Annotated in this window: 105 protein-coding genes, 1 tRNA gene and 2 pseudogenes; 68 read left to right on the top strand and 40 right to left on the bottom strand. The window is 67.7% G+C overall.

All coding sequences use genetic code 11. The features are described from left to right. Positions 1–286: 286 nt before the first annotated feature. Positions 287–640, top strand: a complete 354-nt coding sequence (locus AC5Y3P_RS08675; protein ID WP_500045494.1) for a WhiB family transcriptional regulator — start codon at positions 287–289, stop codon at positions 638–640. A gap of 301 nt (positions 641–941) precedes the next feature. On the opposite strand, the gene AC5Y3P_RS08670 is transcribed toward AC5Y3P_RS08675, so the two are convergent. Beyond that, positions 942–1,430, bottom strand: a complete 489-nt coding sequence (locus tag AC5Y3P_RS08670; RefSeq protein ID WP_500045493.1) for a metallopeptidase family protein — start codon at positions 1,428–1,430, stop codon at positions 942–944. A gap of 220 nt (positions 1,431–1,650) precedes the next feature. On the opposite strand from AC5Y3P_RS08670, the gene AC5Y3P_RS08665 reads away from it, so the two are divergent. The 4 genes from AC5Y3P_RS08665 to manA all read left to right on the top strand — a co-directional run bounded on the left by AC5Y3P_RS08665 (position 1,651) and on the right by manA (position 5,949). Next, positions 1,651–2,094, top strand: a complete 444-nt coding sequence (locus tag AC5Y3P_RS08665) for a DUF3499 domain-containing protein (protein WP_500045492.1) — start codon at positions 1,651–1,653, stop codon at positions 2,092–2,094. 106 nt (positions 2,095–2,200) lie between these two features. Further along, entirely contained in the window at positions 2,201–3,595 is a 1,395-nt protein-coding gene (locus tag AC5Y3P_RS08660) for a phosphomannomutase/phosphoglucomutase (RefSeq protein ID WP_500045491.1), read from the top strand. Continuing rightward, positions 3,592–4,704 (top strand): TobH protein, encoded by a 1,113-nt coding sequence (locus tag AC5Y3P_RS08655; RefSeq protein ID WP_500045490.1) that lies wholly within the window; start codon positions 3,592–3,594, stop codon positions 4,702–4,704. Before AC5Y3P_RS08660 ends, AC5Y3P_RS08655 begins: the two co-directional genes overlap by 4 nt. 18 nt (positions 4,705–4,722) lie before the next feature. Next, the gene (gene manA, locus AC5Y3P_RS08650; RefSeq protein ID WP_500045489.1) at positions 4,723–5,949 is read left to right on the top strand and encodes a mannose-6-phosphate isomerase, class I; all 1,227 of its coding nucleotides are present in this window, start codon (positions 4,723–4,725) and stop codon (positions 5,947–5,949) included. A 55-nt stretch (positions 5,950–6,004) separates the two neighbouring features. On the opposite strand, the gene AC5Y3P_RS08645 is transcribed toward manA, so the two are convergent. The 5 genes and pseudogenes from AC5Y3P_RS08645 to AC5Y3P_RS08625 form a co-directional block, all read right to left on the bottom strand. Further along, positions 6,005–6,808, bottom strand: a complete 804-nt coding sequence (locus tag AC5Y3P_RS08645; RefSeq protein ID WP_500045488.1) for a helix-turn-helix transcriptional regulator — start codon at positions 6,806–6,808, stop codon at positions 6,005–6,007. Between the two features lie 210 nt (positions 6,809–7,018). Further along, entirely contained in the window at positions 7,019–7,786 is a 768-nt protein-coding gene (locus tag AC5Y3P_RS08640; RefSeq protein WP_500045487.1) for a chymotrypsin family serine protease, read from the bottom strand. Positions 7,787–8,037: 251 nt separating this feature from the next. Next, positions 8,038–8,775, bottom strand: a pseudogene (locus tag AC5Y3P_RS08635) (mesocentin); the annotation flags it as partial. A gap of 100 nt (positions 8,776–8,875) precedes the next feature. Next, entirely contained in the window at positions 8,876–9,145 is a 270-nt protein-coding gene (locus AC5Y3P_RS08630) for a hypothetical protein (RefSeq protein ID WP_500045486.1), read from the bottom strand. A 195-nt stretch (positions 9,146–9,340) separates the two neighbouring features. After that, on the bottom strand, positions 9,341–10,738 hold the full coding sequence (locus AC5Y3P_RS08625) for an NAD(P)/FAD-dependent oxidoreductase (protein WP_500045485.1): 1,398 nt from the start codon (positions 10,736–10,738) through the stop codon (positions 9,341–9,343). 60 nt (positions 10,739–10,798) lie between these two features. Between AC5Y3P_RS08625 and AC5Y3P_RS08620 the strand changes: the two genes are divergently transcribed. The 7 genes from AC5Y3P_RS08620 to AC5Y3P_RS08590 all read left to right on the top strand — a co-directional run bounded on the left by AC5Y3P_RS08620 (position 10,799) and on the right by AC5Y3P_RS08590 (position 16,561). Further along, positions 10,799–12,292 (top strand): amino acid permease, encoded by a 1,494-nt coding sequence (locus AC5Y3P_RS08620; RefSeq protein ID WP_500045484.1) that lies wholly within the window; start codon positions 10,799–10,801, stop codon positions 12,290–12,292. Positions 12,293–12,452: 160 nt separating this feature from the next. Next, positions 12,453–13,679, top strand: coding sequence for an alkane 1-monooxygenase (locus tag AC5Y3P_RS08615; RefSeq protein ID WP_500045483.1), 1,227 nt, complete (start codon positions 12,453–12,455; stop codon positions 13,677–13,679). Further along, on the top strand, positions 13,676–13,837 hold the full coding sequence (locus tag AC5Y3P_RS08610) for a rubredoxin (RefSeq protein ID WP_500045482.1): 162 nt from the start codon (positions 13,676–13,678) through the stop codon (positions 13,835–13,837). The genes AC5Y3P_RS08615 and AC5Y3P_RS08610 overlap by 4 nt, the downstream gene beginning before the upstream one ends. A gap of 64 nt (positions 13,838–13,901) precedes the next feature. Then, positions 13,902–14,081, top strand: a complete 180-nt coding sequence (locus AC5Y3P_RS08605) for a rubredoxin (RefSeq protein ID WP_500045481.1) — start codon at positions 13,902–13,904, stop codon at positions 14,079–14,081. A gap of 51 nt (positions 14,082–14,132) precedes the next feature. Beyond that, the gene (gene alkX, locus AC5Y3P_RS08600; RefSeq protein WP_500045480.1) at positions 14,133–14,765 is read left to right on the top strand and encodes a TetR family transcriptional regulator AlkX; all 633 of its coding nucleotides are present in this window, start codon (positions 14,133–14,135) and stop codon (positions 14,763–14,765) included. 93 nt (positions 14,766–14,858) lie between these two features. Continuing rightward, complete coding sequence (gene ahcY / locus AC5Y3P_RS08595; RefSeq protein WP_500045479.1) at positions 14,859–16,313, top strand: adenosylhomocysteinase; 1,455 nt, start codon at positions 14,859–14,861, stop codon at positions 16,311–16,313. A gap of 74 nt (positions 16,314–16,387) precedes the next feature. Further along, positions 16,388–16,561, top strand: coding sequence for a hypothetical protein (locus AC5Y3P_RS08590; protein WP_500045478.1), 174 nt, complete (start codon positions 16,388–16,390; stop codon positions 16,559–16,561). 401 nt (positions 16,562–16,962) lie between these two features. On the opposite strand, the gene AC5Y3P_RS08585 is transcribed toward AC5Y3P_RS08590, so the two are convergent. Beyond that, positions 16,963–17,451 (bottom strand): DUF421 domain-containing protein, encoded by a 489-nt coding sequence (locus tag AC5Y3P_RS08585; RefSeq protein WP_500045477.1) that lies wholly within the window; start codon positions 17,449–17,451, stop codon positions 16,963–16,965. Positions 17,452–18,129: 678 nt separating this feature from the next. On the opposite strand from AC5Y3P_RS08585, the gene AC5Y3P_RS08580 reads away from it, so the two are divergent. From AC5Y3P_RS08580 to AC5Y3P_RS08570, 3 genes are all read left to right on the top strand, one after another. Next, positions 18,130–19,173 (top strand): DNA topoisomerase IB, encoded by a 1,044-nt coding sequence (locus tag AC5Y3P_RS08580; protein WP_500045476.1) that lies wholly within the window; start codon positions 18,130–18,132, stop codon positions 19,171–19,173. 18 nt (positions 19,174–19,191) lie between these two features. Next, positions 19,192–19,395, top strand: coding sequence for a hypothetical protein (locus AC5Y3P_RS08575; RefSeq protein ID WP_500045475.1), 204 nt, complete (start codon positions 19,192–19,194; stop codon positions 19,393–19,395). Between the two features lie 103 nt (positions 19,396–19,498). Then, positions 19,499–20,134 (top strand): dTMP kinase, encoded by a 636-nt coding sequence (locus tag AC5Y3P_RS08570; protein WP_500045474.1) that lies wholly within the window; start codon positions 19,499–19,501, stop codon positions 20,132–20,134. A 3-nt stretch (positions 20,135–20,137) separates the two neighbouring features. Here AC5Y3P_RS08570 and AC5Y3P_RS08565 read toward each other — a convergent pair whose 3' ends face one another. The 3 genes from AC5Y3P_RS08565 to AC5Y3P_RS08555 are packed head-to-tail and all read right to left on the bottom strand — an operon-like array spanning position 20,138 to position 22,845. Further along, a complete protein-coding gene (locus AC5Y3P_RS08565) occupies positions 20,138–20,710 on the bottom strand; it encodes an LppA family lipoprotein (RefSeq protein WP_500045473.1) in 573 nt (190 codons plus the stop codon). Then, the gene (locus AC5Y3P_RS08560) at positions 20,703–22,496 is read right to left on the bottom strand and encodes an alpha/beta hydrolase (RefSeq protein WP_500045472.1); all 1,794 of its coding nucleotides are present in this window, start codon (positions 22,494–22,496) and stop codon (positions 20,703–20,705) included. The genes AC5Y3P_RS08565 and AC5Y3P_RS08560 overlap by 8 nt, the downstream gene beginning before the upstream one ends. Positions 22,497–22,515: 19 nt before the next feature. After that, the gene (locus tag AC5Y3P_RS08555) at positions 22,516–22,845 is read right to left on the bottom strand and encodes a type VII secretion target (RefSeq protein WP_500045471.1); all 330 of its coding nucleotides are present in this window, start codon (positions 22,843–22,845) and stop codon (positions 22,516–22,518) included. Between the two features lie 175 nt (positions 22,846–23,020). Here AC5Y3P_RS08555 and mtrA point away from each other — a divergent pair, with 175 nt between their 5' ends. The 6 genes from mtrA (at position 23,021) to secA (ending at position 32,160) form a co-directional block, all read left to right on the top strand. After that, positions 23,021–23,707 carry a two-component system response regulator MtrA gene (mtrA, locus tag AC5Y3P_RS08550; RefSeq protein WP_500045470.1) on the top strand — a complete coding sequence of 229 codons (687 nt, stop codon included), beginning with the start codon at positions 23,021–23,023 and terminating at the stop codon, positions 23,705–23,707. 139 nt (positions 23,708–23,846) lie between these two features. Continuing rightward, positions 23,847–25,508: an MtrAB system histidine kinase MtrB gene (mtrB, locus tag AC5Y3P_RS08545; RefSeq protein ID WP_500045469.1), complete on the top strand. Its 1,662-nt coding sequence runs from the start codon at positions 23,847–23,849 to the stop codon at positions 25,506–25,508. Further along, entirely contained in the window at positions 25,505–27,271 is a 1,767-nt protein-coding gene (gene lpqB, locus AC5Y3P_RS08540; protein WP_500045468.1) for an MtrAB system accessory lipoprotein LpqB, read from the top strand. Before mtrB ends, lpqB begins: the two co-directional genes overlap by 4 nt. Positions 27,272–27,504: 233 nt before the next feature. Further along, the gene (locus AC5Y3P_RS08535; RefSeq protein WP_500045467.1) at positions 27,505–28,140 is read left to right on the top strand and encodes a ComF family protein; all 636 of its coding nucleotides are present in this window, start codon (positions 27,505–27,507) and stop codon (positions 28,138–28,140) included. Positions 28,141–28,420: 280 nt separating this feature from the next. Beyond that, positions 28,421–29,098, top strand: a complete 678-nt coding sequence (hpf, locus tag AC5Y3P_RS08530; RefSeq protein ID WP_500045466.1) for a ribosome hibernation-promoting factor, HPF/YfiA family — start codon at positions 28,421–28,423, stop codon at positions 29,096–29,098. Between the two features lie 230 nt (positions 29,099–29,328). Continuing rightward, the gene (gene secA, locus AC5Y3P_RS08525; protein WP_500045568.1) at positions 29,329–32,160 is read left to right on the top strand and encodes a preprotein translocase subunit SecA; all 2,832 of its coding nucleotides are present in this window, start codon (positions 29,329–29,331) and stop codon (positions 32,158–32,160) included. A 27-nt stretch (positions 32,161–32,187) separates the two neighbouring features. On the opposite strand, the gene AC5Y3P_RS08520 is transcribed toward secA, so the two are convergent. Beyond that, entirely contained in the window at positions 32,188–32,673 is a 486-nt protein-coding gene (locus AC5Y3P_RS08520; RefSeq protein ID WP_500045465.1) for an Rv3235 family protein, read from the bottom strand. Between the two features lie 196 nt (positions 32,674–32,869). On the opposite strand from AC5Y3P_RS08520, the gene AC5Y3P_RS08515 reads away from it, so the two are divergent. The 6 genes from AC5Y3P_RS08515 (at position 32,870) to AC5Y3P_RS08490 (ending at position 40,078) form a co-directional block, all read left to right on the top strand. After that, positions 32,870–34,282, top strand: coding sequence for a WS/DGAT/MGAT family O-acyltransferase (locus AC5Y3P_RS08515; RefSeq protein ID WP_500045464.1), 1,413 nt, complete (start codon positions 32,870–32,872; stop codon positions 34,280–34,282). A gap of 61 nt (positions 34,283–34,343) precedes the next feature. Continuing rightward, on the top strand, positions 34,344–36,089 hold the full coding sequence (locus AC5Y3P_RS08510; protein WP_500045463.1) for a BCCT family transporter: 1,746 nt from the start codon (positions 34,344–34,346) through the stop codon (positions 36,087–36,089). Positions 36,090–36,098: 9 nt separating this feature from the next. Further along, a complete protein-coding gene (ppk2, locus tag AC5Y3P_RS08505) occupies positions 36,099–36,929 on the top strand; it encodes a polyphosphate kinase 2 (RefSeq protein ID WP_500045462.1) in 831 nt (276 codons plus the stop codon). A gap of 35 nt (positions 36,930–36,964) precedes the next feature. Beyond that, positions 36,965–37,474, top strand: coding sequence for a DUF6912 family protein (locus tag AC5Y3P_RS08500; RefSeq protein WP_500045461.1), 510 nt, complete (start codon positions 36,965–36,967; stop codon positions 37,472–37,474). A gap of 96 nt (positions 37,475–37,570) precedes the next feature. Further along, on the top strand, positions 37,571–38,707 hold the full coding sequence (locus tag AC5Y3P_RS08495) for a ferredoxin reductase (RefSeq protein ID WP_500045460.1): 1,137 nt from the start codon (positions 37,571–37,573) through the stop codon (positions 38,705–38,707). Between the two features lie 78 nt (positions 38,708–38,785). Then, a complete protein-coding gene (locus AC5Y3P_RS08490; protein ID WP_500045459.1) occupies positions 38,786–40,078 on the top strand; it encodes a fatty acid desaturase family protein in 1,293 nt (430 codons plus the stop codon). A 251-nt stretch (positions 40,079–40,329) separates the two neighbouring features. Here AC5Y3P_RS08490 and AC5Y3P_RS08485 read toward each other — a convergent pair whose 3' ends face one another. Then, the gene (locus AC5Y3P_RS08485; RefSeq protein ID WP_500045458.1) at positions 40,330–40,887 is read right to left on the bottom strand and encodes a TetR/AcrR family transcriptional regulator; all 558 of its coding nucleotides are present in this window, start codon (positions 40,885–40,887) and stop codon (positions 40,330–40,332) included. A gap of 114 nt (positions 40,888–41,001) precedes the next feature. On the opposite strand from AC5Y3P_RS08485, the gene AC5Y3P_RS08480 reads away from it, so the two are divergent. Then, positions 41,002–41,835 carry a TauD/TfdA dioxygenase family protein gene (locus AC5Y3P_RS08480; protein WP_500045457.1) on the top strand — a complete coding sequence of 278 codons (834 nt, stop codon included), beginning with the start codon at positions 41,002–41,004 and terminating at the stop codon, positions 41,833–41,835. Positions 41,836–41,906: 71 nt separating this feature from the next. Here AC5Y3P_RS08480 and rsgA read toward each other — a convergent pair whose 3' ends face one another. Both rsgA and aroA read right to left on the bottom strand, forming a co-directional pair. Continuing rightward, positions 41,907–42,902 (bottom strand): ribosome small subunit-dependent GTPase A, encoded by a 996-nt coding sequence (rsgA, locus tag AC5Y3P_RS08475; protein WP_500045456.1) that lies wholly within the window; start codon positions 42,900–42,902, stop codon positions 41,907–41,909. Between the two features lie 7 nt (positions 42,903–42,909). After that, positions 42,910–44,196 carry a 3-phosphoshikimate 1-carboxyvinyltransferase gene (gene aroA / locus AC5Y3P_RS08470; RefSeq protein WP_500045455.1) on the bottom strand — a complete coding sequence of 429 codons (1,287 nt, stop codon included), beginning with the start codon at positions 44,194–44,196 and terminating at the stop codon, positions 42,910–42,912. A 44-nt stretch (positions 44,197–44,240) separates the two neighbouring features. Here aroA and AC5Y3P_RS08465 point away from each other — a divergent pair, with 44 nt between their 5' ends. Further along, entirely contained in the window at positions 44,241–44,990 is a 750-nt protein-coding gene (locus AC5Y3P_RS08465) for an SOS response-associated peptidase (protein ID WP_500045454.1), read from the top strand. Next, a complete protein-coding gene (locus AC5Y3P_RS08460; protein WP_500045453.1) occupies positions 44,987–46,486 on the top strand; it encodes a DUF7782 domain-containing protein in 1,500 nt (499 codons plus the stop codon). The genes AC5Y3P_RS08465 and AC5Y3P_RS08460 overlap by 4 nt, the downstream gene beginning before the upstream one ends. Before the next feature lie 176 nt (positions 46,487–46,662). Here AC5Y3P_RS08460 and AC5Y3P_RS08455 read toward each other — a convergent pair whose 3' ends face one another. Beyond that, positions 46,663–47,508, bottom strand: coding sequence for an SDR family oxidoreductase (locus tag AC5Y3P_RS08455; RefSeq protein ID WP_500045452.1), 846 nt, complete (start codon positions 47,506–47,508; stop codon positions 46,663–46,665). 9 nt (positions 47,509–47,517) lie between these two features. Then, positions 47,518–48,018, bottom strand: coding sequence for an aminoacyl-tRNA deacylase (locus AC5Y3P_RS08450; RefSeq protein ID WP_500045451.1), 501 nt, complete (start codon positions 48,016–48,018; stop codon positions 47,518–47,520). A gap of 209 nt (positions 48,019–48,227) precedes the next feature. Here AC5Y3P_RS08450 and AC5Y3P_RS08445 point away from each other — a divergent pair, with 209 nt between their 5' ends. Together AC5Y3P_RS08445 and rsrA are read left to right on the top strand one after the other, a co-directional pair. Then, entirely contained in the window at positions 48,228–48,878 is a 651-nt protein-coding gene (locus AC5Y3P_RS08445) for a sigma-70 family RNA polymerase sigma factor (RefSeq protein ID WP_500045450.1), read from the top strand. Then, positions 48,875–49,174, top strand: a complete 300-nt coding sequence (gene rsrA / locus AC5Y3P_RS08440; protein WP_500045449.1) for a mycothiol system anti-sigma-R factor — start codon at positions 48,875–48,877, stop codon at positions 49,172–49,174. Before AC5Y3P_RS08445 ends, rsrA begins: the two co-directional genes overlap by 4 nt. A gap of 140 nt (positions 49,175–49,314) precedes the next feature. On the opposite strand, the gene AC5Y3P_RS08435 is transcribed toward rsrA, so the two are convergent. After that, positions 49,315–49,401 (bottom strand): 50S ribosomal protein bL37, encoded by an 87-nt coding sequence (locus AC5Y3P_RS08435; RefSeq protein WP_500045567.1) that lies wholly within the window; start codon positions 49,399–49,401, stop codon positions 49,315–49,317. A gap of 145 nt (positions 49,402–49,546) precedes the next feature. On the opposite strand from AC5Y3P_RS08435, the gene AC5Y3P_RS08430 reads away from it, so the two are divergent. Beyond that, positions 49,547–49,762: a biotin/lipoyl-binding carrier protein gene (locus tag AC5Y3P_RS08430; protein ID WP_500045448.1), complete on the top strand. Its 216-nt coding sequence runs from the start codon at positions 49,547–49,549 to the stop codon at positions 49,760–49,762. An 8-nt stretch (positions 49,763–49,770) separates the two neighbouring features. Beyond that, complete coding sequence (locus AC5Y3P_RS08425; protein WP_500045447.1) at positions 49,771–51,267, top strand: sensor histidine kinase; 1,497 nt, start codon at positions 49,771–49,773, stop codon at positions 51,265–51,267. A gap of 101 nt (positions 51,268–51,368) precedes the next feature. Here the strand turns inward: AC5Y3P_RS08425 and whiB1 are convergent, their stop codons facing one another. The 3 genes from whiB1 to AC5Y3P_RS08410 all read right to left on the bottom strand — a co-directional run bounded on the left by whiB1 (position 51,369) and on the right by AC5Y3P_RS08410 (position 53,766). After that, entirely contained in the window at positions 51,369–51,623 is a 255-nt protein-coding gene (whiB1, locus tag AC5Y3P_RS08420) for a transcriptional regulator WhiB1 (RefSeq protein WP_370068683.1), read from the bottom strand. A gap of 232 nt (positions 51,624–51,855) precedes the next feature. After that, positions 51,856–52,839 (bottom strand): diacylglycerol/lipid kinase family protein, encoded by a 984-nt coding sequence (locus AC5Y3P_RS08415; protein WP_500045566.1) that lies wholly within the window; start codon positions 52,837–52,839, stop codon positions 51,856–51,858. Positions 52,840–52,890: 51 nt separating this feature from the next. Then, positions 52,891–53,766: a LysR substrate-binding domain-containing protein gene (locus tag AC5Y3P_RS08410; protein WP_500045446.1), complete on the bottom strand. Its 876-nt coding sequence runs from the start codon at positions 53,764–53,766 to the stop codon at positions 52,891–52,893. 76 nt (positions 53,767–53,842) lie between these two features. Between AC5Y3P_RS08410 and pcaD the strand changes: the two genes are divergently transcribed. From pcaD to AC5Y3P_RS08395, 3 genes are read left to right on the top strand one after another with little or no spacing between them, the layout of a single operon-like run. Continuing rightward, a complete protein-coding gene (gene pcaD, locus AC5Y3P_RS08405) occupies positions 53,843–54,613 on the top strand; it encodes a 3-oxoadipate enol-lactonase (RefSeq protein WP_500045445.1) in 771 nt (256 codons plus the stop codon). Continuing rightward, positions 54,610–55,389, top strand: a complete 780-nt coding sequence (locus AC5Y3P_RS08400; protein ID WP_500045444.1) for a CoA transferase subunit A — start codon at positions 54,610–54,612, stop codon at positions 55,387–55,389. The genes pcaD and AC5Y3P_RS08400 overlap by 4 nt, the downstream gene beginning before the upstream one ends. Further along, complete coding sequence (locus AC5Y3P_RS08395) at positions 55,386–56,036, top strand: 3-oxoacid CoA-transferase subunit B (RefSeq protein WP_500045443.1); 651 nt, start codon at positions 55,386–55,388, stop codon at positions 56,034–56,036. The genes AC5Y3P_RS08400 and AC5Y3P_RS08395 overlap by 4 nt, the downstream gene beginning before the upstream one ends. Positions 56,037–56,040: 4 nt before the next feature. On the opposite strand, the gene AC5Y3P_RS08390 is transcribed toward AC5Y3P_RS08395, so the two are convergent. From AC5Y3P_RS08390 to benA, 6 genes are all read right to left on the bottom strand, one after another. Beyond that, positions 56,041–56,535, bottom strand: a complete 495-nt coding sequence (locus AC5Y3P_RS08390) for a M15 family metallopeptidase (RefSeq protein ID WP_500045442.1) — start codon at positions 56,533–56,535, stop codon at positions 56,041–56,043. 107 nt (positions 56,536–56,642) lie between these two features. Further along, positions 56,643–59,270, bottom strand: coding sequence for an AAA family ATPase (locus tag AC5Y3P_RS08385; protein WP_500045441.1), 2,628 nt, complete (start codon positions 59,268–59,270; stop codon positions 56,643–56,645). Positions 59,271–59,323: 53 nt separating this feature from the next. Further along, entirely contained in the window at positions 59,324–59,704 is a 381-nt protein-coding gene (locus AC5Y3P_RS08380; protein ID WP_500045440.1) for a YchJ family protein, read from the bottom strand. A gap of 14 nt (positions 59,705–59,718) precedes the next feature. Continuing rightward, on the bottom strand, positions 59,719–62,475 hold the full coding sequence (gene benC / locus AC5Y3P_RS08375) for a benzoate 1,2-dioxygenase electron transfer component BenC (RefSeq protein ID WP_500045439.1): 2,757 nt from the start codon (positions 62,473–62,475) through the stop codon (positions 59,719–59,721). Between the two features lie 14 nt (positions 62,476–62,489). Beyond that, a complete protein-coding gene (gene benB, locus AC5Y3P_RS08370) occupies positions 62,490–63,008 on the bottom strand; it encodes a benzoate 1,2-dioxygenase small subunit (RefSeq protein WP_500045438.1) in 519 nt (172 codons plus the stop codon). Next, on the bottom strand, positions 63,005–64,396 hold the full coding sequence (gene benA / locus AC5Y3P_RS08365) for a benzoate 1,2-dioxygenase large subunit (protein WP_500045437.1): 1,392 nt from the start codon (positions 64,394–64,396) through the stop codon (positions 63,005–63,007). The genes benB and benA overlap by 4 nt, the downstream gene beginning before the upstream one ends. Positions 64,397–64,630: 234 nt before the next feature. Between benA and AC5Y3P_RS08360 the strand changes: the two genes are divergently transcribed. The 7 genes from AC5Y3P_RS08360 (at position 64,631) to AC5Y3P_RS08330 (ending at position 70,100) form a co-directional block, all read left to right on the top strand. Beyond that, positions 64,631–65,560, top strand: coding sequence for a LysR substrate-binding domain-containing protein (locus tag AC5Y3P_RS08360; protein WP_500045436.1), 930 nt, complete (start codon positions 64,631–64,633; stop codon positions 65,558–65,560). Further along, positions 65,557–66,660, top strand: coding sequence for a mandelate racemase/muconate lactonizing enzyme family protein (locus AC5Y3P_RS08355; RefSeq protein WP_500045435.1), 1,104 nt, complete (start codon positions 65,557–65,559; stop codon positions 66,658–66,660). Before AC5Y3P_RS08360 ends, AC5Y3P_RS08355 begins: the two co-directional genes overlap by 4 nt. Before the next feature lie 49 nt (positions 66,661–66,709). Next, positions 66,710–67,579 (top strand): catechol 1,2-dioxygenase, encoded by an 870-nt coding sequence (gene catA, locus AC5Y3P_RS08350; RefSeq protein WP_500045434.1) that lies wholly within the window; start codon positions 66,710–66,712, stop codon positions 67,577–67,579. Beyond that, on the top strand, positions 67,579–67,863 hold the full coding sequence (catC, locus tag AC5Y3P_RS08345) for a muconolactone Delta-isomerase (protein ID WP_500045433.1): 285 nt from the start codon (positions 67,579–67,581) through the stop codon (positions 67,861–67,863). Before catA ends, catC begins: the two co-directional genes overlap by 1 nt. Positions 67,864–68,196: 333 nt before the next feature. Further along, complete coding sequence (locus AC5Y3P_RS08340; RefSeq protein WP_500045432.1) at positions 68,197–68,829, top strand: hypothetical protein; 633 nt, start codon at positions 68,197–68,199, stop codon at positions 68,827–68,829. A gap of 444 nt (positions 68,830–69,273) precedes the next feature. Then, positions 69,274–69,714: a type II 3-dehydroquinate dehydratase gene (gene aroQ, locus AC5Y3P_RS08335; protein ID WP_500045431.1), complete on the top strand. Its 441-nt coding sequence runs from the start codon at positions 69,274–69,276 to the stop codon at positions 69,712–69,714. Then, the gene (locus tag AC5Y3P_RS08330; RefSeq protein ID WP_500045430.1) at positions 69,711–70,100 is read left to right on the top strand and encodes a hypothetical protein; all 390 of its coding nucleotides are present in this window, start codon (positions 69,711–69,713) and stop codon (positions 70,098–70,100) included. Before aroQ ends, AC5Y3P_RS08330 begins: the two co-directional genes overlap by 4 nt. An 87-nt stretch (positions 70,101–70,187) precedes the next feature. Here AC5Y3P_RS08330 and AC5Y3P_RS08325 read toward each other — a convergent pair whose 3' ends face one another. Next, positions 70,188–70,664: a GNAT family N-acetyltransferase gene (locus tag AC5Y3P_RS08325; RefSeq protein WP_500045429.1), complete on the bottom strand. Its 477-nt coding sequence runs from the start codon at positions 70,662–70,664 to the stop codon at positions 70,188–70,190. Beyond that, positions 70,661–71,755 carry an isochorismate synthase gene (locus tag AC5Y3P_RS08320; RefSeq protein ID WP_500045428.1) on the bottom strand — a complete coding sequence of 365 codons (1,095 nt, stop codon included), beginning with the start codon at positions 71,753–71,755 and terminating at the stop codon, positions 70,661–70,663. Before AC5Y3P_RS08320 ends, AC5Y3P_RS08325 begins: the two co-directional genes overlap by 4 nt. A 93-nt stretch (positions 71,756–71,848) precedes the next feature. On the opposite strand from AC5Y3P_RS08320, the gene AC5Y3P_RS08315 reads away from it, so the two are divergent. Beyond that, the gene (locus AC5Y3P_RS08315) at positions 71,849–72,655 is read left to right on the top strand and encodes a ParA family protein (RefSeq protein ID WP_500045427.1); all 807 of its coding nucleotides are present in this window, start codon (positions 71,849–71,851) and stop codon (positions 72,653–72,655) included. A gap of 12 nt (positions 72,656–72,667) precedes the next feature. On the opposite strand, the gene AC5Y3P_RS08310 is transcribed toward AC5Y3P_RS08315, so the two are convergent. Next, positions 72,668–73,900, bottom strand: coding sequence for an Rv3212 family protein (locus tag AC5Y3P_RS08310; protein WP_500045426.1), 1,233 nt, complete (start codon positions 73,898–73,900; stop codon positions 72,668–72,670). Positions 73,901–73,912: 12 nt separating this feature from the next. Then, entirely contained in the window at positions 73,913–75,406 is a 1,494-nt protein-coding gene (locus AC5Y3P_RS08305; protein WP_500045425.1) for a DEAD/DEAH box helicase, read from the bottom strand. Between the two features lie 325 nt (positions 75,407–75,731). Between AC5Y3P_RS08305 and AC5Y3P_RS08300 the strand changes: the two genes are divergently transcribed. Next, positions 75,732–76,412, top strand: coding sequence for a ferritin-like fold-containing protein (locus tag AC5Y3P_RS08300; protein ID WP_500045424.1), 681 nt, complete (start codon positions 75,732–75,734; stop codon positions 76,410–76,412). Positions 76,413–76,420: 8 nt separating this feature from the next. On the opposite strand, the gene AC5Y3P_RS08295 is transcribed toward AC5Y3P_RS08300, so the two are convergent. Further along, complete coding sequence (locus tag AC5Y3P_RS08295; protein ID WP_500045423.1) at positions 76,421–77,173, bottom strand: hypothetical protein; 753 nt, start codon at positions 77,171–77,173, stop codon at positions 76,421–76,423. Between the two features lie 247 nt (positions 77,174–77,420). Here AC5Y3P_RS08295 and AC5Y3P_RS08290 point away from each other — a divergent pair, with 247 nt between their 5' ends. Further along, complete coding sequence (locus AC5Y3P_RS08290) at positions 77,421–77,687, top strand: DUF3107 domain-containing protein (RefSeq protein WP_500045422.1); 267 nt, start codon at positions 77,421–77,423, stop codon at positions 77,685–77,687. Positions 77,688–77,831: 144 nt separating this feature from the next. Here AC5Y3P_RS08290 and fasR read toward each other — a convergent pair whose 3' ends face one another. Next, on the bottom strand, positions 77,832–78,518 hold the full coding sequence (gene fasR / locus AC5Y3P_RS08285) for an HTH-type transcriptional activator FasR (RefSeq protein ID WP_500045421.1): 687 nt from the start codon (positions 78,516–78,518) through the stop codon (positions 77,832–77,834). 146 nt (positions 78,519–78,664) lie between these two features. On the opposite strand from fasR, the gene AC5Y3P_RS08280 reads away from it, so the two are divergent. The 3 genes from AC5Y3P_RS08280 (at position 78,665) to AC5Y3P_RS08270 (ending at position 81,885) form a co-directional block, all read left to right on the top strand. Beyond that, positions 78,665–79,717: a DUF3152 domain-containing protein gene (locus AC5Y3P_RS08280; protein WP_500045420.1), complete on the top strand. Its 1,053-nt coding sequence runs from the start codon at positions 78,665–78,667 to the stop codon at positions 79,715–79,717. 78 nt (positions 79,718–79,795) lie between these two features. Beyond that, positions 79,796–80,971 carry an adenylyltransferase/sulfurtransferase MoeZ gene (gene moeZ, locus AC5Y3P_RS08275; RefSeq protein ID WP_500045419.1) on the top strand — a complete coding sequence of 392 codons (1,176 nt, stop codon included), beginning with the start codon at positions 79,796–79,798 and terminating at the stop codon, positions 80,969–80,971. Between the two features lie 59 nt (positions 80,972–81,030). Further along, complete coding sequence (locus AC5Y3P_RS08270) at positions 81,031–81,885, top strand: TIGR02569 family protein (protein ID WP_500045418.1); 855 nt, start codon at positions 81,031–81,033, stop codon at positions 81,883–81,885. A gap of 74 nt (positions 81,886–81,959) precedes the next feature. On the opposite strand, the gene AC5Y3P_RS08265 is transcribed toward AC5Y3P_RS08270, so the two are convergent. Together AC5Y3P_RS08265 and AC5Y3P_RS08260 are read right to left on the bottom strand one after the other, a co-directional pair. Beyond that, positions 81,960–82,265 (bottom strand): MGMT family protein, encoded by a 306-nt coding sequence (locus AC5Y3P_RS08265; protein ID WP_500045417.1) that lies wholly within the window; start codon positions 82,263–82,265, stop codon positions 81,960–81,962. Positions 82,266–82,267: 2 nt separating this feature from the next. Then, on the bottom strand, positions 82,268–83,071 hold the full coding sequence (locus AC5Y3P_RS08260) for an alpha/beta hydrolase (protein WP_500045416.1): 804 nt from the start codon (positions 83,069–83,071) through the stop codon (positions 82,268–82,270). A gap of 56 nt (positions 83,072–83,127) precedes the next feature. Between AC5Y3P_RS08260 and AC5Y3P_RS08255 the strand changes: the two genes are divergently transcribed. Genes AC5Y3P_RS08255 through nudC form a run of 4 tightly spaced genes read left to right on the top strand, consistent with a single transcriptional unit; the run spans position 83,128 to position 91,664 of the window. Beyond that, positions 83,128–86,283 carry a PD-(D/E)XK nuclease family protein gene (locus AC5Y3P_RS08255; RefSeq protein ID WP_500045415.1) on the top strand — a complete coding sequence of 1,052 codons (3,156 nt, stop codon included), beginning with the start codon at positions 83,128–83,130 and terminating at the stop codon, positions 86,281–86,283. Next, positions 86,280–89,609, top strand: coding sequence for an ATP-dependent helicase (locus tag AC5Y3P_RS08250; protein WP_500045414.1), 3,330 nt, complete (start codon positions 86,280–86,282; stop codon positions 89,607–89,609). The genes AC5Y3P_RS08255 and AC5Y3P_RS08250 overlap by 4 nt, the downstream gene beginning before the upstream one ends. Positions 89,610–89,656: 47 nt before the next feature. Next, complete coding sequence (locus AC5Y3P_RS08245) at positions 89,657–90,739, top strand: potassium channel family protein (protein ID WP_500045413.1); 1,083 nt, start codon at positions 89,657–89,659, stop codon at positions 90,737–90,739. Next, positions 90,732–91,664, top strand: a complete 933-nt coding sequence (gene nudC / locus AC5Y3P_RS08240; protein ID WP_500045412.1) for an NAD(+) diphosphatase — start codon at positions 90,732–90,734, stop codon at positions 91,662–91,664. Before AC5Y3P_RS08245 ends, nudC begins: the two co-directional genes overlap by 8 nt. Before the next feature lie 58 nt (positions 91,665–91,722). Here nudC and AC5Y3P_RS08235 read toward each other — a convergent pair whose 3' ends face one another. Beyond that, a complete protein-coding gene (locus AC5Y3P_RS08235) occupies positions 91,723–91,971 on the bottom strand; it encodes a mycoredoxin (protein WP_500045411.1) in 249 nt (82 codons plus the stop codon). Between the two features lie 38 nt (positions 91,972–92,009). Here AC5Y3P_RS08235 and AC5Y3P_RS08230 point away from each other — a divergent pair, with 38 nt between their 5' ends. The 3 genes from AC5Y3P_RS08230 (at position 92,010) to AC5Y3P_RS08220 (ending at position 95,394) form a co-directional block, all read left to right on the top strand. After that, complete coding sequence (locus tag AC5Y3P_RS08230) at positions 92,010–94,097, top strand: ATP-dependent DNA helicase UvrD2 (protein WP_500045410.1); 2,088 nt, start codon at positions 92,010–92,012, stop codon at positions 94,095–94,097. A 593-nt stretch (positions 94,098–94,690) separates the two neighbouring features. Continuing rightward, the gene (locus tag AC5Y3P_RS08225) at positions 94,691–94,996 is read left to right on the top strand and encodes a hypothetical protein (protein WP_500045409.1); all 306 of its coding nucleotides are present in this window, start codon (positions 94,691–94,693) and stop codon (positions 94,994–94,996) included. A gap of 125 nt (positions 94,997–95,121) precedes the next feature. Further along, the gene (locus AC5Y3P_RS08220; protein WP_500045408.1) at positions 95,122–95,394 is read left to right on the top strand and encodes a WhiB family transcriptional regulator; all 273 of its coding nucleotides are present in this window, start codon (positions 95,122–95,124) and stop codon (positions 95,392–95,394) included. A 173-nt stretch (positions 95,395–95,567) separates the two neighbouring features. Here AC5Y3P_RS08220 and AC5Y3P_RS08215 read toward each other — a convergent pair whose 3' ends face one another. The 3 genes from AC5Y3P_RS08215 to AC5Y3P_RS08205 are packed head-to-tail and all read right to left on the bottom strand — an operon-like array spanning position 95,568 to position 99,285. Further along, positions 95,568–96,902 carry a macrolide-binding ATPase MABP-1 gene (locus tag AC5Y3P_RS08215; RefSeq protein ID WP_500045407.1) on the bottom strand — a complete coding sequence of 445 codons (1,335 nt, stop codon included), beginning with the start codon at positions 96,900–96,902 and terminating at the stop codon, positions 95,568–95,570. A gap of 59 nt (positions 96,903–96,961) precedes the next feature. Further along, a complete protein-coding gene (locus AC5Y3P_RS08210; protein ID WP_500045406.1) occupies positions 96,962–97,822 on the bottom strand; it encodes a cyclodehydratase in 861 nt (286 codons plus the stop codon). 53 nt (positions 97,823–97,875) lie between these two features. Further along, positions 97,876–99,285 (bottom strand): zinc-dependent metalloprotease, encoded by a 1,410-nt coding sequence (locus AC5Y3P_RS08205; RefSeq protein ID WP_500045405.1) that lies wholly within the window; start codon positions 99,283–99,285, stop codon positions 97,876–97,878. 84 nt (positions 99,286–99,369) lie between these two features. Here AC5Y3P_RS08205 and AC5Y3P_RS08200 point away from each other — a divergent pair, with 84 nt between their 5' ends. The 8 genes and pseudogenes from AC5Y3P_RS08200 to AC5Y3P_RS08165 all read left to right on the top strand — a co-directional run bounded on the left by AC5Y3P_RS08200 (position 99,370) and on the right by AC5Y3P_RS08165 (position 108,194). After that, positions 99,370–100,392 (top strand): YlbL family protein, encoded by a 1,023-nt coding sequence (locus tag AC5Y3P_RS08200; protein ID WP_500045404.1) that lies wholly within the window; start codon positions 99,370–99,372, stop codon positions 100,390–100,392. 81 nt (positions 100,393–100,473) lie between these two features. Then, positions 100,474–103,482, top strand: a complete 3,009-nt coding sequence (locus AC5Y3P_RS08195; protein WP_500045403.1) for a UPF0182 family protein — start codon at positions 100,474–100,476, stop codon at positions 103,480–103,482. A gap of 76 nt (positions 103,483–103,558) precedes the next feature. Then, positions 103,559–103,699, top strand: a complete 141-nt coding sequence (locus AC5Y3P_RS08190) for a hypothetical protein (protein WP_500045402.1) — start codon at positions 103,559–103,561, stop codon at positions 103,697–103,699. A gap of 555 nt (positions 103,700–104,254) precedes the next feature. Beyond that, positions 104,255–104,328: transfer RNA gene (locus AC5Y3P_RS08185), tRNA-Met, on the top strand. Positions 104,329–104,389: 61 nt separating this feature from the next. After that, positions 104,390–105,356: pseudogene (locus AC5Y3P_RS08180) on the top strand (transposase); the annotation flags it as partial. Between the two features lie 345 nt (positions 105,357–105,701). Continuing rightward, entirely contained in the window at positions 105,702–106,133 is a 432-nt protein-coding gene (locus AC5Y3P_RS08175; RefSeq protein WP_500045401.1) for a hypothetical protein, read from the top strand. 91 nt (positions 106,134–106,224) lie between these two features. After that, positions 106,225–107,337 carry a PLP-dependent cysteine synthase family protein gene (locus tag AC5Y3P_RS08170; RefSeq protein WP_500045400.1) on the top strand — a complete coding sequence of 371 codons (1,113 nt, stop codon included), beginning with the start codon at positions 106,225–106,227 and terminating at the stop codon, positions 107,335–107,337. Positions 107,338–107,525: 188 nt separating this feature from the next. Beyond that, positions 107,526–108,194, top strand: coding sequence for a DUF305 domain-containing protein (locus AC5Y3P_RS08165; RefSeq protein WP_500045399.1), 669 nt, complete (start codon positions 107,526–107,528; stop codon positions 108,192–108,194). Positions 108,195–109,128: 934 nt separating this feature from the next. On the opposite strand, the gene AC5Y3P_RS08160 is transcribed toward AC5Y3P_RS08165, so the two are convergent. After that, the gene (locus tag AC5Y3P_RS08160) at positions 109,129–110,304 is read right to left on the bottom strand and encodes a sensor histidine kinase (RefSeq protein ID WP_500045398.1); all 1,176 of its coding nucleotides are present in this window, start codon (positions 110,302–110,304) and stop codon (positions 109,129–109,131) included. Further along, positions 110,301–111,050, bottom strand: a complete 750-nt coding sequence (locus AC5Y3P_RS08155; RefSeq protein WP_500045397.1) for a response regulator — start codon at positions 111,048–111,050, stop codon at positions 110,301–110,303. The genes AC5Y3P_RS08160 and AC5Y3P_RS08155 overlap by 4 nt, the downstream gene beginning before the upstream one ends. A 444-nt stretch (positions 111,051–111,494) precedes the next feature. Between AC5Y3P_RS08155 and lpqS the strand changes: the two genes are divergently transcribed. The 3 genes from lpqS to AC5Y3P_RS08140 all read left to right on the top strand — a co-directional run bounded on the left by lpqS (position 111,495) and on the right by AC5Y3P_RS08140 (position 114,398). Beyond that, positions 111,495–111,902, top strand: coding sequence for a putative copper homeostasis (lipo)protein LpqS (lpqS, locus tag AC5Y3P_RS08150; protein ID WP_500045565.1), 408 nt, complete (start codon positions 111,495–111,497; stop codon positions 111,900–111,902). A 109-nt stretch (positions 111,903–112,011) separates the two neighbouring features. After that, entirely contained in the window at positions 112,012–113,121 is a 1,110-nt protein-coding gene (locus tag AC5Y3P_RS08145) for a PLP-dependent cysteine synthase family protein (protein WP_500045564.1), read from the top strand. Then, a complete protein-coding gene (locus AC5Y3P_RS08140; RefSeq protein WP_500045396.1) occupies positions 113,121–114,398 on the top strand; it encodes an MDR family MFS transporter in 1,278 nt (425 codons plus the stop codon). Before AC5Y3P_RS08145 ends, AC5Y3P_RS08140 begins: the two co-directional genes overlap by 1 nt. The last annotated feature ends 207 nt before the right edge of the window (positions 114,399–114,605 follow it).

Below are 114,605 nucleotides of genomic sequence, written 5' to 3'. Positions count from 1 at the left end.
CGCGGCGATGACCGAATCGACACTCGAAAATCTCAGTGCGATTACTCACACGACACGCCGAGGTGACGACGCGCCAGAATGTCACAACGAAATGGTATGAATTCCCGCCCTGCGGCTTGACCCCGACAGCTAACCCGTGTCTAATCACAACAGTGTCATTTCCCGGGTGCGCCGGCCGGATCCGGTGTCGCGGACCGAGATTCGATCACTTGTTCGAATCGGGATGGCCACGCACGAAATAGTGGGCGACATTAACGGAATACGAGACAAGGTGAGGAGGCGGGAAATGACCTTTGAGCAGTTTTACGGAGCCATCGGGAGCGGACCGCACACCAACATCGCGCCGGTTGTCGGGGGGATCACTGGCAGACCACACTTGAGTCTGGTGCCAGATGCGTTCGAATCCGAAGCCGAACCGGTCGACGATCAATGGCAGGAACGCGCACTGTGCGCGCAGACCGATCCCGAGGCGTTCTTCCCGGAAAAGGGCGGCTCTACCCGTGAGGCCAAACGGATTTGCCTCGGGTGCGAGGTGAAGGACGCGTGCCTGGAGTATGCGTTGGCCAACGACGAGCGCTTCGGCATCTGGGGTGGACTGTCCGAGCGGGAGCGTCGTCGGCTCAAGCGCGGCATCATCTAACTGTTCTTCCCCGGGGTGCGAGCGTGCACCTACATGTATCTGCATCTGGCGGCAGCAAGTACATGTAGGTGCACGCTTGCGTTGGTGGGGGAGGCAGCGTCCGCGGTCAGTGTGCAGCTCGGGCAATTGCCGGACTCGGAAATGCATGTAGGTGCAATTTCCGGCAGGGATATCTGGGGCAAATGTGGTCATTGTGATTATTGGTGGGTCCAAAGTGCCCATTGGGACCCATGTGATTGCATTTCCGGAGAAATGCTGGCTGCCTGCCGTCGGCAGCCAATGTCGGCGGCCGCCGTAGGCCTCAGTCGTCGTCGATGCTCGGGTCGATGACCGACGGTTCGACACCCAGATGGGTCGCCACCTGCGCGACCAGGATGTCATGCAACAGATCACCGAGTTCCAAAGTGTCCTTGGCGCGGCGTTCGATCGGCTTGCGGAACAACACGATTCGAGCTCGTGTCGAATTTCCGCGCACGTCCACCCCGGCCGGGATCAGCCGGGCCAGCGCGATCGGGCCGTCGGCGATCACTTCCGGCGGGAAGGACACGTTCTCCGGATCGCGCGGTGAGATGCGGGGAATTTCGTCGACGGCCACGTCGAGGCCGGTGAGCCGGTCGCGCCATTGCCGTTCGATCGGCTCGTAGGCCTCCAGCACAGCCATGTCGAAGCGCTCGGCCCGACTGCGCCAGCCCGGCACCGTCGGCGGCAGCAGCGGCCCGCGCCATTCCCGGCCGCGTCGGCCGGCGGACCGGCCCACCGATCGGCCATGGGAACTGCGCGAAGGAGACATCGCGCAGATGGTAGTCGGTGGGGCCACAGCCGCGGTGTGAACGCGAGCTCGGGGACCGCCGGTGGGACGAGAGCCGCGGTGCCGGCAGCAGTAGTCGGCTGCCCCACCTGCCCCACGAATAACGTTACTGTTCTTCACGACGAGGTAACGGTTCGGTCCTGGGGCGCCATCTGCGCGTGTCAGCCTCCCGGGGAACGACCCTGCACGATAACCTCGCTGCGTGAACGTTCCCCGTCGCTGCTGCCGGCCAGGCTGCCCTCATTACGCGGTGGCGACGCTGACCTTCGTCTACTCGGATTCCACCGCCGTCGTCGGGCCGCTGGCCACCGTGGCTGAGCCGCACTCCTGGGATCTGTGCGTATCGCACGCAGGTCGGATCACCGCGCCCCGCGGCTGGGAGCTGGTCCGGCACGCCGGCCCACTGCCCAGCCATCCCGACGACGACGACCTGGTCGCTCTGGCCGACGCCGTCCGCGAGGGCCGGAACACCGCATCTGCGGCAGCCACCCAGGCCGGCAGCTTCAGCGATCCGACCACCAACCAGTCCGTCGTGCGCGGCGGAACCGGCGGGACGGCAAGCGTGATGGCGCCGCCCGCGCAGCGTCCGTCGGGAACCGGCCGCCGGCGTGGCCACCTGCGGGTCCTGCCCGATCCCACCGACTGAACCGACGCGGCCCGGCCCCCTCGGATGGCTACCAGCGGTGCCAATTGGGTGGGGGTTAACAGCTAGGCTGACGGGGACCGATCCGATCCGTCAGGGAGTCCTCCGTATGTCGAGTTCAACCGGCTTCGCCGCTGCGGCGGTGGACGCCGTCATCAAGGCATACGACGTCCGCGGCCTGGTGGGTGAGCAGCTGGACGAAGCCTTCGTCGCTGCCGTCGGCGCAGCGTTCGCACAGCTGGTCCGCCCGGACGCCACGCAGGTGGTGATCGGCCACGACATGCGGGATAGCTCGCCCGGGCTGGCCGCGGCCTTCGCCGACGGCGTGCGGGCCCAGGGCCTCGACGTGGTGCGGATCGGGCTGGCCTCCACCGACCAGCTCTACTTCGCCTCCGGCCTGTTGGACTGCCCCGGCGCGATGTTCACCGCGAGCCATAATCCGGCCGCATACAACGGGATCAAGCTGTGCAAGGCCGGGGCCAAACCGGTCGGCCGCGACACCGGTCTGGCCACCATCCGCGATCAGGTGATCGCCGGGGTCCCGGCTTACGACGGTGCGCCCGGTACGTCCAGTGACCGCGACGTGCTCGCCGACTACGGGCAATTCCTGCGCTCGCTGGTCGACGTCGAGAAGCTGCGTCCGCTGCGGGTGGCCGTCGACGCCGGCAACGGGATGGCCGGGCACACCGCGCCGGCCGTGCTGGGCTCGATCGATGCGTTGACCTTGCTGCCGCTGTTCTTCGAGCTCGACGGCAGCTTCCCCAACCACGAGGCCAATCCGCTGGAGCCGGCCAACCTGGTGGATCTGCAGAAGTTCGTGCTGGAGACCAAGGCCGACATCGGTTTGGCCTTCGACGGGGACGCCGACCGTTGTTTCGTGGTCGACGAGCGGGGCCGCCCGGTGTCGCCGTCAGCGGTGACCGCGCTGGTGGCCGCCCGCGAGATCAGCCGGGAACCCGGCGCCACCGTGATCCACAACCTGATCACCTCGCACGCGGTGCCGGAGTTGGTTATCGAGCGCGGCGGCACCCCGGTGCGCTCCCGCGTCGGGCACTCCTACATCAAGGCGCTGATGGCCGATACCGGCGCGATCTTCGGCGGTGAGCACTCGGCGCACTACTACTTCCGCGACTTCTGGGGGGCCGACTCGGGCATGCTGGCCGCCCTGCACGTACTCGCTGCGCTGGGAACCACGGGGCGTTCGCTGTCGGATCTGACCGCGGACTATCAACGCTACGAATCCTCCGGCGAGATCAACTTCACGGTTGCGGACGCGCCGAGTTGCGTTGAGGCCGTGCTGAAGTCGTTCGGCACCCGAATCCACTCGCTGGACCACCTGGACGGTGTGACGGCCGACCTGGGTGACGGCGTCTGGTTCAACCTGCGCAGCTCCAACACCGAGCCGCTGCTGCGGCTGAACGTCGAAGCGCGGGCGATCGACGAGGTCGACGCCGTCGTCACGCAGGTCTCGGAGGTGCTCGACGCTCAGGCGGCGGTTCCGTGAGTACGCTGCGCTCCGTCATCGATCTCGATGACACCGACGCACTGATCGGGGCCGACCGCGAAGGTCTGCTGCGTGCGGCGTCGATGGCCGGTGCGCAGGTGCGGGCCACTGCTTCCGCGGTGGACGAAGGTGTGCTGGGGGCGCTGGACGGGTTGCGGCCGCGTTCGATCATCTGGGTGGCCGGTCGCGGCACCGCCGAATCGGCCGGCGAGTTGTTCGCTGCGCTGTTCGGGCCGACGGCGTCGGCGCCGGTCGTGCTCAGCCCGCAGGTGCCGAATTGGATTGGCCCCCTTGATGTCTTGGTGGTCGCCGGCGACGACCCGGGTGATCCGGCGTTGGTGACCGCGGCGGCCACCGGCGCGCGCCGCGGCGCGCCGGTGGTGGTATCGGCGCCCTATGAAGGGCCGCTGCGCGACGCGACCGCCGGCCGCGCCGCCATACTGGATCCGCGGTTGCCGGTGCCCGACGCGTTCGGGTTGTGCCGCCAGTTGGCGGTCGGTTTGGCGGTGGTGCACGCCGTCGACCCGGCCTGCCCGGCCGACCTCTTCCAATTGGCTGATGCCTTGGACGCCGAGGCATTGCGCAACAGTGCCGCGCGCGAGGTGTTCACCAACCCGGCCAAGCAACTCGCCGACCGGATGTCGGGCAGTCGGGTGGCGTTGTGCGGCGACAACACCGCCACCGTCGCGCTGGCCCGCCATGCGGTGACGGTCCTGCTGCGGATCGCGGGTCTGACCGTCGCGGCCGCCGGTTTGGCAGACGCCGTCTTGGCGGTGCAAGCCGGATTCAGTTCGGCGCAAAGCGGGTCAGTGGACTCACTGTTTCACGATGAGCAGATCGACGGTCCGCTGCCGGATCGGCTGCGGGTGATCGCGCTGGCGTTGACGGCCGAACGTAGTGTGTTGACGGCCCGGGTCGGGGGTATCACCGGGGTTGAAGTGATCGGCGCCGACGACGTGCCCGACAGTTCGGGCACCGAAACCGACGCCAAGCGCACGAGCGCGGAGCCGGTGGCAAACCACATCGCGGTTCGCCCGGAGCAGCAGTTGGCCACGCTGGCGGTTCGGCTCGAGATGGCTGCCGCGTACTTGCGGTTGATGCGGGGTTAGGGGAGGACAGGAGAGTTGGTGGAACTGCTGCGTGGTGCGATTCGCACCTACGCCTGGGGTTCGAGGACGGCGATCGCCGACTTCACCGGCCGGGCCGTCCCCGCCGATCATCCCGAGGCAGAGCTGTGGTTGGGCGCTCATCCCGCCGACCCCGCGTTCGTCCAGGCCATCGAGGGCGAGCGCTCGCTGCTGGACCTGGTGAAGGCGGACCCGGAAGGCCAGCTCGGAGCCACGGTGCGCGGCCGCTTCGGTGACACGCTGCCATTCTTGGTCAAGGTGCTCGCCGCCGATGAACCGTTGTCGTTGCAGGCCCACCCTAGTGCGGCGCAAGCCGCCGAGGGTTACGACTACGAAGACCGGATGGGCATCGCGTTGACCTCACCGGAACGCAACTACAAGGACCGCAGCCACAAGCCCGAGATCCTGGTGGCGCTGGAACCGTTCCACGCCCTGGCCGGGTTCCGGCCGGTGGACAAGACGGTGGAGCTCCTTCGCGCGCTGCATGTGTCCGATCTGGATCCGTACGTGGCGCTGCTGGCCGAACAGCCCGACGCCGATGGTCTGCGGGCCCTGTTCACCACCTGGATCACATTGCCGCAGCCGGATCTGGACATCCTGGTGCCGGCCGTGCTCGAAGGCGCGATCAACTACCTGCGTTCCGGCGCCGACGAGTTCGACGCCGAAGCCCGCACCGTGCTCGAGCTGGGGGAGCGTTACCCCGGTGACGCCGGTGTGCTGGCAGCCTTGCTACTCAACCGGATCGAACTGCAAGCCGGGCAGGCGATCTACCTGCCAGCCGGCAACCTGCACAGCTATCTGCACGGCATGGGTGTGGAGGTGATGGCCAACTCCGACAACGTATTACGCGGTGGATTGACGCCCAAGCACGTCGACGTGCCGGAGTTGCTGCGGGTGCTCAACTTCACCGCGGCCGCACCGGCGGATCTGCAACCGCGGGTCGAGCAGGACGGCATCGAACGGATCTACGTCACGCCGGCTGCCGAGTTCGCGGTGTCGGTGCTGACCTTGGAAGGCGCCGACCTGGGCCATGAGGTCGACGCGCCGTGCCTGCACGACGGGCCGCAGGTGCTGATCTGCGCGCAGGGTTCGGTGGACGTGATCGCCAAGACCAGTGAGCTGCGACTCGAGCGTGGCTCGGCGGCTTGGGTTTCCGCCGACGACGGGCCAATCCGGTTGATCGCGTCGAAACCGTCGAAATTGTTCCGGGCCACCGTCGGGGTGTAGCCTCGCCCCCACCGATGAGTTGGTCCAGCCGGTCGGGTTGGGTTTGGGCCGGGAGTCAAAGCTCGTTGCGGTACGCCGTGGGTGTGATCCCCACACGTTGCTTGAAGGTCGTAGCGAAGTGGCTCGGACTGGAAAACCCAGATACTGCACTGATTTCGGTGATCGTCATGGTCGTGGTAGACAGCATCGTCTTGGCCTTCTCGATGCGCAGGTCCAGCACGTACTGGTAGGGCGTTGTGTTGAATGTCCGCGCGAACGCGCGACGGAACCCGGCCACCGGCATACCGGCGATTCCAGCCAGCGTGGGCAGATCGATCTCGTGGTCAAGGCCGTCGCGGAGGAAGTCGAGCAGTCGTTGCTGCGCAGCCAGATCGAAAACCCGACCGGGTTGGCGTCGCGTCGGCTCCGCACCGTAAAGGTCGAGTATGTGCAGGCGTAGGGCGTCGGTCAGTGTCTCCCTTAACAGCCGCGACACGACGTCGGTTCGGCCGGCGGTGCCGGCGACACGCTCGATCATGTTCAGCAGCAGTGGGTCTCGTCGGCCGGCGACCGGGCGCAGGGCGGTGGCCCCGATCAACGCTGGAGGCAACGTCAACTGAGCGAACTCGCAGGCCGCGTCCCGGGCCTGCGCAGCTGACCGAGATCCGGCGGGGATCACCCACACGTTGCTCACGCGCGGATCAATGCGACCGTTGGGACCGCGGTCGAACACGACCTCCTTGGAGTTCGCGCTGCCGCGCCGCCACACACGCACTTCATGCTCTGGCCCAAAGACAGACCAGTCGACCGTTCCAGCGATCGCTTGGCTGATGAATCGAACGTCGATCCCGGTCTTCGCAGAGCCCAGGCTCAGGCGCATGTCGTTCCCGGGCGCTGGCGATTGAACCGCTGCGGTCGGGCGTTTCCGGTCGGCAGCAGCTGGTCCACCGGCGTGCTCAGCTAACACGGGGACATCCTATCGCCAGGACGTCGGGTACAGCACTGCTACGAGGACGTGACCTGACCAGGCTGAGAAACACGCTGTGCTCTGGGTGTGCCTGCCGGTGTACTGGTGTCTACCCGCGCGTCATCAGGTTCCGTGGCAAGTCGGATCGTCACAGAACATGGATGAGCCCGTCGCTTCGAGTATCGGCGCGAGCAGGGAGAACTCGGTGTAGTTGTCTTCTCCTTCTGGGGAACCCCGCAAGATTCCGACGGCGGCGACTTCGTCGTTGCCGAGCTTCACGTACGCGGGTGAGCCAGAATCCCCTGAGGCGGAATACAGTTCGGCTTCCACCGTGAGGTGGTCGTGTCCGGTCACCTTGCCGCAAGTCTCGCCGCTGACGAATCCGAACTTGCACAGCGTCACGTTGTTGTTTAGCAGATACTCGTGATCGAGCACCTTGGTCACCCGATACACCCCAGCGATCCTGGCGTTTCCTTCCACCGACTGAGCCAGCGCCGGGTCGATTTCGATCACTGCGAAGTCAGACCAGCCGTCCGAGCCGGTCTGCACGACTTTGTCCGGCGTGAGGGCGGTCTGGACCGTGGTGAAACGGCCGAGTTCCACGGGGTTGTCCTCATCGGAACTTCGGGTGAAGCGTGGTGAACCGTCGCCCGGACGGTCACAGTGGCCGGCGGTGAATCCGATCGCCGCATCTGAATCATTACGCCCGAGGAACCCCAGCGTGCACTCGTACTCGTCGTCGTCGGAGCCGTCGGCAGCGATGGCCGTACCGGGAACGAAGTCATCGAAGGACAACCAGTCGTTGTCCGTTCCGGTCATCACGGGCGACATGTTCGGCTGATCAGCCGGCACAGTGGGATTCGGCCAGAACACCAATGCGACGAATGCCACCGCGAGCACTGTCGCGAGGCCAGCTCCAGTGAGCACGAGGCGACGCAGTATCCGTCGGCGGGGCTTCACAGGCATCGGCGCCGGGAAGCCGGGCGCATCAAATCCCTTGGTCACGGTTCGTCGACACTGGGCTGGTCTTCCGGGTCGTCTATCGGTCCCGGGTCCCAGGTATCACCATCATCTGACTGTTCGGGGAGCGCTGGTGATTCCGGTGTCTGCGCATCGTCCGGAAAACTCTCACCAGGATCGGTCTCGGGCGCGGGCGTGTCATTTGCGGACTCGTCGTTGGGCGCACCGGTGTCGACGCCGCTCGCTGGATCGGCTGCCCCGTGGTTGGGGTTGGTGCAGATAGTGCCTTCGCAAACGACGTAGCCGGGACTTCCGTCTGGGTTCCTCATCGCGTTGGGGGCGACGTAACTGCCGACCGGGCAGCCGGGATCCTGGTTGCGTGCGCAGTACTCCTGGGTGCGGTTGTTGCTGGTGGACCCGTCAGCGCCCATCGGTCCGCCGTCGATCGGGTTGCCGTTGGCATCCCAGAAGCCCGCCGGATCTGCTCCCCCGTGGTTGGGGTTGGTGCAGATAGTGCCTTCGCAGACGACGTAGGTGGGGCTGCCATCAGGATTCCGGATGGCGTTGGGGGCAACATAGCTGCCCATCGGGCAGCCGGGATCCTGGTTGCGTGCGCAGTACTCCTGGGTGCGGTTGTTGCTGGTGGACCCGTTAGCTCCGATCGGCCCGCCGTTGACGGGCCGGCCGTCGGCATCCCAGTAGCCGCCGGCGGGCGCGATGAGGACGTGGGTGCCGTGATAACTGCCCTTTGCGCACTTCGGGTCGCGGTTCTGGGCACAATACTGCGCGTTCGTGGCCAGATTCGGCGCGGCGCCCGGTTTGGTCGAATCATGCGGACCTTCGGCTGTGGATCCGGAACCGCATGCCGACATCAACGCGAGCGCTGCGATTCCGAGGAGAACCGTCACGAATCTATGCATCACTTGCCTCTCGCCACTCAGCCGCGGCACGTTGTTTCTACGACTCCGGCTCGGTTCGTCGGTGCTGCCATGCCGGTCGCAATCCGAGCGGTCGGTCGGGTCATTCCTCGTGGGTCGGCTGGTCGCTGTTGTGCAGGTACCACAGGCCATCGTCGTGCTGGAGGCAGTACCAGTACCGGTAGAAGTTGTCCTCGCCCACGTTGTCCAAGTGCATGTCCGGACCGTCTGAGATGCACGCAGCCTCGGTCGGCCAGCTCCACGGGATTCCGGTCTCGCCGTCATACACGACGACGTCGTCGGCGACGGCGACACCCGCGGTACTCAGCATCAGACCGGCGACCGTCGCCAGCCCTGCGATCAACGCTCTCATTTTCCTGCCTTCCCGACAGCCGAAATTGCCCTTGGGTGGATGACCAAAGTGCGTGCAACACCGTAGCCGGAACCGTCACTACGAGCTTTCAGGAAACGTCGAGCCTTTCGAGAAACGAATTGACTTGCCCGTCAGCAGGACTGGCATTGCGCTGACGCGATGTCCGCCCATGCGGTGGGCGGGTTTGGGCGGGGTCTAGCCCTCGGCGGCCACGACCGGCGGTTCCGGCGTCGTCTGCTGGGCCTGGCTTCGACTTGCCCACCACGACCGCACGTTGTCGCGCATCGCACGGCCGATCAGTCGCGGCGAGGGGGCCAGGTACAGACCGTCGAGCAGGCTGGTGCGACGCAGGAACCATTCGGCCAGAACGGGATCGGATTCGGCCGCACCGAGGAACTGGTCGAACAAGCCGTACATCGGTCCGTACCACCAGCGTCGGTCACCCTCGGCGCCGTGCGCCTCGAGGTCGGCGATGGTGTTCATGGTCCAGACCGGGAAGGTGCTGCGCGCCGTGCTGCGGGCGAACCGGCCGGTCACGTCATGCAGACCCTTGGCCATGACAGTACGCAGGTTGCGGGCCTGCAGGGCGGTCATCGTAACGCCCTGCCCGAAGGTTGGGTTCATGCTGGCGACGGCGTCGCCGAAGGCCATGATGCCGTCCGGCATCCGGGTCAGCTTGTCGTAGCGGCGCCACTTGCTGGTCGGGTAGCGGTGGAACTTCATCTCGCCGACCGGTTCACCGGCGCGCAGCGCTGCGGCCACGTGCGGCGGCAGGATGTCCTCGCTGAGCGTGCACATGGTGGCGAAATCGGTTGGCGGATCGTGCTTTGCCACCGCGTAGCAGGTCACCGTCCAGATGCCGTCCTCGTGGAAGAGCATGCCCATGCCGAGCCGGCTGCCGTTGGATGCGCTGGCCAAGACCATCTTCTCGGTGATCAAACCGTCGGGGATCCGGACCCGGTGTGAGGCGTAGGTGACGCCGACCTTGAGGGTGTCTTCGCGGGGCGGATCGAAACCCCACTGCGGCAGCCAGTTCGGCAACCGGCTGCCGCGACCGGAGGCGTCGACCACCAGATCGGCGACGATGTCGTCGCCGTCGGCCAGGCGCAGACCCGTCACGGCGCGCGCGTCGGCGTCGTAGCGGGGTTCGGTGACGATGTCCTTGAGGATCTGGACTCCGGGCAGTGCGCGCACCCGGTTGCGCAGCTGCCACTCCAGTTGACCGCGACTGGGCAGGTAGGCGGTGAACCGGCAGGACCGGGCCTGGGCGATGCCGAGTTCATGGCCGCCGACCGCGAAGTGGATTCCGCTGGGCTGATCGGCCAGCACCGGTACGCCGTGCAGGGACATGTCGTCGAGCAGGCCGGGGAACAGTCGCTCGAGTTCCTCGGCGCCGCGGGCCATCAGCAGGTGCACGTGTTGACCCTGCGGGACGGCGTTGCGGTTGACCGGTTGCTCCGGCAGATCGTCGCGCTCGACCAGCGTGACCTCTTCGAAGTGGTCCGCCAGCACGCGCGCCGCGCACAGCCCGGCGACACTTCCTCCGATAATGGCGGCGCGCCGATGGGCGCTGAGTTGATCAGTCCGGCTCATTATGTAGTCAGGGTATGGCTAAATTTCCCAAAGCGTTAGCGTCCTGCGAGGAGTCGTATCGTGTCGTCGCGTTTGCGCACCAAGACGGTCGAGCAGTCGATTGCCGATACCGACGAGCCCGGGACCCGGCTCCGCAAAGATCTCACCTGGCGCGATCTCACCATTTTCGGCGTATCGGTGGTGGTGGGCGCGGGTATCTTCACCGTCACCGCCAGTACCGCAGGAAACATCACCGGCCCGGCGATTTCGGTGTCGTTCCTCATCGCGGCGGTCACCTGCGGTCTGGCCGCACTCTGTTACGCCGAGTTCGCCTCGACGGTGCCGGTGGCGGGCAGTGCGTACACGTTCGCGTATGCGACCTTCGGTGAGTTCGTCGCCTGGATCATCGGCTGGGACCTGATCCTGGAGTTCTCGATCGGTGCGGCCGTGGTGGCCAAGGGCTGGTCGGCGTATCTGGGTCAGGTGTTCGGTTTTTCCGGCGGCGTGGTCGATCTTGGCGGCGGCATCCAATTGGACTGGGGCGCTTTGCTGATCGTGCTTGCCGTCGCGACCTCACTGGCGTTGGGCACCAAGCTGTCCTCCCGGGTGTCGCTGGTCATCACCGCGATCAAGGTCGCGGTGGTGCTGTTCGTGGTGATCCTCGGCGCGTTCTACATCAAGGTTGCCAACTACACGCCGTTCATCCCGCCGGCCGAGCGTGGTGAGCAGGCCGGCGGCACCGGGATGGACCAGTCGGTGTTCTCGCTGATGACCGGTGCGGAGAGCAGTCACTACGGGCTGTACGGGCTGCTGGCCGGCGCTTCGATCGTGTTCTTCGCGTTCATCGGTTTCGACGTGGTGGCCACCACGGCCGAGGAGACCCGCAACCCGCAGCGCGACGTGGCCAAGGGCATCCTGGCGTCGCTGGCCATCGTCACGGTGCTCTACGTCGCGGTGTCGATCGTGCTGTCGGGCATGGTGTCCTACACCGAGCTGCGCACCGGTCCCGACGGCAGGCAGGCCACCTTGGCCACCGCGTTTGCCAGCAACGGTATCGACTGGGCCGCGTCGTTGATCTCGATCGGCGCGCTGGCCGGGTTGACCACGGTGGTGATGGTGTTGATGCTGGGCCAGTCTCGGGTGTTGTTCGCGATGGCCCGCGACGGGTTGCTGCCGCGGCAGCTGGCCAAGACCAGCTCGCGCGGCACGCCGGTGCGGGTCACGGTGCTGGTGGCGGCGCTGATCGCGGTGTCGGCGTCGATCTTCCCGATCCACAAACTCGAGGAGATGGTGAACGTCGGCACGTTGTTCGCGTTCATCCTGGTATCCGCGGGTGTGCTGGTGTTGCGCCGTACCCGCCCGGATCTGCGGCGCGGGTTCCGGGTGCCGTGGGTACCGCTGCTGCCGATCGCCTCGATCGTGGCGTGCGTGTGGCTGATGCTGAACCTGACGGCCTGGACCTGGGTGCGCTTCGTGGCGTGGATGGTCATCGGTGTGCTGATCTACTTCGTATACGGCCGGCAGCATTCGTTGCAGGGGGAGCGGCAGCGGGCCTCGATCGGACCCGTCGCCTAGCAGCTGCGGTGCGCGCTTAGGCGAGCAGGCATTGGACCAGTTCTGGTAACACCGCCAGGCTGCTGACGGTTTACAAATAAGCTTCTAATGTCTAGACGGCCGACAAATAATCGCGTAGAGTCCAGGCAAAGACGTGATGGCTCTCACAGGAGGTTGCGACGTGACCGCACTGCACCCCGAATCCACCGCCCTGCAGTGGCGCGACAAGAAGCGCTATCTGTGGCTGCTCGGCCTGATCGCGCCGACGGCTTTGTTCGTGATGCTGCCGCTGGTGTGGGCGCTCAATCAGGCCGGCTGGGGGATCGCCGCGCAGGTGCCGTTCTGGATCGGCCCGATCCTGCTGTTCGTGCTGCTGCCGATCCTGGATCTGAAGTTCGGCCCGGACGGGCAGAACCCGCCCAATGAGGTGATGGAGCGACTGGAGAACGACAAGTACTACCGGTACTGCACGTACGCTTACATCCCGTTCCAGTACGCCAGCGTGATCATCGGCGCCTACCTGTTCACCGCCAGCGACCTGTCCTGGCTGGGCTTCGACGGCGGGCTGAACTGGCCCACCAAGATCGGTCTGGCGCTCAGCGTCGGCGTGCTCGGCGGCGTCGGCATCAACACCGCCCACGAGTTGGGCCACAAGAAGGACTCGGTAGAGCGCTGGCTGTCCAAGATCACGTTGGCGCAGACCTGCTACGGGCACTTCTACATCGAGCACAACCGCGGCCACCACGTCCGCGTCGCCACCCCGGAGGACCCGGCGTCGGCGCGGTTCGGAGAGTCGTTCTGGGAGTTCTTGCCGCGCAGCGTGTTCGGCAGCCTGAAGTCGGCCTGGGAGCTGGAGGCCAAGCGGCTGGAGCGGGCCGGCAAGCCGGTGTGGCATCCGTCCAACGACGTGCTCAACGCCTGGGCGATGTCGGTGGTGCTCTACGGCGTGCTGATCGCGGTCTTCGGCTGGGCGCTGATTCCGTTCATCCTGATCTCGGCGATCTTCGGGTTCAGCCTGCTCGAGTCGGTCAACTACCTCGAGCACTACGGGCTGCTGCGGCAGAAGACCGCCAGCGGTCGCTATGAGCGGTGCACCCCCGAGCACAGCTGGAACTCCGATCACATCGTGACCAACTTGTTCCTGTATCACCTGCAGCGGCACAGTGATCACCACGCCAACCCGACCCGGCGCTACCAGACGCTGCGCAGCATGGACGGCGCACCGAACCTGCCCAGCGGGTACGCGTCGCTGATCGGGTTGACCTACATCACGCCGCTGTGGCGCAAGATGATGGACCACCGGGTGCTCGAGCACTACGACGGCGACATCACCCGGGTCAACATCGCCCCGCGGCTGCGCGCCAAGGTGCTCGCCCAGTATGGCGCCGAGGAGGGTGACGCGCGATGAGCAGCTACCGTTGCCCCGGTTGCGGATACGAGTACGACGAGGCCAAAGGCGCACCGCGGGAAGGTTTTCCAGCTGGAACGCGCTGGGCCGACGTGCCCGACGACTGGTGCTGCCCGGATTGCGCGGTACGCGAGAAGTTGGATTTCGAGCCGGTGTAGCTGCGCTTGCCGGGAAGCCAGTGTCGAGAAGTGGCTTCTGAGCAGAGATTTAGGAAGGAAAGCCATGGATTACAAGCTGTTTCGCTGCATGCAATGTGGTTTCGAGTACGACGAGGCCAAGGGCTGGCCGGAGGACGGCATCGCACCCGGGACTCGCTGGGCCGACATCCCCGAGGACTGGAGCTGCCCGGACTGCGGTGCGGAGAAGGCCGACTTCGAGATGATCGAAATCGCCCGGACGTAATGCCCGCGGGTGAACCACGTACTGATCAGCCAAGCGACTAATGTCGCGCGTGTGAGTCAACGACAATCCCCGGGCCGTGCGGTCCGCGTGCCCTACGCCGAGGCGTCGCGGGGTTTGTTGCGTGACATGGTGCTCGACGCCATGCGCGATCTGCTGCTGACCAAGGACTGGTCGGCGGTCACGCTCGCCGACGTCGCCAAGTCTGCCGGCATCAGCCGGCAGACCATCTACAACGAGTTCGGCTCCCGGCAGGGGCTGGCGCAGGGCTATGCGCTGCGGCTGGCCGACCGCCTGGTCGACGCCGTCGGCAACGCGATCGACAACAACGTCGGGCAGATGCATGCGGCGTTCCTGGAGGGCTTTCGCGCCTTCTTCATCGATTCGGCTTCCGATCCGCTGGTGATCTCGCTGCTGACCGGCGCGGCCAAGCCTGACCTGCTGCAACTGATCACCACCGACAGCGCCCCGATCATCACTCGGGCTTCGGCCAAGCTGACCGAGGTGCTGCGGTCCAGTTGGATCCAGGCCACCGAGGACGACGCCGGTGTGCTGGCCCGCGCCATCGTGCGGTTGGCGATGAGCTACGTGTCGATGCCGCCGGAAGCCAACCATGATGTGGCCGCTGACTTGGCAAGACTCATGACGCCCTACGCCGAACGGTACGGTGTGATCCAGACCGACTGAGCGGTGCGCGCGGGTCGTCGAGACCCACTGCGACGCACGCCGGGGACCGCGGTCTACCGTGTCACCAACCTAAGCAATTGGAAGAGGTTCCGCATGACGCTGACCGTCGACACCAGCAACGGCATCGACTACAAGGTCGCCGACCTGTCGCTCGCCGAGTTCGGCCGCAACGAGATCCGCCTGGCCGAGCATGAGATGCCCGGTCTGATGGCGCTGCGCCGTGAGTATGCCGACGTGGCCCCGCTCAAGGGTGCGCGTATCTCCGGGTCGCTGCACATGACCGTGCAGACCGCAGTGCTGATCGAGACGTTGGTGGACCTCGGCGCCGAGGTGCGCTGGGCCTCCTGCAACATCTTCTCCACCCAGGACCATGCGGCCGCGGCGGTGGTCGTCGGGCCGCACGGCACCGTCGAGGAGCCCAAGGGTGTGCCGGTGTTCGCCTGGAAGGGCGAGACGCTCGAGGACTACTGGTGGGCCGCCGAACAGATGCTGACCTGGCCGGATGAGCCGGCCAACATGATTTTGGACGACGGCGGCGACGCCACCATGATGGTGTTGCGCGGTGCCCAGTACGAGAAGGCCGGCGTGGTGCCGCCCGCCGAGGACGACGACCCGGCCGAGTGGAAGGTTTTCCTGTCGGTACTGCGGGAGCGCTTCGAGACCGACAAGGAGAAGTGGACCAAGATCGCCGAGTCGGTCCGGGGCGTCACCGAGGAGACCACCACCGGTGTGCTGCGGCTCTACCAGTTCGAGGCCGCCGGCGAGTTGCCGTTCCCGGCGATCAACGTCAACGACTCGGTGACCAAGAGCAAGTTCGACAACAAGTACGGCACCCGGCACTCGCTGATCGACGGCATCAACCGCGGCACCGACGTGCTGATCGGCGGCAAGAAGGTGCTGATCTGCGGCTACGGCGACGTCGGTAAGGGTTGCGCGGAGTCGCTGGCCGGTCAGGGTGCTCGGGTGGCCGTGACCGAGATCGACCCGATCAACGCGCTGCAGGCGCTGATGGACGGCTTCGACGTGGTGACGGTCGAGGAGGGCATCGGTGTCGCCGACATCGTGGTGACCGCGACCGGCAACAAGGACATCATCACCCTCGATCACATGAAGGCGATGAAGGACCAGGCCATCCTCGGCAACATCGGCCACTTCGACAACGAGATCGACATGGCTGCGCTGGAGCGCTCCGGTGCTGTGCGGCTGAACATCAAGCCGCAGGTCGACCAGTGGACCTTCGATAGCGGCAAGTCGATCATCGTGCTTTCCGAGGGGCGTCTGCTCAATCTGGGCAATGCCACCGGGCACCCGTCGTTCGTGATGAGCAACAGCTTCTCGAACCAGGTGATCGCGCAGATCGAGCTGTGGACCAAGAACGACGAGTACGACAACGCGGTCTACCGGTTGGCCAAGCATCTCGACGAGAAGGTCGCGCGGATTCACGTCGAGGCGCTCGGCGGCACGCTGACCAAGCTCACCAAGGAGCAGGCCGAGTACATCAACGTCGACGTCGAGGGCCCGTACAAGCCGGAGCACTACCGGTACTGAGTCTTGTTTCGATCAGGACCCACGCGGCGAAATCGCTGCGTGGGTCCTGTCGTTGGTGTGCTTAAACTCGTTGCGTGAGTGCCGAAGACCCGCGCGCGAAGTACCGATCGCTGCCCGAGCCGGTCGACCTTGCCGACACCGTCGGGGAAGTGGACACCGATCTCGCGCAGGTCGAGACCGCCCAGGCTGATTACAACCACGGCGCCGATCCGTACCTGCGGATCACCGGATGGAAACTTGGGCGCTGACTCTCGGACCGGTGGGTCGAACCCGTCGCTGTCCCGTCCCGTCCCGTGCCGCGTCCGCGAATCGGCGGCCGTCAGGCGCCGCCGTCCCGTCCCGCGTCCGCGTCACGCGAATCCGCCACCGTCATCACGCGAATCCGCCGCCGTCCCGCCCCGTGCCGCGTCCGCGAATCGGCGGCCGTCAGGCGCCGCCGTCGCCGTCGCGTCCCGCGTCCGCGTCACGCGAATCCGCCACCGTCATCACGCGAATCCGCCGCCGTCATCACGCGAATCCGCGGCCGTCCCGCGCCGCGCGGGAAGCACATATACACGTGTCTCAGCTCTGAGCGACAACTCAGCGACTTTCTCACCATGAGCGACAAACGGTTTGCACCGCGACCGACAAAACTGGAGGCCAGCGCGAATCAAAGCGCTTCGGGTTTGTCGACGGGCCCGTTCTCGGCGTGATCGAACCTGAGCACGCTGACCATCCCGTTGGGTTCGAGGTAGGCCCGCCGCACCTGCGCGATGTCCTCGACACCGTGCAGCCGCAGCTGCGAATCCAACTCGTCGCGTGACATGCATTCCCGTCGCATTTCGCGCCGGTTGAGCCTGCCGTCGACGATGAGCGATCGGGGACGGGCCTTGGCCAGGACCGCAAATCGTGGAAACCGGTAAGACAGCGCATCCACGACCACGCTCCAGGTCAAGATGGTGACCACGACGACGACGCTGTCGGTCAGCGTGGCCTCGATCGGGTGCAGACCCGGGGCCGCGGCCTCGGCGACGAGCACGATGATCAACACGTCGGTCAGGCCCAGTCCGCCTGATTCCCGTTGTCCCACAATGCGAATCAGGATCAGCAGCACGAAGAACATGACCGTGCCGCGCAGGATCGATTCGGACAGTGCCACTTCGGGCTCGAAAATCGAACCTATATCCAGTATTTCGTGCTCCAGGCGATCAGGGGACGGGGGCGAGGCGTTGATTTCCCCGCATATTGGCTGGCCAAACGGTGCTCGGCAGGGTCTCGGCACTGTGGGGCGCGCCGGCCCGCGACGCTATTCGGCGCGTCCGTCCGCGACGCTATTTGGGCGTCGGCCCGCGACGCTATTTGGGCGCCGGCCCGCGACGTGGAAGAGCCGGCCGGCGCATCTGCGAAACGCCGGGCCATAGGGTCGCTGCCATTTTGTCGCTGCGGGCGGAAAAGTCGCTGAATTGTCGCTCAGAGCTGAGACAGGTCTATATGTGCTTCCGGCGCGGGACGGGAGGGACGTGCGGGACGGGAGGGAGGACGGGACGGGAGGGGCGCGTGGAACGTGAAGATTCACAGGAGGTGAGGGACGCGCGGGACCTGAGGGACGCACAGGACCTGGGGGCGCACGGGACATGAGGGACCTGCAAGACGCGAGGGACTAAAGGGGCGCAAGGGACGCGCCCGCCGGACGGGCGGGCGGGGCCCAGCCCCGCGACGTGCGGGACCCAGCCCAGCGACGCGCGGGTCCGGGAGGCGCCCATCGTCGCGCCCCGAGGACGCATGATTCGGCTCCAACGCGGGTATGTCAGAGCAACTGCCAGGCGATGGAGGTCCAATGCGTTTACGGCGCAGCGTGCTCGACGGCCCCGGCCTCACGCGCCGGCGTCGGGGCACCGGCTTCTCCTACCGCGGTCCGGACGGCAAACCGGTGAAGGACCCGGCCACCTTGGCGCGCATCAAAGAACTGGTCATCCCACCGGCTTGGAAGAATGTCTGGATCTGTCCGCACCCCAATGGGCACATCCAGGCTGTGGGCACCGACGTCGCCGGCCGCCGCCAATACCTCTACCACCAGGCATGGCAGGACGAGCGGGCCGAGGAGAAGTTCGACCGGGTCCTCGAACTGTCCCGCCACCTCCCGGAATGGCGCGCGCAGATCGCCCAGGACCTGGCCGGCCGCGGCCTCACCAAGGACCGCGTGCTGGCTCTCGCCCTACATCTGGTCGACCGCGGCTATTTCCGCTCCGGCGGCGAACAGTACGCCGAAGAACACGAGTCCTACGGCCTGGCCACCCTGCGTTGTGAACACATTGAGATCCGACGCGACTGCGTGGTGTTCGACTATCCAGCCAAGAGCGGGGTCCGACGCACCCTTGAGATCGAGGACCCGCAGGTGCTCAGAGCAGTGAAAGCCTTGCGCAGAGGACGCAAGGCAGAACGATTACTGGTCTGCCGCAACGGATCTGAACTCGTCGAAGTGCGCGCCGACGATCTGAACGCCCGGTTCAAGGAGATGGTCGGCGACGACTACAGCGTCAAGGACCTGCGCACCTGGCACGGTACGGTCCTGGCCGCCGAGGCGTTCGCGCTGGCCGAACCCGCCACCTCGCAACGCGCCGCCAAGAAAGCCTCGGCCACGGTGATGAAAGCGGTGGCCGAAAAGCTGGGCAACACACCCGCGGTCGCGCGCGGCTCCTACGTCGACCCCCGAGTGGTGACCGGCTACCAGCAGGGCAACACCATCGCGGCCGCAGTCGAACGTGCGCAACGCACCCGGCACCCGGCCACCGCGCAGCGCATCTTGGAGCAAGCGACCCGCAAGTTGATCCGGAAGGTGGCGCGCACGCCGGCACCGACGACCTTGACCAAAGCCGCGTAGAAACGGGTACTCGTAACCATGACCACAGAGCGCGTGGCACCCACGCAGATCGGCAAGGGCGACGTCATCGAAGATCCGGTGGGGCACCGGTGGCTGCAGGTGCGCGAGGTCAAGATGCTCAGCGATGCCGATAGCGGGTCCTACAGCTTCTACGGCGAGGGACCGAACGACCGGGTCACCTTCGAAGGCGACGACGTCGTCGTGCGGCTGGTCCCGACCTGACCCCCGGCGGCGGGTGGCCCGGTGAACCGTGCGCCGGGCACCCGACCGTCGGGCACGCCGCCGTCGGGCACGCCAGCGACCGCAACTGCCGTACGCTCACCGCGTGCTGATCGTCATCGAAGGCCTGGACGGAGCCGGCAAACGCACCCTGACCGAAGGCCTGCGCGCCGCGTTCGAGTCGGCCGGCAAGTCGGTGACCACCCTGGCCTTCCCGCGCTACCAGCGCTCGATCCACGCTGACCTGGCTGCGGAAGCGCTGCACGGCAACCACGGTGACCTGGCCGAATCGGTCTATGCAATGGCGGTGCTGTTCGCGCTGGACCGTGCTGGCGCCCGCGAGGAGATCGAGCGCGCCAACAGCGATTACGACGTCGTCATCCTGGACCGCTACGTCGCCTCCAACGCCGCCTACAGCGCCGCGCGGCTGCATCAGGGCGCCGATGGCGAGGTGGTGCGCTGGGTCGAGGAACTCGAGTTCGGTCGGCTGGAGTTGCCCAAACCGGACTGGCAGGTGCTGCTGGCCGTCCCCACCGAGTTGGCCGCCCAACGCGCCGAGCACCGCGCCAGCACCGAGGCCGACCGACCCCGCGACGCCTACGAACGCGATGGTGGTCTGCAGCGCCGAACCGGCCGGCTCTACGCCGCGCTGGCGGAACAGAATTGGTGTGGACGGTGGCTGCTGGCGGGCCCGGAAGTCGACCCGGCGGAGTTGGCAGCTAACCAACTGAGGGCGCTGTGAGGTTCACGGCTGCGGGTCCGGCGGCATCGGGACGCGGCCGTCGACCCAGAGGCCGTCACCGGCGCGCCGGCACCCGACGTGGACGCTGATCACGGTCGCGTTGCGGGACAACAGCCGCAGGTTACGTCCGTCCTTGCCGGCGAAGCTGACGTCGTAGTTGCCGGGCTTGTGGGCCGGGCCCTGGCCGGTGCCGGTGAGGTCGGCGTCGGCGGTCAGCCGGGTGACCGCGGGCAGGACCTGCGCCCATTCGGCCTCGGTGAGCGCGTGCGACACCATCAGACTCGGAAAGTCGAGGTCCACCCCGTCCGTCACGCACCCGTTGGTCGAGAATTCGCCGGACCAGCGCCAGGGGGTTGCGGCGGGGACCAGTCGGGTGATTTCGCGCCGGACGGTGTCGATCAGGTCGAGCAGCGGCGGGATCGTGTCTTTGAGGGTGGGGAGTTGGTCGATGTCCATGGCCGGTGTCTCCTGAGGGGTGAACGGCGATTCGGATTCGGCTGGGGGAGACCCGAGCTGGCAACCGCTGACGACGGCGGCACACAGCAGCGCGGCGAGCAGCCGGCGACGTTTACTCACGGATCAGCAGTCCTTTCGGGTCGTCGGCCAGTCCGGCGCCGATGATGGCCAGGTTGTAGCCGGGGGTGCGCAGCCCCGGCCCGGTGCTGCCGTCGGGGTCTCGCACGTCGGTGGTTCGGGGGTACTCCGAATGCCCGGATGCGCCGGGGCGGACCACTCCGTCGGGGGTGGTGGCGGCCTGGGAACTCAGCTGCTCCAGCGGCAACGTATTGGTGTTGGGGCCGTGCCCACCGAAATCGGCCAGCGACGGGACGAGGTTTCCTGGCCCGTAGCCCTCCGAGACCGGATCGTTGGGCGCGGACATGACAAATCCATGGCCCTGCTCCAGGAACAGGTCGGATTCGTCCATGATCGGTGTAGGGATGAACCCCAGCAGTTTCTCGTTGGACCAGCCCAATCCGGGGGAGCCGTAGAAGGCCGCGTTGTCGACGACGCCCATCTCGCCGAGCTCGTTGAGGGCCTGTGCGGTCGTGGTCGAGCCGTAGGAGTGACCGAACGCGGACAGTTCGACGTCGGCGCCGTGGATGTTGGTGGCGTTGATCCCGCGGTAGAAGTTGGCCAGGTCGACCGCTCCAGCGTTGGCTCGGTTCTCCGGGATCGCGCCGAGCACGGTCTTGTCGACGTCGGGCGGGTCGTAGCCGAACCAGGCGATCGACGACACCTTCGGGTCCACCACACCCTGTGCCTCCAGTTGGTTCTGGATCTCCTGGCGCAGCGCTTTGGCTTCGCCGACCATGCCGGGCATGCTGTCGCCGTGAGTGTTCATGCCCGGGGTGGTGACGGTGACATACTGCGCCTCGTCGGGGTTCCCGAATGCAATGGCGGCGTTGACCTCCTGATCGGTGGGGTTGAAGTTCATCAGGAACTTGTCGGGGTCATAGCCTAACGTCGGTTCGTCGGGGTTGAGCAACATGGCATTCCGGACGCCCTGCAGCTCGCGTAGCCGCTGGGTTCGCTCACTGAAGAGCTTGTCGAGTTGTCCTGGCGTGAGCCCGGGATGGAACGGGGCGAGCTCCGCGGCGCTGGCAGGCACCCGTGGCGCCTCCTCGGCGATGGCCTCGTCGAGCAGCGCGAGGTTGATCGGATTGCGGATCGCGGCGGGGATGCCTTCGTTGTTGTTGATCCAATCCGGATGCTCGACGATCACCTTCTGCTGCTCTTCGGGTGAGAGCGCGTTCCACCACGCGGTGGAGTCCTTGGGTTCGGTGCCGGGGCCGGTGGGCGGGTAGGGCGCGGACAGCCCGGATTGCTGCTCACCGGCCGCGAAGGCGCTTGCGGCGTCGGTGGCGCCGTTTGCCCTGACGTCACCCTTGATGATGTGCCCGAACACTTCGGCGGCATCGCTGTCGATGTCTTCGGCCTGGCGGATCAAGGCCTTGGCGCGGGTCTCGATGTCGTCGGCCAGCTGTTTGAGGTCCTCCACCTCCTCGCGGGTACCGGAGACGGTCACCGTGCCGTCCGACGCGAGACTGAGGTGGCCGTTCTGGGCGCGGACCAGCGCGCGCAGCTCGGCCAACCGGGTTTGCAGCGTGGCGACCGCGGTCGCGGTTTCCTCGGCGAGTTGCTGGACGGCGCCGAGGACCGCGGTGTCGTCGAGTACGTTGCCGCGCGCGGTCTTGATCCGGTTCCGGGCGGCGTCTGCAGCCGGTGAATGCCAGCCCGGCAGGCCGGAGATCTTCTCGAGTTCGTCGGCGACCTGGGCGGCGGTGGTCAACTCGCTGGTCAGTTCCGTCGAGATCGTCGTCAGCGCACGGACGTCCCATTCCTCGATGTCTGTGAAGTCCATCCTTCGGCGGCCCGACGGCTCAGAGTTCCGGCGGGATGCGGCGCAGTTGCTCGACGCTGCATTGTTCGTTGGCGTAGTAGGCGCGGGCCGCGGCACGCAACTTGTCGGCCACGTCGGTGATCTCGGTGGCCATCCGGTCGGCCTGACGCTGGAGCACACCGATGAAGCCCGTAAAGCCCGGTTTCGCCCCGTCTTGCCACGCCTGCGTGGTCCCGGCGAGTTCGGTCGACAGCGACCGGCGTTCGGCGACGGCCTGCGCACCCAGGCTGTCCAGATAGTCGGCCGAATACAGCACATCGGACGGGATGACCTCGATGCGGTCGGGATTCGCGGGGCCGGAATTTGGCATGATTCTCCAGGTCGTCCGTCGGTAGAGCGATCGTATGCCGGTCCGCGGGGCCCTTCCTGCACCGATTTCGGCGCCGGCCCGGCCCTGGCGGCGCGGCCTGGCGACGCGGCCTGGCGGCGGATAACCGCGAGACACCCCGCGTCGTACCCGCGGTTTACTGCGGTTTGGTGACACCATGGACACCATGAGGCAAAGGATCCTTGTCGTCGACGACGACGCGTCGCTGGCCGAGATGCTCACCATCGTGCTGCGCAACGAAGGCTTCGACACCGCGGTGATCGGGGACGGCACCCAGGCGCTGACCGCCGTCCGTGAACTGCGGCCCGATCTGGTTCTGCTGGACCTGATGCTGCCCGGCATGAACGGCATCGACGTGTGCCGGGTGCTGCGCGCCGACTCGGGCGTGCCGATCGTGATGTTGACCGCCAAGACCGACACCGTCGACGTGGTGCTGGGTCTGGAGTCCGGCGCCGACGACTACGTGATGAAGCCGTTCAAACCCAAGGAACTGGTGGCACGGGTGCGCGCCCGGCTGCGCCGCAACGAGGACGAGCCCGCCGAGATGCTCTCGATCGGCGACGTCGAGATCGACGTGCCGGCGCACAAGGTCACCCGGCAGGGCGAGCAGATTTCGCTCACGCCACTGGAGTTCGACCTGCTGGTGGCGCTGGCACGCAAACCCCGCCAGGTGTTTACTCGAGATGTGCTGCTCGAACAGGTGTGGGGCTACCGTCATCCCGCGGACACGCGTCTGGTGAACGTGCACGTGCAGCGCCTGCGGGCCAAGGTCGAGAAGGATCCGGAGAACCCGCAGGTGGTGCTGACCGTTCGAGGAGTGGGGTACAAGGCCGGCCCGCCGTGAGGCGAGTGAGCGGAGCGAGCGCAGCGAGTGACGGGAACGAGCTGAACAATCCCACTCGTGCGAGGCGAGTGAGCGGAGCGAGCGCAGCGAGTGACGGGAACGAGCCGAACAATCTCGCTGGTGTGAGGCGAGACATTCGGTGATCTTTCGATCGCAACGACGAATTCGGGGCGGTTGGGGTCAGGGCCCGCTGCTTCGGGGTTTGAAGGCGCTGAGCCGGACCGTCGGGGTGGTCTGGCGGCGATCCCTGCAGCTGCGGGTCGTGGTCCTGACTATGGGCTTGTCGCTGGCCGTGCTGTTGGTGCTGGGTTTCGTGCTGACCAGCCAGATCACCGACCGGGTGCTCGACGTCAAGGTGCGCGCAGCCACCGAGGAGATCGAGCGCGCCGCATCCACGGTGGCCGGCATCGTAGGCGGTGAGGAAACCCGGTCGCTGGATTCCAGCCTGCAACTGGCTCGCAACACGCTGACCTCCAAGACCGCGCCGACGTCGAGTGCGGGCTTGGCCGGCACGTTCGACGCGGTGCTGGTGGTGCCCGGGGACGGTCCGCGCGCGGCGACCTCGGCCGGACCGGTCGACGAGATCCCGGGCACGCTGCGCGACTTCGTGATGGCCGGCCAGGTCAGCTACCAGTACGCCACCGTGCGCACCGAGGGTTTCTCCGGGCCGGCACTGATCATCGGCAGCCCGACGCCGTCGCGGGTGAGCAACCTCGAGTTGTACCTGATCTTCCCGCTGTCCAACGAGGAGAGCACGATCTCACTGGTGCGCGGCACGATCGCCACGGGCGGTCTGGTGCTGTTGGTGCTGCTGGCGCTGATCGCCTGGGTGGTCTCTAGGCAGGTGGTGCAACCGGTGCGTTCGGCGTCGCGGACCGCCGAACGGTTCGCCGAGGGACACCTGACCGAACGCATGCCGGTACGCGGCGAGGACGACATGGCCCGGTTGGCGGTGTCGTTCAACGACATGGCCGAAAGCCTGAGCCGCCAGATCACCCAACTCGAGGAGTTCGGCAACCTGCAGCGCCGGTTCACCTCCGACGTCAGCCACGAACTGCGTACCCCGTTGACCACGGTGCGGATGGCGGCCGACCTGATCTATGACCGCAGTGACGAACTCGACCCGGCGCTACGCCGCTCCACCGAACTGATGGTCAGCGAGCTGGACCGGTTCGAAAGCCTGCTCAACGACCTGCTGGAGATCTCCCGGCACGACGCCGGCGTGGCCGAACTGTCCGTCGAAGCCGTCGACCTGCGCGGAACCGTCAACAGCGCGTTGGACAACGTCGGGCACCTTTCCACCGACGCCGGCATCGAGCTGCTGGTCGACATGCCGCCGGACGAGGTGATCGCCGAGGTTGACCCGCGCCGGGTGGAGCGCATCCTGCGCAACCTGATCGCCAACGCGATCGACCACGCCGAGCACCGGCCGGTGCGCATCCGGATGGCCGCCGACGAGGACACCGTCGCGGTCACGGTGCGCGACTACGGCGTCGGGCTGCGGCCGGGCGAGGAGAAATTGGTGTTCAGCCGGTTCTGGCGGTCGGACCCGTCGCGGGTGCGGCGCTCGGGTGGCACCGGGCTCGGTTTGGCGATCAGTATCGAGGACGCCCGGCTGCATCAGGGTCGGCTGGAAGCCTGGGGTGAACCCGGCAACGGCTCCTGTTTCCGGTTGACCCTGCCGCTGGTGCGCGGCCATAAGGTCACCACCAGTCCGCTGCCGCTGAAACCCGTTGCCGCCAACGGCAAAGACCTCGAGTCGCGACCCGCCCAGCACGAACACGCCGGGGAGGGAGTGTGAAGCGCCTCGGGACGGCACTGATCGCGACGCTGGCGCTGCTGTTGGTGCTCACCGCGGGCTGCGCGGGGGTGCCGAGCTCGTCGTCGCCGCAGGCCGTGGGCACCGTCGAACGTTCCGACCCGCAAGCCCTGCCCAAACCCAGTCCCGGGATGGATCCCGACCTGCTGCTGCGTGAATTCCTCAACGCCACAGCCGATCCCGCCAACCGACATCTGGCCGCCCGGCAGTTCCTGACCGACTCCGCTTCGGCTGACTGGGATGACGCCGGCAGCGCGCTGCTGGTCGACCGCGTGGTGTTCACCGAAACCCGGGACGGCGGAAGGGTTTCGGTGAAGATGCGCGCCGACATCCTGGGTTCGCTGTCGGACATGGGCGTGTTCGAGATGTCGGAGGCCCCGCTGCCTGATCCGGGACCGATCGAACTGGTCAAGACCAGCGACGGTTGGCGGATCGACAAGTTGCCCAACGGCGTGTTCCTGAACTGGAAGCAGTTCACCGAGACCTACAAGCGCTTCCCGCTGTACTTCGCCGACCCGACCGGCAAGACCATGGTGCCCGACCCGCGCTTCGTCGCGGTCTCCGATCCAGATCAGCTGGCCACCGAACTGGTGTCCAAACTGATCGCGGGCCCGCGCCCGGAGTTGGCCCATAGCGCGCGCAATCTGCTGGCATCCCCAGTTCGGTTGCTGAGCCCGGTGACTCGCGTCGACGGCGGCAAGACCGGCGTCGGGCGCGGCTCCGGCGGTGCTCGCATCGAGTTGGACAGCCTGCCCGACTTGGATGACCAGAGCCGCACTTTGCTTGCCGCCCAGATCATCTGGACCCTGGCCCGGGCAGACATCAAGGGCCCGTATGTGATCAACGCCGGCGGTCTGCCGTTGGACGAGCGGTTCGCCGAGGGCTGGGAGTCCTCCGACGTCGCAGCCACCGACCCGGGTGCGGTTGACGGCGCGGCCGCCGGCCTGCACGCACTGGTGGACGGCCGGCTGTCGTTCCTGGAGGGTCAGCAAGCCAAGAACGTGTCCGGCCAATTCGGCCAGATGCCTGACCAGCAGTCGGCTGCGCTGTCCCGAGATGGTCACGCGGTGGCCTCGGTGGCGGTGCAACGACCCGGCGCGCCGGAGCAGAAGGCCACCTTGTGGATCGGCGAATTGGGCCAGGGGGCAGTCGAAGCCACCGATGGCCGAACGGTGACCCGGCCGACGTGGGCGTTGGATGGCGCGGTGTGGGTGGTGGTCGACGGCAACAACGTGGTGCGCGCAGTGCGTGACGTGTCGACCGGTCAGGCCGCGCAGTTCCCGGTGGACTCGGGCGCGGTGGTGGCCAAGTTCCCCGGTGCCATCGACGAACTGCAACTGTCCCGCGACGGCACCCGTGCGGCCATGGTGATCGAACGGCAGGTCATCCTGGCGGCCGTCGAACCCACGCCCGACGGTCAGTTCGCACTGGCCTCGCCGCGCCGACTCGGCTTCGGGCTCGGGGACTCGGTGGTGTCCCTGTCGTGGCGCTCCGGCGATGACATCGTGGTCACCCGCAACGACCCGGACCACCCGGTGTCCTACGTCAACCTCGACGGGGTGAATTCGGACGCGCCGAGCTCGAATCTGACCATGCCGGTGACGGTGGTGGTGGCCAACCCGTCGACGGTGTACGTGGCCGACAGTGGCGGCGTGATGCAGTTGTCGCTGGGATCGACCGACCAAGCCTGGACCGATGTGCGGCCGTTCATGGTGGCGGGCGCGGTCCCGGTGCTGCCCGGCTAACTGAATTCACGGGAACCGCCCCACCTCCGTCGTGACCCGCAGGATCCGGGCCCACACCCGTCGTACCCGCGGAAACCGCCCCGCCTCCGTCGTGAACCGTTAATTGTGAACGCATTTCCCGAGTGGAGGCGTTAACAATTCACGGTTCACGAAGCGGGCGGGTCGATCGGAAGGCGAAGAGGCTGGGGGCGCACGCCTCCGGCATGTCACACCCCGCGGGCAGCATGGCAGGCATGCTCGACCTGATCCTGCCGCTGCAGTGCGCCGGCTGCGGGGCGGCCGGCACCCGCTGGTGCCCGACGTGTGCGCACGCCCTCGCAGTCGGCCCGGACCAGCCCCAGGTAATCACCGTGCGCCAGGACCCGGGAGTGCCGGTGTTCGCGCTCGGCCGCTACGCCGGGTCGCGCCGGGCCGCCATCGTCGCGCTCAAGGAACGACGCCGCACCGACCTGGTCGAGCCCTTGGCCAACGCCCTGGCGCACGGCCTGCACCAGCTAAAGACCTGGGGGCTGATCGGCACGCCCCTGATCCTGGTGCCGGCCCCGTCGCGGTGGTGGTCGGCGCGTCGGCGTGGCGGTGACCCGGTCACCCGACTGGCCCGGCGCGTGGCAGCCCAGCACGCCGACGTCGTCGCGGCCCCGGTGCTGCGGATGACCGGCTGGACCCGCGACTCGGTTGGACTGTCCAGCGGCCACCGGGAGCGCAACGTCTCGGGCCGGGTCCGGCTCAGAAAATCCCTGCCCAGCGGGGTCGAGGTGGTGCTGCTCGACGACATCGTGACCACCGGCGCCACGGCCCGGGAGTCGGTGCGGGCACTGCGTGCTGGCGGTGCCAAAGTGACTGGAGTGCTGGTCTTGGGGCATGCCTAACCGGTCGAGGGTCCCCGGTCCTCGTAACGAGGGTCGAAAGTTCCTGCAACAGGTGCGCGAAAAGGGTGGCACGGTGGGGTGAACACCGACTACGTTCGGTGCCAACGACCCGTGAGCAAACCTCACGAGGCGCGCAGGTGTTAACCGCCCCGAGCGCGAGGAGGTGATTACTAACCTGGCGCCGCAGGGTGGCGTGGCCCGCAGACCCTCGGTGCATGTCGTAGACAGATCCGGCACGCACTCAGCGCGTGCACAGCTAGACAGAAACGAGTTGTCAAGCATGTCAAGCCAATCCGTGGGTTCCGCCCAGACGCTGGCCGTTTCCGACGAGCAGTCCGCCCCCGCCACTCGAGCCGAGATCGTGGTCAAGGGCCGTAACGTCGAGGTGCCCGACCACTTCCGCGTCTACGTATCGGAGAAACTCGGCCGCTTGGAGCGGTTCGACCGCACCATCTACATGTTCGACGTCGAACTCGATCACGAACGCAACCGCCGGCAACGCAAGAACTGCCAGCACGTGGAGATCACCGCGCGTGGCAAGGGCCCGGTGGTTCGCGGTGAAGCGTGCGCCGACAGTTTCTACGCCGCGCTCGAATCCGCGGTGGACAAGCTGGAAGGCCGGCTACGCAAACTCAACGATCGGCGCAAGGTGCACTACGGCGAGAAGACCCCGGTCTCGCTGGCCGAAGCCACCGCCGTGGTACCGGAGCTGTTCGAGCCGATCGCGGCCAGCCCGGAGCAGATCGAAGCCGTCGAGACCGCCGACGAGTTCGACGAGCCGGGCCGCATCGTCCGGATCAAGGAGCACCCGTCGACCCCGATGACCGTCGACGACGCGCTCTACGAGATGGAGCTGGTCGGCCACGACTTCTTCCTGTTCCACGACAAGGAGACCGACAAGCCGTCGGTGGTCTACCGCAGGCACGCGTTCGATTACGGCCTGATCCGGCTGACCTGATCCGGCTGACCTGATCCGGCTGACCTGATCCGGCTGACCTGATCCGGCTGACCTGATCCGGCGGGCCGGACCGGCCCACACAACCAAGAGAACCATCCGCTGACGAGCTGGGCGTGCACCGCGCGCCCAGCTCGTTGCCGTTGTCGCTGCATGACAGCGGGGCCAGTGCCGGACGTCACTTACGATGGACCTGATAAGACTCCGATCCTGTAGGGGATAAATCTGTGTCCGTGCTGTCCAAAGTGCTGCGCCTCGGTGAAGGTCGCATGGTCAAGCGACTCAACAAGGTCGCTGACTACGTCAATACCTTGTCCGACGACGTCGAGAAACTCACCGACGCTGAGCTGCGGGCCAAGACCGACGAGTTCAAGAAACGCCTGGAAAAGGACGAAACCCTCGACGACCTGCTGCCCGAGGCGTTCGCGGTGGCCCGCGAGGCGGCCTGGCGAGTGCTCAACCAGCGGCCGTTCCACGTCCAGCTGATGGGCGGTGCGGCGCTGCACTTCGGCAACGTCGCCGAGATGAAGACCGGTGAAGGCAAGACCCTGACCTGTGTGTTGCCGGCCTACCTCAACGCGCTCGGCGGTAAGGGCGTGCACGTCGTCACGGTCAACGACTACCTGGCCAAACGCGACAGCGAGTGGATGGGCCGGGTGCACCGCTTCCTGGGCCTCGACGTCGGGGTGATCCTGTCCCAGATGACCCCGGACGAGCGTCGGGCCGCCTACAACGCCGACATCACCTACGGCACCAACAACGAGTTCGGCTTCGACTACCTGCGCGACAACATGGCGCACTCGGTAGACGACATGGTGCAGCGTGGCCACAACTTCGCTGTGGTCGACGAGGTGGACTCGATCCTGATCGACGAGGCCCGCACCCCGCTGATCATCTCCGGCCCGGCCGACGGCGCGTCGAACTGGTACGTCGAGTTCGCCCGCATCGTGCCGATGATGGAGAAGGACGTCCACTACGAGGTGGACCTGCGCAAACGCACCATCGGTGTGCACGAGCTGGGCGTCGAGTTCGTCGAAGACCAGCTCGGCATCGACAACCTCTACGAAGCCGCCAACTCGCCGCTGGTCAGCTACCTGAACAACGCGATCAAGGCCAAGGAGCTGTTCCACCGCGACAAGGACTACATCGTCCGTAACGGCGAAGTGGTGATCGTGGACGAGTTCACCGGTCGCGTGCTGAGCGGCCGGCGCTACAACGAGGGCATGCACCAGGCCATCGAGGCCAAGGAACGCGTCGAGATCAAGGCCGAGAACCAGACCCTGGCCACCATCACGCTGCAGAACTACTTCCGGCTCTACGACAAGCTCTCCGGCATGACCGGTACCGCCGAGACCGAGGCCGCCGAGCTGCACGAGATCTACAAGCTGGGTGTGGTGCCGATCCCGACCAACCGGCCGATGATCCGCAAAGACCAGGGCGACCTGATCTACAAGACCGAGGAAGCCAAGTTCATCGCGGTGGTCGATGACGTCGCCGAGCGCTATGAAAAGGGCCAGCCCGTCCTGATCGGTACCACCAGCGTGGAGCGCTCGGAGTACCTGTCGCGGCAGTTCACCAAGCGCAAGATCCCGCACAACGTGCTCAACGCCAAGTACCACGAGCAAGAGGCCAACATCATCGCCGAGGCCGGCCGGCTGGGCGCGGTCACGGTGGCGACCAACATGGCCGGTCGCGGTACCGACATCGTGCTCGGCGGCAACGTCGACTTCTTGGCCGACAAGCGGCTGCGTGAGCAGGGCCTGGACCCGGTGGAGAACTCCGAGGAGTACGAGGCCGCCTGGGAGCAGACGCTCAACACCATCAAGGACGAGGCCAGCAAGGAAGCCGAGAAGGTGGTCGAGGCCGGCGGCCTGTACGTGCTGGGCACCGAGCGGCACGAGTCGCGCCGCATCGACAACCAGCTGCGTGGCCGCTCCGGCCGGCAGGGTGACCCGGGCGAGTCCCGGTTCTACCTGTCGCTCGGTGATGAGCTGATGCGACGGTTCAACGGTGCCACGTTGGAGTCGCTGCTGACCCGGCTCAACCTGCCCGACGACGTCCCGATCGAGGCCAAGATGGTCACCCGCGCGATCAAGAGCGCGCAGACCCAGGTCGAGCAGCAGAACTTCGAGGTCCGCAAGAACGTCCTGAAGTACGACGAGGTGATGAACCAGCAGCGTCAGGTCATCTACGCCGAGCGCAAGCGGATCCTGGAGGGCGAGAACCTCGCCGAGCAGGCACACGACATGCTGGTCGACGTCATCACGGCCTACGTCGACGGCGCCACCGCCGAGGGCTACGCCGAGGACTGGGACCTGGAGAAGCTGTGGGAGGCGCTCAAGACGCTCTACCCGGTCGGCATCGACCACGTCGAGCTGCTGGAGTCCGACGTCGTCGGCGAACCCGGTGAACTGACCCGCGACGAGCTGCTCAGCGCCCTGATCGAGGACGCCGAGCAGGCCTACGCGCGACGCGAGGCCGAACTGCAGGAGCTGGCCGGCGAGGGCGCGATGCGCCAGCTGGAACGCAACGTGCTGCTCAACGTGATCGACCGCAAGTGGCGCGAGCACCTCTACGAGATGGACTACCTCAAGGAGGGCATCGGTCTGCGGGCGATGGCCCAGCGCGACCCGTTGGTCGAGTACCAGCGCGAGGGCTACGACATGTTCAAGGGCATGCTCGACGGCCTCAAGGAGGAGTCGGTCGGGTTCCTGTTCAACGTCCAGGTCGAAGCGGTGCCGTCGACCCCGGCCGCGCAGGTGGCCCCGGTGGCCGCCCCGCAGGGACTGGCCGAGTTCGCCAAGCAGGCCGCCGCCCAGGGCGAGGGTGCCGCGAACGGGGACGCCGCGCCGGCCCGGCCGGCGGCTCCGGCGGCGTTGCGCGCCAAGGGAATTGACAACGACGCCGACGCCCCGCCGCTGACCTACGTGGGCCCCTCCGAGGACGGCAGCGCCGCGGTGCAGCGCCACGGCGCGGCCAAGGCGGCAGCCGGTGCTGCCGGTGGCGGCACCCGACGGGAACGTCGCGAGGCCGCGCGTAAGGCCGCCAAGACCCGTAAGGGCTGAGCCGACCCGAGCGGCGCCGACCGGTGGTCAGCCGATGTGCAGCGCGACCAGCTGCCAGCGGCGGCCGGTCAGCGTCGGCGCCTTGGCGACCCGTCCGGCGATCGCGCGCCGGCGGTTACCCCGGGTGTAGGCGGCGGCCACCTCGAAGGACCGTTCGCCGGCGTCGTCGGCCTGTACCCGCACCCGGCGCAACACCGCCGCCGGCCCGGTCGGGGCGGTGCGCGCGATCAGCACCACCGAGTCGACCAGACCGCTGACCATGAACGGCCGCAGTTGCTGCAGCGGGCGGCGACGGTCGATGACCTCCAACACGGTGCGCAGCGCGGCGTCGGCGAACGCGGCCGCCGAGCGCTCGGCCGCCGACACCTGCGGCGCCGGCCGGGTTCCGGGCCCGGCACGCGAACCGCGCCGGGCGTGCGTGCGGGGGCGGGTCAGCGGTGAGAGCCCGGCCGCCAGACCGGGTTCGTAGTCGCCGACCGGGGTGACGGTGGTGCGGGGATGGCTTGACTGCACGGCACGACCTCCAGCTGATCCGATGTGGCAAGGCGTCCTGGCTGGAGAGTGGCAAGGAGCGACAGGGGTGAATCATGGCACAGTTGACTCGTGAGTGTGTGCACCCGCTCTGCAGGGGCCCGGTGATTGCGGTTACCGTGGCGGTCACGTTGTGGATGGACGGAATGTCTGCTGAGGCAAGGGGGATGGCGCAGCGATGGTGACTCGGCTTTCGGGGTCGGACGCGTCGTTCTATCAACTCGAGAACACATCCACGCCGATGCACGTCGGATCGCTGATGATCCTGCGCAAACCCCGGGCGGGTCTGAGCTACGAAACCCTGCTGGCCACCGTGGAGGATCGGCTGCCGCAGATTCCGCGGTACCGGCAGAAGGTCCGCGAGGTGACCGGCACGATCGCCCGCCCGGTCTGGATCGACGACCGCGACTTCGACATCACCTACCACATCCGCCGCTCGGCGCTGCCGTCGCCGGGCAGCGAGCAGCAGCTGCACGAACTGGTCGCCCGGCTGGGGTCCCGGCCGTTGGACAAGACCCGCCCGCTGTGGGAGATGTACCTGGTCGAGGGTCTGGAGAAGGGCCGCATCGCGCTCTACATCAAGAGCCATCAGGCGCTGGTCAACGGCATGAGCGCAGTCGAGGTCGGGCACGTCATCGTCGACCGGACCCAGAAACCACCGAGCTTCGGCGAGGACATCTGGATTCCCGGCCGCGAACCCGACACGTTGTCGCTGCTGGTCGGTGCGGTGGGCGACTGGATCGCTCGGCCGCGCCAACAACTGGCCGCCGCGCAGTCGGCGGTGCTGAGCACGCTGAGCAGCTCCGAACAACTCGTCGAAGCCGGCCGCAAAGCCGCCGAGGTGCTGCGCACCCTGGCCAAGGGCACCGCGCCGAACAGCCCGCTGAACACCCGGGTGTCGCGCAACCGCCGGTTCACGGTGGCCAGCGCCGAGTTGTCGGACTTCCGCAAGCTGCGGGTGCGCTACGACTGCGACGTCAACGACGTGGTGCTGGCGGTGATCGCCGGGGCGCTGCGCAACTGGCTGCTGTCCCGCGGTGAACCGGTGACGCCGACGGCGACGGTGCGGGCCATGGCGCCGATGTCGGTCTATCCCGACGACGACCTCGATGGCTCGGCCGGGCCCGGCCAGGCCATCGATGAGGTGGCGCCGTTCCTGGTGGACCTGCCGGTCGGGGAGGGCAACGCGGTGGTGCGGCTGTCGCAGATCGCGCACGCCACCGAGTCGGCCTCGACGGTGGCCAGTGTGGTCGACGCGCGCACCATCGTGACGTTGTCCGGGTTCGCACCGCCGACGCTGCACGCGATGGGCACCCGGGTGGCGACCAGTTTCTCGGCGCGCCAGTTCAACCTGCTGATCACCAACGTGCCCGGTCCGCAGTCCCAGATGTACGTGGCCGGCGCCAAGCTGCTGGAGACCTTTGCGGTGCCGCCGCTGCTGCACAACCAAGTGCTGGCGATCGGGGTGACGTCCTACTGCGGTCGGCTGCACTTCGGGATCAACGCCGACCGCGACGCCATGAGCGATGTCGAGATGCTGCCCGGCTTGCTGCGCGAGTCACTCGAAGAATTACTGGAAGCAGCCAAGTAACACGCCGAATTCGGCGAAATGCCCTGTGCCCGTCGGTGCAACGGGGTCTGATGGCTTCATCATGTCCAAATCACAGCAAACTCCACAGGCCCGGCCGCACGAGATGAGCGGAGCGCTGCGCTCACCCACCGGCGACGTCATCCCGCATCCGGTGCTCGATCAGCCGGTCGAACCTCGCGCCGAGGAGCACGCCGCCCGGGTCGACTGGGTGGTGTTCGGGGTCACCGCGGTTGTCGCCATCGCGTTCTTGGTCTGGGGTTTCGTCGACACCGGATCGCTGCGCACGGCGTCGAACGCGGCCCTGGACTGGGTGATCGACAACCTGGGCTGGCTGTTCGTCATCACCGCCTCCGGGTTCGTGGTGTTCGTGGTGTGGTTGGCGATCAGCCGGTACGGCAACATCCGGTTGGGCCGCGACGACGAGGACCCGGAGTTCCGCACCGTGTCCTGGGTGGCGATGATGTTCTCCGCCGGCATGGGCATCGGCCTGATGTTCTTCGGGGTGGCCGAACCGCTGGCCCACCTGACCTCGCCGCCGCCGGGCACCGGGGCGGCCGACAGCGTGGAAACGGCGATGGCCACCACGCTGTTCCACTGGACGTTGCATCCGTGGGCGATCTACGCCGTGGTCGGGCTGGCGATCGCCTACGGCGTGTACCGCAAGGGCCGGCTGCAGTTGATCAGCGCGGTGTTCGAGCCGTTGATCGGGGAGCGGGCCAACGGCAACTGGGGCAAGGTGATCGACATGCTGGCGATCTTCGCCACGCTGTTCGGTTCGGCTGCCTCACTCGGGTTGGGCGCGTTGCAGATTCGCAGTGGCCTGGAGATCGTCGGCGGGATCGGCGCGGTGGGCAACGCCGTGCTGATCGGGATCATCGTGGTGCTCACTGCGGGTTTCGTGGCCTCGGCGGTTTCCGGCGTGGCCCGCGGTATCCAGTGGCTGTCCAACATCAACATGGTGCTGGCCATCACGCTGGCCTTGATCATCTTCGTGGTCGGCCCAACGGTGTTCATTCTGAACCTGATTCCCACCTCGATCGGCAGCTACGTGCAGGACCTGGCGATGATGTCGGCGCGTACCCGCGCCGAGGGTGCCGACGTCAACGAGTGGCTGGCGGACTGGACGGTGTTCTACTGGGCGTGGTGGATCTCCTGGACCCCGTTCGTGGGCATGTTCATCGCGCGCATCTCGCGGGGCCGCACCATCCGGCAGTTCGTGGCCGGGGTGCTGCTGGTGCCCAGCGTGGTTTCGCTGATCTGGTTCTGCGTGCTCGGCGGCGCCGCGATCCGGCGCCAGCGCCAAGGCGTGGACCTGGCCGGTCAAGGCAGCCAAGAACAGCAGTTGTTCGGTCTGCTGGCCGAATATCCGTTCGCCACTGGGTTGAGCATCCTGGTGATGGTGTTGGTGGCGATCTTCTTCGTCTCCGGCGCGGATGCGGCCTCGATCGTGATGGGCTCGCTATCGCAGCGCGGCACGCTGCGCCCGTCGCGGCCGGTGGTGATCTTCTGGGGTATGACCACCGGTGCGGTCGCGGCGGTGATGCTGCTGGTCGGCGGTGCCGATGCGCTCACCGGTCTGCAGAATCTGACCATCGTGGTGGCGGTGCCGTTCGTGGTGGTGATGGTCGGGTTGGCGGTGTCGCTGGTGCGCGATCTGCGCCATGATCCGGTGGTGGTGCGCCGCCAGTACGCCCGCGAGGCGGTGGATTCCGCGGTGATCGCCGGCGTCACGCATCACGGCGACGACTTCGTCATCGCGGTGGAACGCGACCCCGATGCACCGGATTCCGAGCCTGCCGCACAGTAGGATTCGGCGGTGGGCAAAGCAAAGAACAAGAAGGGTCCCAAGCTCTCCGGCGAGGTCTACCAAGCCGAATTATTCCGCCTGCAAACGGAATTCGTGAAGCTGCAGGAGTGGACCAAGCAGACCGGTGCCCGCATCGTGGTGGTCTTCGAAGGCCGCGACGCCGCCGGCAAGGGCGGAACGATCAAGCGGATCACCGAGTACCTGAGTCCACGGGTCGCGCGGATCGCCGCGTTGCCGGCGCCGACCGACCGCGAGCGCGGCGAGTGGTACTTCCAGCGGTACGTCGCGCATCTGCCCACTCGCGGTGAGATCGTGCTGTTCGACCGTTCCTGGTACAACCGCGCCGGGGTGGAGACCGTGATGGGTTTCTGCTCAGCCGACGAGCGGCAACTGTTCCTGCATCAGGCCCCGGGATTCGAGCAGATGCTGATCGAGGACGGCATCTTGTTGCGCAAGTACTGGTTCTCGGTGTCCGACGACGAACAGCTGCGCCGGTTCCGCAAACGGCTGAGCGATCCGGTGCGGCAGTGGAAACTTTCGCCGATGGATCTCGAGTCGGTGTACCGCTGGGAGGACTACTCGCGGGCCAAGGACGAGATGATGGCGCAGACCGACACCCCGATCAGCCCGTGGTACGTGGTGGAATCCGACATCAAGAAGCACGCGCGGCTGAACATGATGAGCCATCTGCTGTCCACCATCGAGTACCGCGAAGTCAAGCGGCCTCCGGTGAAACTGCCGCGGCGGCGCAAACCCGACACGTCCTATCACCGGCCACCGCGGGATCTGGCCAACTATGTCCCCGACCACGTCGCCACGCTGTTGGGTGATCGGGAGTAACGGCGGACACGGGGGGAGCGCGATACCCTGCCGGTGTGCGGGTCTACGTCCCGGCCACGTTGGCCACACTGCGGCATCTCGTCGAACACGGCTCGGTAACCCCCCTCAGCGGTACCGCCTTCGCGGTGACCCCCCGACTGCGCGAGGCCTACAGCGAGGGCGACGACGACGAACTCGGCGAGGTCGCGATGCGCGAGGCCGCGCTGGCGTCGCTGCGGTTGTTGGCGATGGACGCCGACGGTGACGGCGCCGAAGAGTTGCCCACCCGGCGGGCCGTGCTGGTCGCCGACGTGGAGCCGGTGACGTTGCGTCCCGATCTGGACGACGCCGTCGTGCGGGTGACCGGCCCGGTGCAGTTGGCCGACGTCGTCGCCGCCTACGTCGACAACGCCTCGGCCGAATCCGCGGTCGCGGCCGCCATCAAGGTGATCGACGCGGCCGACCTGGGGGATGAGGACGCCGAACTGACCGTCGGCGATGCCCAGGACCACGACCTGGCGTGGTACGCCACCCAGGAACTGCCGTTCCTGCTGGAACTTCTGTAGCACTTGCGACTAGATACGGAAGCGTAAGTTACGGTACCGTAGGTTGCGTACGCGGCTCAGCCATTGATCGTCGCCACTTCGGGCAGGAGCCACTGGATGGCCAAGAATTACATCAAAGTCAGCGCAAAGGTCGTCGACACCGTTCGACCCACCATCGCCGGCGCCGAGCGCAACCCGGGCTGGCATGCGCTGCGCAAGCTGTTCGGCCGGATCACCACACCGCTGTTGCCGGACGACTACCTGCAGTTGGCGAATCCGCTGTGGTCGGCGCGCGAGCTGCGCGGCCGGATCCTGTCGGTGCAACGCGAGACCGAGGACTCTGCCACGCTGGTGATCAAGCCGGGCTGGGGCTTCTCGTTCGACTACCAGCCGGGCCAGTACATCGGCATCGGCGTGCTGATCGACGGCCGCTGGCGCTGGCGTTCCTACTCGCTGACCTCGAGCCCGGTGGCCGGGGAGCGCACCATCACCATCACGGTCAAGGCGATGCCGGAAGGCTTCTTGTCCAACCACCTGGTCGACGGCGTCGAGCCGGGCACGATCGTGCGCTTGGCCGCCCCGCAGGGCAATTTCGTGATGCCCGACCCGGCGCCCGCGCAGGTGTTGTTCTTGACCGCGGGATCGGGGATCACGCCGGTGATGTCGATGTTGCGCACGCTGGCCCGACGTGACCAGATCACCGACATCGTGCACGTGCATTCCGCGCCCACCGCGGCCGATGTGCTGTTCGCGGCCGAACTCGAACAACTGGCCGCCCGTCATCCGAGCTACCGGCTGAGTGTGCGGGCCACCCGCAGCCAGGGCCGGCTGGACCTGAATCGGCTCGACGAGCAGGTCCCGGATTGGCGGGACCGGCAGACCTGGGCGTGCGGTCCAGAGGCCATGCTGGCCGATGCCGAGCGGATGTGGACCGCGGCCGGGCTGGCCGAGCGACTGCATCTGGAGCGATTCGCGGTGTCCCGGGCCGCGGTTGCGGGTACTGGGGGAACGGTGACGTTTGCACGCAGTGGCAAGAGCGTGGCCGCCGATGCGGCCACGTCGGTGCTCGATGCCGGTGAGGAACTCGGCGTGCAGATGCCATTCGGCTGCCGGATGGGCATCTGTCAATCCTGTGTCGTGGGCCTGGTCGAGGGTCACGTGCGTGATCTGCGCACCGGGGATGAACACGAACCGGGTACCCGGATACAGACGTGCGTCTCGGCCGCGGCTGGCGACTGCGTGATTGACATTTAATTTGGCGTACCGACTGGTAACCTACGGCTTCGTAGGTTACGGTTGCGTAGGTAGGACGAAAGCGAGAGGAGGACGACGATGGCGATCACTGACGTTCCTGCGTTTGCGCACTTGACCGACGCTGATATTGAGAGCCTGGCAGTCGAACTCGACGCCATTCGGCAAGACATCGAAGACTCCCGCGGGGCGAGCGACGCACGCTACATCCGTCGTACCATCGCCGCGCAGCGTGGCCTGGAACTGGCCGGTCGGCTGCTGCTGGCCGGCAGTTCCAAACGCAAGTTCTGGTGGGCCGGCACGGTGACCCTGGGCGTGGCCAAGATCATCGAGAACATGGAGATCGGCCACAACGTCATGCACGGTCAGTGGGATTGGATGAACGATCCCGAAATCCACTCCTCGACCTGGGAGTGGGACATGACCGGGGCTTCCAAGCACTGGCGGTTCACCCACAACTTCATGCATCACAAGTACACCAACATCTTGGGCATGGACGACGACGTGGGCTACGGCCTGATCCGGGTCACCCGCGATCAGCGCTGGAAGCCCAACAACATCTTCAACCTGCTCTACAACACCATGCTCGCCACGTTGTTCGAGTGGGGAGTTGGGTTGCAGCACTTGGAGATCGGCAAGATCTTCAAGGGCCGCGATGATCGCGCCGCCACCCTGGTCCGGATGCGCGAGTTCGGCGCCAAGGCCGGCCGTCAGGTGGCCAAGGACTACATCGCGTTCCCGGCGATCACCTCGTTGTCGCCGTGGGCGACCTACGGTTCGACGGCCAAGGCCAACGCGGTGGCCAACATCATCCGCAACCTGTGGTCGAACGCGGTGATCTTCTGCGGCCACTTCCCGGATGGCGCAGAGAAGTTCACCAAGACCGACATGGTCGGGGAGACCAAGGGGCAGTGGTACCTGCGCCAGATGCTGGGTAGTGCCAACTTCGACAATGGTCCGGTGCTGCGCTTCATGAGTGGCAACCTGTGCTACCAGATCGAGCACCACCTGTACCCGGACATCTGCAGCAACCGGCTGCACGAGATCTCCCTGCGGGTGCGCGAGGTGTGCGACAAGTACGACCTGCCCTACACCACCGGGCCGTTCTTGGTGCAGTACGCCAAGACCTGGCGCACCATCGCCAAGCTGTCGCTGCCGGACAAGTTCCTGCGCGACGACGCGCATGACGCGCCGGAGACCCGCAGCGAGTACATGTTCGACGAATTGGGTCCCGACTTCGCCGCCATCGATGCCGGCACCGGGCGCAAGCGCGGTCTGCGCAGTGCCATCGCTGCGGTGCGGGCCAAGCGCCGGGTGCGTCGGGAAGCTCGTGCGTCGGAGACTTCCGACGGCGGATCGGATCTGGCTGCCTGAGTTTGAATTAGGCTGCCCCGCGGTGTGTATCGCCGCGGGCAGCGCGGAGATGCTGTGGTCTTTCTGGGTTGCTATGAGCCAGTCCGGCACCAGGGTTGTGAATCATCTGCGGACCTACGGATTGGCAGCCGTGACGTTGGACTCGGCGCCGGCACCTACACCACGGCTGCCGATCGGTAGGTCTCTGGGTTTGGGACAGCCCTGAAGTTGGACCCTGACCTAGCGACTCATTTTGGTGACCAGGTGGTCAGTCAGTTCGACTGCAGCCCCAGTGCGCGGCGGCCGATCGCGTGCAGTTGGCGGCGCAGGGTGTCGTCGTCCACGCCGCGCGGTGCGGCTGAGGCTGCGCCGGCCAAGCCGGTGAGCACCGCGGTGGCCGTGATGACGCCTTCCGGCCCGGAGTCGTTGCCGGTCAACAACTTCACCTGACGGTCGATCAGGTCGCGCCACTGCGGATTGTTGCGCAGCGCGGTACGCACACCGGGATCGAAGGTGGTCACCGCAGCCAACAGTCGATTGCCCGCGGTCACCTCCACGTACCCGTCGAGGAACGCCTCGGTGCGCTTGCGGGCGCCCCGGTGCTGCTCGGCGGCCTCGACGACGTCGCGCACCTGGTTGAGGATCGGGTCCATCAGCGCGACCAGCAGTTGATCGCGGGTGCGGAAGTGGTAGTAGATCGCAGCCTTGGTCAGGCCGAGTTCGTCGGCGATCATCTGCAACGAGGTGCCGGCGAAGCTGTACCGAATGAACAGCTGAACTGCGGTATCGAGGAGGCGCTGCCTGGTCGAGGTGGCGTCCACCGAAGTCATGTTGCAGAGGTTACTTGCCGATCGTAAAGGGAACAACTTTACGATCGGCAAGTTTTGCTTTACGATCGGCTAGGACTTTACGATCGGCTAGGAACTTCGAAGGGATGGGATCACATGACCTCGACCGTCAGCATCTTGAACACCCGTGACATCAAGCCCCGGATCGGCACCGAGGTCCGTGCCGACAAGGACGTGCTGCTCTCGGGTGAGCACGCGGGGGAGTTGCGCGAACTGCTCGAGCAGCGTGGCGTGCTGGTGTTCCCGCAGATCGGGTTCACCGACGACGAGCAGGTGGCGTTCACCCAGACGCTGGGCACCTTCGCCCCGGAGCGCAGCGGCGAGAAGGTCTACAGCGTCACGCTGGACACCAAGGTCAACGCCCAGGCCGACTACCTCAAGGGCTCGCTGTACTGGCACATCGACGGCACCATGAACGACGTGCCGATCCTGGCGTCGCTGCTGCGCATGGTGCAGTTGCCCTCCGACGGCGGCGGGGACACCGAGTTCTGCAACACCTATGCGGCCTACGACGACCTGTCCGACGAGGACAAGGCCGCGCTGGAGAACTTGACCGCCATGCACTCGGCGTGGAACACGGTGTTCTACTTCGATCCGGAGCCGTCGCTGGCGCACATCGAGCAGATGATGCGGATCGGCGATCAGGAACTGCCGCTGGTCTGGACGCACAAGTCGGGTCGCAAATCGCTGGTGATCGGTTGCACGGCCCGGCACGTGGTCGACATGGACTTCCGGGAGAGCGTCAAACTGCTGGTGCGGCTGCGTGAATGGGCCACTCAGCCCGATTTCGTGTACCGGCATCAGTGGTCGGTGGGCGACCTGGTGATCTGGGACAACACCGGCACCATGCACCGCGCCATGCCGTACAACCCGGATTCGGGCCGGCTGTTGGTGCGCACCAAGCTGGAAGGCGAAGAGCCCTTCGCCTGACCTGCGTTCGCCTGATCCGCGTTCATTTAGTGTCCAGGTAGGTGTTTGACGCGAAATCGCCTACCTGGGCACTAACTCGATGGGGAAGAGTTCAGGACCGCCAATAGCAACCGCGCGGCCTGCACCCGACCAGCGGCGGGTCCGGTGAGCTGATCCAGCGCGCATTCGGGATCGGCCGGCGGGCCCAGATGTCCACAGCCGCGCGGACAGTCGGTGATCGCCTCGGACAGATCCGAAAACGCCAGCAACACGTCGTCGGGCTCGACGTGGGCCAAACCGAACGACCGTACCCCCGGGGTGTCGATCACCCAGCCGCCGTCGCGCAGCGGCAGCGCCACCGACTGGGTCGAGGTGTGCTTGCCCTTGCCGACGCCCGACACCTCGCCGATCGCCCGTTCTGCTTCCGGCACAACGCGATTCACGAGCGTGGACTTGCCCACCCCGGAATGTCCGAGCAGCACGGTCAGTTTGCCGGCCAACAGTTGCTCGACGGGTTCGATCGGGTCGTTGCGGCCGGCGGTGATCACCGCCAGGTCCAGGTCGGCGAACTGCGCGGCGAATGGTTCGGCTTCGGCCAGATCGGATTTGGTCAAACACAGCACCGGTGTCAGCCCGCCGGCGTAGGCCGCGATCAGCGCGCGTTCGACGAACCCGGTGCGCGGCGGCGGATCGGCCAGCGCGACCACGATCATCAGCTGATCGGCGTTGGCCACCACCACGCGTTCGGTGGGGTCGTCGTCATCGGCGGTGCGACGCAGCACGGTGCGGCGTTTGCCGCGACGGACGATGCGCGCCAAGGTGTCCGGGCGCCCGGACAGATCGCCGACCACGTCGACCTGATCACCCACGACGATCGGGGTGCGGCCCAGCTCCCGGGCCCGCATGGCGGTGACCAACTGGTCGGGGTCACCGTCGAGCACACAGCCCCAGCGACCGCGGTCGACGGTCACCACCATCGCCGCTTCGGCGTCGGCGTGATCGGGACGGATCTTGGTGCGCGGCCGGGAACCCTTGCCGGGACGGATCCGAACGTCGGATTCGTCGTAGTCGTGGCCGCGCCCTCGCACCGGCCGATTATCCCTGCCCGGACAGCATGTCGGTCCACATATCGGCAAAGCCGGGCAGGGTCTTGGCGGTGGTGTCGACGTCGTCGAGCTCGACGCCGGGCACCCGCAATCCCACGATCGCGCCGGCTGTGGCCATTCGGTGATCGGCGTAGCAATGCCAGGTGCCGGAATGCAAAGCCGTTGCGGTGATGCGTAATCCGTCCGGCGTCTGCTCGCATCGGCCGCCGAGCCCGTTGATCTCGGCGCTCAGCGCAGCCAACCGGTCGGTCTCGTGCCCACGCAGATGCGCAATGCCGCGCAGCTGCGACACCGAACCCTCGGTGGCCAGGGCCGCCAGCGCGGCCACCGCCGGCGCCAGCTCACCGACTTCCTGCAGGTCGACGTCGAACCCGTCATAGATGCCGGTGCCGGTGATCTCCAGGTGCGAATCCCCTTGAATGGCAGTGGCATTCACCAGATCCAGGATGCCCAGCACGGTTTCGGTGGGTTGCAGTCCACCGTCCGGCCAACCGGCGACGCGCACCGCACCGCCGGCCGCCGCGGCCGCCGACAGGAACGGCACCGCATTGGACAGATCGGGTTCCACCTGCCAGTGCCGGGCACCGACCGGGCCAGCGGCGATCCGCCACCGGTTGGCGGTGGCGTCGTCGACGTCGACACCGGCTTGGCGCAACATCGTCGTCGTCATCGTGATGTGCGGCGCCGACGGAATGGTGTCACCGACGTGGATGACTTCCAGCCCGCCGTCGAAGGCGGCCCCGGACAGCAGCAAGCCGGAGACGAACTGCGAGGAGGCCGAGGCGTCGATCGACACCGAGCCGCCGCGCACCGCCCCGGCGCCGCGCACCCGGAACGGCAGGACATCGCCGTCGACGTCGACGCCGATCGAACGCAAGCCATCCAGCAGTGGGGCGATCGGGCGGCTGCGGGCCTGCTCATCGCCGTCGAACTCGACCGCCACGTCGCCGAGGGCGGCCAGCGGCGGCACGAACCGCAGCACGGTGCCGGCCAAGCCGCAGTCCAGTCGGACGCCGTCGGCGGGTGCGATCCGGCCCGAGACGGTCAGCTCGGTGGCCTCACCCTCGATGTTCAGGCCCAGGTCTCGCAGGGCACCGATCATCAGGTCGGTGTCGCGGCTGCGCAGCGCACCGCTGATGGTCGAGGTGCCGCCGTGATGCGCGGCCAGCGCCGACAGGATCAGGGTGCGGTTGGTCAGCGACTTCGACCCGGGCACGGTGACCGTGGCGTGCACCGGGGCCGAGGCGTGCGGAGCCTTCCAAGGTTGGGTTCCCACGGGTCCATCCTGCCTTGTCGGCTGGTTCTGCAACGATGGCAGGTATGTGTGGACGTTTCGCGATGACCACCGATCCGGCCCTGCTCGCACAGAAGATCGAGGCGATCGACGAGGCTTCGCGCGCGGGCGCAGACCCGGGCGCCAACTACAACGTCGCGCCCACCACCACGGTCGCCACCGTGGTCAAACGGCACAGCGAGCCCGAGGACGACGCCACCCGCCGGGTTCGCCTGATGCGGTGGGGCTTGGTACCGCCGTGGGCCAAGGCCACCGCCGACGGCACCCCCGACACCAAGGGCCCGCTGCTGATCAACGCCCGCGCCGAGACCGTCACCGAATCCCCGGCGTTTCGCTCCTCGGCCAAGAACAAGCGGTGCCTGGTCCCGATGGACGGCTGGTACGAATGGCGCGGCGAGAAGGGCGCCAAGACGCCGTTCTACCTGCACGCCGCCGACGACGAGCTGCTGTTCATGGCCGGGTTGTGGTCCACCTGGCGACCCAAGGGCGCCGCGCCGGACACCTCGCCGCTGCTCAGCTGCACCATCATCACCACCGAGGCGGTCGGCCCGCTGGCGGAAATACACGACCGGATGCCGCTGACCATCAGCGCCGGCGACTGGGACCGCTGGCTGGACCCGGACGCCCCGATCGACGAGGGATTGCTGCGCGGGCACGGCGACCTGGACCGGATCGCGATTCGGGAGGTGTCCACCTTGGTCAACAGCGTGCGCAACAACGGCCCGGAACTGATCGCCGCGGTCGGCCCGGAACCCGAACAGGCAGAGCTGTTTTGAGCCAGCCGCTGGCGGAGCCGGCCGTCGTCGATGCTCTCGGTGCTGATCTGCGGGCCGCTGGTTACACCATCGACGGGGTGAGCGCGCTGCTCGGTGAGCAGGCTGATACCGCATTGCAGACCGGGGTGTGGTGGCCGGCGCTGCGTGCGCTGCGAGGTGATGCGTCGCCGCTGGCCGTGCTGGTGCGGTTGTTCTTGCTCGGCGCCGACGAGCCGCGTGCTGGGTTGCAGGGTGCGTTGCCGAGCGCCGGGGTGGAGGCGCTGATCGCCAACGGGGTGCTGGAAGCCTGCTCCGACGGGGTGCGCGCGGTGCTGGATGTCCGTCCGCACAGCGACGGTGCCCGCGACTTCCTGGTGGTGGCCGATCAGGATTCGGTGCTGCGGGCCGGTCCGCTGCGCCGCGATCACGTGCTCGGGGTGGGTGCGGCGTCGGTGTCGTTGGCGCGCACCGTGGTTCGGGCCCCGGTCGGACGTGCCTTGGATCTGGGTACCGGCTGCGGGATTCAATCCCTGCATCTGTCCGGGCACTGCGAGCAGGTGGTGGCCACCGACACCAACGCGCGTGCGTTGGCGTTGGCCGCAGCCACCGCCCGGCTCAACGGCCTGCGGTGGGATCTGCGCCCCGGCAGCCTGTTTGAGCCGGTGGCGGGGGAGCGTTTCGACCTGATCGTGTCCAACCCGCCGTTCGTGGTGGGGTCGGGCAGTCAGGACTACGAGTACCGGGATTCCGGCATGTCCTCGGATTCGTTGTGCCAGAGCCTGATCGAGCAGATCCCGGCCTACCTGAATCCCGGTGGCAGCGCCCAGATCATGGCCAACTGGATCGTGCGCGACGGCGACGACTGGCGCGACCGGGTGCGAGGTTGGTTGGCCGGCAGCGGATTACACGCCTGGGTGGTGCAACGTGAGCTGGCCGATCCGGTCAGCTACGTCTCGTTGTGGACCGCCGACGCCGGTGAGACACCCGAGCAGGTGGCGCAGCGCGGCGGGCAGTGGCTGGACTGGTTCGACGCCGAAGGCATCACCGGGGTGGGCATGGGCATGATCTGCCTGCGTGCCCCCGAAGTTGGCGAAGCCGGTGCCCCCGGACAGATCCTGGAGGAGATCACCGGCGCCGACGAAGCCCTGACCGGTCCGGAGGTCGAGGCGTTCTTCGCCCGCCGGACCTATCTGCGCCGTACCACCGATGCCGAGCTGCTGGCGGCCCGGCTGTCCACGGCCCCGGTGATCCTCGACGAGCATTCACTGCCCGGCGAAGAGGGCTGGCAGTTGGTCGGCGCCGCGGTGCGTCGGCCCGGCGGCCCGGGCGCGGTGCTCGGCGTCGACGAGGTGTCCCGCGCGTTGCTGGCCGGCTGTCGCGGTGAAGTACCGCTTTCGGTGCTGATCGGATTGCTGGCCGCCCACCACGGTGTGGACGCCGACGCGCTGGCCGAAGCGGCGCTGCCGGTGGTGCGCGAGGCGATCGGCCGCGGCATCCTCTACGAAGCCTCGCGTTGAGCTAGCCCGCCCACCCCGCATTGAGTTAGAACCCAGGTAGGCGTTCGGCCGGTTTTCGCCTACGTAGGTTCTAGGTGAATGCGGTCGGAAGGTTTGAGTTAGAACCTAGGTAGGCGTTCGGGCGGTTTTCGCCTACGTAGGTTCTAGATGAAGGGAAGGATGAACGCGGCCGGAAATCAGGGCCCGGTGTAGCCCGGCGGGTTGGGCGAATCCACCCACAGGTCCACACCCAGCTCGGCACCTGGCACGCAGTCGTACACCGACAGATCGGTGACCCCGGACTCCACCAGCACGTCCTCGCACAGCAGCGTGTTCCCGGTGTAACTGGACGGCTTGTTCAACACCGCGTAGGCCGCGTCGGCGTACACCGCAGGTTTGCGGGACCGGGCCATCGCCTCGTCGCCGCCGAGCAGGTTCTGCACCGCCGCGGTGGCCACCATGGTGCGCGGCCACAGCGTGTTCGACGCGATCCCCGCGCCGCGCAGCTCTTCGGCAATCCCCAACGCGCACAACGTCATCCCGTACTTGGCCATCATGTACGCGGTGGGCCGCAACCACTTCGACTCCAGCAGCACCGGCGGCGACAACGTCAAGATGTGCGGATTGTCCCGGCCCTTCATATGCGGGATGCAGGCCTGCGACACCGCATACGTGCCGCGCACCTGGATACCGTTCATCAAGTCGAAGCGTTTGAGCCCCACCTCCTCGATGGACCCCAAATTGATCGCCGAAGCGTTGTTGACGCAGATGTCGATACCGCCGAACTGTTCGACGGCGGCGGCCACCGCTGCAGCCACCGAATCACCGTCGCGGATGTCGCCGACGATCGGCAGGGCCTGGCCGCCGGCCTCCTCGATCTCCTTGGCCGCGGTGTAGACGGTGCCTTCGAGTTTGGGATGCGGCTCGGCGGTCTTGGCCACCAACGCGACGTTGGCGCCGTCGGCGGCGACCTTCTTGGCGATCGCCAGTCCGATGCCGCGGGACGCACCTGAGATGAACATGGTCTTGCCGGAAAGGGACATGGCGCCAACCTACTGCGCGCGCAGGTCGGCGGTGACGGCATCGGTGAGAGCGATCAGGTCCTGCGCAGCCAACGCCACATCCAGCCCGCGCTTACCGGCGCTGCACAACACCCGGTCGAATGCACACGCGGAGGCATCCACCACGGTCGGCAACCGGGTGCGCTGCCCCAGCGGGGAGATGCCGCCGACCACGTACCCCGTCGCGCGCTGGGCAGCCGCTGGATCGGCCATCGTCACCTTGGGCACGCCGAGCGCGGCGGCAGCGGCCTTCAGTGACAGCTTGGCCGGCACCGGCAGCACCGCCACAGCCAAACCGCGGGGCAACGCCACCACCAGCGTCTTGAAGATCTGCTCGGGAACCACCCCGACGCGTTCGGCCAGCTCGGCCACGGCCTCCGCACCGAAGGACTGCGCGCGCGGGTCGTGCCGATAGGCCAGTACCTCATGGTCGACGCCGGCGGCCAGCAGCGCAGCGATCGCCGGGGTCGCGGCTTTGGCAGGCTTGGGCACGGCGGAAAGATTAGTGCGAATTCTCACTGTGGAAATAGCGCAGCCGTAAAGCTCGTTGTCACGGGCAGCGCTGAAAGCTCAGCGTGTGAACCTTTAGGATCGGCGAACAGGGGACTCCGGTGTCAGCGACCTGCCTGGACAGCTCGGCGACGGTAACGTTGCTGGATGTCATCCCGGCGAGTGCTGCGGAAGGGACTGGTTCAACCAGAATGACCGACATCGAAGGTGATGCGGACGGACGCGCGCCCAATCGCGCGGCCGACGAGACCGACGAGGAGCTGACGGCGCGGTTCGAGCGGGACGCCATCCCGCTGATCGACCAGCTCTACGGCGGCGCGCTGCGGATGACCCGCAACCCCGCCGACGCCGAGGACCTGGTGCAAGAAACCATGGTCAAGGCCTATGCCGGGTTCCGGTCGTTCCGGGAAGGCACCAACCTCAAGGCCTGGCTGTACCGGATCCTGACCAACACCTACATCAACAGCTACCGCAAGAAGCAGCGGCAGCCGGCCGAATACGCCACCGATGAGATCACCGACTGGCAGCTGGCCGCGACCGCCGAGCACACCTCGACCGGCTTGCGCTCAGCCGAAGTCGAAGCCTTGGAAAACTTGCCGGACGTCGAGATAAAGGAAGCGCTGCAGCAGCTTCCCGAAGACTTCCGGATGGCGGTGTACTACGCCGACGTGGAAGGTTTCCCGTACAAGGAGATTGCCGAAATCATGGACACACCGATCGGGACGGTGATGTCCCGCCTGCACCGCGGTCGACGCCAGCTGCGTGAACTGCTGTCCGAGGTGGCACGCGACCGTGGCTTCCTGCGCGGTCAGGCCGAGGCCCCCGAGGAGGTGTCGTCGTGAGCTCGGACTTCAACGAAGAATGCCAGACCCCGCCCGCGGTCGACCCCGATTACCCGGACTGCGCGTCGGTGATCGCCGAGGTATGGACCTTGCTCGACGGTGAATCCACCGTCGAGACCAAGGAGCGGCTCCGCCAGCACCTCGAGGCCTGCCCGGCCTGCCTGCGGCACTACGGCGTCGAGGAGCGGATCAAGCACCTGATCGCCAACAAGTGCAGCGGCGAGCGGGCACCGGACACGTTGAAGCAGCGGCTGCGCCTGGAAATCAGCCGCACCACGATCATCCGCAAGGGCTGAGAGGTCCCGCCGCCGGAAACCGGTCCGGCGCCCTGCATAGGAGCCCGCCGGAAACCGGCCCAGCAGCTCAACACGCAAAACCGCCCGCCTCCGTACGGAGCGCGGGCGGTTTCAGCTACGTCTGACGACGTCGACCGGACCTACTTGCAGCCGCCGGCGTTGGGCCGCTTGCCGTGGTTGGCCTTGCTGTGCTTCCGGTCGCGCTTCTTACGGCCACGCTTGGCCATGATGTACCTCCAGGTCGACTTCGAGATTGGTTGCCCGCAATCGGGGCGTTGCCGTCCATTGTCGCATGGCCACGCCAGTGCTCGATCCACGGTGTCTTGTGGTTCCATAGAGCGTCAGCCTCAAGCAGGAACGAGCGGAGTGAAGATGGCCGAGGACGTTCGCGCCGAAATCGTGGCCAGCGTGCTGGAAGTAGTGGTTCACGAGGGCGATCAAATCGGCGAAGGCGACACCGTCGTCCTGCTGGAGTCCATGAAGATGGAGATCCCGGTGCTGGCCGAGGCCGGCGGCACCGTGACCAAGGTCGCCGTCTCCGTCGGTGATGTCATCCAGGCGGGTGACCTCATCGCGGTCATCGACTAGGGCCACGAATGTCGACGCTCGGTGAACTGCTCGCCGAGCACACGGTGCTGCCGCTGAGCGCGGTCGACCACCTGCACGCGCTGGTCAGCGAGTGGCAACTGCTGGCCGATCTGTCCTTCGCCGACTACCTGATGTGGGTGCGCCGCGACGACGGCTCGCTGGTGTGCGTGGCGCAGTGCCGGCCCAACACCGCGCCGACGGTGTTGTTGTCCGACGCCGTCGCCTCGGTCGCCAGCGCCGCCGATCTGCCGCTGGTCAGCGCGGCCTTCACGTCCGGCGCGATCGGCCGGGAACGTGAGCAGGACCCCAGCGCCAGCCTGTCGATGCGGCGCAGCGGGCTCAACGTGGAGGCCGTCCCGGTCCGCCACGACGACGCCGTCATCGCCGTGCTGACCCATCAAACCGCGCTGGCCGACCAACGCAAGTCCAGCCCGCTGGAACGCGCCTACCTGAACTGCGCCAGCGATCTGGTGCACATGCTCTCCGAGGGCACCTTCCCCAACGTCGACGACTCGGCGGTGTCGCGGTCCAGCCCGCGGGTCGGTGACGGCTTCGTGCGCCTCGACGTGGATGGCACCGTGAAGTTCGCCAGTCCCAACGCGTTGTCGGCGTTTCACCGGATGGGCCTGACCGCCGACCTGGAGGGCAACAAACTGGTCGCCGTGACCCGGCCGCTGATCTCGGATCCGTTCGAGGCCCAGGAGCTCGCCGAACACGTGCGGGATTCGCTGGCCGGTGGCACCGGGATGCGGATGGAGGTCGACGCCGGCGGCGCCGCGGTGCTGATCCGCACCATCCCGCTGGTGGTCGGCGGGGTGCCGGCCGGTGCGGCCGTGCTGATCCGCGACGTCACCGAGATCAAGCGTCGGGACCGGGCGCTGCTCAGCAAGGACGCCACCATCCGGGAGATCCATCACCGGGTGAAGAACAACCTGCAGACCGTGGCCGCGCTGCTGCGCTTGCAGGCCCGTCGCACCAACAACGCGGAAAGCCGTGAGGCGCTGATGGAGTCGGTGCGCCGGGTCACCTCGATCGCGCTGGTGCACGATGCGCTGTCGATGTCGGTCGACGAGGAGGTCAACCTCGACGAGGTGGTGGACCGCATCCTGCCGATCATGAACGACGTCGCCTCGGTCGGTTCGCCGATCAAGATCACCCGGGCGGGTTCGCTCGGGGTGCTCGACGCCGACCGCGCCACCGCGCTGGTCATGGTGATCACCGAGCTGGTGCAAAACGCGATGGAGCACGCCTTCGATCCGGGCGCCAAACGGGGCAGCGTGACCATCCGCGCCGAGCGTTCGGCGCGCTGGCTCGACGTCGTCGTGCACGACGACGGGCGCGGCCTGCCCGACGGATTCTCCCTGGAGAAGTCCGACAGCCTCGGCCTGCAGATCGTGCGGACGTTGGTCAGCACCGAACTGGACGGCTCGCTGGGCATGCACCCGTCGGCGGCCGGCGGCACCGACGTGGTGTTGCGGATGCCGATCGGGCGCCGCCGCCTCTGAGCGAGGGCCGGGAAGCCACTTTCCTGCAGGACGGGATGGCGGCATAGAAAACGGCCCCGGCAAACTGCCGGGGCCGTCAACAACGTCTGGGTCGGAGTGGCTCAGACTCCGGTGCGCGTCTTGGTGCGAGCGTTGCGGCGCTTGAGTGCGCGACGCTCGTCCTCGCTCATGCCGCCCCACACGCCGGCATCCTGACCGGACTCCAGGGCCCAGGAAAGGCACTCAGTGGTGACCGGGCAGCGGTTGCAGACCAGTTTCGCGTCAGCAATCTGCGCGAGCGCCGGGCCGCTGTTTCCCACCGGGAAGAACAGTTCCGGATCTTCGTCGCGACAGACTGCCTTGTGGCGCCAATCCATGGCAATTACTCCTTACTGAGCGCGCACGGATGCGCACAAAATTTTCTTCGGCTGTTAACGCGTGCACCAGGATGTTTCTGCACTGTTGCATCTGATCGTTCCAGAGGCTCGACAGATGTCAATAGAAGTCAGTTAACTCGTGGGCTATCTCACTGCGGTGAACCGTTGGCGAGACGCTCACTCGTTTGTACTACACTGAACTCACCTGCGCTCAAAATTTACAGCGGTGAATCTATTCTCGCAGCTCAGGATGGGTATTTGCAGGAGGGGCCAGTACGGCCAAAGCCCGGGGTACAGCCCGGAAGGTCATGGTTTCGCGCAACCCGACGTATTCACCATCGATCTGGCAGGCGATCGGCGTGTCGCTCGTCACGGTGACCGTGTCGACGTCGTCCTCGCGGATCAGATGCTTGGCTTCGATCTTGGGTCGCTTGGACAGCATCCGGCGCGCCAGCCACAGATTGCGCCACACATTCATGCTCGTCGTGGCAAACACCCCCAGCCCGGTTTCGAAGCTGGTGTCCGGGTTGGTCCAGACCGGTCGGGCGTTGGCGTAGGTCCACGGGCTGGAGTTCGACACGAACGCGAAGTGCACGCCGCCGATCGGATCGCGGCCGGGCAGGTGCAGCGTCAGGGTCGGTGCCCGACGGGCGCTGCGCACCACCGTGGGCACCGCGATGCTGATGTACTGCCGCGCGGTGACGCCCTTGCGCCGGCGGCTGCGTTCCCGGCGGCGCTCCACGGCGGCCACCACCTCGCCGTCGGCGCCCAGCCCGGCGGTGAACACCGCCCAGCGCTCGCCGCAGTCCATCAACCCGATCCGGCGCCAATCCCGCGCCGCGCCGTGCGTACCGAGCAGATCGATCAGCATGTTGGTGGCCTCGACCGGGTCCGGCGGGATCCCCAGCGAGCGCGCGAACACGTTGGCCGAACCGCCGGGGACGACGGCGACGGCCGGCGCGACCATGGGTGGCGCCGGGGACGGCGCGCCGAGCAGACCATTGACCACCTCGTTCACCGTGCCGTCACCGCCGTGCACGATCACCACGTCGACGCCGTCGGCGGCGGCGCGTTGCGCGATCTCGACGGCGTGGCCGCGATGGTCGGTGTGCTCGACGGTCAGCCGCACCCGGCTCTCCAGCGCATGCGCGAGCAGATCGCGGCCAGCCGGCGTCGTCGAGGTGGCATTGGGGTTCACGATCAGCACGGCACGCACGGTTGACCAGCGTAGCTGCGGCAGGTCACGCGACCGGTCACTCATGCCCACTCAGTCCAGGTCGTGCAGCACCGCCAGCACGTTGTCCAGCAGCGGTGAGCTGCCGGTGTGCGCGGCCAGCAGGTCCACGCCCAGGGTGGCCGGCACCAGCCGGCGGTAGCTCACGCCGGCGATATCCAGCGCCGACGTCGGCTCCGGCACGATCGCCACGCCCAGGCCGGCGGCCACCATGGTCACCAGCGTGGAGGTCTCCTCGACCTCATGGCGCACCCGCGGCACGAAGCCGGCGTCGGCGCACAGTGCGGAAATCAGCGAGCCCATCACCGAACGGCCGTGCCCGGCGTGTGCGACGAAGTCCTGGTCGCGCAGGTCACTCAGCTGCAGTTCGGCGCGCCGGGCCAGCGGATGCTGGGCCGGCAGCACAGCCAGCAGCCGGTCGCGGCGCACCAGGGTGGTGTGCACGCCGTCGTCGGGCACCGGCGGGCGCAGCAGCGCCAGGTCGATCTCACCGGTGTCGAGTGCGGCGCGCTGGGCCGGGGCCAGCATCTCGCCGCGCACACTGACCTCGACGCCGGGCAACCGTTCGCGCAGCGCGCGGACCAGGGTGGGCAGCAGCGAGTAGGTGGCCGAGCCGACGCAACCGATCACCAGTTGACCTTCACTGCCCTCGGCGATGCGGCGGGCCTGGTCGCCGGCGTCGTCGACGGCGGCCAGGATGGCCCGCACCCGCTGCAGGTAGGCCTGCCCGGCCGCGGTGAGCTCGACGCTGCGGGTGGTGCGGGTCAGCAGCGCGACACCGAGTTCGCGTTCCAGTGCCCGAATCTGCTGGGACAGCGGCGGCTGCGCGATGTGCAGGCGCTGCGCGGCCCGGCCGAAATGCAACTCTTCGGCGACCGCGCGGAAGTAGCGCAGGTGACGCAGCTCCACATTTGAACTATATAGCTATCAATAAGAGTGATTTAAGTATTTCAGAATATGGAGTGTTGGGCCTACCGTCGTAGTCATGCCTGCTTGCGACGTTCACGCGCTGGTCAGCGGACCCAGCGACGCCCCGGCCGTGGTGCTGTCCAACTCGCTGGGCTCGACGCACCGGATGTGGGACGCCCAGTTGGGCCCATTGGAACAGCGCTTCCGGGTGGTGCGTTACGACACCCGTGGCCATGGCGCCTCGCCGGTCCCGGCCGGCCCGTACCGCATCGACGACCTGGCCGATGACGTGCTGGGCCTGCTGGACCGCCTGGGCATCGAGCGAGCCCATCTGGTGGGGCTGTCGCTGGGCGGTATGACCGCCATGCGGTTGGCCGCGCGCAACCCGGAGCGGGTCGATCGGCTGGCGCTGCTGTGCACCGCCCCGGCGCTGCCGCCGGCGTCGGCCTGGGCCGAGCGCGCCGCGACGGTGCGCGCGCAGGGCGTCGGTGCCATCGCCGAGTCCGTCGTCGCGCGCTGGTTCACGCCGAACTATCTGATGGCGCATCCCGATGTGCGCGCCGAGGCGCAGCGCATGGTGGCGAACACCCCCGCCGAAGGATACGCGGGCTGCTGTGCGGCCATCGCCGAACTCGACCTGTATCAAGATCTTTCGGCGATCACCGCGCCCACGCTGGCGATCGCCGGTGCCGACGACCCGTCCACCCCGCCCGCCACCTTGGCCGACATCGCCGACCGGATCACCGGGGCACGGCTGTTGGTGGTGCCGCGTTCGGCACATCTGGCCAACGCCGAGCAGGCCGACATCGTCACCCCCGCCCTCATCGAACATCTGGAGCACTCATGAGCCTGAACAAGGTCGTCGGCTCGGCCGCCGAAGCGGTGGCCGATATCCCGTCCGGAGCCAGCCTGGCCGTCGGTGGTTTCGGTCTGGCCGGCATCCCGTGGTTCCTGATCGAGGCGCTGCTCGACCAGGGCGCCGACGATCTGCGGATCGTCAGCAACAACTGCGGGGTCGACGGCGCCGGGTTGGGTCTGCTGCTCGAAGGCCATCGGATCTCCCGGGTGATCGCCTCCTACGTGGGTGAGAACAAGGAATTCGCCCGCCAGTACCTGTCCGGTGAGCTGACCGTGGAACTGACCCCGCAGGGCACGCTGGCCGAGCGGTTGCGCGCCGGCGGCGCCGGGATCGGTGCGTTCTACACCGCGACCGGGGTGGGCACCATGGTCGCCGAGGGCGGCCTGCCATGGCGGTACAACGCCGACGGCAGCGTGGCGGTGGCGTCGCCGGCCAGGGAGATCCGCACCTTCGGTGGCCGCGAGATGCTGCTCGAGGAAGCCATCGTCACCGACTACGCGTTGGTGCGCGCAGCGGTCGCCGACACCGCCGGCAACTGCGTATTCCACGCTGCGGCACGCAATTTCAACCCGCCGGCCGCGATGGCCGGCCGGATCACCGTGGTGGAAGCCGAAAAGGTGGTGCCGGTGGGCGAATTGGGTCCCGACGAGATCCAGCTGCCCGGCATCTTCGTGCAACGCATCCATGAGCTCACCCCGGCGCAAGCCGCCCGCAAGAGCATCGAGAAGCTGACCACCCGGACCCGACAGGAGGCGCCGGCATGAGCTGGACCCGAGACCAGATGGCCGCCCGCGCGGCCGCCGAATTGCGCGACGGCGACTACGTCAACCTGGGCATCGGGCTGCCCACGCTGATCCCGGACCAGCTGCCGGCCGGATCGGCCGTGCAGCTGCACGCCGAGAACGGGATCCTGGGTGTGGGCCCGTTTCCGTATGCCGACGAGGTGGATCCGGACCTGATCAACGCCGGCAAGCAGACCGTCTCGGTGCTGCCCGGCGCCAGCTACTTCGACTCGGCCACCAGCTTCGCGATGATCCGCGGCGGCCACGTCGACGTCGCGGTGCTCGGCGGTATGCAGGTGGGGGCCAACGGCGACCTGGCCAACTGGATGGTGCCCGGCTCGATGGTCAAGGGCATGGGTGGCGCGATGGACCTGGTCAACGGCGCGGCCCGGGTCTTGGTGCTGATGGATCACACCACCAAATCCGGTGCCCCGAAACTGGTTTCGCGCTGCAGCCTGCCGCTGACCGGTCGGGCGGTGGTGCAGCGGGTGATCACCGATCTGGGCGTATTCGACGTCACCGGAACCGGATTCGAGATCCAGGAGCTGGCTCCCGGCGTCGAGTACGACGACGTCGTCGCCGCCACCGCAGCGCATCTCACCGACGCGCGGGTGCTCTCGGTCTGCTGAGTCGCTACCCCGCGGCGTTGGGCAGCAGCGGCGGGCACTGGCCGGCCGGGTCGGCGACCAGTTCGAAATGCCACCATTCGTTGGCGTAGGTCTGGCACAACCCGAACGCCGGGCCGTTGTTGATCAGCCAGCGCGCCGCGAATTCGGGACCGACGTCCACGGCTTGGCCGGTGACGTGCTTGGAATGCTCGGGGGTCTGCACGTATTGGCGGGCCACCTGGTAGTCGCCGTAGGTCAGGATGGCGTCGTCGAGCAACTGCTGCTGGAACTCCGGGGAACGCCACCCGGAGGTGACCGTCATCGTGATGCCCTCGGCGGCAGCGGCGTTGGTGGCGTTCTGCAGGGCGTGCAGCAGCGCCGGTTGCAGTCCGTTGATCGCCGGGTCGGCGACGTCGAACGCGGTCAGTGCGCCGTCGGCCGCCGCGGCCGGCATACCCAACGTCACGGCTGCGGCCAGGCCGCCGGCGATGGCCAGGCCGGGCAGGAAAGTCCTCGTCATCGGACTCGATGATGGCAAAGTTGGCGGCGGCAGGCCAATCGCGACAGCACGATTCCGCTGGCCGGGGACGGGGCTGCCGGTCCCGCGCGGGCCGGTTCAGTGCCGGTTCAGCGGCGCAGTGCGGCCAGTTCGGCGCGTGAGCGGATGCCCAGCTTGGCGTAGATCCGGGTCAGGTGGTACTGCACGGTCTTGGTCGAAACATACAGCTCAGCGGCCACCTCGCGGTTGGACAGCCCCTGGGCCACCAGCGCGCTGACCGCCTCCTCCTGCGCGGTCAACTCCACACTGTCGCGGGAACCGCGCTCCTGATTGAGGCCGCCGGCCTTGAGTTCACGGTCACACCGCACGACGTAGGCCTGCGCACCCAGCGACAGGTACAGCTCGCGGGCCGTGCCGATCACCGCATCGGCCTCCCGGCGCTTCCCGGCGCGGCGCAGCGTCTGCCCGTAGGCGAAGTTGACCCGCGCGGCGTCATAGCGCAGCGGCAGGCCGTCGAGCAGCTGCAACGCCTCCTCGAACTTGGCTCGCGCCGCCGGCAGATCGCCCTGCGCGCCCAGCACCCGACCGCGGGCGCAGCCCAGCCGGGCCTGCGCCGAGCGGTGCTTGCGGGCTTTGGCCCGCTCCTCGTGGGGCCGCAGGAAGACGTCGACGTCCTCGGGTTGACCGTCCAAGGCCAGCGCGTTGGCCAACACGTCCGGCCAGTGCCAGTAGCCGGGTTCAGCCAGCGAAGTGCCCGGCGCCATCCGGATCAGCGGGGTCAGCTCGCGGCGCACCCGGGGGTAGTCGGCTTCGGCCTCGGCAATCTGGGCGCGGGCCAACATCACCGGGATGCGCATCATCTCGTAGTCGGTGGTGCTCGCGTCGGCGGCCCGCACTGCGGCTTCGGCGGCCGCGCTGTCCCCGCGCAGCGCGTGCACCTGGGCGGCGGTCCACTCCAGCAGCGGGGTGACCACCTCGATCCCGGTGGCACGCACCAACTCTCGGCCCCGGACCACGGTGGCCAAGGCGTCGTCCCAGTCTCCGGCCACGAAATGCACCCGGGCCAGCCACCCGAGTGCCCACAGCGTGATCCGCCGGGAGCCGCCCAGATTCGCGGTGGCCACCGCGCTCTCCAGATCGCTGCGCGCCCCGTCGACGTCGTCGGTGATCAGCCGGACCCAGCCGCGGCCCATCGTGATCCGTTGCGCCTGGGCGCCGTGCCGAACCCGTTGGGCCAGTTCGTCATACGCGCGTACCGCACTGTGCGGGTGCCCGGCAGCCAGCTGGCCCAGGCCCCGGATAGCCGCGGATTCGATGCCGGCCGGGGAGTCCGGGTCGGCCAACGCCAGTGCCCGATCCGCCCAGTGCACCAATTCCGCACCGCGACAACGGATCAACGAATGCAGCACCCAGCGCTGCGCGATCAGCGCCGCGATCTGCGGGTCGCGGTCGGCGTTGACGATGTCGCCGGCCCGCTGCAGCCGCACCTCGGCCTCGGTGCCGCGGCCGCGCAGGATGGCCAAGTACGCCAAGACCGCGTTGCGCAGCGGGGTTTCCCGCAGGCTCTCCACCGCCGGCACCATGACCGCGGCCGCACCACAGTCCCCGTCGGCTATCAGGGCGTCCACCGCCAAGGTCAGCCGTTGGTCGCGCAGCAGCGGATCCGGGGTGAGCCGGCTGGCGTCGCGGAACAACCGGGCGGCCTGCGCCCACGCGCCGTCGGCGCCGCAGCGCCGGGCCAGGGCATCCACTTCGTCGGCCAGCCCGGGATCCGGGGTCGGGGTGGCCGCCACCCGGTGCCCAATCTGGCGGGCCGGATCGGTGATCAGGCCCGCCGCGCGCTGATGCGCGTCACGCACCTTGGTCACTCCCATCACCTCGAGCACCGCGGCGCGGGTCAACCCGTCGGCCAGCCGGGGCTCGAAATGTGGTTGCGGCGCCAATAATCCGGCCGCGGCCGCAGCGTCGATGGCCGGCACCGGGTCGTCCAAGTCGGCCTGCGCGGCCACCTCGGCCAGCGTGGCGTCGTCGCCCAGCACCGCCAGCGCCTCGACCAGAGCGCGGGCCTGCGGTCCGCAGCCGGCCAGCTGGCCGGCCACCAGTTCGGTACGGTAGGCCGGGGCCGGCAACGCGGACTCCGGCCGCGACCAGGTGGCCGCCGGGGCCTCGGTCAGCAGCGCCAGCACGTCGCGCGGGTTGCCGCCGGTGTGCCGGGTGAGCGCCGCGGCCAGCGCCGGATGCAGGCTGATCCCGTGCCGGCGGGCCAGTTCGGCGACCGCGCCGGCGTCCAGACCGGTCAACGCGCGCGCGTCCGCCAACTCCCCGAGCACCGGCACCTCGGTGGCCGCCGCGGCCAGCACCAGCACCGGCAGTTCGCGCTGATAGCGCAGCAGCGTCGAGATCGCCTGCAGGGAAGTCGGATCGGCATGTTCGGCGTCGTCAATCAGCAATACGGTGGGCCCGAGCCCGACCAGCCGGTCCACCATGAACGCGGCCGCCGCCACCGGCTCCTCGGGTGGATCCTCCTGCAGCAGTTGGGATAGCACCCCGCCGGGCAGATCGGTCTCCCAGGGCGCGCCCTGCGCCCACCGGGTGTTCGGCCACTCGGCGGCCAACCGGCGCAGCAGGGTGGTCTTGCCGACGCCGGTGGGCCCGGTCAGGATCAGAATCTGCCCACCCTGATCCGCGGCGGTGCGCAGGTCGGCGATCTCGGCGATTTCGCGATCACGCCCGACACAGCGGTTCTGGTCGAGCACGCCCCCATGCTACGGAGCGGCACCGAGCCCGGGGCCGCTTCGGCGGGTTCGGGTCAGTCTGCGATGTCGCCGTCGAGGTAGGTCCAGCGCCCGTCGACCCGGACGAACCGGCTGCGTTCGTGCAGGATGTGGCGCCGGCCGTCGCGTTGGTACTGCGCGCGGAACTCGACCACACCGGTGTCGTCGTCGGGGCCGCCGGCGACGGTGTCGACGATCTGCAGTCGGCGCCAGATGATCTCGTCGTCGAGTTCGACCCGGTGCGGCCGGGTGCTGTGATGCCAACTGCTGAGCAGATAGTCGGCGTCCCGCACGGCGAAGGCGCTGAAGCGGGACCGCATCAGCGCCAAGGCCGTCGGCGCGGCGGCGCCGGCATGCAGCGGACCGCAGCAGTCGCGGTGGTCAGCACCAGTTCCGCACGGACATCGCGACTCCACGGTCGCCGATTCTGTCAGCCCAGGTCCCCGCCGGCCACCGGCAACACCGATCCGGTGATGTAGCTGGCTTCGTCGGAGGCCAAAAAGCAGATCGCCGCGGCCTGCTCGTCGAGCGTGCCGTACCGCTTGAGCAGCGACGAATCCAGCGTCTGGTCGATGTGCGCCTGGAACCAGTCGCGTTCGATGTCGCTGCTGGCCTCCGGGGTACCGCGCGAGATGCGCCGCGCCGGGGCCTCGGTGCCGCCGGGGGCGGTGGCCACCACCCGGACGCCGTCGTCGGCGTACTCCAGGGCCAGCGACGCGGTGATCGCGTTCACGCCGCCCTTGGCCGCCGAATACGGGATCCGGTGCACACCCCGGGTGGCCGCCGAGGAGACGTTGACGATCACGCCGTGGCCGGCTGCCACCATGCTCGGCAATGCCGCGCGGCAGGTGAACAGCGTGGTGAGCAGTGAGCGGTCCAGCTCGGCGCGGATCTCGGCCTCGGTGAACTCGGTGAACGGTTTGAAGTTGATCGCCCCGCCCACGTTGTTGATCAGCACATCGATCCGACCGAACTCCGAAATCGCCTGTTGGGCAAGGCTGGTCGCGCCTTCGTAGTGCTCCAGGTCGGTGGTGACGGCGAGCACGGCCGACCCCTCGGCGGCCAGCTCGTCGGCCAACTCCTTGACCAGTTCACTACGATCGGCCAGCACCAGCGTGCCGCCTTCGGCGGCGATTCGCCGTGCGGTCTGCTCACCGATGCCCTGTGCGGCACCGGTGACCAGCACGACCTTGCCGGAGAACCGGCCCGGGGTGATGAACTTGGGCCGACGCGCTTCGCGGGCCCGCTCACTGTCTTGCATGGCGCGCCGCATGGTCTGCTTGGAGCCTTCGGCGTGCTCCATGATCAAGGTGCGGGCCGCGGTGCGGTCACCGGCCTCGAACGCCTCTACGATGCGGACATGGTCTTGCGCGCACTGTGGATGACACCAGGTGGCATTGCGCAGCACCTCGCTCATCTGGCCCTTGACGTCCAGCGCCTGGTAGGCCTGCAGCAGATGCGAGTTGCCGGTCAGGCTGAACAGGTAGTCGTGGAACGCGGCGTTGGTCTCGGTGTACTGCGCGGCGTCGACGAACCGGTCACCCTCGACGTAGGGCAGGGTGGCCTCGGCCAGCAGCCGATACCCGGTCAGTTGCTGATCGGTCAGCCGGCCCAACATCAACTCGGCGGCCCCGAGTTCGAGTGCCCGCCGCGCTTCGAACAGTGCGTCGGAGGCGTGCACCCCGGGATGTTCCTCGCCGATCTGGTAACCGTCGTCGGCGACCATCGGAGTGGGCAACTTTGGGGCACCGGTGGTTTCGGCCTCGGGCCGGACCGCCGGGGCCGGCGCGGCCGGCTCGGTCGGCTCGGTCGGCTCGGTCGCGGGTGCGTCGAACATGGTCTGGCCGAGTAGCGAGCGCGCACCGCTGGGCAGCAGCGCACCAGGATCCGGGTCGAGCCCAGCGCCCGGACCGTCACCGCCGGGGGCGATCAACTGTCCGATCACCCGGCGCGCCACATCACCGCCAGCGGGAACCGACGTCGACGGGTGCGGGGCCAAGGTGGCGGCCGGCAGCACCGGCTGGCCGATGATGGCGCGCGCGGTGTCGCCGTCGGCGCTGCACAGCAGCTCCTCGACGGCCTGCGCAGCGGTGGCCGATGCGGTTGGCGCCGAGGCGGTTTCGCGCTGGGCGTCTTCGGTGGCCGGAGTGTGGGCCAGGGCGAACTTCTCGTAGAAGAAGCCGCTGGGGGTCACCCCGGTGTCAGCGACGTGCTTGCGCACCGCCTCGACCATCGGCGGCGGGCCGCACAGGTAGATCGCGGCGTCGCCGCCGGCCAAATGCGTCGACTCGATCAGGCTTGTCACGTAAGCCTTTTCCGGTCCCTTGTTGGCCGCGGTGCTGTTCGGGTCGGCCACGCAGTAGTCCCAGCTGAACCCGGGCAGCCGGGAGGCGAGATCGTCGAGCACGTCGAGTTCGACGACGTCGTCGTCGGTGTTGACGCCGTAGATCAGGTGCACGGTGCGGGCACTGGCGTCGGCGGCCAGCTTGCGCAGCATCGCCAACACCGGGGCCAGCCCGGTGCCGCCGGCCAGCATCAACACCGGACGGTCGGCTTCGCGCAGGAAGAAGCTGCCGTTGGGGCCGGTGAACGTGACCGTGTCGCCGACCTGGGCGCGCTCGTCGAGATAGGTCGACATCGCGCCACCCGGGGTGAGCCTGACCAAGAAGCTCAGCAGCTCCTCGTCCGGATCGTTGGCGAACGAATACGACCGGGTCAGCTCGGTTCCGGAGACCGCGATGTTCACGTATTGCCCTGGCAGGAAGGCGAGTTCGGAACGATTCGGGATCTGCACCGCGAACCGCACTGTGGTATCCGAGAGCCGGGTCAACTCCACCATGGTTCCGGTGAAGGTGGCGGCGGTGGTCTTGGCCACCTCGGAGGTGCTGGCGATCTGCAGCACCAGATCCGAACTCGGCTTCATCGCGCACGGCAGCACGTAGCCGTCCGCGGCCTCGTCGTCGGACAACGCGTCCTCGATGTAGGTGCCGCGGTCATAGCTGCCGGACTCGCACAGCGCCTTGCAGGTGCCGCACGCGCCGTCGCGGCAATCCAGCGGGATGTTGATCCGTTGCCGATACGACGCATCGGCAACGGTCTGGTCTTCCCGGCACGTGATGAACTTGGTCACCCCGTCCTCGAAAGACAATGCGATCGAATGGACTTCGGGTTCGGAGATAGCGGTCATCGGTGCAGCCCTGCCTAGATGTGGTAGATGTCGATGACGTGGTGGATGTAGTCGTTCTTGAGTACGACGGTTTTGCGGCGGATCAGGGGTGCTTCGCCGGAGAAGTCGATGGTGTAGAACGAGGTTCCGTAGTACGGGTCGACGGTGTTGTAGCGGTAGTACATGGTGTGCCAGTTGAAGCGGACGTCGACCAGGTCGCCGCGGCGTTCGATGACCTCGACGTTGCTGATGTTGTGGCTGGTGCGGGCCTCGGGAAGTGAGGTGGCACTGGAGCGTTCGGTGCGGATCCGGAACACCCGGTCGGTCAGGCCGCCCTTGTTGGGGTAGTACATCAGCGAGACCTGGGTGTTGGGGTCCTCGGAGAGTTTCTCGTCGTCGCGCCAGGACGGCATCCAGAATTCGACGTCGTCGGCGTAGCAGTCCAGCCATTTCTCGAATTCGCGGTCATCGAGATAACGCGCCTCACGGTAGAGGAACTGCTCGATGGCGTTCTGCGTGATCAACTTGCTGCCAGTCTGTTCCAGCGTGGTCATTTCTGCACCGCCTCCTGCTCGCTGGCCAAACCTTTCTGCATGGTCTCCAGCCAGTAGCCGTGTTGGACGGGGTAGAGGCCTTCGTCTTCGTTTTTGATGCCGGAGGAGATGACGTTGTTCATGCCGAGTTCTTTGGCCAGGTCGTTGGGGCCGTTGAGCCAGTGTTTGGCGCCGCGGCTCATGTCGTTCCAGGGTGCTTTGGTGGCCCGGAAGGTCAGCTGGGTGGAGCGGAACTCTTCGAGGTCATCAGGGGTGGCCATGCCCGAGGCGTTGAAGAAGTCCTCGTATTGGCGGATCCGGTTGGCCCGGGCCTCGGGGCTTTCACCCTTGGGGGCGATGCAGTAGATGGTGACTTCAGTCTTGTCCGGGGCGATCGGACGGAAGTGCCGGATCTGGGTGGAGAACTGGTCCATCAGGTAGACGTTGGGGTACAGGCACAGGTTGCGCGAGCCCTTGACCATGAAGTCGCCCTTGGCCTCACCGTATTGAGCCTTGAGCTCATCGAGGGAATCCCACAGCGGGCGGTCTTGCGGGTTGGCGGCATAGGTCCACAGGCACAGGTGTCCGTTGGGGAAGGACCAGTAGCCGCCGCCGGCCTTGCCCCAACTGCCGGCATCGAGGGTTTTGGTGATGTTGGCCGATTCGCCGGTGCCGCGGCGGCTGGTGGTGGCTGCGTAGTTCCAGTGCACCGCCGAGACGTGGTAGCCATCAGCGCCGTTTTCGGCTTGCACCTTCCAGTTGGCGTCATAGGTGTAGGTGGAGGCACCCGGCACGACTTCCACGCCGTCGGGGGATTGGTCGACGAGCAGGTCGATGACCTTGGTGGAGTCGGCGAGGTGCTCTTCGAGCGGCACGACGTCGTCGTTGATGGAGCCGAACAAGAAGCCGCGGTAGTTTTCCATCCGGACCTTGGTCAGGTCGTGGGAGCCGTCGGTGTTGAACTGGTCGGGGTAGCCGGCGCCGTCGGGGTCTTTGACCTTGAGCAGGGAGCCGTCGTTGCGGAAGGTCCAGCCGTGGAACGGGCAGGTGAAGGTGGACCGGTTGTCGGTCTTGCGGCGGCACAGCATCGCCCCGCGGTGTGAGCAGGCGTTGATCAGGCAGTGCAGCTGGCCTTTGCGGTCCCGCGAGATCACCACCGGCTGGCGGCCGATGTAGGTGGTGAAGTAATCCCCCGGATTGGGGATCTGGGTTTCATGGGCCAGATACACCCAATTGTTTTCGAAGATGTACTTCATCTCCAACTCGAAGATCTCCTCATCAGTGAAGATCCGCCGATTCGCACGATAAATCCCCTTCTCGGGGATCTCTTGAACAGCGTCGGAGAGCACGTCGGCAAGGTGGGTGGTCGGAGCGGCCGAAGCGTTGTTCGGCGTGACGGAAGCGGTCATGGAATGCCTCCCAGGCAGGTATGAGTGGTGTCCGCTGTGGGCTGTACCTTGACTCTGGCAGCGAGTGTTGATCGTCACACTAGGCATAGACCTAGTCCTGGACTCGACACCTATTGATAAAGACAATCGATCAATAGATCCAACACAAGTCCTTGTTCTCTATTGATCGGCGGTTTACCGTCAGCTGTGTCGCCCATCACGGTCGGGCGCTGGACCGAAGGAACCGCCCGCCCCATGGAACTGCGTCACCTCCGCTACTTCGCCGCCGTGGCCGAGACCTGCCATTTCGGCCAGGCCGCCGAGCGGCTGCACATCGCGCAGCCGGCGCTGTCCTATGCGATCCGGCAGCTCGAGGCCGAGTTGGACGTGACGCTGTTCAACCGGACCACCCGCCAGGTCACCCTGACCGCGGCCGGTGAATTCCTGGCCGCCGAGGCCACCCGCATCCTGGCCGGCGTCGACGACGCCGAACGCGGTGTGCGCCGGATCGCGGCCGGGCGCACCGGGCTGGTCCGGCTCGGCCTGACCGGGACCGCGGCCTTCTCGCACCTGCCGCGCATCGCCCGGGTGGTCAAACGCGAACTGCCCGGTGTGGCCCTCGAGATCCAGGCCGACCAGCTGACCCCGGCGCAATGCGACGGTCTGCGCTCCGGCGCCCTGGACCTGGGTCTGCTGCGACCGCCGGCCACCGGCACCGATATCGAGTTGCGCACCCTGGAAGTGGAGTCGCTGCTGCTGGCCATCCCGGTCGACCACCGGCTGGCCGTCGAGCCGGTGGTGTCGCTGGCCGACCTGCGCAGTGAGTCGTTCATCGGTTACGCCGCACGGGATTCCGCGGTCAACGACGCAGTGCTGCGGGCCTGCCGGGCCGCCGGATTCGTGCCGCATCGCGAACATTCCGCGCCCGGCACCGCGGTGCTGTTGGCGCTGGTTGCCGCCGGGTTGGGCGTGGCGCCGGTGCCCGAATCGGTGCGAGCCCTGCCGCTCGACGGCGTGCTGTTCCGCGATCTGGTCGACGGCGGCAGCATCGAACTTGCCTTGGCCTGGCGTCGCGACGTGGACAACCCACTGGTGGACACCGTCGTCGACGTCATCTCCGGACTGTTTGCGATGGACTCGATACCCGCCGACGCGGCGCTGCCGGCGAGGGAGGAGCAACTGTGAAGATCATTGCGGTAGAAGCGATCCCATTCGCCATCCCGTACACCAAACCATTGAAGTTCGCCTCCGGTGAGGTGCACGTGGCCCAGCACGTACTGGTCCTGGTGCACACCGAGGGCGGCGTGATCGGGATGGCCGAGGCGCCGCCGAGGCCGTTCACCTACGGCGAGACCCAAGCCGGCATCGTCGCGGTGATCAACGACCTGTTCGCCCCGGCGATCGTCGGTCTGCGGCTCACCGAGCGCGAACTGGTGCACGCCCGGATGGCCCGCACCGTGGGCAACCCGACCGCCAAAGCCGCCGTCGACATGGCGATCTGGGATGCCTTGGGGCACACCCTGGAACTGCCGGTCAGTGAGCTGTTGGGCGGATTCACCGACCGGATGCGGGTCAGCCACATGCTCGGCTTCGATGAGCCCGAGGTGATGGTCGCCGAGGCCGAGAAGATGCGGGAGACCTACGGCATCAACACCTTCAAGGTCAAGGTCGGCCGGCGCCCGGTGGCGTTGGACACTGCCGTGGTGCGCGCGCTGCGGGAGCGCTTCGGGGCCGCCATCGAACTCTACGTCGACGGCAACCGCGGCTGGACGGCCAGCGAATCGCTACAAGCCATGAAGCAGATGGCCGACCTGGATCTGCTGTTCGCCGAGGAACTCTGCCCGGCCGACGACGTGCTGGGCCGGCGCTGGCTGGTCGAGAAACTCGACGTGCCGTTCATTGCCGACGAATCCGTGCCGACTCCGGCCGACGTCACCCGTGAGGTGCTGGCCGGCGCGGCCACCGCGATCTCGATCAAGACCGCGCGCACCGGGTTCACCGGATCGCAGCGGGTGCACCACCTGGCCGAAGGCCTGGGCATAGAAGTGTTGCTGGGCAACCAGATCGACGGCCAGCTCGGCACCGCATGCGCGGTGGCGTTCGGTGCCGCGCATCCACTGACCGCCCGCCGGGCCGGTGAGCTGTCCAACTTCCTGGACATGTCCGATGACCTGCTGACCGAGCCGCTGCGGATCCGCGACGGCGTGCTGACCGTGCCGACCGGCCCCGGCCTGGGTGTCGACGTCGACCCCGACAAACTGGCCCGCTACCGCACGGATCGCTGACCGAGACTTCTGACAAATGAACAGCCCCAACCCAATTCAGGAGAAGCCCATGACCATTCTGGATCAGCCCAGCGTCGAGGTGGCCACCGCCGCCAAGTCCGGTGCCGCGGCCACCGACCGCTTCCACGCCGACAAGTCACCCTACGCGGCGGTGGCCGACACCCCCAAGGAGCGGGTCGACCTGCTGGCCAAGGAGGTGCTCGCCGCGGTGCACGACACCATCCGCAAGCACCGGGTCAGCTATGACGAGTACAACGCGCTCAAGGCGTGGCTGATCGGCGTCGGGGAGGACGGCGAATGGCCGCTGTTCCTTGATGTTTGGGTGGAGCACGTGATCGAGGAGGTGGCCACCGACCACCGGCACGGCAACAAGGGCACCATCGAGGGCCCGTACTACGTGCCCAATTCGCCCGAACGCGGTGCCAAGGGTGTGATGCCGATGCGTGACGGCGAATGCGGCACCCCGCTGCTCTGGTCGGGCACCATCCGCTCCACCGACGGCACCCCGCTGGCCGGCAAGGTCGAGCTGTGGCATGCCGACGCCGACGGCTTCTACGCGCAGTTCGCACCGGGCCTGCCGGAGTGGAATCTGCGCGGCACCTTCTCCACTGGCGACGACGGCGAATTCGAGATCCGCACCATCCGGCCGGCGCCGTACATGATCCCGACCGACGGGTCCTGCGGCAAGCTGATCGCCGCGGCGGGCTGGCACGCCTGGCGCCCGGCCCACCTGCACGTCAAGGTGTCTGCACCCGGGCACGAATTGCTCACCGCGCAGCTGTATTTCCCGGGCGATGCGCACAACGACGACGACATCGCCGGCGCGGTCAAGCCGGAGCTGATCCTGCAGCCGCAGCCGCAGGCCGACGGCAGTGAACGCGTCGTCTACGACTTCGTGCTGGACCCGGAGGTGCGCTGATGCTGTACCACGTGCGCATGGACGTGCATCTGCCGCGCGATCTCGACCCGCAGCTGCGGGACCAGATCGTCGCGCGGGAGAAGGCCTACTCGCAGGAGCTGCAGCGCGCCGGCAAGTGGCCGCAGATCTGGCGGATCGTCGGCGAATACGCCAACTATTCGATCTTCGACGTCGACTCGCATGACGAGCTGCACCAGATCTTGTCCGGTCTGCCGCTGTTCGAGTACATGGACATCGAGGTGACACCGCTCGCGGTGCATCCGTCTGACATCAAGGCCGGCTGATCGGACGCAGATCGGGGGAGCCCGGCTGCGCGGCTGTGCAAAGGTGTGACCGTGCAACCGCCGCCGCCCGGACCGTACTTCGGCCCGAACCCCGGGGCCGATCCCGGTCCAAACCCCGGGTCTGATCTCGGTCCGAACCCCGGGTCTGATCTCGGTCCGAACCCCGGGTCCGATCCCGGCCCGAGCCCAGGGTCCGATCTCGGTCCAAACCCCGGGTCGGATCCCGGTCCGCCCACCTGGTGGCATCCCGGACCCCAGGTCGGACCGCTACTGGGCCCGGGCGAGCCCGGCAGTCCGGTGCAGCCGCCCCGTCGCGCCAAACGGTGGCCCTGGGTGGTCGCGGCCGTGCTGGCGGTGCTCGCGGTCATCGCGGTGGTGTTGGTTCTATTTCTGTCGAATCGGCCTGCAGCCGAGTCGATCACGGAACTGCAGGCCGATCTGCTGGTGCCGGCCTCGGCCCTCCCGGAGGTTGATGGCGCCACCGTGGACGGGCCCACTGTCGGAGCCGTGGAGCCGAGGACAGGCCACACGGTGGCAGCGCCCTCGGAGTGCCTGGACCTGTTCGACCCGCCGTCGGCCGAGGTGGCCGGGATCGGCCAGAAGGACCGCGCCGGGCGCAACCTGCGAATCAGCCTGCGGACGGTTCTTGAGCAACCGGATCTGCCCGAACTGGTGAGTGCCTGCGGCCGGATCAAGCTGAACTTCGCCGACCTCTCCACCGGCATCGACACAGTGGAGGTGTTGGCCGGCCCGTCCGCATCCGACGACCCGCGGTCCTACCTGGTGCACCGGACCATCGACTTCGGCACCGGCGCGAGGCGCATGGTGATGCGGCTGGGCTACTTCCGCGGCCTGTTCGTCAGCGTGTCCGCGAGTTACCGCGACGAATCCGAACCCACCGACACCGACATCGCCGAAGTGAACCGGCTCTTCGACGAGCAGATCGCGATCCTGCGCAGCGCCTGACCGGACCGACCGGTGGGCGTGCCCGCGGAGTACCAGGTCTCGGCGTGCACTGATTGCACACCGCGTGCAGTGGATGTACGTGTAGGTGCCCGTTTGCGTACCTTCGTTGCACACTGTGTGCACCAGATGTACGTCTAGCTGCCCGTTTCTGTACCTTCGTTGCACACTGCGTGCAGTGGATGTACGTGTAGGCGACCGGGCGTGCCTTGGTTGCACACTGCGTGCAGTGGATGTACGTGTAGGTGCCCGTTTGCGTACCTTCGTTGCACACTGTGTGCACCGGATGCACGTGTAGGCGCCCGTTTCTGTACCTTCGTTGCACACTGTGTGCACCAGATGTACGTGTAGCTAGCCGCACGTGCACTGGCAGCACGCGATCTCACGTCGAGGATGTCAACAGGCGTGCTGGTACCACCCGGAGCCCCGCCTCGGTACCGTACGAGCGTGACCGAACGCCGACTGCTCCTCGTCAACGGGCCCAACCTGAACCTGCTCGGGACCCGCCAGCCCGAGATCTACGGGTCCACCACGCTCGCCCAGATCGAAGAGCAGGTCCGGCAGATCGCGGCCGCGCGCGGGTTCGAGGTTCGGGCCGTGCAGAGCAACCACGAGGGTGCGCTGGTCGACGCCATCCAGGAGGCGCGGGCCGATTGCGTCGGGATCGTGATCAACCCCGCTGCCTACACCCACACCTCGATCGCGATCGCCGACGCGCTGGCGGCTGTCGAGTTGCCGGTCGTCGAGGTGCACCTGTCCAACGTGCATCGCCGCGAGGACTTCCGCCGACACTCCTACATCTCACCGCTGGCCGAGGTGGTGATCGCCGGGGCCGGCCCGGCCGGCTACCGGATGGCCGTCGAATACCTGGCGGACCAGCTCGCATGACCCCCAAACCGGTGCGTTGGGCCGGGTTCCTGGTGCTGGCCGAAGGTGCGGTGGCGCTGCTCGTCGCGGCCGTCTACATCGTGCACGCACTGTTCGGCACCAACCAGGACGTGGTACGCGGACTGCTGTCCGGGTTCAGCTACGGCACCGCGGCCTGGTTCGCCATCATCGGTGCGGCCGTGCTGGCCGGCGGTTGGGCGTTGGTCACCGGCCGGCGCTGGGGCCGCGGCATCGGCGTGCTGACCAACCTGCTGCTGCTCGGGGTGGCCTGGTACATCCGCAGCGAGCAGTCGACCTACGCCGGTGCGGTGGCACTGGTGGCGCTGGTGACGCTGGGGTTGTTGCTCAGCCCGCCGGCGCTGCGCTGGGCTGCCGGCGAGGAGTGAACCCGCGCGCTGGGGAGTTCTACCTCGGTGCCGTCTGGCAGCGTGCCGGCGAGGAGTGAACCCACGCGCGGAGGAGTCCCACCCGAACTAACCGGCCAATTCGGCCAGTTCGGCGCCGGACACCCGATACGTGGTCCACTCGGTCTGCGGTTTGCCGCCCACGTCGTCATACAGCGCAATCGCGTCGACGTTCCAGTTCAACACCGCCCACTGCAACCGGGTGTAGCCGCGCGCCACGCATTCGGCCGCCAACGTCGACAACAATGCCCGGGCCAACCCGCGCCGCCGATACGCCGGGCGGACGAACAGATCCTCCAAGTGGATGCCGCCGACCCCGTCCCAGGTCGAGAAGTTGACGAACCACACCGCGGTGGCCGCCGGAACGCCGTCCACCTCGACCAGATGCGCGTGCGCAATCGGCGCGGCGCCGAACAACGCCTCGTGCAGCTGCTCGGTGGTGACCGTGCATTCGCTGACCGCATCCTCGAATTCGGCCAGCTGGTAGATCATTTCGACGATCGCGGGCTCGTCGCCGGGCCGCGCGGGCCGAATACGTGTGGTCATGGCACAACCCCCAAACCGGTCAGGATGGTGCGGAACTTCGCGGTGGTCTCGGCGACCTCGTCGTCGGGATCGGATTCGGCGACGATCCCGCCGCCGGAGTGTGCCAGCGCGTGCCGCCGGTCCGCCGAGAGCACCGCGCAGCGGATGGCCACCACCCACAGTCCGTCGCCGGCCGCGTCGCACCAGCCGACCGCGCCGGCATAGAACCCGCGGTCACCCTCGAGCTGCTCGATCAACGCGCAGGCCGGCCCGGTGGGGGACCCGCCGACCGCAGGCGTGGGATGCAGCGCCAGCGCGAGATCCAGTGCAGTGGTTGATGTTTCGCGCAAGATCCCGGTGATGGGGGTGCCCAGATGCCACAGCGCATCGGTCTGGTGCAGCTCGGGTTCGGCCGGCACCTGCACCTCGCTGCACAGCGGTGCCAGCGCATCGCGAATCGCTTCGACCACCAACCGGTGCTCGTGTTGGTTCTTGGCCGACGCCAGCAGCGCGGACCCGGTGGCGCGGTCGGTCTCCGGGTCGGGGGAGCGCGGCGCGGTGCCGGCGAACGGCCGGCAGGTGACCTGGCTGCCCGAGCGGGCCACCAGCAGCTCGGGGCTGGCGCCGATCAGCGCGGTGCCGGCATGCTCCGGCCCGGCCGGGGACAGGTCCACCAGATAGCCGTAGGCGGTCGGGTCGACGTCGGTCAGCCTGCGCAGCACCGTGCGCGCATCCCAGCCACTGCTCTGTACGGCCAGCGCGCGGGCCAACACCACCTTCTCCAGGCCGGTGTCGGCGGCCAGGCGCTCGACCGCGCGCAGCACCCGCTCGCGGTGGGTGGCCAGATCCGGGCTCGGCACGCTGACACCCACGTCGGGCAGCGCAGCAACCGGCCAGTCCGGCAGATCAGCAAGCCGATGCAGATCGCTGGGCACTTGCAGGGCGGCGGGGGCGTCGATGTCAAACGGCAAAGCGCCCACCACGATTGGGGCCGCACCCGATCGCAGCGCAGCCTGCGCGTCGGAGATCTTGCGGTAGCCCCGCTCGATCCCGTGCGCCACCAGCGTGCCGGCCGGACCGCGCAACACGAAGGTGGGCTCGGGTTTGCTCACGCTGGGTGATTCTGCCCCAGTTCCAGTCCGGAGTGGCAAGTCGGCTGGTGACCGGGCCGGACGCAAAGCGGCAGTTCATGTCAGTATGGGGGCGTGCGGACACGCGTGCTGGCGGTAGCCAACCAAAAAGGTGGAGTGGCCAAGACCACGACGGTGGCGTCGTTGGGTGCGGCCTTGACCGAAGTGGGTCAGCGGGTACTGCTGGTCGACCTCGACCCGCAGGGTTGTTTGACCTTCTCGCTGGGCACCGATCCGGACAAACTGCCGGTCTCCGTGCACGAGGTGTTGCTCGGTGACGTCGAACCCAATGCCGCGCTGGTGCGCACCACCGAGGGCATGACGCTGCTGCCGGCCAACATCGACCTGGCCGGCGCCGAGGCCATGCTGCTGATGCGCGCCGGCCGCGAATATGCGCTCAAGCGAGCGCTGGCCAAGCTGGCCGAAGGTGACGACCCGTTCGACGTCGTGATCATCGACTGCCCGCCGTCGCTCGGGGTGCTGACGCTGAACGGGCTGACCGCCGCCAACGACGTCATCGTGCCGCTGCAGTGCGAAACCCTGGCGCACCGCGGCGTCGGGCAGTTCCTGCGCACCGTCACCGACGTCCAGCAGATCACCAACCCGGATCTGAACCTGCTCGGCGCGCTCCCCACGCTTTACGACTCGCGCACCACGCATAGCCGTGACGTGCTGTTCGACGTCGTCGACCGGTACGACCTGCCGGTGCTGGCACCGCCGATCCCGCGCACGGTGCGCTTCGCCGAGGCCAGCGCGTCCGGGTCGTCGGTGATCGCCGGCCGCAAGAACAAGGGCGCGGTGGCCTACCGGGAGTTGGCGGCAGCACTGCTCGAGCACTGGAACAAGGGCAAGAAGATGGCCACCTTCACCCCCGAGGTCTGACTGCCCGACCCGTCAACCCAGTGCGAAGATCTGGGATCCGCGCTGCTCCACCACGGTGGGACCGACCGCGTGCGGCACGATCGGCGCGCCCACCGGGTTCACCGCGTCGCGTTTGACCGGGATCATCCGCTCGACCGCCCCGGTGCCGGCGTTGAACACCCCCATCCCGCCGGTGACCGGGACCAGCAGCCGATCGGCCATCTCGGTGGCCGGCCCCAGCGGGTGCACCGTGGCCGACGAGGCGATGGTGAAACGGTGCGTCAGGTCGTCGGCCGCGAACACCAGCACGGCGTCGCCGGTCCACCAGCTGATCACATCGCCGGTGCGCGACACCGTGCCCTGCACCCGCGTCGAGGTCGCCGGCGCTGCCAACTCGATGCTGGCGGTCTCGGTGCCGGTGTCGTCGAACACCGCGACCCGCGGTGTCGGGGTGGGCAGGTACACCGCGGTGGTGGTGTCCACCACGGCGAGCACCCGGGCCTCGGAGCGCACGTCGACTTCGAGCTCGCCGACGTCGCGCAGCAACGGTTCGTCGTCCTGGTCGCCGGCCCGCAGCAGGGTCAGCCGGAGGTTCTGTTCACCCGGGCAGGCCTGGAACACCGAAACCGCCGCCGAACTGGCCGCCGCCGACATCAGCATGCAGCCCTTGCCGACCGCGGTGTGGTTGGGTTTGACCCGCGCGTCGACCTCGCCGTAGCCGATCACCCGGACCATGTCCGAGCGCCAGGTCTCCAGCCGGGTGCTGCCGGCGGCCAGCACGATTCCGCCGTCGGAGGACAGGTCGATCGGGTTGTCGGCGTCGCCGCTGCGGGTCGGGCCGCGTTTGCCGGTCGACGAGTCGATGGTGCTGACCTGACCGCAGCCGCGGCCATCCGGGTAGACCGCGACGGTGTAGTGGTACACCCAGCTCACGCCGCACAGCTCCCGGTCGCGGGCATAGGACCAGCGCATGGCGCCGGTGGCCGGTTCGCGACCTTCCACGGTGCCGCCGACGCCGGTGATCACGGTCCCGCTGGCCACCACCGGAACCGTGGTGGCCGGGCTGTCCGCGGTCCACAACTGGCTCAGCGTGGCCGGCACCTCGGACACCGACGGCACGCTCTTGGACGGCTCGGCGGCCGGTCGGCTGATGGTCGCCCGGGCGTCGCTGGTCCACCAGATCGCTGCGGCCACCACCGCGATGACGGCGACGATGGCCAGCGCAGCGATGATGTCGCCGCGGGTGCGGCGCTCGGGTGCGACCATTCGGCGCTGAACTCAGCCGGCGTTGACGGCCGATTCGGCGGCCGGCTTGCGACGACGACGACGGCGACGACGCGCGGCCTGGCTGGGTTCGCCGGCCGGCGCGGCCCCGGCGTCACCTTCCCGACCGGAGGTGGTGGCGGTTTCGGCGCCTTCGGCCGGACCGGTGGCCGTCTTGCCGCCGCGGGTGCGACGACGCTCCCGGGTGCGGCGCGGACGCTCACCCGAGCCGGATACCCGGGTCTCCTTGGCCGGGCGCGAGGACCGCTTGGCGGCCTTCGGTGCGCCGACGCTGCCACTCGCACCCTCGGGGATGTTGAGCTCGGCGTACAGGTGCGGCGAGCTGGAGTAGGTCTCGGCCGGGTCCGGGCATTCCAGGCCCAGCGCCTTGTCGATCATCTCCCAGCGCGGCAGCTCGTCCCAGTCCACCAGCGTGATCGCGATACCGGTCTTGCCGGCCCGGCCGGTGCGGCCGATCCGGTGCACATAGGCCTGCTCGTCGTCGGGGATCTGGTAGTTGATCACGTGCGTGATGTCGTCGATGTCGATGCCGCGCGCGGCCACGTCGGTGGCGACCAGCACGTCGACCTCACCGGTGCGGAAGGCCTTGAGCGCCTTCTCCCGGGCGATCTGACCCAGGTCGCCGTGCACCGCGCCGACCTTGAAGCCGCGCTCGGCGAGCTCGTCGGCGACCTTCTGCGCGGTGCGCTTGGTGCGGGTGAAGATCATCGTGGCGCCGCGGCCCTCGGCCTGCAGGATCCGGCTGACCATTTCCACTTTGTCCAGCGCATGCGCGCGGTAGACGAACTGCTCGGTGCTGTCGTGGGTCTGCGACGACTGCGGGGACTCGGCCCGGATGTGGGTGGGCTGATTCATGAACGTGCGGGCCAGCGTGATGATCGGGTCCGGCATGGTGGCCGAGAACAGCATCGACTGGCGGGTGTCCGGGGTCAGGCGCAGGATCCGCTCGATGTCGGGCAGGAAGCCCAGGTCCAGCATCTCGTCGGCCTCGTCGAGCACCAGTACGGACAGCCCGCCGAGCTGCAGGTGACCCTGCTGGGCCAGGTCGAGCAGACGTCCGGGGGTGCCGATCACGACGTCGGCGCCGGCTTGCAGGGCCTCGATCTGCGGCTCGTACGGGCGGCCGCCGTAGATCGCGACGGTGGAGAACTTGCGGCCGCCGTCGGCGGTCAGGCCCTTCGACGCGCCGGCCAGGTCGCCGTGCACCTGGATGCACAGCTCCCGGGTGGGCACCACGACCAGCGCGCGCGGCGCGCCGGTCAGCGGGCGCTCGGTGTCGGTGGAGATGCGGTGCAGCAGCGGGACGCCGAACGCGTAGGTCTTGCCCATGCCGGTGCGGGCCTGACCGATCAGGTCATCGCCGGCCAGCGCCAGCGGCAGGGTGAGCTCTTGGATGGCAAAGGGATGTTCGATTCCCTGCTCGGCCAGGGCGCGGACGATTTCGTCGCGGACGCCGAGTTCGGCAAAGGATTTGTTGATGTGTGTCATGCGCTTGTGGTGCGCCTTTCGGTGTCGTTGTGAGTCGAGGCGAGATGCTGCGAATTGCCGTTGAACCGGGATCGATCAGCTCGTCTGTGTTCTCGTCGCGTCGTCACGCGCGCACGAGTGCTGAAGAGACGATCCCGGTGTCACGATTCGACTCGGACACCGATTTCTCGGGGGCCCTGCGCTGCGATCAGGCGGACCCGGACACGTGCACGCACATTTCCACGGAAGTGACGTGGCGTCGCTTCCGGGTGCCATCATACCTTGTTGTCGGTAAGAACAACCCGGCCGCGGGGACCGTGGCGGCCGGGCAACTAGAGTGAAACCCATGAGTTCGACGCAGCCCGCGGCCGGTCCGGTGCGCGTATCGGCCGACCATCCAGGCATCGACGAACTGTTCGCGTTGCTGGCCTACGGCGAGGTCGCGGCCTTCTATCGGCTCACCGACGAGGCCCGGATGGCGCCCGATCTGGCCGGCCGGATCAACATGGCCAGCATGGCCGCCGCCGAGATGGGCCACTATCACCTGCTCCGGGACGCGCTGGCCGCGCGCGGCGTCGACGTCATCCCGGCGATGTCGCGCTATGCCGGTGCGTTGGAGTCGTATCACCGCCAGACCACGCCGAGCACCTGGCTGGAAGCACTGGTCAAGACCTATGTCGGGGATGCTCTGGCGGCGGACTTCTACCTGGAGATCGCCGACGTGCTGCCCGACGAAGTCGCCGATGTGGTGCGCGGTGTGTTGGCCGAGACCGGGCATTCGCAGTTCGTGGTCGGCGAGGTGCGGGCCGCGGTGGAGGCCAGCAGCGTGCAGCGCAGCCGGCTGGCGCTGTGGTCGCGCCGGCTGCTCGGCGAGGCCATCACGCAGGCCCAGTACGTGCTGGCCGACCACGACGAACTGGTCGAGTTGGTGCTCTCCGAAACCGGCGGGCTGGGCCGGATGACCGAGTTCTTCGACCGGCTACAGCGCACCCACGCCGAGCGGATCGGCAACCTGGGTCTGGCCTGACCGCGGCACTACTTGGTGCAGGTGGTGATCATCGTGTTGTTGGCCTGCTCGACCAGCACCGCGCCGTTGCCGTCGTTGACCACGCAGTTCAGATGACCCTGCACGCTGGTGGCGGTCACCGACTTGATCTCCACTCCGGGGTTGAGCACCAGGGTCTTGGTCCAGGGCAGCGCCACGTTCAACTCGGTGCGCGGCAGGCCCTGCTCATCGGTGTAGATGATGGTCACCAGGTCGAACAGCGGGCGATCACCGGTCACGGTGTAGGTGATGGTGCGCTCCGGGGTCACCTCGCCGACCGGCGGAGGCGGCGGCTCGGCAACCACCGACGGCTGCGACGGCGTCACCGTCACCACCGTCTCGGGGGACAGATCCTCGGGTGGCACGGCCGGCGCCGGCGGTGGGACGGTGGCGCTCACGGTGCGCGGCGCGCTGGTCGGTGCGGAATCCTGCGCGACGGCGTCGTCCTCGGCGGCTGAGCTGGTCTCGGTCGACGACGCCGTACTGGTGGAACTGTCGGAGTTGATCACCGAGGCGATCGATACCACGGCAATGAACAACACCACGGCCGCCAACCCGGCGACCCAGCGCCAGCGATGGTCGCGCGGTTCATCGTAATCGTCGTAGTCGAGGTACTCGGTCTCGATCGCGTCGGTGTCGAGACGGTCTTCGGCGCCGAACCCGTCGTCGTAGCGCGGGTGTGCATCGTCGGCGTAGGTGCTGCCACCCCGCGTTCCCGGACCATTCCAGTACGGCCTACTCATCGCGCCACCACCCGTGCACTAGTTTCACATTGGTCACTTTTGTCACAACTACACCAGAGCCTAGCGGCGCCGCCGCCGTGCGGGCGTGCACCGGCAGGGGTGTGTCGGCGCTCGTGGGCGCGCCATCGTGGCAGTTCGGCACCGTCTTCGCTGTCCGCGAACGCCTGGTGTGACGCGCCGCCGTCCCCGTCTACTAGCCTTCTTGTGGACGTGCGCGCTCGAGCGCCGACGATGGAAAGGGTGCAGCGTGGAGATCAAGATCGGTGTCACTGACAGCCCGCGTGAGCTGGTGTTCAACAGCACGCAGACCGCCGAAGAGGTGGAGAAGCTGGTGACCGCCGCGCTGTCGCAGGACGCCAAGTCTCCCGCGGTGCTCAGCCTGACCGACGACAAGGGTCGGCGCTTCCTGGTGCAGTCCGCCCGCGTGGCCTACGTCGAGATCGGACCGGTCGACAGTCGTCGGGTCGGGTTCGGTGTCGGCGTCGGGCCGGTCACGCCGCCCAAGACCGACTAGGCAAGCTGCGCGGGTCCGCCCCTGAACTGGCGGGCTTGAGGCACCGAAACCCGCGGCCGCACTCGTGAACCGTGAGTTGTTGACGCCGCCACTTGGGCGATGCGTTCACAACTCATCGTTCACGACGGGAAAAGCGTGGAAACGTCAGTTGCGGGTCAGCGGCACGTGCGACAGGCCGCCCCAGATGAACTGCACGGTGCCTTCGACCGCGTCGTCCTTGCTGATCGGCCGGTCGTTGTCCAGCCAATAGCGCGCCGAGTCGACGCTGATGCTGACCAGCCCCACCGCGATCATCCGGGCACGGTGCGGATCCAGCCCCGAATCATGGCTGATCAGGTCGAACACCGCGTCGGTGCAGGCTTCGGTGGCCACCTTGACCTGCGCGGACACCTGCGGTTCGGTGACGAAGTCGTTCTCGAAGATCAGCCGGTAGCCCTGACCGTCGTGCTCGATGAAGTCGAAGAACGCGTGCACGGCAGCCCGCACCCGCTGGCGGTTGTCGGTCGTGGTGCGCAGCGCTTGGCGCACTCCGGACACCAGGTTGTCCACATGCCGGGCCAACACCGCGAGGTAGAGCTCGAGCTTGCTGGAGAAATGCTGATACAGCACCGGTTTGCTGACCCCGGCGCGTTCGGCGATTTCGTCCATACCGGCCGCGTGATAGCCGCGATCGACGAAAACTTCGCTGGCCGACGCGAGTAACTGGCCGCGGCGCTCATCGCGCGGCAGTCGGTTGCCCCGGCGGGGTGTTTCGGTGCCGCGGGCAGCTGCGCGTTCGGTTCGGCCTGCCCGGGCGCCTCGCCGCTCGGTCGTGTTGGCGAGCTCGCTCATCAAGTCCTCAATCTGACGAAATGTGGCGGTAGGCCACCCAACGACAGTACTACCAGCGCCGGCCAAACCCACGACGGCGCGAGCGCACACGTGCTGCCCGGGCGTGCCGAGAGCCCCTGAGCTGCAGCGTGTGCCATCCTTGGTCGGTGACCTACGACCCTGGGCGTCGCGGGGAAAGTCGCGTGCCAGTGCTGCGCAGCGAGTGGCATGAGCCGCTGCGTGCCTTGCGCGACCCCACCGCAGCCGGCCCGGGGCGACCTCGCGCCAACCGCGATGACCACCGCCAGTGGCGCAAGCAGACCTGGCTGGGCCGGTTCGTCAGCACCTACGGCTGGCGCGCCTACGCTTTGCCGGTCCTGGCCGTGGTGACCATCGTGGTGCTCTATCAGACCGTCACCGGAACCAGCGCCTCGACGACCGAAACCGACCCGATGGCCGTCGAGGGCCCGCCGACCATCGGCACCCAGGGCACCACGATCATCGGCGCCCCGCCCCGCGGTCTGACGCAGTTCGACGCCGACCTGCCGACCGGGGTGTTGCCCACCCAGGGCGGCGCGTTCACCGAGGCCGGCAACAAGACCTGGCGCACCGTCCCGGGTGTCGATCCGCAGGTGGGTGAGGGCACCGCCCGGACTTTCCGCTACACCGTGGAGATCGAGGACGGTCTGGACACCACGCCCTACGGCGGCGACGATTCGTTTGCCCGGATGGTCAGTGAGACCCTGGGCAACCCGAAGAGCTGGATCCACAACCCGCAGTTCGGCTTCCAGCGCATCGATGCCGGCGCCGACACCGAACCCGACTTCCGGGTGTCGTTGACCTCACCGATGACGGTGCGTGAGGGCTGCGGCTACGAAATCGAGCTCGAGGCATCGTGTTTCAACTCGGCCTACCATCCGGTCGACGGCGGCGAGTCGGTGCCGCGGGTGTTCATCAACGAGGCGCGCTGGGTGCGCGGGGCGGTGCCGTTCCAGGGCGACATCGGCTCCTATCGGCAGTACTTGATCAACCACGAAGTGGGTCACGCCATCGGTTACTCGCACCATGAGCCGTGCGAGGAGAACGGCGCCCTGGCTCCGGTGATGATGCAGCAGACGTTCACCACCTCCAATGACGACGCCGCCAAGTTCGACCCGGACTGGGTGCAGACCGACGGCAAGACCTGCCGGTTCAATCCCTGGCCGTATCCGATCGCGTAGCCGGTCGCGGCCCTCTCTGGCCGGCATTTGACAGAATCGAAGGTGAACGCGAGTTCGCAATCGAGGAGGTCAGCGCACGTGAGCAGTTTGCCGCCCCTGGTGGCCCCGGCCGCCGAGTTGACCAAGGCCGAGGTGGCTCGCTACAGCCGGCACCTGATCCTGCCGAACCTCGGCCTGGAAGGTCAGAAGCGGCTGAAGAACGCCCGGGTGCTGGTGATGGGTGCCGGCGGACTGGGCTCACCGGCGTTGCTCTATCTGGCTGCCGCCGGGGTGGGCCGACTCGGCATCGTCGACTTCGACGTCGTCGACGAATCCAACCTGCACCGGCAGATCATCCACGGACAATCCGACGTCGGGCGCTCCAAGGCGCAGAGCGCACGCGACTCGATCCGCGAGATCAACCCGTACGTCGACGTCGTCCTGCATGAGGTCCGCCTGACTTCCGACAACGCGGTCGAGGTGTTCAGCGACTACGACGTGATCCTGGACGGCACCGACAACTTCGCCACCCGCTATCTGGTCAACGACGCGGCCGCGCTGGCGCACAAACCGTACGTGTGGGGTTCGATCTTCCGGTTCTCCGGCCAGATCGCGGTGTTCTGGGAGGACGCGCCGGACGGCCGGGCGGTCAATTACCGCGACCTGTATCCGGAACCGCCCGAGCCGGGCACGGTGCCGTCCTGCGCTGAGGGCGGTGTGCTGGGAATCCTGTGCGCGTCGGTGGCGGCGGTGATGGGTACCGAGGCGATCAAGTTGATCACCGGTATCGGGGATTCGTTGTTGGGCCGGGTGATGATTTACGACGCGCTGGCCATGAGCTATCGCACCATCAACATCCGCAAGGCGCCGAACGCCCCGAAGATCACCGAGCTGATCGACTACGACGACTTCTGCGGCGTGGTCTCCGAACCGGCCGCCGCGGCCGGCGCGGATGCCACCATCACGCCGGCCGAGCTGCGTGCGTTGCTGGATTCGGATGCCAAGGTCGCGGTGATCGACGTGCGGGAACAGATCGAGTGGGACATCAACCACATCGAGGGTGCCGAACTGATTCCGCTGTCGAGTCTGGAATCCGGTGCGGGCCTGACCAAGCTGCCGATGGATCGCAAGGCGGTGCTGTACTGCAAGACCGGCGTGCGTTCGGCCGAGGCGTTGGCCACGGTCAAGCAGGCCGGCTTTGCTGACGCCGTGCACCTGCAGGGCGGGATCGCGGCCTGGGCGCGCCAGATCGAGCCCGACATGGTGATGTACTGAGTTGCGACACAGCCGTTCGGCGAACCGGTCCGGCGGGCTCTCGACGCTAGGGTGACGGTGTGACCGTCGAATCGCCGCCTGCCCATGTGATGGCGGCCTTCGGGCTTTCCGGTGTGCAACCGGCGCCGTTGGGTGCCGGCTGGGAAGGCGGTTGGCGCTGCGGCGAGGTGGTGCTGTCGCTGGTCGCCGACCACGCCCGCGCGGCCTGGTCGGCCAAGGTCCGCGAAACCCTGTTCGTTGACGGCATTCGACTGGCCCGGCCGGTGCGCTCCACCGACGGACGCTATGTGGTGTCGGGGTGGCGCGCGGACACCTACGTCGCCGGCACCCCCGAACCCCGGCACGACGAAGTCGTTTCGGCTGCCGTGCGACTGCACGAGGCCACCGCCAAGCTGGAACGGCCCCGGTTCCTGACCCAACCCCCGGTCGCGCCGTGGGCCGACGTCGACGTGTTCATCGCCGCCGACCGCGCCGCCTGGGAGGACCGCCCACTGCATTCGCTGCCCTCGGGTGCGCGCCTGGCGCCGGGTTCACCCGACTCGGAACGGTCCATCGATCTGCTCAACCAGTTGGCACAGCTGCGCAAACCCACCAAGAGCCCGAATCAGTTGGTGCACGGCGACTTGTACGGCACGGTGCTCTTCGCCGGCACCGCGGCACCGGGCATCACCGACATCACACCGTACTGGCGGCCGGCGGCCTGGGCGGCCGGCGTCGTCGTCGTCGATGCGCTGTCCTGGGGTGAGGCCGACGACGGTCTGGTCGAGCGGTGGGAGGCGCTGCCGGAATGGCCGCAGATGTTGTTGCGGGCGTTGATGTTCCGGATCGCCGTACATGCACTGCACCCGCGGGCCACCGCGTCGGCGTTCCCGGGCCTGGCCAAGACCGCCGCGCTGGTCCGGCTCTCGCTCTAGTCAACTTGCGTTGAGTTAGCGTCTAGGTAGCCGATTTCGCGAAAACACCTACCTCAGTACTAAGTCAACGCCAATCAGAACACGTGCCGCACCGAGTCCGGTCCGCGCAGCGGTATCCGGCCGTCGACCGCCAGCACACCTTCGGCGCGTAGCCGTTCCAACTGTCGTGACGCCAGATGCGCTGCCGGCCGACCCGACGCCGGGACCACCCGATGCCAGGGGAGGTCCGAGGAATCGGTACGCATGATCCAGCCCACGATCCGCGGGCTGGAAAGCTCTGCCGCCGAGGCGATGTCGCCGTAGGTGGCGACCTTGCCCGACGGGATCGACGCCACCAGCGCGCGGACCAACTCGACCTGCTCGTCGGAGACCCGCGCCATCGTCAACTCGCTGTGCGTTGCAGCGCCGCGCGGATCACCTCGGCGGTCTCGGCCGGCTTGGCGTGCGGCACCATGTGCTCGCATTCGAACTCGGTCACGACGAGATTCTCCCCGAGCCGGCCGCGCAGGGCATCCACCAGGGCGGCGTCGACATACGGCGGTGAGGTCCAGTTCGCGCGCACCACAACGGTGTGGATCCCGTTGGGCGGCAACACCACAGCGCGGGACAGCTCGCTCCAGTAGGACATCATCGCCGGCACGCAGATCCGCCAGCCGAACCGGCCGTTGGGCAGCGCGACCAGATGTTCATCGAGGTCTTTGTCCAGCGCGGCCGGATCGACGTCGGCCCACGAGCCGGTGCGTTTGGCCTCCCGGGCTTCGTCGCGGTCGGTGTAGTCCGGGTCGGCCAGCATCGCGTCGGCGATCTCACGCATCCAGTCCCCGTCCAGCCCGACCGCGGGGTCCAGCAGCACCAACGCCGCCACCAGATCCGGGCGGGCCGCGGCCAACTGCAGCGCCACCGCACCGCCGAATGAATGTGCCACCACCACAACGGGTTCGTCGGCACCGTTGCCGTTGTCGTCGAGCAGCTGAGCCAATGCCGCCACGTTGGCCTCGATGGTCCACGGCGCCGACCAGCTGGAGCGGCCGTGCCCCACCAGGTCGGGGGCCAGTACGCGTACGCCGGGCAGATACTCGGTGGACAGCTGCTCCCAGCGTTGGCCGTGCCCGGTCAGGCCGTGCAGCGCCAACACCTGGGCCGGTCCGGACGGGCCGTATCGATGAACGTGCAAGCAGTGCGTCACGACGTCGATCGTGCCAGGTACCCGAACTTGTCGTACCCCCGTGGTGTCATGCCGATATGACCACCGCACACACCGCGCCCGCCCGGATCGCGGCCCGCTGCTGGCAGCCGGCCGCGGCGACGCTGCTGGATCCGCAGTGCCGCGGCACCGTACGGCTGCTCGGCGGCCCGGGCACCGGGGTCACCAGCCTGCTGGTGGACGTGGCGGCCGCGCGGATCGGTGCCGGGGTGGACCCGGACTCGGTGCTGCTGCTGACCGGCGGTGGCAAGCTACGCACCCAGACCCGCAGCGCGTTGACCACGGCCCTGCTGGACGCCGGACCGGACGGTGCGGTGGTGCGGGCGCCGCTGGTGCGTTCGGTGCACGCCTACGCGTTCGCGGTGCTGCGGCTGGCCGCCGCCCGGGCCGGGGACCCGCCGCCGCGGCTGATCACCAGCGCCGAGCAGGACGGCATCATCCGGGAACTGCTGGCCGGTGACGTCGAGGACGGTGCCGCCGGGTGGCCGGCACATCTGCATCCGGCGCTGCGCACCGCCGGTTTCGCCACCGAACTGCGGGATCTGCTGTCCCGTTGCGCCGAACGCGGGGTCGACGCCCGCGAGCTGCAGCGGCTGGGTCGTCGGGCCGCGCGCCCGGAATGGACTGCGGCCGGCCGGTTCGCGCTGCAATACGAGCAGGTGATGCTGCTGCGTTCCGCGGTCGGGATGGCCGCGCCGCAAGCCACCGTGCCGGCGTTGAGCGCCGCCGAACTCGTCGGCGCCGCCCTGGATGCCTTCGCGCTGGACGGTGAACTGCTGGCCGCCGAACGCGCCCGGATCCGGGTGCTGTTGGTCGACGACGCCCAGCAGCTCGACCCGCAGGCCGCCCAGCTGGTGCGACTGGTGGCCGGGCCCGCCGATTTGGCGGTCTTCGCCGGCGACCCGGCCCGCACGGCGTTCGGGTTCCGCGGCGCCGATCCGGCACTGCTGGTCGACGACGACGTCCCGGCCATCACGTTGACCACCTCGCACCGCTGTGCGCCGGCGGTGGCCGCCGTCGTCGACGGCCTCGGTCGGGTGCTGCCCGGGCGCGCCGCGCAACCGCGGCTGGACAGTGCGCACACCGAGCCGGGCGCGGTCTCGGCGCTGCTGGCCCGCTCCGAGCACGCCGAAGCCGCGCTGATCGCCGACACCTTGCGCCGTGCGCATCTGCAACACGGTGTGCCGTGGTCACAGATGGCGGTGATCGTCCGCTCGGTCGCGCGCACCGGAGCTGGTCTGCCGCGGGTACTTTCGGCCGCCGGCGTTCCGGTCGCAGCGCCGGCCGCGCACCCACCGCTGGCGGACAACCCCACGGTGCGCGCCCTGCTCACCGTGCTGACCGCGGCCGTGGACGGCCTCGATGCCGAGTCGGCGCTGCAACTGCTCACCGGGCCGATCGGACGCGTGGATCCGGTGTCGCTGCGGCAGCTGCGCCGCGCGCTGCGCCGGATCTATCAGCAGCCCGCGGCCGAAACCGGTGACCTGGTGCGTCGCGCCCTCGACGAGGTCCCGGCCGGGCTGGCGTCGGCCTTCGCCAAGCCGCTGCGCCGGGTCAAGGCAGTACTGGACGCCGCCCGCGCCGATTCCGCCGATCCACGCGCCACGCTGTGGCAGGCCTGGCAGCGCACCGGTTTACAGCGCCGACTGGTGACTGCGTGCGAGCGCGGCGGTGACGCCAACCGGCTGGCCGGACAGGACCTCGACTGCGTGACCGGGCTGTTCGACGTCGCCGAGCAGTTCGTCTCGCGCACCCCGGGCGCCACCGTCAGCGCGCTGGTCGAGCACGTCCATGCGCTGCGGCTGAGCACCCCGGCCACCGAGCCGGTGGTCCCGGCCGAGGAGGTCGCGATCCTCAGTCCGCACCAGGCGTTGGACCGGGAGTGGGATCTGGTGCTGGTCGCCGGGCTGCAGGATGGATTGTGGCCCAACACCATTCCGCGGGGCGGTGTGTTGGGAACGCAGCGGCTGCTGGACGTGCTGGACGGGGTGCCGGCCGACGCCTCGGATCGCGCACCGCTGCTGGCCGATGAACGGCGGCTGCTGATCGCCGCGGTCGGCCGCGCCCGGCATCGGCTGGTGGTCACCGCGGTCGACGGTGACGGCGACGGGGCCGACTTGCCGTCGGCGTTCTTCACCGAAATCGCCCGGCACGCCACCGCCGCCCCGGTGCCGCCGCAGACACCCGCTCCGGTGGCGGCACCTCGGGTGCTCTCGACGTCCGCGGTGGTCGGCCGGCTGCGCAGCGCGGTCTGCGCGCCCGAGGGAGCAGTCGACGAGCAGACCCGGGTGCGGGCCGCAGAACAGCTGGCGCGGTTGGCGGCGGCCGGGGTGCCCGGCGCGCATCCCGATGACTGGTACGGCCTGAACCCGGTGAGCAGCACTGCGCCGCTGTGGGAGGCGCAGCCCGCCGACGGTGCGTTCGCGCCGACGGTGACCATGTCGCCGTCCACATTGGCCATGTTGCAGGACTGCCCGCTGCGCTGGCTGCTGGAACGTCACGGCGGTTCCGGGGACCGTGACCTGCGCTCGGCGCTCGGCACCATCGTGCACGCGTTGATCAGTGTTCCTGGTGCGCAGCAGGATTCGATGCTGGCGCAACTGGACGCGATCTGGGATCGGCTGCCGTTCGACTCGGCGTGGTATGCCCGCAACGAGTTGGTCCGGCACCGCGCGATGATCGAGCGGTTCGTGGCGTGGCGGTACGGCACCCGCGACCAACTCACCGAGGTCGGCACCGAGATGCCGGTCGAGGGTGTGCTGGAAGCCCCCGAGGGCAGCGGCCCGCCGGTGCGGGTCCGCGGCCGGGCCGACCGGGTGGAACGCGACCGGGACGGGCGGCTGGTGATCGTCGACATCAAGACCGGCAAGAGCCCGGTCACCAAGGCCGACGCCCAGCAGCACGCCCAGCTGGCGATGTACCAACTCGGGGTCGCCGAGGGTTTGCTGCCCGGCGGCACCCAGCCCGGCGGTGGCCGGCTGGTCTATCTGGGCAAGCCCAACGCGGGCGGGGCCACCGAACGTGAGCAGGACCCGCTCACCGACGAAAGCCGCGACCAGTGGCGCACCGAGGTGCACCGCGCCGCCGCGGCCACCGCCGGACCGCAGTTCGTGGCGCGGGTCAACCGCAATTGCGCGCACTGCCCGGTACAGTCCAGCTGCCCAGCCCACAACCCCAGCGGAGAACAGGCATGAGTCCGCGCTACACGCCGGCTGAACTCGCCGACGCGCTCGGCCTGCACACGCCCACCGAGGAGCAGGCCGCGGTGATCTCCGCGCCGCCCGGCCCGGTGGTGGTCATCGCCGGCGCCGGAGCCGGCAAGACCGAAACCATGGCCGCGCGGGTGGTGTGGCTGGTGGCCAACGGCTACGCCGCCCCCGCCGAGGTGCTGGGCTTGACCTTCACCCGCAAGGCGGCCGGCCAGCTGCTGCGCAGGGTGCGCTCCCGGCTGGGCCGACTCGCCGGCAGCGGTTTGATCCCGGCCGGCACCGACTTCGGGCCGAGCCAGTCACCGACCATCTCGACCTACCACGCGTTCGCCGGGGCACTGCTGCGCGAGTTCGGAGTGCTACTGCCGGTGGAACCGGATGCTCGGCTGCTCGGCGAAACCGAGTTGTGGCAGTTGGCTTATCAGGTGGTCGCCGGCTACGACGGTGAGTTGGACACCGACAAGGACCCGGCCGCGGTCACCGCCATGGTGCTCTCGCTGTCCGGGCAGCTCGCCGAGCATCTGGTCGACACCGCGCAACTGCGCGACACCCATCTCGAACTCGAGCAGCTGGTGCACACCTTGCCGGCGGGTCCCAACCAGCGCGGCGGGCCCAGCCAGTGGCTGCTGCGGCTGCTGGAAACCCAGACCGTACGTAGCTCGCTGGTGCCGTTGATCGATGCGCTGCATCAGCGGCTGCGAGCCGAGAACGCGATGGACTTCGGCATGCAGATGGGTGCTGCCGCGCAGCTGGCCGAGCGCTGCCCGGACGTGGGTGCTCAACTGCGGCAACGCTTTCGGGTGGTGCTACTCGACGAGTACCAGGACACCGGGCACGCCCAGCGGGTCGCGTTGTCGGCGTTGTTCGGGGGCGGGGTCGACGACGGTCTGGCGCTGACCGCGGTGGGTGACCCGATCCAGTCGATCTACGGCTGGCGCGGCGCGTCGGCCACCAACCTGCCCCGATTCGCCACGGACTTCCCGCTCGGCGACGGCACCCCGGCGCCCACCCTGGAGCTGCGCACCAGCTGGCGCAACCCGCCCAGCACGCTGGCGGTGGCCAACGCGATCTCCGCGGAGGCGCGGCGACGCTCGGTGACGGTACGGCCACTGCAGGCCCGCCCCGACGCGCAGCCGGGCACCGTGCGCTGCGCGCTGCTGCGCGACGTCGTCGCCGAACGAGACTGGGTGGCAGACCATTTCGCAGCTCGCTACGCGCAGGCCGCCGAGGCGGGGGAGACCCCGCCGACGGCCGCGGTGCTGGTCCGGCGCAACGTCGATGCCGGGCCGATGGCCGACGCGCTGCGTGCCCGCGGACTGCCGGTCGAGGTGGTCGGGCTGTCCGGATTGCTCAGCGTGCCCGAAGTCGCCGAACTGGTGGCCATGCTGCGACTGGTCGCCGATCCGGCTGCCGGTGCGGCCGCGGTGCGGGTATTGACCGGGCCGCGCTGGCGTCTCGGTGCCCGCGATCTGGCTGCACTGTGGAATCGCGCCCGCGATCTGGCCGGGTCGCAGGCTGCTCCGCACGAAACGCCGGCGTTGAGCGGAATCGTCGACGACGTGCTGGGCTTCGACGGCCCGTGCCTGGCCGACGCCATCTGCGATCCCGGTGCTGCACAGGACTATTCGGAGCTCGGTCAGCAGCGCATCGGTGACCTGGCCGAGGAACTCATCGCGCTGCGGGGCCGGTTGGACCGCCCGATCACCGAAGTGGTCGCCGAGGTGCGCCGGCTGCTGGGCATCGACGTCGAGGCCCGCGCCGCCCGCGCGGGGGAGACCGGCTGGTCGGGCACCGAGCAACTCGACGCGTTCGCCGACGTCGTCGACGGCTACGCGGCCCGCAGCGCCACCGCGGCCACCGACCTGCCCGGCCTGCTGGCCTACCTGAGCGCCGCCGAGACCATCGAGAACGGTTTGGCGCCGGCCGAGGTGAGCGTGGCCGCCGACCGGGTGCAGATCCTGACCGTGCACTCGGCCAAAGGACTGGAATGGCAACTGGTCGCGGTGCCGCACCTGTCCACTCCGGTGTTCCCGAGCACCACCGCGATGCGCAGCTGGCTCACCGACCCGGCCGAACTGCCGCCGCTGCTGCGCGGGGACCGCGCCGGGCTGGGTGCGCACGGCGTCCCGGTGCTGGACACCTCGACGGTCACCGATCGCCGCCAGCTGTCCGACCTCATCGACGCGCACACCAAACAGCTCAAACAGCGTCGGCTCGACGAGGAACGCCGGCTGCTCTACGTTGCGATCACCCGCGCCGAGGACACCCTGCTGGTGTCCGGGCATCACTGGGGCGCCACCGGCCTCAAACCGCGCGGGCCTTCGGAGTTCCTGACCGAGTTGCGCGCCGTGATCGAAGCCGGCGCCGACGGGCGTTGCGGGCAGGTCGAGCACTGGGAACCCGAACCGGCCGCCGGGCAATCGAACCCGTTGTGCGACAACGTCATCGAAGCGGTGTGGCCGCCGCAGGCCAACTCCGCCGCAGACCTGCAGGCCGGCGCGGCCCTGGTGCAGGCCGCGCTGACCGCCCACCACGGCCGCAGCGCGCCGGCCGACCCGGACGCCCGGCAGGGCCCACCGGACCTCGATGACCCGGAAGGCTGGGTTGCCGACGTCGACGCACTGCTGGCCGAGCGGGCTCGCGCCGCCGAACCCGTCGCGCCGCAGTTGCCCAGCCAGCTGTCGGTGTCGGCACTGGTCGAACTGCGCCGCGACCCGCTGGCCGCCGCCCGCAAACTGGCCCGGCGGCTGCCGGCGCGCCCGGACCCGCATGCCCTGTTGGGCACCGCATTCCACGACTGGGTGCAACGGTTCTACGGCGCCGAGCGGCTGTTCGACCTCGACGACCTGCCCGGCGCGGTCGACGGCGACAACACCCCGATCGACTCGGAGGCGTTGTCCGACCTGCAGACCGCGTTCATGGGCTCGCCGTGGGCCGCGCGCACCCCGATCGACGTCGAGGTGCCCTTCGAGATGGTGCTCGGCGGCCGGGTGGTGCGCGGCCGGATCGACGCGGTGTTCGTCGACGACGACGGCGGGGTCACCGTGCTGGACTGGAAGACCGGTGAACCGCCCGCTGACGCCGAAGCGCTACGCCTGGCCGCCACCCAGCTCGGGGTCTACCGGCTGGCCTGGGCCGCGCTGCACGGCTGCGACCCCGCCCAGGTGCGCGCGGCGTTCCACTACGTGCGCAGCGGCGCCACCGTCATCCCGCCGGAGTTGCCCGACCGCGAACAACTGGCCGCGTTGCTGCGGCAACCGGACCCAACACCCACAGGAGATGCTGGCGAGGCAGCCGTCGTGGTTACATGATCACGTGCGACGCGCAGAGTCGAGGACGACGCCGATGACGGGACGCCGTGGCTAGGAATCGGTTGCTGCGCCGTCGGCTGCGCAGCCTCGATGAGGCGTTGACCGCCAAGCCGGACGCCGCGCTGGTCGACTACCTGCGCATCCCGGAGAAGTTCGTCAGCCCGGCCAGCCGCATCTTCCGCCGGATGCTCTACGCGCTGGGCGCGCTGTTCGCCGCGGTGCTGATCGTCTACCTGGAGCGGGACGGCTACCGCGACGTCCAAGGCGAGGACCTGTCCTTCCTGGACTGCATGTACTACGCCACGGTGTCGCTGTCGACCACCGGATACGGCGACATCACGCCATTCAGCCCGAGCGCGCGGCTGGTGAACGTGCTGGTGATCACCCCGCTGCGGGTGGCATTCCTGATCGTGCTCATCGGCACCACCGTGGAAACCCTGACCGCGGCGTCGCGGCAGGCGCTCAAGATTCAGCGCTGGAGGAACACCGTGCGCAACCACACCATCGTGATCGGCTACGGCACCAAGGGCAAGACCGCCGTGACCGCGATGATCGGCGACGACGTGCCGCCCGGCGAGATCGTCGTCGTCGACACCGACCAGGGCGCGCTGGACCGCGCCAGCCAGGCCGGCCTGGTCACCGTGCGCGGCGACGCCAACAAGGCCGACGTGCTGCGGCTGGCCGGCGCGCAGTTCGCCAAGGCCATCATCGTCGCCACCAACAACGACCCCACCGCGGTGATGGTCACCCTGACCGCGCGCGAACTGGCGCCCAAGGCGCAGATCATCGCCGCGATCCGGGAAGCCGAGAACCAGCACCTGCTGCAGCAGTCCGGCGCCGACTCGGTGGTGGTGTCCTCGGAGACCGCGGGCCGACTGCTCGGCATGGCCACCAGCACACCGAGCGTGGTCGAGGTGATCGAAGACCTGCTCACCCCCGACGAGGGATTCGCCATCGCCGAACGCGACGTCGAACCCAAGGAGATCGGCGGCTCGCCGAAGCACCTGGTCGACATCGTGTTGGGGGTGGTGCGCGGCGGCAAACTGATGCGCCTCGACGAACCGGACGCCGACGCGCTCGAGGAAGGCGACCGGCTGCTGTACGTGCGGACCGGGGAGGATCGTGACTGACTTCCGGCTGCGCAACACCCCACTGCTGTCCCGGGTGGGAGCCGACCGCTCCGACCATCTGCGCACCGACATCGACGCCGCGATCGCCGGCTGGGCGCAGGCCGCGGTGCTGCGGGTGGACGGCCGCGGTCAGGTGATGATCGTCGGCGGCCGGGTGCTGCTCGACGACGCCGGCTCGTTCGGTCCGACCCCGCCGCCGGACGCGGTGTTCCTGGGCCGGGTCGAGGACGGCCGCCACGTCTGGGCGATCCGCGCGCCGCTGCAACCCCCGAACGACGGCGCCGACGCCGCCGTCATCGACCTGCGCCAGGCCGGAGCGGTCTTCGACGACGTCAGCGCACAGTTGGTGTCGTCGGCCACCGCGCTGCTGAACTGGCACGAGAATGCGCAGTTCAGCCCGGTCGACGGCGCACCGACCCGGGCCAGCAAGGGCGGCTGGGCGCGGATCAACCCGCTGACCGGGCACGAAGAGTTCCCGCGCATCGACCCCGCGGTGATCTGCCTGGTGCACGACGACGCCGACCGGGTTGCGCTGGCCCGGCAAGCCACCTGGCCGAACCGGTTCTTCTCGCTGCTGGCCGGGTTCGTCGAAGCCGGCGAGTCGTTCGAGACCTGCGTGACCCGCGAGATCGCCGAGGAGATCGGACTCTCGGTCCGCGACGTGCGCTACCTGGGCAGCCAGCCGTGGCCGTTCCCGCGTTCACTGATGGTCGGCTTCCACGCGGTTGCCGACCCGCAGCAGCCGTTCAGCTTCAACGACGGCGAGATCGCCGAGGCCCGCTGGTTCAGCCGCGAGCAGGTGCGCGCCGCGTTGGCCGCCGGCGACTGGACCGACGCGGCCACCTCGGATTCCGAGTTGCTGTTGCCGGGGGCGGTGTCGATCGCCCGGGAGATCATCGAATCCTGGGCCTTCGCCGAGGAGTAGTCGAATATCTGCCGGCCGACCAGTCAGCCGGAGACGACAAGCCGAGCCAGCGTCCCGATCAGCCGGCCAGCTTGGCCTTGACGTCGCGGATGCTGGGGTTGGTGGCGGTGGTCCCGTCGGCGTACTTCAAGGTCGGCACGGTCTGATTGCCGCCGTTCACCGACTCGACGAACTTCGCGGCCTCGGGGTCCTGCTCGATGTCGACCTCGACCCAGGTGATGCCCTCGGCCTTGAACGCGGTCTTGAGTCGGCGGCAGTAGCCGCACCACGTGGTCGTGTACATGGTCACCTGGGGCGTGTCAGTCATGTCCCAATCTTGTCATCCCGCTTTGCAAGGATGTAGCCATGCCCGACGGTCTCGACGACGAACAGCGCGAAGCGGTGCTCGCCGCCCGCGGACCGGTCTGCGTGCTGGCCGGTGCCGGCACCGGCAAGACCCGCACCATCACGCATCGGATCGCGCATCTGGTCGGCTCCGGTCACGTCGCCGCCGGTCAGGTGCTGGCGGTGACCTTCACCTCGCGGGCGGCGGGGGAGATGCGGAGCCGGCTGCGCACCATGGAATCCGCCGACGGTGCGGCAACCCGCGTCGGTGCCGTGCAGGCCTTGACCTTCCACGCCGCGGCGCGGCGTCAACTGTCCTACTTCTGGCCGCGCGTGGTCGGCAACACCAGCTGGCAGCTGCTCGACAGCAAGTTCTCCGTGGTCGCCCAGGCCGCCAACCGGTCCCGGGTCTCGACCAGCACCGACGACGTACGTGACCTGGCCGGCGAAATCGAATGGGCCAAAGCCTCGTTGATCGCCCCGGAAGGCTATGCCGCCGAGGTGGCCCGGCTCGGCCGGGACATTCCGATGAGCGCCGACAAGGTCGCCGCCGTCTACGCCGGCTACGAAAACCTGAAGGCCCGTGGCGATGTCGCCTTGCTGGACTTCGATGATCTGCTGCTGCACACCGCCGCGGCCATCGAGAACGACGCCGCCGTCGCCCAGGAGTTCCGCGACCGCTACCGCTGCTTCGTGGTCGACGAATACCAGGACGTCACGCCGCTGCAGCAGCGCGTGCTGCAGGCCTGGCTGGGCGACCGTGACGACCTGACCGTCGTCGGCGACGCCAACCAGACCATCTACTCGTTCACCGGGGCCACCCCGCAGTACCTGCTGGACTTCTCCCGACGGTTCCCGGACGCCACCGTGGTGCGGCTGGAACGCGACTACCGGTCCACACCGCAGGTGGTGTCGCTGGCCAACCGGGTGATCGCCGCCGCGCGCGGCCGGGTCGCGGGCAGCAAGCTGCACCTGATCGGACAGCGCCCGCCGGGGCCGGAACCGTCGTTCGCCGAATATCCCGACGAGGTCGCCGAGGCCAACGCGGTCGCCAGGGCGATAACCAAGCTGGTCGCCGCCGGGGTCGAGCCCGCCGAGATCGCCGTGCTGTACCGGATCAACGCGCAATCCGAGGTCTACGAGGAGGCGTTGACCGAAGCCAACATCCCCTTCCAGGTGCGCGGCGGGGAAGGGTTCTTCACCCGTCAGGAGGTGCGCCAGGCGCTGCTGGCGTTGCAGCGCGCTGCCGAACGTGCCGACGCGTCTGAGGTAGTCGATCTGCCGGCCACGGTGCGGGCCCTGCTCGAGCCACTCGGGCTGACCGAGCAGCCGCCGACCGGTACCCGGGTTCGGGAGCGCTGGGAGGCGCTGACCGCGCTGGCCGAACTCGTCGACGAAGAAGTCGCCAACCGCCCGAACCTGGATCTGCCGGGTTTGGTGGCCGAGTTGCGGTTGCGCGCAGATGCCCGGCACCCACCGGTGGTGCAGGGCGTCACGCTGGCTTCGTTGCACGCCGCCAAGGGGCTGGAGTGGGACGCGGTGTTCCTGGTCGGCTTGGCCGACGGCACGCTGCCCATCTCGCACGCGCTGGCGCACGGACCCGACAGTGAACCCGTGGAAGAGGAACGCCGGCTGCTCTACGTCGGTGTCACCCGGGCCAGAAAACACTTGGGTCTGAGCTGGGCGTTGTCCCGTACTCCCGGTGGGCGCCAGAGCCGCAAACCGTCCCGATTCCTCAACGGCATCGCGCCGCAAACCGAGCTGCAAGCCGAAAAGCGCGGTTCCCGTCGCCAGCGGGGCGCGCCGAAGCGCTGCCGGGTCTGCAACGCCGATCTGAGCACCGCGTCGGCGACCATCCTGGGCCGCTGCGATACCTGCGCCGGCGATGTCGACACCGACCTGCTGGCGCGGCTCAAGGATTGGCGGCTGCGCACGGCGCAGGAGCTGAAGGTTCCGGCGTTCGTGGTGTTCAGCGATAACACCTTGATGGCGATCGCCGAGACTCGGCCCACCGACGACGCCGGCTTGGTCGCGATCTCCGGAATCGGCGCCCGCAAGCTCGAGCAGTTCGGCGCGGGCGTCCTCGAGGTCGTCCGCGGCGACGGTTGAGAGCTGTAGGCGGTGTCGGTGCCGCGGATTCACTTCGCCGAGTGAGGAATCTCGTACCTGGTGGGCTGTCGAGTGAGGAACCAGGTACGTGGCCCGCTGTCGAGTGAGGAACCAGGTACATGGCGGGCGTCGAGTGAGGAATCTCGTACCTGCTCGCTGCCGAGTGAGGAACCACGTACAAGAAGTGCGAGAAGACCTGTGCGTGACTCCTCACTCGGCGTGGTCGATGTACCTGAGTCCTCACTCGACGCCGTCGATGTACCTGAGTCCTCACTCGGCGCCGTCGATGTACCTGAGTCCTCACTCGGCGTGGTCGATGTACCTGAGTCCTCACTGGGCACGTGCTGAAATACGTCATTCCTCACTCGGCAGTGTCGATTTACCTGAGTCCTCACTGGGCGCGCGCCGACGTGCCGGCCGACGTACCGCACTTCGCACAGGGCGACGAGTCGACGGCTCCGCCCCTCTCCGACCGTCGGAGTGCATCCAAGACGGCAAGAACCCCTGGTCAGAAAATTGCTTGTGAGTTTCACCTTTTAGCGGTTAGCCTCGAACCCGCACTATCCGCGCGTCAACTGAAGGGAGGTCCCCAAATGATTTCAATCGCATCGGGCGTCGTCAGCGCCGAAGCCGTGCGTACCGCAGGGACCCCCCGGGCCATCGGTGCCATTGGCGTTTCCGGCGTATCCGCGGCCCCGGCAGCACTCTTGCCGTTGCCGGTCCACGCCCACGCCGCCGCAGCCCTGGCTCCGGCTGCCGCAGCCCTGGCTCCGGCCGCAGCAGCCCTGGCTCCGGCTGCCGCAGCCCACGCCGGCTGGGCGGGTGCCGCGATTGCCCCGCAGCGCAAGCGCCGCCCCGCCGCCCCGACCGACGCGTTCGTGATTCGAGGTTTCATCTAGGAAACCTGCGAAGCAAGCCAAATGGCCACGGACCGACGTCATCGGATCCGTGGCCATCGTCATTTCGACGCCTGGTCTCGGATCTCAGCAAGCAACTGAACGCCTCGAGATCAGAAAGCAGGTGAATGGACATGTCGGCCCTGACAGTCCGCCAGGAAAAACTGCCGGTGCTGCCGTGCCATGTCGGAGATCCCGATCTGTGGTTCGCCGAGACGCCCACGGATCTGGAACGCGCCAAGCAGATGTGCGCCGACTGCCCGATCCGTCGGCAGTGCCTGACCGCCGCGCTCGATCGCGGTGAACCGTGGGGTGTCTGGGGTGGCGAAATCTTCGAGCGGGGCTCGATCGTGGCGCGTAAGCGGCCCCGCGGTCGCCCGCGCAAGGACGTCGCCGCCTGACGTAAGGCTGTCTGGCGCATTGCCATCCGACGCGACGGCCGCCTCACGCGACAGCCGCCTCACGCCCGCCTCACGGCGAGGGCCGCGACAGCCTGACCCACAACGCCGAAAGCCGGCTCTGCACACCCCGATCCGGGATACCTGCAGAGCCGGCTTTTCGGCGTTCGAAAGAGTTAAGCGCCGGCCTCGACCTCGTAGGCGTCGGCGAAACCGGGCACCATCTCGTCGGCGATCCGTCGAGTCGGCACGTGGGCGTCGAGCTGGCAGGAGATCGCCACCACCGAAGCCATGGTGCGCAGCGGGATGGCCAACTTCGGCGGGATGTCCATCTGCCGGGCCGCCTTGATCTGGTCGGCAGCCTTGTCCAGCTCGATCGACGTCATCTTCTGCAGCCACTTGCGCCGGTAGTGGAACACCGGCACTTCGAGCGGCTCGACGTACTGACGCAGCATGTCGTCGATCTCCCTGGTGGAGACCTGCTCACCCTTTTGGATGAAGCCCACCTTCTCCATGGTCGGCAGCAGCCGGTCGTAGTCCTTCTCGACTGCAAAGCGCAGCATTTGGCCCAGCTCGACGGGCCAGCCGCCGGGCATCGCGGCCACCGCGCCGAAGTCGATCACACCCATCTTGTCGTCCGGCAGCAGCATGAAGTTGCCCGGGTGGGTGTCGCCGTGCACCATGCCCAGCCGGCGCGGCGCGTCGTCGCAGAACTCGAACAGCCGGGTGGCCATCAGGTCGCGTTGCTCCTGGGTGCCTTCCCGGATGATTTGCGACAGGTGAATTCCTTCGATCCACTCGGCGATCACGACCTTGGGCGCGCTGGCCACGATGTGCGGGATCAGGAACTTCGGGTCGCCGTCGTAGGCCTTGGCGAAGGCGCGCTGGTTGTCGGCCTCGAGCCGGTAGTCCAGCTCCTCCTCGGTGCGGTCGATCAGCTCGTCGACCACGCCCTGCACGTCGGCGCCGGGCGCCAGCTGCTTGAACACACCGACCAGACGCTTCATGGTCTTCAGGTCGGCGCGCAGCGCTTCGTCGGCGCCGGGGTACTGGATCTTGACGGCGACGTCACGGCCGTCGGACCAGACCGCCTTGTGCACCTGCCCGATGCTCGCCGACGCGATCGGCTTGTCCTCGAAGGACTGGAACCGCTCCCGCCACTTGGTGCCCAGCTGGGAGTCCAGCACGCGGTGCACCTTGTCGGCCGGCAACGGCGGGGCGTCCTTCTGCAGCTTGGTCAGTGCTTCGCGGTAGGGCTTGCCGAACTGCTCGGGCACGGCCGCCTCGAGCACCGAGAGGGCTTGCCCGACCTTCATCGCGCCGCCCTTGAGATCGCCGAGGACGGTGAACAGCTGCTCGGCTGCCTTCTCCACCAATTCAGCGTTGACCTCGTCTTTCGACTTACCGGTCAACCGCTTGCCGAAGCCTAGTGCGGCACGTCCGGCCATGCCGCCCGCCAGGCCGGCCAACTTCGCATTGCGCGCCATGCCGCCACGCTTGATCTCTGACATGCCTCATATCATCCATGACGCCCGATCCGAGTGGTGCACCGATCTGGCAACAACCGTTTTCAACAACGGCAGCGGGGGTGCCTCGGCCAGTGCCGGGTGGCGATCGAACCTGCCCCGACATCGAGTTCCAGGGTGGTCGACAAAGTGGTCGGCGCGGCCGGTGCGGGCATCGCGTCACCGGCCTGAACCGCCCGAATCACGGTCTGGACCTGGCCCAACGCCAGTGCCGCGGTGGCCAGCACCGTCGGCCGGTCAGCGACGCCGACGGTGTCGCGCAGTTGCGCTGCCACCGCCGGCCAGGCTTCGTCGTGATCGCTGCGGTGAAGTTCGGCACAGTTCAGACAACTTGTCACCCCAGGTATCACCAGCGGGCCCACCAAGCCGGTGCCGTCGCGCACCCGGACCGCCAAATGCGGGACGCGCGCGTCGTGCAGGGCCTCGATCAACCGCGGATCGGTGACCAGGTTGTCGGCCAGCACCACCAGGTCGGTGTCATCGAGGCGGATGGTGGCGTGCAACTGGCTGGTCCGGTTCAGCCGGGCACCGGTGGGGCGCAGCGCGTCGACCAACAGATCCGACAGCGGTCCGCGGCCATGCACCCGCACCGAGATCGCCCGCCCGGCCCGCGCCGGGACCGTCGGGCTGGCCACCCCGGCGGCCACCAGGGCGTCGATCAACGCGGTCAGTTCGTCGACGCTGACCGGTGCGCGCCGGGTCGCCGTGCGATGCAGGTCCTCGACGCCGACCACCGAGCGCATGCTGCGCAGCAATTCGGCCAGATCCCCGGTCGACATGCCCGACGGGGGACGCACCAGCACCGCGCGCCGCGGGTCCCAGCCGATCTGCACGACGCCGTCGGGCCGCAAGAGCACCGGCATGGCCGGATCCAGGCTGTAGCGCGGGGCCAGTCGCGTCGTCATCACCCGATGCTGACAGGACCGGCCGCTACCCGTGCGCAGTCATCCACAGGCGGTCAGCCCTGGCTGGGTCGCTCGCCCTCGCCGCCGCCGTCGCCGTCGTCGTCACCCTCGCCGCCGGCGTCGCGCGAAGACGAGTCGGCGTCCTCGCTGAGCGCCTTTTCGAACTCGGCGATCACGTTGTCGATCTCGGAGCTGCCGCCGCCAATCACCCGGTCGATGAACGCGGCCGGTTCGTCCAGGTCCGACGACGTGGGCAACAGGTCGGGGTGCTGCCAGACGGCGTCGCGCGCATCGGTACCGGCCGCTTCGGTCAGCCGCTCCCACAGGGTGGCGGCCTCGCGCAGCTTGCGGGGCCGCAGTTCGAGCCCGACCAGGGTGGCGAACGTCCGCTCGGCCGGGCCACCGCTGGCCCGACGGCGGCGCAACGTCTCCGACAGTGCCGGCGCGCCCGGCAGTCGCTCGCCGAGCGCGGCCATCACGACGGTCTGCACCCAACCTTCGATCAGGGCCAGCAGGGTCTCCAGCCGCTCCAGCGCGGCGGCCTGCTCGGGGGTCGGCTTGGGTTCGAACATGCCCTGGTTGAGCAGCTGTTCCATGGCGGCCGGATCGGCCATGGACGCCGGGTTGAAGCCCTGCGCCAGTTCCTCGATGCCGGTCATGTCGATCTTGATGCCCTTGGCGTAGGCCTCGACGCTGTTGAGCAGCTGGCTGGCCAGCCACGGCACGTGGCTGAACAGCCGGTGATGGGCCGCCTCGTGGGCGGCCAGGAAGGTCAGGATCTCGCTGCGCGGTTGCTCGAGTCCGCTGGAGAACTCCTCGACCGCGTCCGGCATGATCGCCGCGACGCCCTTGGGGCCCATCGGCAAGCCGATGTCGGTGGAGGTCAGCACTTCCTTGGACAACGTGCCCAGCGCCTGGCCGAGTTGCGAGCCGAACGCCATACCGCCCATCTGGGAGATCATCGCCAGCAGCGGCCCGGCCATGCTTTTGGCCTCCTCAGGCAGCGACGACGCCCACACCGAGGACAGCTGCTCGGCGACCGGATCGCACAGCCGCTTCCAGGTGTCCAGCGAGTTGTCCACCCAATCCGACGGGGTCCAGGCCAGCGCCTTGCTGGTGCCGGCCGGCAGCGCGGTGGCACCGTCGAGCCAGGTCTCGGCCAGGTGCACGGCATCCGAGATGGCCTTGGCCGTCCCCTCCGGCACCGGTGCGACGAACCCGATCGAGTTCGACGCCAGCTGCCGCGCCAGGTCGTAGTTCACCGGCCCGGAGCTGGCGCCCCCGGCCATCGCGGAGCCCGCCCCGGAGAACATCTGTCCCAGTCGGGTGAAGATCTGGCCCAGGTCGGCCATGTCGCCGGAGCCGAAACCGAACGGGTCCGAGGCGCGCGGGTCGTCGTCCTTGCGGCGCTTGTCCGGATCTGGTCCGTCGCCGGAGGAGAACCCGAAGGGCAGGTCAGCCATGACCTCAACGGTACCGACCGTGTCGGACCGAAGTGCGATTGCCGGTCACGCTGTCAGTGAACCGGCCCGTCTACTGTGGGCGGCGTGAACAGGCGGATTCAGACGTTGCTGGTGGCGCTGGTGCCGATCGTGGTGTTCGGCGTGCTGCTGGCGGCGGTGACGGTGCCGTTCGTGTCGCTGGGTCCGGGCCCCACCTTCGACACCCTCGGCGAGTTCGACGGCAAACCCGTCGTCGAGATCGAAGGCACCGAGGTCCAGCCCACGTCCGGGCATCTGAACATGACCACGGTGTCCCAGCGGGACGGTCTGACCTTGGGTCAGGCACTGGCGTTGTGGCTGTCCGGACGCGAACAGTTGGTGCCCCGCGATCAGGTGTATCCGCCGGAGAAGTCCCGCGAAGACGTCGACAAGGCCAACACCGAGGAATTCAAGCGTTCCGAGGACAGTGCCGAGTACGCCGCGCTCAGCTTCTTGGACTATCCCAAGGCGGTGACCGTGGAGAGCGTCACCGACCCGGGTCCCTCGGCCGGCAAGCTGCAGGACGGCGATGCCGTCGACGCGGTCAACGGCACGCCGGTGGCCAACCTCGACGAGTTCACCGCGCTGCTCAAGGAAACCAAGCCCGGCGATCAGATCGTCATCGACTACCGGCGCAAGAACGCGCCGATCGGCACGACGACGGTGACGCTGGGGGAGAACCCCGACCGTGACTACGGCTATCTAGGGGTCGGGGTACGTGATGCGCCGTGGGCCCCGTTCACGATCGACTTCCACCTGGCCAACATCGGTGGCCCGTCGGCCGGGCTGATGTTCAGCCTGGCTGTGGTGGACAAGCTGACCCCGGGCGAGCTGCCGGCGTCGAACTTCGTCGCCGGCACCGGAACCATCGCCGGCGACGGTGCGGTGGGCCCGATCGGCGGGATCACGCACAAGATGCTGGCCGCCCGGGAAGCCGGCGCATCGGTGTTCCTGGTGCCGGCCGACAACTGCGCCGAGGCCCGCTCGGCCGAGCAGGACGGTCTGCAGTTGGTGAAGGTGGAAAACCTGCGCGGGGCGGTCGAGGCGTTGGAAACCATTTCAGCTGGGGGCGAACCCCCGACCTGTTGAGCTTGCTAGTCGTCAGGCCCCGACATCGGGTTGCGTACAGTTGGGGCCACCAACCGTCAACCCCTGATCAGGAGTTCAAACGTGGGTATGCGGCCTGCCGCGAGGATGCCAAAGCTGAATCGGCGTAGCCGGTTCCTGGTTGCGATCGCGACGGTGGTCGTGCTGCTGCTGTTGATCGGGCCGGTCCTGATCGACACCTACGTGAACTGGCTGTGGTTCGGCGAGCTGGGGTATCGCTCGGTGTTCACCACCTTGCTGGTCACCCGAATCGTGTTGTTCGTGGTGGTCGGTCTGGTGGTCGGGCTGATCGTGTTCGCGGGGCTGGCGCTGGCGTACCGCGCGCGGCCGGTGTTCGTACCGGTCGGGCCCGAGGATCCGCTGGCCCGCTACCGCACCGTGGTGTTGAGCTGGCTGAAGTGGCTGGGTCTCGGCATCCCGGTGGTGATCGGTGTGCTGGCCGGGCTGGTCGCCCAGAGCAGCACCTACCGGGTGCGCGCCCAGTTGTTCCTCAACGGCGGCTCGTTCGGGATTGCCGACCCGGAGTTCGGCAAGGACCTCGGCTTCTACGCGTTCGATCTGCCGTTCTACCGGATGGTGCTGAGCTTCCTGTTCGTCGCGGTGGTGCTGGCGTTGGTGGCGAACCTGTTGACCCACTACGTCTTCGGCGGTATCCGGCTGGCCGGCCGAGAAGGCGCAGTCACCCGGGCCGCGCGCATCCAGCTGATCTCGCTGGTGGGCACCGTGGTGTTGCTCAAGGCGGTCGCCTACTGGCTGGACCGCTACGAACTGCTGTCGCATACCCGCGGCGGCAAGCCGTTCACCGGTGCCGGCTACACCGACATCAACGCCGTGCTGCCGGCCAAACTGATCCTGTTGGCGATCGCGTTGATCTGTGCGGTCGCGGTGTTCAGCGCGCTGGTGCTCAAGGACCTGCGCATCCCGGCGATCGGTCTGGTGCTGCTGCTGCTGTCCTCGGTGGTGGTCGGCGCGGGCTGGCCGATGGTGGTGGAGCAGTTCAGCGTTCGGCCCAACGCCGCGCAGAAGGAAAGCGAATACATCTCCCGCAGTATCACCGCGACGCGTGACGCGTACGGCTTGACCGACGATGTGGTGACCTACCGCGATTACAGCGGTGACGCGCCCACGTCGGCCCAGCAGGTGGCGGCCGACAGCGCGACCATCTCCAACATCCGGGTGCTCGACCCGCGCATCGTCAGCCCGGCGTTCACCCAGTTCCAGCAGGCCAAGAACTTCTACGCGTTCCCCGAAGAGCTGTCGATGGACCGCTACCGGATGCCCAACGGGCAGCTGCGCGACTTCGTGGTGGCCGCCCGTGAACTGGACCCGGCCCGGCTGATCGACAACCAGCGGGACTGGATCAACCGGCACACCGTGTACACCCACGGCAACGGGTTCATCGCCTCGCCGGCCAACACCGTGCGCGGAATCGCCAACGACCCCAACCAGAACGGCGGCTACCCGGAGTTCCTGGCCAGCGTGGTGGGCGCCAACGGCTCGGTCGTCTCACCCGGGCCGGCCGATCTCGATCAGCCCCGGATCTACTTCGGTCCGATCATCGCCTCGGCGCCGGCCGACTACGCCATCGTCGGCTCCAACGGTGCCGACCGTGAGTACGACTACGAGACCAACACCGAGACCAAGAACTACACCTACACCGGTTCCGGCGGCGTGCCGGTCGGCAACTGGTTGGCCCGGTCGGTGTTCGCAGCCAAGTTCGCCGAACGAAACTTCCTGTTCTCCAACGTGATCGGCCCGGACTCCAAGATCCTGTTCAACCGCGACCCGGCCGAGCGAGTGCAGGCGGTGGCGCCTTGGCTGACCACCGATTCGATGCTCTACCCGGCGATCGTCGAGGGACGGATCAAGTGGATCATCGACGGCTATACCACGCTGGACAACTACCCGTACTCGGAGTTGACCACGCTGTCGAGCGCGACCGCGGACTCCACCACGCCGACCATCAACAACCGGCTGGTGCCCGACAAGCAGGTGTCCTACATCCGTAACTCGGTCAAGGCCACCGTGGACGCCTACGACGGCACCGTGACGCTGTATCAGCACGACGAGTCCGACCCGGTGTTGCAGGCCTGGATGAAGGTCTACCCGGACACCGTGAAGCCCAAGAGTGAGATCAGCGATTCGCTGGCCCAGCATCTGCGCTACCCCGAGGACCTGTTCAAGGTGCAGCGCACCCTGCTGGCCCGCTACCACGTCGACGACCCGGTGACGTTCTTCTCCACCTCGGACTTCTGGAACGTGCCGCAGGACCCGATTCGCCAGGGCACTTTCCAGCCGCCGTACTACGTGGTGGCCAACAGCCTTGCCGAGGACGACAATTCGGCGTCGTTCCAGCTGACCAGTCCGATGAACCAGCTCAACCGTGAGTATCTGGCGTCGTTCATCAGTGCCAGTTCCGATCCCGAGCACTACGGCAAACTCACCGTGTTGACCATTCCGGGTCAGGTGCGTGGCCCCTCGCTGGCGCACGGTGCGATCAACACCGAAACCATGGTCAGTGAGCACCTCGGCCAGATCGGTCGAGACGGCCAGAACCGGATCCAGTGGGGCAACATGTTGACCCTGCCGGTCGGCCACGGCGGTCTGCTCTACGTGCAGCCGGTGTACGCCTCGCCGGGTCGTGCCGACGCGGCCTCGACCTATCCGCGACTGATCCGGGTGGCGATGATGTACGGCGACAAGGTGGGTTACGCGCCCACCGTGCGCCAGGCCCTCGACCAGATCTTCGGCGCCGGTGCAGGTGCGGCGGCGACCGGCCCGGCACCGGAAGCTGACACCCCGGCCGCTGCGCCGCAGCAGCAGACCACCACCGCGCCGCAGGCACCGGCCACCCCGGCACCCGAGGCGGCACCGGCAACGCCGGCGCGGCCGGTCCCGGCGGCAGGTGTTCCGGCCACCGAGCTCTCACCGGCCAAATCGGCGGCGCTGCAGGGCATCAAGGACGCCATGCAGGACGTGCGGGAGGCTCAGCAGAGCGGCAACTTCGCCGATTACGGCCAAGCGCTGCAGCGCCTCGACGACGCCATGAACAAGTACGACGCCGCCGAGTAGCACCTGGTTGGTGGGGCTGGGCCGACGTCGCGGGCGAATTTCCTGTACGCCGGCGGCTCGGAAGTGCTTGCGCGCCATGCGAATCATCTTCGTCGGCGAGCGCCCGATGGCGCTGAAGTTCGGTGATCCCGGAATACACGCCGCCGCACCGCCGATGGTGGTGTCCCAAGCCAAAGTGGAAGCGGCGCTGCGTGATCGGCTGCATGCACCGGGGTGACGCCGCAGTGCGGCGTCGAGCTGGTCGGGGTACGCCGGGAGCAGGGGTCGGTGGTGGCCGAATGCTCGGACGGGCAGGCGATCCGTGATCGCTGGATGTCGGGAGTACTGCGCGGTACCCAGCGCGCTGACCCGAATCGACATCGCGAGTTACCTGATCGGCCGGTTTCTTCGTGATCAGGTGGCCATCCGGGTATTCGTCCTGCCTGTCGTGCAGCGCTGGGCGACGTGCTCGGTCGCACAGCTGCGGGTCAGCTACCGCAAGGGTCCGCTGAGCGGTCGGGGCCGCAAGCCGCGCCCTGGTGACCGGATCGCCGATTTGTGCTGTGTCCGCGCTTATGGCGAGGCCTCGCACCTGCATGGTGAAGTCGGCGGGTGGTGGGCGTGTTGCACACTCCGATTACGAGCGGCTCGGGCAGCCGCGGCCGGCTCGTTCGTCCGGCCGCTGGCCGCCGCTCTGCGGTCCGGGAATGCTCGCTGAGTTCGGCGCGAAAACCACGTTTGAACACCCGATTTGGTGGGATGCGGCGGCTTGGGTAACCTTGTGTTCACCCAACGCGGGGTGGAGCAGCTCGGTAGCTCGCTGGGCTCATAACCCAGAGGTCGCAGGTTCGAATCCTGTCCCCGCTACTAGGTAGAACGGCCCCCGGACACGCGTCCGGGGGCCGTTTTCAATCTCGGTGGGAACACACTCGACGCCGCCGTGGAAGCGTTCCGCACCCGGCCCCTGTGCATTCGTCGCTGCCGATGCGCTGGTCCTCAAGGTTCGCGAGCAGGCCGGGTGGTCAACGTCCACGCGTTGATCGCCGTCGGGGTCAACGTCGAGGTGCCGCGAGATCCTCGAGATCGAGGTGTGTACCGCCGAAGACGGGGCGGGCTGGCTGACGTTCTGGCGGTCGCTGACTGCCCGCGGACTGTCCGTGGTCAAACTGGTCGCCAGCAACGCTCATGCCGGCCTGGTGGCCGCCATCGGCGCCACCGCGTGCCTGGGGGCCAGATGGCCGCGCTGCAGAAAGCACTACACGACCAACCTGATGGGCCTGATCCCGAAGACTTCGTGGCCGTGGATGCGCGCCCTGCTGCATTCGGTGTTCGATCAGCCTGGCGCGGAATCAGTTGCAGCGCAGTATGACCGGATAATCGAGGCCCTGTCCGACAAGCTGCCCAAGGTGGCTGATCACCTGGAAATGGTCCGCCCGGGTCCGTTGGCGTTCACCGCGTTCCCCGGGAACGGCTCAACAAGGAGGTCCGGAGGCGCACCGACGGCGTCGGTATCTTCCCCGACCGCGACGCCCAGATCCGCCTCGTCGGTGCCGTGCTGGCCGAACGACAGGGCGAAGGGGCGCCTCGTCCTTGAAATCCTCAGCAATCATGCACGATCAACGACACCCCGGCCGGAACAGGAGGCCACCCCCGCGGCACTGACCGCCTCCATCGAAGAATCACACGACGATGTCTTACACCACGTGGCCGGACCCGCCGAGACGAGGCACGAGATTTGGTTCAGTATTGTGTTTCTAGCAGTGCGTCGGCTCAAAGAAGCGCAATGGCAATGTATTTGGCTAAGAGTCAAGATGCTCGGGCAGACCTGCCGGACGCCGGAGCGTGCCACCTGTTCGTCAAAAAGTCCTCTCTGTGCCGCGAAAACGACTGCCTGACACGCGAACTCAATGAGACACAAGAACGTTTCGACGCGGGCCGAGCACTCACCCAATCGTTGGACGGCCGGCTGGCGAGCCTTGAATCAGAAGCGTTGCACGCATGCGCCGAGAGGATTGAATCGGCCCCGGTATGGCCCGCACGGGGGACTGCTTCAGGGTTTGGTCGACTCCTGACCTATGGGCCCGTTCGTCCAGCACCCATCGCGACCTGGCGCGACGGGGTGATTCACCACCGCCGCCACTCCTCCCGTGCGATCTCCGGCAACGGTCCCGTTGTCATGGGGTCACAATTAGATTTCATACCCCGTGGGGGTATGAACAGGTCGTGTTAGTTTGGCGGGTATGACCGTTGTGGCGCACCGCCCACGCCGCGGCGCACAGCAATGGCTGATCGCGCTGATCGTGCTGGTGATCGCCGCCATCCCGGTGTCTCATTGTGTGTCTGATGCTGCCCATCTCGATGCGGGCGACTCTGGCCATGCACACGTGACCCCGCACGTCGACGGGTGGATCGCGGCGTGGTCGATGGCTTCGATCGACCACCCACATGCGACCCCCGCACCGGAGGACTCCTGGTGCGCGGTGCTCGACATGGTCGGAATGCTCGGCCACGGCGCGAACCCGGTGCGTGATGTCCTGGCACTTGTCGTCGGTCTCGTGATTTTCGGGGCTGTGCGCTACGGCAGTCACGCCACCCGAGGACCTCCCCGGGGTCCGTTGATCAGCGCCGCCGGCCGCGACATCCTGCACCGCCACTGCGTCATCCGACGCTGAACCGACTCCTCGGGCGAGGCGGCCTCATCGCCATGCCCAGACGAGTCCACCTCAGCACTGGCCGCCCCTGGCCCCAACGCAGGAACCAACAATGACCAACCCTGTTCTGTCGTCCCGTCGTAGCTGCGCCCATCTGGGGCCGCGGTTCCATGACCCCAACACGCTCGTCGGCAACACCCCGGTGCTTTGGATCTCCGATCTGCTGTCCGGTATCCACCCGGGCCGCGGCCAGTCCGGATTCTGGGCAAAGCTGGAGGGACACAACCCCAATGGAATGAAGGACCGGTCGGCGCTGCACATGGTCGAGCAGGCCCGAGCTCGGGGTGAGCTCCGCCCCGGAGGAACCATCGTCGAATCCACGAGCGGCACCCTCGGTCTGGGGTTGGCGCTGGCGGGGATCATCCATCGGCACCCCGTTGTGCTGGTGGCCGACCCCGGCCTCGAACCGATCATTTACCGGATGCTCACCGCCTACGGCGCTCGCGTCGTCACTGTCACCGAACCCCATCCCGTGGGCGGCTGGCAGAAAGCCCGCAAGGACCGCGTCGCGGAGATCCTCGCCGATCACCCGGACTCGTGGTGTCCTGACCAGTATCAGAACCCCGACAACGTCGCGGCCTATCGAGGTTTGGCCGAGGAACTCATCGACCAACTCGCGGTGGTGGACGTCCTGGTCTGCTCGGTCGGTACGGGAGGGCACTCTGCCGGGGTGGGCCAGGTCCTGCGCGACCACAACCCGAACCTGCGGCTTGTCGGAGTCGACACCATTGCCTCGACCATTTTCGGTCAGCCCGCCGGGGACCGACTGATGCGTGGCCTGGGATCGAGCATCTATCCCGGCAATGTCGACTATGAGGCGTTCGCCGAGGCGCACTGGGTGGCGCCCAGCGAGGCTGTGTGGGCCTGTCGCACACTGGCGGCGACACATCACGCTACCGGTGGATGGAGCGTCGGCGCCGTGGCACTGGTGGCCGCGTGGGTGGCCCGTACCTCGCCCCCGGGCACGACCATCGCTGGGGTGTTCCCGGACAACCCCCTGCGCTATCACGGCACCATCTACGATGACGACTACTGCAGGCTGCACGGCCTACTCGATCAGCCGCCGGCGGCGAACCCGGACGAGGTCGCCCGTCCCGACGAACGCGTCGTCGAGCGGTGGACGCGGCTGACCCGGGTCGTGGATCCGATCAGCCGGGCGAAATGATCTCTGTGGATTGAGTATTCACCTCCTCCGGTGGGCCAACCCAGTGCCGAGGTGCATTCAACGAGGTCTTCATCAGATCTTCATCAGAACCGGAATGGACCCATACACACCTGTTGCAGGCTGGTGCCGTGCTACGCAGACGGCATGACGACGTCGGCTGCGAAACTGAGTCGAGGAAGGGTGTACGAATGCAGCGCAATTACAGATCTGGACTGGTGGCGCTGGCAGTGTCCACCCTGCTCCTCAGTGCATGCGGATCAACGACCACCTCCACGAACGCCTCTACGCCGGAGTCGAACTCGGTCACCACATCAGAAGGCGCCCACTCCCACAACGACACTGACATCTCGTTCGCTCAGGCAATGATCCCGCACCACGAGCAAGCGGTCGAGATGAGTGACATGGTGCTCGACAAGCAGGGACTCGACCCGGACGTGGTGACGCTGGCTGAGCAGATCAAGGCTGCGCAGGCACCCGAGATCGAGCAGATGCAGGCATGGTTGCAGCAGTGGGGTGTTCCATCAACACCAGTCACCACCAGCACCGGCATGCCAGGTCACGGCATGCCGGGCCACGACATGCCAGGCCACGACATGCCAGGACATGGCATGGATGAGATGCCTGCGATGGAGGGCATGATGTCCGAAGCTGACATGACTGCTCTGCAAGACGCCCAGGGCGCCGAAGCCAGTCGGCTGTACCTGCAGCAGATGATCACCCACCATGAGGGTGCTGTCACGATGGCGCAGCACGAGATCGACAACGGCCAGTTCCCGGAGGCGGTCGAGATGGCTCGGAACATCGTGACCTCGCAGCAGGCCGAGATCGACAAAATGCGTGGCCTGTTGGAGAAGTAGTCTCCGTTCCCCGGTCGGGTGGCAGGGTGCGACCGATTGGCGGGGCGGCGCTGCTCAATGATCGCGACAGTCACTATGGGTGGATTGCCCATCGCCGAAGTGCCGCGGTGAGACTACGGAGCCGGGATCGCCCAGGCTCGAATTCTTCGATCCGGCAGCGGCGCGTAATCAACTATCGAGTGTTGTCGCCCCCGATCGAATCCGTGCCCGAACGCCGCGGCTGAGCCCATCCGGGGGCCTCGGCCGCCACGCATCCGCTCCGCGCCCGTGCCGTATCTCGGGGCGTCCTTCGATCGCGACCTTCTACACCCGCAGCTGTGTCGGAGGACATGGAAGCCGAGTCGAAGGGCACGATCCGTGGCGACGTCGCCCACGACAAGCTGGTCGCACTGAGCCATGGGGGCACTGACCGGACCACCCGCCGTGCATTGGCCGAGATCAAAGCCCAATGGCGCCTGGGTAATACGCGTTTGCACCGGCTCGGATCGGCGGGCCCCGTATCTTCGCCGGCCTGGACCGCATCTTTCGCCTCATCGGTGGTGCTCCGAGGTATCTGCTGCTCGACAACCAGTAAGCCGTCACCATCGGCGATATCGCCGGGATTCTGGTCTGCCGAGAAGAACCTGCTGCCCGCCTTCGGCGCGTTCGCCGATTGGATCGCCCTGGATCTCCCAGAGTGTCGGATCATCGACGACGCCGTCCTGCTCGGTGCCGACGCCGCTGAAGGGCGCTACCGCATCGTCGAAGCCGCCTACGAACGCCGCCCAGTGGCGATCTCGTCGGACCTTGCACCCCTAGCGTCTTCACCGGCAGTTCCGATGTCCATTGACACAGCCGCAGCGCGTGAGGTGTCGAGAGTTGTCCGGGGTAGATGTATTTCGTGGACATGCAGTGTTGAGGGTGCGCGGGCAATCCCACGTAGGTATCGGCGATCTCACTGCCGGGAAGGCCGAGAGGTGGGGTGGCTGCCCGTGGCATCACCACATGCTGTGACCGGCAGTTCCGCGGTGAAAGTGGCTCCAGTTCCCGGGCCGGCGCTGGTGGCGGTGAGGGTCCCTCCATGGGCTTCGACAAGAGCCTTGGCGATCGCCAGGCCCAGGCCGGCGCCGCCGTGCCCGCGGTCGCGGGCGGTGTCGGCACGGTAGAAACGTTCGAAGATTCTCGTCAGATGTTCGTTGGTGATTCCTTCACCGTTGTCAGTTACTGCGATCGTGACACTGTTGTCGTGGTAACTGCAGGTCAGTTCGACCGAGCCTCCTGTGGGAGTGTGCAGCAGTGCGTTATCGAGGAGGTTGCCCAGCACTTGGGCCAGTCGTTGTTCATCGGCCCACAGTCGCGGCAATTCGCCATGGGGATTCAAGCGCAGAGCCACGCCCTTGTTGTCGTATCGTTCTTGCGCTGCGGCCATGCAGCGGCGAGCGAGGCTGCCGGCATCGGTGATGCTTTTCGTCAGTGAGAATGAGCTTTCCTCGGCTTTGGCCAGTGCGGCGACGTCTTCGGAGAAGCGCACGAGCCGTCGCGTTTGGTCGCGCAGCATGGCGGCGGTGGCCGGGGTGAGTGTGCGGATGCCGTCCTCGAGGGCCTCGATGTAGGCCTCGAGGACTGCTACGGGTGTGCGGATCTCATGGGCCAAGTCGCCGAACAACCTCTGGCGCGTGGCGTCGACTGTTTGCAGGCGGGCGGCCATCTGGTTGAAGGCGACCGCGAGGGCGTCGAAGTCGTCGCCTAGGTGCGGCGGTGAGACGCGAGTGCCGTACGTGCCTTTGGCGATTGCTTGGGCTGCCGCGGCGACTTCGGAAACGGATCGTTGTAAGCGTCGGCTGATGTAGTACGTGACGATCAGAGCGGCCAGGGCTGAGACGGCTACCGCGACGCCTATCGATATGACGGTGGCATAACCGTAGGCTTCCTCGGCGTGCACTTCCTCCATCGAGTTCGGCGGAACCCCGGCCTGGTGGAGGTGTTCGCGGAACAGCGGCGGTCCGACGACGGCGGCCACAATGGTGGTGGTCAGTGCTCCGGTGATGACCACGATCGCTTGGGCGGCCAGCAGCCGCAGCCCGATCCCTGGTCGGCGTGCCCGCGTCAGTGGTGCTGGCCGGCCGGTCATTGGCCGCTACCCATGCGATAGCCGACTCCACGCACGGTGGCAATGAAGCGGGGTTGGGCTGCGTCGTCGCCCAGCTTGCGGCGCAGGTGGCCGATGTGGACGTCGACCAGATGCTCGTTGCCGATCCACGGGCCCTCCCGCACGATCTCAAGGAGTTGGCGGCGGCTGAGCACAACGCCCGGCCGGCCCGACAGTGCTTCCAGGATGTCGAACTCGGTGCGCGTGAGCAGGATCGTTTCATCGTCGCGACGAACTTCGCGGGCTTCGACGTTGATGCTCAATGGCCCGAACCGACGCGGTGGCGTGGGTGTGTGCCCAGTAGCGCCGGCTGGGGCCGGGGCTTGCAGTGCGCGGGGGCGGCGCAGCATGGCCCGGATTCGGGCGACGAGTTCGCGCGGGCTGAACGGCTTGGTGATGTAGTCGTCGGCGCCCACGGTGAGGCCGACAACGGTGTCCATCTCGGCGTCGCGGGCGGTCAGCATGACGATGTAGGCGTCGGAGAAGGTGCGTAGCTGCCGGCATACTTCCAGGCCGTCAATGCCGGGCAAGCCCAGGTCGAGAATGACGACATCGGGATCAAGTTCGCGCGCGATGTTGAGGGCGTCGATGCCGTTGTCAGCGACGATGGCTTCGAACTGCTCGCGCTGCAGGTAGCTGGCCACTACCTCGGCCAGTGGTACCTCGTCATCGACGATGAGTGCTCGATAGCCCTTGGCCGCCGGTGACGGATCTGCTGCGTGCTCCATAGGGCAATGGTGCCTGCTCGGTTAGCGCGCGAACGCCGTCCGAGGGCCCGAGGCGCCGATCTTGAGCGGATCTTCACACGATGCATACCGAACCCGGATCAGCGGCGACGAGGCTGTTGTGGTCAGGGAATGTGCCGGAAGTGGGTTCTGGAATCAGAACGCAGCATTGCAGCAAACGCGTACCCGGGCGGTGGCACACACGCGTGCTGGACGTCTCGATAGCTGGGAACGATGAGAGCGTGGCATTGGATCGGATGGCATTCGCCCGCGGTTTGCTGTTCACGAACATCGCTGTACAGCAATGATGCCAAGGAATGAGGAACGGTGTTGGGTGTGATCGCAGCTGTGCGCCCGCTGCGCTATCGCAGGCAGATCGCGACCCGGCGTCCACAGTGCAGGGGTACTGGCGCTGACCGACCTGCCACCACCGCGGGCAACGTCGTGATGTTCCTCGGAGCGGCGTCGTGGCGGCCACGACGTGCAGTCTTGGCCGCGATCGGATTCTGTGTCGTGATCATGGGTGCACAATCGACGCTGGTCGGCGCCGGGCCCGCGTCCGCAGTCCACGGCCCGCACGCGCTGCCCGCCTATTCCGCAGGCGCTTTTGCGGACCCGGTTGACCACCCGCACGCCGCACGTGACCAAGCTCCGCTGGCTCCGGACATCTTTGCCGAAGTGGTACTGCCCCGCGCGACGGTGTCAACGCTCGCCGTCGCTCTGGTGGCGATACTCGACGTTGCGCTGTTGTGGCGTCACCGAGCACTGTCGACACGGCGCGGTCCCCCCAGCGTGAGCGTGCAGTCCGAGTCTGGGCGTGAACTTCTCGCTCGGCTGTGTATTGCGCGCCATTGATCGGCCAGCGCCAGGTTGCTGCCTCGCCGTCGGCAGGAGTGACACCGGTGACCGTTGCCCGTCATCAACTGCCGCGCGCTGCGCGGCGTCACAGAAACGACACCCTACGATGAACCATGTTCGCTCTCTTCGCTCTGCTTTCGAGCAGCTTGCGCAACCCCCTGGCCTGCGGCGACACGAAAGACCCACCACGCTGGTCGGTCAGACGCCGGTCTTACGAATCAGCGAACCGTTCACGAACCCTGACCGGGGTTTCTGGGCCAAACTCGAAGGCTTCAATCCCGGCGGTATGAAGGATCGCCCAGCTCTGCACATGGTGGCCCGGGCACGGGCCGACGGTGAGTTGGCACCTGGAGCCCGTATTGTCGAATCAACCAGCGGCACATTGGGTTTTGGACTGGCGTTGGCCGGCACCGCCTATGGGCACCCGGTAACCCTGGTCACCGATCCGGGCCTGGAACCCATCGTTCAGAACATGCTGGCTGCCTACGGCGCACAGGTCGAAACAGTCACCGAACCCCACCCCGAAGGAGGTTGGCAGCAGGCCCGACGGGATCGCGTCGCGCAGATACTGCAGGCCGACCCACGGGCGTGGCACCCCGACCAGTACAACAACCCACACAACGTCGAGGCCTACCGGGGGTTGGCGTTGGAGTTGAACCAGCAACTGGGACCGGCCGATGTTCTGGTGTGCTCGGTGGGAACCGGAGGGCATTCTTCGGGTGTAGCGCGGGTGTTACGTGAGTTCAATCCGCAGATGGAACTGATCGGTGTCGACACGGTGGGCTCCACCATCTTTGGGCAGCCTGCCAGTACCCGGTTGATGCGTGGTCTGGGGTCGAGCATCTATCCCGGGAACGTCGATTATGCGGCCTTCACCGAAGTGCACTGGGTCACCCCGCAGGACGCCGTGTGGGCATGCCGCACGTTGGCGGCCACCCATTACGCCAGTGGCGGGTGGAGTGTGGGGGCGGTTGCGCTGGTCGCCGGGTGGGTTGCGCGCACATACCCCGCCGGTACCACGATCGCGGCTGTCTTCCCCGACGGACCTCAGCGATACTCCAATACCGTGTACAGCAACGATTACTGTCGCGATCACGGCCTGTTGGGCGCCGTGCCGCCACCGGCGCCGGCCACCATCGATGATCCGCTCACGCATGTGGTGACGTCGTGGACCCGGTGTGCGCAGGTCGTCGATCCGGGGAAGGCGGCCCGCTGATGGGGCTGATCTCGCAGTTCCGTAGCTTCGGTTGGCCGACACGGCTGCTGATGGTGAACCAGTTCGGGATCAATCTGGGTTTCTACATGCTCATGCCCTATCTCGCGGCCTATCTCGCTGGGCCTTTGGGGCTGGCCGCATGGATGGTCGGCCTCGTACTCGGGGTGCGCAACTTCTCGCAGCAAGGCATGTTCCTCGTCGGTGGGACATTGGCTGACCGATTGGGCTACAAGCCCCTGATCGTCGGAGGTTGCATCCTCCGCACCGTCGGATTTGCACTCTTGGTCGTCGCCGAGTCACTGCCATTGATGCTGATTGCCTCTGCAGCAACAGGTTTCGCAGGTGCATTGTTCAATCCCGCGGTCCGCGCCTACGTTGCTGCCGATTCAGGACCGCGCCGAGTCGAAGCATTCGCGCTGTTCAACGTGTTCTACCAGGCAGGGATCCTCGCCGGACCACTGGTGGGCCTGGCACTGATGTTCGTCGATTTTCGGGTGACCGCCGCGGCCGCCGCTGCGGTGTTCGCAGGCTTGACCGTTGCGCAGCTGTTCGCGCTGCCGCAACGGGTGTCCGCCGCGCCCGAGGCCAGAACCTCGGTGCTCCACGATTGGCGGACGATCGCGTCCAACCGATCCTTCCTGCTGTTCGCGGCAGCCATGATCGGCTCCTACGTCTTGTCATTCCAGGTCTATCTCGCTTTGCCGCTGCATGCGCGCGACCTTGTGCCGGGCAACGATTCCGTCGTCACTGCGATGATCTTCGTGGTCTCGGGGCTGGTCACCATCGCCGGGCAGATGCGCATCACCCGATGGTTGTCGCGGCGTTGGAGCTCGGGACGTTCGCTGACCATCGGCATGCTGACCTTGGCGGCGTCATTCCTCCCGTTGGTCGTACTGCCCAGCGACGCTCGCACTGGTGTCGTCGCGGCCGTGGCGGCTCTGCTGGTGGCGACCGGCGTGCTGGCCGTCGGTTCGGCTGCTGTCTTCCCGTTCGAGATGGACACCGTGGTGACCTTGGCCCATGGCCGCCTGGTGGGCACCCACTACGGCTTTTACAACACGGTCGTGGGCGTGGGCATTCTTGCCGGCAACCTGGCCACGGGTTGGCTCATGCAGACCGCACAACGCATTGGTCGGCCGGAGCTACTGTGGGTGCTGCTCAGCGGAATCGGTGCTGTCTCGGCATGGGGGTTGTACCGTTTGGACCGTCGCGGCCGCCTAGAACCGGCGCCGGCCGAGGAGAGCGTGGATCCCCGGTCGGACCGGCGTTGCCGCTGACCAGCTTTCGCTGATGAGCACCGCCCGATCGACTGCCCCCGAAGATCACCCGTGGCACTGTGACGGGCGCACGGGTCTGCGGAACCTCGGCCAGGCGCCAGTCGGGACCGTCGATTGTTCTGTCCCTTCGCAGCTTCGCGACAGGTCGGCTCGCACCCGCCCGGATAAATCGTCGGCGTCGGCTGTGGCCGCGCCGGTGTACCACCC

This window comes from Mycobacterium sp. NGS45, assembly GCF_059812645.1.
This window is presented reverse-complemented; position numbering and strand designations above follow the sequence as displayed.

What these genes read in the sequence shown, in the direction of transcription:
- AC5Y3P_RS08210 (WP_500045406.1), bottom strand. Translation starts at nt 97,822, where the DNA reads ATGACGACGCGACTGGCCCCGCGCTACAGCCTGGATCCGGCCATGCCG.
- hpf (WP_500045466.1), top strand. Translation starts at nt 28,421, where the DNA reads ATGTCAAGCCAATCCGTGGGTTCCGCCCAGACGCTGGCCGTTTCCGAC.
- AC5Y3P_RS08140 (WP_500045396.1), top strand. Translation starts at nt 113,121, where the DNA reads ATGGGGCTGATCTCGCAGTTCCGTAGCTTCGGTTGGCCGACACGGCTG.
- AC5Y3P_RS08225 (WP_500045409.1), top strand. Translation starts at nt 94,691, where the DNA reads ATGATTTCAATCGCATCGGGCGTCGTCAGCGCCGAAGCCGTGCGTACC.
- AC5Y3P_RS08310 (WP_500045426.1), bottom strand. Translation starts at nt 73,900, where the DNA reads ATGGTCGCACCCGAGCGCCGCACCCGCGGCGACATCATCGCTGCGCTG.
- AC5Y3P_RS08605 (WP_500045481.1), top strand. Translation starts at nt 13,902, where the DNA reads ATGGATTACAAGCTGTTTCGCTGCATGCAATGTGGTTTCGAGTACGAC.
- AC5Y3P_RS08580 (WP_500045476.1), top strand. Translation starts at nt 18,130, where the DNA reads ATGCGTTTACGGCGCAGCGTGCTCGACGGCCCCGGCCTCACGCGCCGG.
- AC5Y3P_RS08145 (WP_500045564.1), top strand. Translation starts at nt 112,012, where the DNA reads ATGAACCATGTTCGCTCTCTTCGCTCTGCTTTCGAGCAGCTTGCGCAA.
- AC5Y3P_RS08515 (WP_500045464.1), top strand. Translation starts at nt 32,870, where the DNA reads ATGGTGACTCGGCTTTCGGGGTCGGACGCGTCGTTCTATCAACTCGAG.
- benB (WP_500045438.1), bottom strand. Translation starts at nt 63,008, where the DNA reads ATGACCACGCTGGAACAGACTGGCAGCAAGTTGATCACGCAGAACGCC.
- AC5Y3P_RS08630 (WP_500045486.1), bottom strand. Translation starts at nt 9,145, where the DNA reads ATGAGAGCGTTGATCGCAGGGCTGGCGACGGTCGCCGGTCTGATGCTG.
- whiB1 (WP_370068683.1), bottom strand. Translation starts at nt 51,623, where the DNA reads ATGGATTGGCGCCACAAGGCAGTCTGTCGCGACGAAGATCCGGAACTG.
- AC5Y3P_RS08325 (WP_500045429.1), bottom strand. Translation starts at nt 70,664, where the DNA reads ATGACCACACGTATTCGGCCCGCGCGGCCCGGCGACGAGCCCGCGATC.
- AC5Y3P_RS08230 (WP_500045410.1), top strand. Translation starts at nt 92,010, where the DNA reads ATGCCCGACGGTCTCGACGACGAACAGCGCGAAGCGGTGCTCGCCGCC.
- AC5Y3P_RS08445 (WP_500045450.1), top strand. Translation starts at nt 48,228, where the DNA reads ATGACCGACATCGAAGGTGATGCGGACGGACGCGCGCCCAATCGCGCG.
- fasR (WP_500045421.1), bottom strand. Translation starts at nt 78,518, where the DNA reads ATGAGCGAGCTCGCCAACACGACCGAGCGGCGAGGCGCCCGGGCAGGC.
- AC5Y3P_RS08390 (WP_500045442.1), bottom strand. Translation starts at nt 56,535, where the DNA reads ATGACGAGGACTTTCCTGCCCGGCCTGGCCATCGCCGGCGGCCTGGCC.
- AC5Y3P_RS08560 (WP_500045472.1), bottom strand. Translation starts at nt 22,496, where the DNA reads ATGGACTTCACAGACATCGAGGAATGGGACGTCCGTGCGCTGACGACG.
- AC5Y3P_RS08455 (WP_500045452.1), bottom strand. Translation starts at nt 47,508, where the DNA reads ATGTCCCTTTCCGGCAAGACCATGTTCATCTCAGGTGCGTCCCGCGGC.
- AC5Y3P_RS08170 (WP_500045400.1), top strand. Translation starts at nt 106,225, where the DNA reads ATGACCAACCCTGTTCTGTCGTCCCGTCGTAGCTGCGCCCATCTGGGG.
- AC5Y3P_RS08490 (WP_500045459.1), top strand. Translation starts at nt 38,786, where the DNA reads ATGGCGATCACTGACGTTCCTGCGTTTGCGCACTTGACCGACGCTGAT.
- AC5Y3P_RS08555 (WP_500045471.1), bottom strand. Translation starts at nt 22,845, where the DNA reads ATGCCAAATTCCGGCCCCGCGAATCCCGACCGCATCGAGGTCATCCCG.
- AC5Y3P_RS08625 (WP_500045485.1), bottom strand. Translation starts at nt 10,738, where the DNA reads ATGAGCCGGACTGATCAACTCAGCGCCCATCGGCGCGCCGCCATTATC.
- catA (WP_500045434.1), top strand. Translation starts at nt 66,710, where the DNA reads ATGACCATTCTGGATCAGCCCAGCGTCGAGGTGGCCACCGCCGCCAAG.
- AC5Y3P_RS08300 (WP_500045424.1), top strand. Translation starts at nt 75,732, where the DNA reads ATGAGTTCGACGCAGCCCGCGGCCGGTCCGGTGCGCGTATCGGCCGAC.
- AC5Y3P_RS08330 (WP_500045430.1), top strand. Translation starts at nt 69,711, where the DNA reads ATGACCCCCAAACCGGTGCGTTGGGCCGGGTTCCTGGTGCTGGCCGAA.
- AC5Y3P_RS08255 (WP_500045415.1), top strand. Translation starts at nt 83,128, where the DNA reads ATGACCACCGCACACACCGCGCCCGCCCGGATCGCGGCCCGCTGCTGG.
- AC5Y3P_RS08305 (WP_500045425.1), bottom strand. Translation starts at nt 75,406, where the DNA reads ATGACACACATCAACAAATCCTTTGCCGAACTCGGCGTCCGCGACGAA.
- AC5Y3P_RS08510 (WP_500045463.1), top strand. Translation starts at nt 34,344, where the DNA reads ATGTCCAAATCACAGCAAACTCCACAGGCCCGGCCGCACGAGATGAGC.
- AC5Y3P_RS08175 (WP_500045401.1), top strand. Translation starts at nt 105,702, where the DNA reads ATGACCGTTGTGGCGCACCGCCCACGCCGCGGCGCACAGCAATGGCTG.
- AC5Y3P_RS08430 (WP_500045448.1), top strand. Translation starts at nt 49,547, where the DNA reads ATGGCCGAGGACGTTCGCGCCGAAATCGTGGCCAGCGTGCTGGAAGTA.
- lpqS (WP_500045565.1), top strand. Translation starts at nt 111,495, where the DNA reads ATGTTCCTCGGAGCGGCGTCGTGGCGGCCACGACGTGCAGTCTTGGCC.
- AC5Y3P_RS08400 (WP_500045444.1), top strand. Translation starts at nt 54,610, where the DNA reads ATGAGCCTGAACAAGGTCGTCGGCTCGGCCGCCGAAGCGGTGGCCGAT.
- AC5Y3P_RS08295 (WP_500045423.1), bottom strand. Translation starts at nt 77,173, where the DNA reads ATGAGTAGGCCGTACTGGAATGGTCCGGGAACGCGGGGTGGCAGCACC.
- AC5Y3P_RS08485 (WP_500045458.1), bottom strand. Translation starts at nt 40,887, where the DNA reads ATGACTTCGGTGGACGCCACCTCGACCAGGCAGCGCCTCCTCGATACC.
- AC5Y3P_RS08220 (WP_500045408.1), top strand. Translation starts at nt 95,122, where the DNA reads ATGGACATGTCGGCCCTGACAGTCCGCCAGGAAAAACTGCCGGTGCTG.
- AC5Y3P_RS08395 (WP_500045443.1), top strand. Translation starts at nt 55,386, where the DNA reads ATGAGCTGGACCCGAGACCAGATGGCCGCCCGCGCGGCCGCCGAATTG.
- catC (WP_500045433.1), top strand. Translation starts at nt 67,579, where the DNA reads ATGCTGTACCACGTGCGCATGGACGTGCATCTGCCGCGCGATCTCGAC.
- AC5Y3P_RS08495 (WP_500045460.1), top strand. Translation starts at nt 37,571, where the DNA reads ATGGCCAAGAATTACATCAAAGTCAGCGCAAAGGTCGTCGACACCGTT.
- AC5Y3P_RS08465 (WP_500045454.1), top strand. Translation starts at nt 44,241, where the DNA reads ATGTGTGGACGTTTCGCGATGACCACCGATCCGGCCCTGCTCGCACAG.
- benA (WP_500045437.1), bottom strand. Translation starts at nt 64,396, where the DNA reads ATGACCGCTTCCGTCACGCCGAACAACGCTTCGGCCGCTCCGACCACC.
- AC5Y3P_RS08360 (WP_500045436.1), top strand. Translation starts at nt 64,631, where the DNA reads ATGGAACTGCGTCACCTCCGCTACTTCGCCGCCGTGGCCGAGACCTGC.
- AC5Y3P_RS08425 (WP_500045447.1), top strand. Translation starts at nt 49,771, where the DNA reads ATGTCGACGCTCGGTGAACTGCTCGCCGAGCACACGGTGCTGCCGCTG.
- AC5Y3P_RS08155 (WP_500045397.1), bottom strand. Translation starts at nt 111,050, where the DNA reads ATGGAGCACGCAGCAGATCCGTCACCGGCGGCCAAGGGCTATCGAGCA.
- AC5Y3P_RS08160 (WP_500045398.1), bottom strand. Translation starts at nt 110,304, where the DNA reads ATGACCGGCCGGCCAGCACCACTGACGCGGGCACGCCGACCAGGGATC.
- AC5Y3P_RS08660 (WP_500045491.1), top strand. Translation starts at nt 2,201, where the DNA reads ATGTCGAGTTCAACCGGCTTCGCCGCTGCGGCGGTGGACGCCGTCATC.
- AC5Y3P_RS08265 (WP_500045417.1), bottom strand. Translation starts at nt 82,265, where the DNA reads ATGGCGCGGGTCTCCGACGAGCAGGTCGAGTTGGTCCGCGCGCTGGTG.
- AC5Y3P_RS08190 (WP_500045402.1), top strand. Translation starts at nt 103,559, where the DNA reads ATGCGAATCATCTTCGTCGGCGAGCGCCCGATGGCGCTGAAGTTCGGT.
- AC5Y3P_RS08205 (WP_500045405.1), bottom strand. Translation starts at nt 99,285, where the DNA reads ATGGCTGACCTGCCCTTCGGGTTCTCCTCCGGCGACGGACCAGATCCG.
- AC5Y3P_RS08215 (WP_500045407.1), bottom strand. Translation starts at nt 96,902, where the DNA reads ATGTCAGAGATCAAGCGTGGCGGCATGGCGCGCAATGCGAAGTTGGCC.
- AC5Y3P_RS08250 (WP_500045414.1), top strand. Translation starts at nt 86,280, where the DNA reads ATGAGTCCGCGCTACACGCCGGCTGAACTCGCCGACGCGCTCGGCCTG.
- AC5Y3P_RS08535 (WP_500045467.1), top strand. Translation starts at nt 27,505, where the DNA reads ATGCTCGACCTGATCCTGCCGCTGCAGTGCGCCGGCTGCGGGGCGGCC.
- AC5Y3P_RS08645 (WP_500045488.1), bottom strand. Translation starts at nt 6,808, where the DNA reads ATGCGCCTGAGCCTGGGCTCTGCGAAGACCGGGATCGACGTTCGATTC.
- AC5Y3P_RS08610 (WP_500045482.1), top strand. Translation starts at nt 13,676, where the DNA reads ATGAGCAGCTACCGTTGCCCCGGTTGCGGATACGAGTACGACGAGGCC.
- pcaD (WP_500045445.1), top strand. Translation starts at nt 53,843, where the DNA reads ATGCCTGCTTGCGACGTTCACGCGCTGGTCAGCGGACCCAGCGACGCC.
- AC5Y3P_RS08675 (WP_500045494.1), top strand. Translation starts at nt 287, where the DNA reads ATGACCTTTGAGCAGTTTTACGGAGCCATCGGGAGCGGACCGCACACC.
- mtrA (WP_500045470.1), top strand. Translation starts at nt 23,021, where the DNA reads ATGGACACCATGAGGCAAAGGATCCTTGTCGTCGACGACGACGCGTCG.
- benC (WP_500045439.1), bottom strand. Translation starts at nt 62,475, where the DNA reads ATGACCGCTATCTCCGAACCCGAAGTCCATTCGATCGCATTGTCTTTC.
- AC5Y3P_RS08575 (WP_500045475.1), top strand. Translation starts at nt 19,192, where the DNA reads ATGACCACAGAGCGCGTGGCACCCACGCAGATCGGCAAGGGCGACGTC.
- AC5Y3P_RS08235 (WP_500045411.1), bottom strand. Translation starts at nt 91,971, where the DNA reads ATGACTGACACGCCCCAGGTGACCATGTACACGACCACGTGGTGCGGC.
- ahcY (WP_500045479.1), top strand. Translation starts at nt 14,859, where the DNA reads ATGACGCTGACCGTCGACACCAGCAACGGCATCGACTACAAGGTCGCC.
- AC5Y3P_RS08165 (WP_500045399.1), top strand. Translation starts at nt 107,526, where the DNA reads ATGCAGCGCAATTACAGATCTGGACTGGTGGCGCTGGCAGTGTCCACC.
- AC5Y3P_RS08480 (WP_500045457.1), top strand. Translation starts at nt 41,002, where the DNA reads ATGACCTCGACCGTCAGCATCTTGAACACCCGTGACATCAAGCCCCGG.
- AC5Y3P_RS08435 (WP_500045567.1), bottom strand. Translation starts at nt 49,401, where the DNA reads ATGGCCAAGCGTGGCCGTAAGAAGCGCGACCGGAAGCACAGCAAGGCC.
- AC5Y3P_RS08670 (WP_500045493.1), bottom strand. Translation starts at nt 1,430, where the DNA reads ATGTCTCCTTCGCGCAGTTCCCATGGCCGATCGGTGGGCCGGTCCGCC.